We start from the raw sequence: 115343 nt of genomic DNA, 5'->3' as shown, positions 1-115343 counted from the left end.
CAATGAGGCCGCGGCGTGAGGCCGCGGAGAACGCCCAGCATCAGCGTGCGGATCGACGGTGAGGGCCGGCTTCAATGAGGCCGCGGCGTGATGCCGCGGAGAACCGGTTCAACTTCCGCGGACGCACGTATGTCGATCGGCTTCAATGAGGCCGCGGCGTGATGCCGCGGAGAACGGTGTCGGTCCAGACGGCGCAGGTCACGCGCTGCTGGCTTCAATGAGGCCGCGGCGTGATGCCGCGGAGAACCCTGGCCGCCGGCACGGTCACCTGGGCGAACCCGCTGCTTCAATGAGGCCGCGGCGTGATGCCGCGGAGAACCTGGCGGCGTGGGCCAAGTCGATCCGCAATCCTCCCGCTTCAATGAGGCCGCGGCGTGATGCCGCGGAGAACGTCGGAAGGTGCGCGCGGTAGCCGATGTCGCCGTCGGCTTCAATGAGGCCGCGGCGTGATGCCGCGGAGAACACTGCCGCGGCCAGGCGTGCGGCTGGTAGGGCTCGCAGCTTCAATGAGGCCGCGGCGTGATGCCGCGGAGAACCCTGCGAGCTGCCGCTCAGGAACCGCAGCATCGGCGTGCTTCAATAAGGCCGCGGCGTGATGCCACGGAGAACGATCAGTTGCGCGTAGGACTCGTCCCGGGCCGTGTTGCTTCAATGAGGCCGCGGCGTGATTCCGCGGAGAACGACCGATTGCTGGGTCTTCTTGGTGCGCTCCTCAAGGCTTCAATGGGGCCGCGGCGTGATGCCGCGGAGAACCGACGGGCGCCAGGTTGTTGGCGAACGGCGCGATGTAGCTTCAATGAGGCCGCGGCGTGATGCCGCGGAGAACCACGTCGAGCTGCCCTGGGGGCTGCCACCCGAGCGGCTTCAATGAGGCCGCGGCGTGATGCCGCGGAGAACCCGGACCTCGTGCCGCGTGCCGTCCCAGGCGTCCGCGCTTCAATGAGGCCGCGGCGTGATGCCGCGGAGAACCGATCACCACAAAGGCGTCGACGGACACAGGCTCCGGCTTCAATGAGGCCGCGGCGTGATGCCGCGGAGAACCCGAGCGCCAGGCCGCAGCCCAGGCCAAGCGCGACCGCGCTTCAATGAGGCCGCGGCGTGATGCCGCGGAGAACGTGCTTGCGCATGCTCATTTCGGGCAGGGTGCGCATGCTTCAATGAGGCGGCGGCGTGAAGCCGCGGAGAACAACGCGACCGAGCGCGGCCCGTGGCAGGATCACTAGCTTCAATGAGGCCGCGGCGTGATGCCGCGGAGAACGACGCGGGACAGCTCGGCGGAGACGGCCACGGCAGGCTTCAATGAGGCCGCGGCGTGATGCCGCGGAGAACCAACGGTTTCCCGGCCTTCGCCGCTGGCGGCATGGTGCTTCAATGAGGCCGCGGCGTGATGCCACGGAGAACCCTGGCCGCCGGCACGGTCACCTGGGCCAACCCGCTGCTTCAATGAGGCCGCGGCGTGATGCCGCGGAGAACCTGCGCTCCACATTGGAGACGCAGCAGGCGTACATGCTTCAATGAGGCCGCGGCGTGATGCCGCGGAGAACCCCACCCCCGGAAGGCTGCTGATCTCGCACCAGATTTCGCAGCAACTGCGAGCACTGGCGGGACGGCAGGGCGATCAGCGTCCCGACGGTTAGGTGGGGCGTGAGGATACGCATGTAATCCTTCGTTTTCAAAGAGCCGGGTGGTTGCGAGCGCTGGCCAGGATTTGCTTCACCACCTCAGCGCTCGCGAGCGCGAGGCGGCGCGCTCTCAGGGCGGTACCTAGTGTATGGGACGCTACACGATCGTCGGTTCCCCGGCGACCGGATCGACGCGCTCGCCCAGGCTGACCACCCGGGGCTTCACCTTGTCGGCCGGACCCAGGTCGATGACCAGGAGGGCATCGACCTTACTTTTGATGACCTCGTCCAGAGACTGGATCATTTCGGCATGGCGGCGCGCGCTCAGCCGGCAGTTAAACTCGATCAGTTGCAGCCACTGGCCAAAGCCCTTTATCGGCTTGAAGACCCGCCGCCGGCGACGGGACCGAGGCTTACCAACGCCCACACACTACGACGACAACCTGCTGGAGGACTCCACTTCGACCTCCTGATTTCCCTCGCAGCGTAGGAAACGTCGCCACCATTGACCCGTTCCGCCCCCCTGACGATCAAGCGGGCACACCCATGGTGAAGTTCCGGTACTTCTCAACGGTCAGGCGCTGGCTCTTGAATACCGCTTCGACGCCCATGCGTCTCAGCGCCGCCTCATTGGTGCTTGCCTCGCGCACGCGCTGGCTCGCCAGAAGACTTCGGACCACGGGCAGTGAAATCGGCTGTGACCAGATCGGCCATCGAAACCAGGTCCCCCTGCTTCCCGCCGTGACGAAACCGGTGGTTTCCAGACGAGTTCCACGCGGCATGACGGGGAACAGTGGCAGCGCCTCGATGGCGAGACGATTGGCGCCCCTTACGGTCCTTATGGGATCGCTGCTCGGCTCGTTCCACCTCAGAGCATAGCGGCGGTCGTCAACGGGATCCCAGCGCATGCTCGGCTTGTCGTCTTCGTACCGCCATTGCTCGAAAAGCGCGCGCTCAAGATGGTCCTGCTCGGTGCACGCAGCCAACTGGCGCATGAACCCGAGAAAGTGCTGATGACCCGCACCACTCATGGTCCGGAATGCCGTGTCGCACACCACAACCCGCTTTTTCGCATCGACCTCAGTGATCGCATCGCAGGCGAACGCCGCGACGAACTCCGCCGCGGTCGGATCGGCGGTGGACGCGCGCGCAGCTGCGGCCAGTGCATGACTGCGGAAGTCGCCGGCTTCGACATTGAGGTTGTCCGAAAACCTCCAAGCCTCATGATCCACCATCGACCTCAAGGCCTCATCGAGACGAGCCACGAGTTCGGGCCGAGATAGGGCGATCTCGGTCGTAAGCGCTGGGCGCCATGCTCCGTTGTGGACTTGCCAGGCGAGGCGTGGTCGGAGCGCATCTTCCGCCCTGAATAGCGTTCGAAGCACACCCAGCGCAGCCAGAAAACCCAGCGGATTGGCCCCATCAATGCCGGGCAGAAGGAGGGTCGAGCAGGTCACAGACTGTCCTCCATTCCAAGCTGCTCCGCTTCGCTGCGGCGGTGGTCGGCCAGCACGTGCATGGCCTCCAGATAGGCCAAACCCCACCAGCCGTAGCGTCGAACGAGGTTCCAGAAGCGCTCGACCTGTCCGCTGTCGAGGCGCTCCAGTTGAGTGTCGGAAGACGCGCTCAGCCGGCGACCATCGATTTCGAGTTCGACCGACCGAGGTTCAAGATCCGTGACGACTGGGGCGAAAGGCCGGCAGCGTCCGTGATGGCTGGCGATCAGGTGCAGGACCAGGTCGGGATCGTGGGCCTGCGTCAACAGTTCCGGACTCGACTCCACGAGCCGGACGGACAACAGTTCGTGGCGTCCGCCCTCCGGGTAACCGGCGCGGTCGCGAGCGCGCCGAATCGCCGCGGGACTGCTGGCGCCCCCGGACTTGGCCAGCATTGAGTGGAATGGGACCGGTACCGGATAGGGCACACCGCCGCGCAACCAGGCCTGGAACCGTGGGTCGGCCTTGCCGAGGTCGTGCAGGGAGGCGGCCAGCCTGAGGTCTTCGGCGAGTGCGCGGTCAAGACCGCAGGTGTGGGCGAATCGCTCGACGAGCTGTGCGACACCTTCGAGGTGATCCGGCAACGGAACCCGCACGGTAAACGAGGCGGAGTCGTCGTCGGTGCTGAAGGTCTCGTTCGGTGCGCGCTGTCCCTCCGTCAACACCTGGTCAGGGCGCAAGCGCCGCCGCGCGGTCAACACCAGCCCTCCGGCAGGATGACGATCGAGGTCGAAGCTGCTGCGACTACTGGTCAGGCCCGCTACAGCGACGCGGAGCCAGGTCCAGTCCCGTGCCTGCGATGTTGGATCGGGAAGGGCATCCGCAACGGCGCGCAGGGCGTCCTTGAGCGCCTGTCTATACTCTTCGGTCGCGCTGCGTTGCTCGATCTCTCCTGCGTCGAGCAGCGCCCTCAACGCGTCGCACGCATCGCTCGGCGGCCAGGAATCCAGCAGAGCTGGCACCAGCCGAAGCACCGGACGCAAGCGCGCTGTCAGCTGCACCTCGTCGGCGATGTCCACGGCCAGCGGTCGGCCGTCGGCCTGCTGGGCGACGGCCCCGAATACCGACCAGCCCCCCGCACTTGGGGGCAATACCAGGGTGTCACCAGGACGCAGGTCATTCATTTCGCCGATGGTCGACAGCACCAGGACATCCGACGCACCCCGCCAGCGCACAGCCCTGTGCCGAAGACTCCCGGAAGCAGCCGTATCGCTTTCCAACTCGTGATCAGCGAGGTCGACATCGCCGCCCACGTCCTCCGATACGCCGTAGCACAACCAACGCTTTAGCGCGTGCATCGGCACGCTCATACACTCGGCCGATCCTGGCGCTATCAAGCTCACCAGCTCTGGCCACTTTTCCGTGTCCTGCGTCGCATCCAGATCCTGACGCCAGCAAACCTGCACCTCAGCGACGCCCTTGCGAGGTCCGTGCAAAAACACAGCGGGATCGGGGTCAGGCCAGGGCGCAGGACTGGTCTGTGCCCAGGCATCGACATGAGCGGAGAGCATGACCGGCGCATCCGGAGCGCGAACGACCAGCTTTCGCTCAGCGAGCAGCGTGGCGCGTGCGTGCGGCTCGACAGGCAGCAGGGCATCGATGGCGTCCACGCCAAGGTCGACCAGGCCATCGGTGGCGTGCTCAGCAAGCCAGCGCCAGGTTGTCTCGATCGCCTCTCCATAGATGGGGTCGTCCTGGCGCGGTTCCGGCTTCGGCAGGACGATCGCCGCGACCGGCTCGTTACTGCATTCGTCGACCCCGATTCTGCCGAGTCGGAACAAGCGGCCGAAGCGCTGACGCAAGGCGTCCAGGCTGGCGCACTCGGTCACAAGGGCGTCGAAGTCGAGGTTGGCGCCAACTTCAAGGCATTGTGTGGCAACAGCGAAGCAGGGTGATTCCAACGTCTGGCGATGCGGATCGGCTGCAAATGTCGGTTGCCACCGCTTGAGCAGGCCGTCTCGATCCCATGGACGCATGCGGCCGATGAAAAGCGCGCGCCGTTCAACTGGTACGCCCAGCTCCCCGAGCACTTCATGAACCTCCCGGGCAGTGGCGATGCGATTTACGATCACGCCAACACGCCGGGCGCCTCGCCTGGCGAACTCGATCGCCTCCCCGGCAATCTGCCGGGAGAGTGCCATGGTGGCGGTCTTGCCCTTGCCTTCCACCAGTCGAGCGGGCTTGCTGGCGGACAACCGGCTGGACAGGATGGGATGGGCGCGGTCCTCGGCATCGAGTCCAAACGTTTGGGTGCCGATATCACCCGCTGGCGTTGCGCTCAGGACAACGTGCGCGAACGGGGTCGGACACGATTGCTTCGCCCAGACGCGATAGCGCGCGATGGCATCCAGGGTCTGCCGGAAGGGCTCGGCGCAATGCGCCTCGTCGAGGAGGACCAGTGCATCGTTTGCGGCCAGGCCTGCATGCAGGGGCCAGGCATAGGGGCTGGCACCATAGGAGCGGAACAGCAGTCGCGAACCGATCTGGTCGACCGTGGCGCATATCACCGTGGGCTGCGCGGGTGAGCGGGCCCAGGCATCATCGCGGTAGATTCCGCCGCGCAGTTGGAACACTGCCAATGGGGCATCCGCGCCCGCACCAATGCGGCAAAGCGCCTGGCGGACTTCGCCAAGCACGCCGTCTACTTCCGTCGCCAGCGCGGAGGCGATCCGTCGCGCGCGAGCGAAGGCCTCATCGACGATGACACGGCGATCCACCACGAAGAAGATTCGACGGGTGGCTTGAGCCGCCCGGCAAGCCAGGGCAAACACGGCGATGTCGATGCAGGCGGTCTTGCCGCTCGCTGTCGGCAATCCCAGCGTGGCTGGCCAATGGCCAGCCACCACTTGATTCAACAATCGCGTTTGCCAGGGAAACGGCTCGTGCCCGTGGATAGCCTGGAAGAATTCGGGAAAGCGCTCGGGTCCGAGGCTCATCGGCCCTGCCCTCCGTGGGGTGGCCAGGGACGACACAGCCCATAGCCGCGGAACCGGCCTGCGCCGACCAGCACGGGTCCCTGGATCGGCTTCTGGAATGTGAGCACTGCGTGCACGTGATGCCGCCGCCCGCCATCCTTTCGCAACAGGTGTGGATAGGCGCCGCGCTTGCCACCCGCCGGTGGAGCGCCAATGAAGTGGCTGACCGGCCCTAGCACCACATGCTCCGGGCGCGGCAGGCCGGCACGCTCGCATGCCGTTGCCACCACGTCCTCCGCTTCCAGCCAGGGGTCTTTGGACCGACCGTGGCGGTCGAGCACGATCGGAGTGACCGTGGCCCACGTCCGGCAGCCTCCCTCCGGACCGATCCACGTGTCCGGCCGAAGGGCCCGGGCCGGATCGTCGGCCAGGTCCAACTGGAGCTCGATCTCGAACTTTTGCCCGGCATAGAGTCGGAATGGCTTGGGCAACCCGGTCTGGTCATCGAGATCGAGCAAGGGAGCCAGACATTTGCCGACCTCGAGCGCAGGTACGTCGATTGGCAGCGCAAGGGCCACGCCCAACAGATGACCCTGGGCGTTGGCATGGCCGACGTGAGGCAATGGAAACGCGGCAAGGTGAGGGGCACGGCTTGGCGTCCCGTCTCCCGCATGCCCACTCAGCCACTCCGGTGGGGGCTGTGCCGGACAGTGCGACAACAGGCAGTCGCGCAGGGACTGCGTCAGATTCAGCGTGCTTTCCAGGCCCAAGCGGGTTCCGGCGGTCTGGCGGAATACAAGCAATCGGGGGCTGAACACGCCTCCCGCCAGATGAACTTCCTTGCGGGGCCGCGTTGGCTGCGCGTACCCCGTCCAGAAGCCGGCCGGCGGACGGCGCGCCATGGGTGGGCGGTCGTCGAAGCGGCGCTTGCGCTCTGCCTTGAGCGCCTTCCGTGCTTGCCCCGTGGCTTGGGCTATGGACCGGTCGAGCTCGAACCACGCGGTCTGGGCGGCCTCGTTGTAGGCGGCCTCCAGTGCGGCCAGGCGACCGGGGGTAGGCACGCGGAAGTTGCTTGTGCTCATGCCCTGTCCGCTCGGCTGCCAGGTCGGCGCTGGCGCCTGATCGGCAACCCACATCTGGACCAGTGACGCCGAATGCCCGATACAGGTGACGTTCGCGCAAAGGAACTCCAGTGCTGCTCCGAGTTCGTCGGGCATCTTCACGCTCGGCCAGATCAGATAGACGGTGTCGTCGAAGGGGATGGCGACCGGAAACTGGCGAGGTTGTCTGGACCGGTGCTCAGGCAGCAGCGAGAGGCCAGCGCGAAACTGCGCATCTGAGACACCGGCGGCCCTTTCGGGATCGATCGAGGGTGCCGTCGCGTCATTGACCGGCACATAGTGCGTGGCGATGGTGCGCACTTCGCAATCGCTGGCGGCGATCGCTGGCGGCGGGAGGGACTCAAGCCATTCCAGAACTGCCCGAGTCGTTTCGCGGCGCTCGGTCTCGAAGTGGGCGGCGGCCAGCGCCATGTAGACGCGGTCCGGGTGCGGCGGCCATTCGGCCGCTTCCTTCTTCGACCCGTCGGCTGCCGCCATCGCCCACCCGTTTAGGTAGCGGATACCCAGGGCGAGCATCAGTCTTCTCCATTGGACTCGGCAAGGTCGGCAGCGAGTTCCTGGCTGCGCCGCACCAGCGCGACCAGCTGCGGGGATGGGGAAAGTTTCAATTCCTGGTCCAGCCAAGGAAGCCCTGCCGCTCTGGCCGCGGCCACGGCCTCCGAAAAGAGGGCAATCGCTTCGTCCGGCTCAAGCTCGAACTGCTCCGGTGGCTGTCCGGGCCGATCGATCAATTCCCAGGTACTGGCGGATTCGGCGACCAGGTGGCAGCGCGAACGCAGGTCGCCCCCCATGTCGCGGGCCAGGGTGGCTCCACACAACCCCAACGCCGCCAGCACGACCCGGCCAGCCTGGTCACGCCGCATGTCGTGCTCGTCCCCCACGGGGAAGCGAAGGCGGCGCAAGGCCGGCAGGGACAGTGTGGTGGTGCGGCGGGCATGGTCGATGGTGAATCCGCCCGTTCGAACGTCCACGCTTGGAGTGATGTTCCCGTGATTAACCTCGGACGGCTTTCCGTCCTTGCCGACCTTCACTGGTTTACCTTTCTCCGTACGCGCGGCGGCGACATCCACAGTCCAGTCGCCTTCCTTCGTCATGTAGACGGGACCTGCCCCCAGCAGGATTTGTGCCGGATCGATTCGACTGCTGGACTTGACGCCCGGCACTGCCTCTATTCCGACGATCTCCGACACCATCGCTCTGGCGAACTTGGCGCCCAAACCGCCGCGCGGACCGGTCGAATCCCACAGTCCCATCACCAGTGCAGTGGGACACAGTTCGAACAGCGCGGTCGCGTTTTTCATATCAACCTGGTCGAGCCCCTTGCCGCGCGTCGATTTGCGGAACGGCACCCCGTCCAGAAGACTGTCGCGCAACAGCGCATCGGCAATGCGATGCGGCGCCTCCAGGCTGGTCACGCGCAAGGGCTTGAGCAGGCCCTGACCCGCGAAGTCGACACTGACCACAGGCAACGGCAATTGGCCCCGCTCCCACGCTTCCAGCAGCGCGAGTTCCATGCGATTGGCCTGGGACTGGACCGAGTCGAGCAGTACGCACTCCACCGGCTGCTCGCGTCCGGGAAGACGTCGCTGTTCCGTCGCATAGGTGCCTCCGCTGTAGGTTGGGGGGAAGACCTTGTCTCCCGGGCCGCCCACCGGCTGCATGCGACCGACCGACCTGAAAGCAGCAGCGCTGCCGTTGACGGCCTCGGCGAGGGTGCGGAGGTCAAGCTTCTTGCCCATGAACGGTTCTCCTGCTCAGTTGATGCGGCGCAATTCGCGATTGGGGAATGTGGTCGGCGGGCAGACAAAGCTGAGAAATAAGGCCGGAGCGCGAAGCTCCGGAAAGGCGCCGGTCTCGCTTCGAGCACACAGCTCAAGGCACTTCTTCAATGGAGCCTCCGAGCGTATGGGGAGGATTGACCGTGGACGCGATCCCACCCTACTGTCGCCATGGCCTCTTTGGCAACACATCTCAATACACTAAACCGCAGTCGTGCATAGCCGGCATCGTCGCTCCCATTCGCCTGGTTGGGACTACACTTCCTTTCGTGTAGTCACCAGCGCGGGCAACCATGCAAGTCACCATCCGCACCCTCAAGGCCAGACTGTCCGAGTACGTCCGCCGCGCAGAGCGGGGGGAGACGGTCGTGGTGACTTCGCACGGTCGCGTGGTGGCGACGCTGGCGCCGCCGCCCGGTGCGTCGGTCGCGCTCAAGGAGCGCCTGGCGGGGTTGCCCTGGGTCCGGTCCGGCCGGGCCTCTGGGGCACCGCTGGGGCTGCGCGAGGCGGTGCGTCTGCAGGGCGACGGCCCGACGCTGACCGAACTACTGCACGCTGACCGGGAATGATCCTGTACCTGGACACCTCGGCCTGGTTCCGGCTCTATGTCGACGAACCGGGCCGTGATGCTGTGATCCGGCGGGTCGAGGAGGCGGCGCTGGTGTGCACCCACCTGGTCGCCTATGCGGAGCTGCATGCCGCGCTGGCCCGGGGGGTGCGGATCGGCCGGGTGGCCGAGGCCGACGCGATGCGGCTGATCGCCCAGGTGGATCGCGACTGGCCAGCCATGACGGTGATCCAGGTCGATGAACCGCTGGTCGTCAGGGCAGCGAGACTCTCCGGGCAGTTCCGCCTGCGCGGCTACGACAGCGTGCACCTGGCGGCGGTTGAGCGACTGGCGTCCCAGGCCGGCACGGAGGCGATCCGCTTCGCCTGCTTCGATGAGGCGCTTTGCGGTGCGGCGACCCGGCTTGGCATCGCGCTGATGTCGGGCCAGGCTGCGCCTCCGGACCCCTGAGCGGCCGCGAGCGGGGTCGAGACCGGAGCGCCGTGCGAACGGCTCTCGCAAGGCGCGGGCAGGCAGGTGCGCGGGCTGGCAGGTGGCCATCGTCGATTCCCGATGTGCGTCCTGACCCGGATACCCCAGCGGCGTCTCTTGGACTGCGACAGTCCACCTCGACGATGATCCCCTGGGAACGTGCGGCTCGACCCAGCTAAGGACGCCTCTGCGCAACTTGCATGGACCGCAGCAAGTGCATCGGCCGGGATCAGGGCCTGTGAACCGCCACGCGGCGTCAGGTGGCGACCGATCCCTGGCCCGGGGCAAGCCCTCGAGGCCGCAACACCCGACCTGCCCCTACAACGGCGCGAACAACGCCTCCAGGTCGGCTTCGTCGAAGCGCAGCTTGCGGGTGCTGCCGCCCTCCAGGACGGCGCGGGCGAGTTCGGCCTTGCGCGCCTGCAGGGCCTGGATCTTTTCCTCGACGGTGCCGGCGCACAGCAGCTTGTAGACGAACACCGGCTTGTCCTGGCCGATGCGGTGGGCGCGGTCGGTGGCCTGGGCCTCGACCGCCGGGTTCCACCAGGGGTCGTAGTGGACGACGGTATCGGCGGCGGTCAGGTTGAGGCCGACGCCACCGGCCTTGAGGCTGATCAGGAACACCGGCACGGCGCCGTCCTGGAAGCGGCGCACCAGGCTTGCGCGGGCGGTGCCGGGCGTCTGGCCGGTGAGGGTCTGGTGGGCGACGCCGGCTTTGGCGAAGGCCTGTTCGATGAGCGCCAGCATTTCCGCGAACTGTGAGAACACCAGGATCCGGCGGCCCTCGTCGACCAGGCCGGTAACCAGCTCGACCAGGGCGTCGAGCTTGACCGAGGACTTGCGCCGGCGCGCGCTGTCGAGCTTGACCAGGCGTGGGTCGCAGCAGGCCTGGCGCAGTTTCAGCAGGGCGTCGAGCACGACGATGCCGGACTGGGCCAGGCCACGCTTCGCCACCGCCTGCTTGACGCGCTCGTGCTGGGCCAGGCGCAGGGCCTCGTAGAGGCTGCGCTGGTCGCCTTCCAGGTCCAGCATGCGCACGATCTCGGTCTTGGCCGGCAGGTCGGTGAGCACGTCCTCCTTGCGCCGGCGCAGCAGCAGCGGGCCGATCCGGCGTGCCAGCCGTTCGCGGCGGTCGCCGTCGCCGCGCTTCTCGATCGGCGTGCGGTACAGCCGGGTGAACTGCCGCTCGCTGCCCAGCAGGCCAGGCTCGACGGCGTCGAACTGCGCCCACAGCTCGCCCAGGTGGTTCTCCAGCGGCGTGCCGGTCATCGCCAGGCGGCGGCCGGCTGGGATCTCGCGCACCACCTGCGCTGCCTGGCTGCGCGCGTTCTTGATCGCCTGCGCCTCGTCCAGCACCAGCAGGCTGAAGCTTCGCGCCATGAGGTGTTCGCGGTCGCGCGGCAGCAACGGATAGGTGGTGATCACCAGATCGCTGTCGGCGATCCGGTCGTAATGTTCGGCGCGGTCGGCACCGTGCAGGACCAGGCAGCGCAGGCCGGGCGCGAAGCGCGCCGCCTCGTCGCGCCAGTTGCCGACCAGGCTGGTCGGGCAGACGATCAGCGCCGGCTCGGCGAGCCGGCCTTCCAGGCGCAGGGCCTGCAGGTGCGCCAGCACCTGCACCGTCTTGCCCAGGCCCATGTCGTCGGCGAGCACGCCGCCCAGGCCGGCGTGGTCCAGGAAGGCCAGCCAGGCCAGGCCGTCGCGCTGGTAGGGACGCAGCTTGCCGCGGAAGCCGGCCGGCGCCTTCGGGCGCAATCTGGCGGTGGCGCGCAGGGCTTCCAGTTCCCGCCGCAGGGCCTCGTCGCCACGCCAGGGCACCGACGCGCCGTCGGCGAGCCGGGCGAGGTTCTCGGCCTGGCTGCGGTGCAGGCGCAGGTGGTCGCCCGGGTCGCCTTCCAGCCATTCGAGCAGGGGCGCTGCCAGATCACGCAGGCGGGCCAGCGGCAGACGCACCTGCCGTTTCTCGTCGAGATCGATCGTCCAGGCGGCATCCGCCTCCTCGCGCTTGCCGCGCTGCAAGGGGAAGGTGGGGTCGGCCAGCACCCGGCGCAGGATCGGCAGCAGGTCGACGCGCTCGCCGTCGATGTCGATACCCAGGCGCAGATCGAACCAGGCATTGCCGCTGCGCTCCAGCTCGGCATGCCAGTCGCCGGCCTCGACCAGGCGCCGGTAAGGGAAACCGCCCTCGAACTCGAAGCGCACGCCCTGCGCTTCCAGGGCATCGATGTACGGCCGCCAGTCGGCCGGGGCAGCCAGGCCTGTATCGAGCCTCAGCAGCAGGTCGTCCGGAACCAGCGGCAATGCATACAGGCCGTGGGCGCTGGACAGAAGCCCAGCCCTGGCCAGGGGCAGCGGTGCCAATGGCGCGATGGCGCGCTGCTCGGCGGCATCGTCACGATGCACCTCGACAAGCTCGCCGTCGACGGTATGGCGCTCTCGCGGCGGACCCGGCTCCACCGGCACGCGCACGCCCTCGTAGTCGAAAGCGGTCCTGGCGACGCCAAGCGCAGGGGGAAGGCGGCGTTCGCGCGCATACCAGTACGGCCCATGGGCGGCCGCCGTCGATACCTGGCGCAGCGACAGGACCACTACCGGCTGTGCCCGCACCTGGCGCGCTGGCCGGGGCTGGGCCGGCCGCGGCAGGACCACGGGCAGCGCGACGTTCTCCAGCAGCACATCGAATCCGGCTGCCTGCTCGAGAGACAGCGCCGGGGCCGCGGCCAGCGCCTCGACCAGGCGGGGCTCGGCGGCGATCCGCCCGAAACAGCGCTGCTCCTCGTCAAGGAACCACAGGCCCTCGCCGCGCAGGAGGCGTGTCCGCGGTGCCCCCTCGACCTGTGCCTGCAGGTGCTGACTGCCATCGGGCTGCATCTGCCAGTGCAGGTCGAGCGTACGGTCGTCGTCGATGCGCAGGGGCTGCGCCCCGGCACGCTCTAAGTGCACGGGCACCTCGCGGATCAGGGTGGCCAGCGCACGGTCGTGGTAGGCGGTGACCGGTCGCGACCACTGCAGCGCACCGGCGCGCTCGACCGGGCAATCGGCCAACAGCACCAGCGACTCCAGCACGCCCTCGGGCCAGCCCTGCACAGGCGCGGGCACCGGGCCACGTGGGCCCATGGTTGGACTGCGTGGCGACACCCAGGGCTTGTTCTTGCCGGGACTCAGCCACACCGGCGCCACCTGCAGGCGCGGCCAGGGCGCGCCCTGGCCGGTCCGCAACAGCAGTGCGAAGACATCGCCGGCACGGACGGTGTCGACCCCGCGACCGGGACCGGACGGCTTCTGCAACTCGCCCAGCCAGTGGCGCCAGGTGGCCAGTCCATCACCAGGCGCCGGCGCGGAAGCGGACAGGGCTTCGCCCGGCGCGCGCGGCCAGGACACGGGTGGGTTCTCCCCGGCTACGGTCAGCGCGGCGACCACGTGCTTGCAGTCGCGTGCCATCGGGCAGGTGCAGTCGCCGCCAATGTGCAACTGGGTGCCAACGGCCTGGATGGCGATCCGACAGACGTAGTCCTGCCGGGCCCGGCCGCGCACCTGCGCGGTCAGCAGCACGGCATGGGGACCAACCGGCTGGACGGACAGGGAACGCACCTTGCCCTGGGCGGCGTACACGAACCCCCGCAGCAGGGCATTCGTTTCGAACACCTGTTGCCAGGTGCGCAGATGCAGCAGCCGGTGCAGGGCCGTCTCATCCATGGCCCCGACTCCGGCGATGCCATGCCCTGCGCGCGTGGCGTGCCGCGCCGACCCCGCGTTTCCTCATGCCGCCCGGCTGCCGCCCTGCCGCCGCAGGTGCACCAGCAGCAGCGAGATCGCCGCGGGGGTGACGCCGGCGATGCGGCCGGCCTGGCCGAGGGTGTCGGGGCGGGCGGCTTCCAGCTTCTGGCGCTCCTCGGCGCCGAGGCCGGCGACGACGGCGTAGTCGAAGGCGGGCGGGATGGCGGTGGCCTCGTGGCGGCGCGCGCGCTCGACCTCGAGCTGCTGGCGCTCCAGGTAGCCGGCGTACTTGGCGCGCACCTGCACCTGCTCGGCGACCTGTGGGTCGTCGGCGCCAGGCTGCAGGTCGCGCACGGCCAGCAGGCTGGTGTAGTCGAGTTCCGGGCGGCGCAGCAGGTCGAGCATCGAGGTCTCGCGGCTGACCGCGATGCCCAGGTCGCGCTCGACGGCGGCGGCCAGGGCGTTGCCGGGCGCCGCCCACAGCGCGCCCAGGCGGGCGTGTTCGGCGTCGATGGCGTCGCGCTTGCGGGCGAACGCGGTCCAGCGCGCGTCGTCGACCAGGCCCAGTTCGCGGCCGGCTTCGGTCAGGCGCAGGTCGGCGTTGTCCTCGCGCAGGTGCAGCCGGTACTCGGCGCGCGAGGTGAACATGCGGTAGGGCTCCAGGGTGCCGTTGCCGGTGAGGTCGTCGACCAGCACGCCCAGATAGGCCTGGTCGCGGCGCGGCGTCCACGGCGTCTGCCCGTGCGCGGCGCGCGCGGCGTTGACGCCGGCCAGCAGGCCTTGCGCGGCGGCCTCCTCGTAGCCGGTGGTGCCGTTGATCTGGCCGGCGAAGTACAGACCGGCGATGGCGCGCGTCTCCAGCGAGGCGTGCAGGGCGCGCGGGTCGAAGTAGTCGTACTCGATGGCGTAGCCGGGCCGGGTCAGGTGGGCGGCCTCGCAGCCGGGCAGCGAGCGCACCAGGGCCAGCTGCACGTCGAACGGCAGCGAGGTGGAGATGCCGTTGGGATAGACCTCGCTGCTGTCCAGGCCTTCAGGCTCCAGGAACACCTGGTGGCTGTCGCGCTCGGCGAAGCGCACCACCTTGTCCTCGATCGACGGGCAGTAGCGCGGGCCGCTGCCCTCGATGGCGCCGCTGTACATCGGCGAGCGGTGCAGGGCGGCGCGGATGATCTCGTGGCTGGCGGCGTGGGTGTGGGTGATCCAGCAGCTCACCTGGCGCGGATGGTCGGCGGTGCTGCCCAGGAAGGAGAACACCGGGCGCGGGTCGTCGCCGGGCTGCTCGGCCAGCCGCGAGAAGTCGATGCTGCGGGCGTCGATGCGCGGCGGCGTGCCGGTCTTCAGGCGCCCTGCCGGCAGGGCCAGCTCGCGCAGGCGCGCGGCCAGGGTGGTGGCCGGCGGCTCGCCGGCGCGGCCGCCGGCCTGGCTGGCTTCGCCAACATGGATGCGGCCGGCCAGGAAGGTGCCGGTGGTCAGCACCACCGTGCGCGCGTGGATGTCCAGGCCGGTGGCGGTGCGCACGCCGGCGATGCGGCCGGCCTCCAGCAGCAGGTCGTCGACGCCCTGCTGGAACAAGGCCAGGCCCGGCTGTGCGGCGACGGTGCGCTGGATGAAGGCGCGGTACAGGGCGCGGTCGGCCTGGCAGCGGGTGGCGCGCACCGCCGGGCCCTTGGAGGCGTTCAGGCGCCGCCACTGGATGCCGGCGGCATCGGCGGCGCGCGCCATCACCCCGCCGAGGGCGTCGATCTCGCGCACCAGGTGGCCCTTGCCGATGCCGCCGATCGCCGGGTTGCAGCTCATCGCCCCGATGGTGTCGAGGCTGTGGGTGAGCAGCAGGGTGCGGGCGCCGGCGCGGGCCGCCGCCAGCGCCGCCTCGGTGCCGGCGTGGCCGCCGCCGACGACGATCACGTCGAAGGGTTGGGACAGGTCCATGGCCGGCATTGTAGGACCGGTGGTGCGGGCCGGACCGGCTCCTTCTCGCCTGATCGGGCGCAGGCGCGAGGGAACCTCCCGGCACGGACATCGCCTCCTGCCGGTGTTCGCTATCCATTCCCTGCGTCGTTTACCGGTCTGACAGCAAGCAAAGCCCTGCCCCCGCCACAAGGCCAACCCAGGAGACGCCGGCCATGACCCCTGCCCCGCCACTCAGGAATCCCGGCCTGCCGGCCGGCGGTCGCATGCGGTGGCTCGCCTGCACCCTGGTCTGCGCCCTGACCAGCGCCGGCCAGGCGGGCGGCCTGGCCATCGACCAGGCGGTGGTCGCCGGCGGCGGCGCGCGAAGCACGTCGGCGGGCGGTTGCCTGTCGGTCACCGCGACGCTCGGCCAGGAGCCGGTCGCGCCCGCCAGCGGCGGTGGCTTCGCGGTGGCGGCCGGCCTCTGGCCGGCGCTCGCCGGCCTGCCCGGCGATGCCCTGTTCATCGATGGTTTCCAGGAGTGCCTGTGATGTCCCGTGCCTGCCCGCTTCATCCCGTCCTGCTCATGGCGGCGCTGGCCGCCCTGCTCGCCTGGCCCCGGCCCGCGTTTGCGGACCCCCAGCTTCCCGATTTCAGCTACCAGGGCCGGCTGACCCAGAACGGCGCCCCGGCCAACGGCAGCTTCGACTTCGAATTCGCGCTGTTCGACGCGGCCGTGGCCGGCAACCAGGTCGGCCCGACCCTGCTCGAGCCCGGCTTTCCGGTGGCGGACGGCGTGTTCACCGTGGCGCTGGCCTTCCCGGGCGCCTTCACCGGCGAGCAGCGCTGGCTGCAGGTGACCGTGAACGGCCAGGCGCTGCTGCCGCGCCAGGCGGTGGGCGCGGTGCCGGTGGCGCAGTTCGCGCTGTCTGGCAGCATCGCCGGTCCGGCCGGCGGCGACCTCGCCGGCAGCTACCCGAACCCGGTGATCGCCAATGGCGCCGTGACCACGGCCAACATTGCCGTCGGCGCGGTCACCAGCACGCGCATCGGCGACCTGGCGGTGACCAGCGCCAAGCTGGGCAGCAGCTCGGTGACCACCGCGAAGATCGCGACCGGTGCTGTCGCGACGGACCGCATCGCCGATGCTGCGGTGACCACGGCCAAGATCGCCGCCGCGGCGGTCAACTCGGCGCGCATTGCCGACGGCGCGGTTACTTCGGCCAAACTGGGCAATGGTGCTGTCGGCACGAGTGCCCTGGGCAACGGCAGCGTGACACTGGCCAAGCTGGCCGGCGGCAACGCAACCGGCACGGTCAGCTTTTCGCTGGGGGCCGGCGCATGTGCCGACCTGAATGTCGGGGTCAACGGGTCGCAACCGGGCGACCTGGTGATCTTTTCCTGGGGCGCCAACGCATCGATCCCGGTGAACCTGGTGGTGGTCGGCCACCGGGCGGTCACCGCCGGCCAGGCGGTGCTGCGCGCCTGCAACCATGGCTCCCTGCCGACCTCCGTCAGCAACCAGCAGGTGCTGATCCGCACGCTGCGCTGATCGCGCGCCGGCGCCGGCGGTTCAGCCGGCCGCCGGCTCCGGCTCGTAGCGGTAGCCGACCCCGTAGACGCTGTGGATCAGCGTGCGGCCCGGCAGGGCGTCGTCGAGCTTGCGGCGCAGGTTCTTGACGTGGGAGTCGACGGCGCGGTCGGAGACATCGCGCCAGTCGTCGTAGATGCGGTCGAGCAGTTCGGCGCGGCTGAACACCCGGCCGGGCCGTTCGGCCAGGGCACTGAGCAGGCCGAACTCGACCGCGGTCAGCGTCACCGGCCGACCGCCGACCACCACCCGGCGCGATTCGGCGTCGATCTCGACCACCGCCTCCTGGCCCGGGCCGCCGCGGCGGGCGTCGAGACGACGCAACACCGCCTTGACGCGGGCGATCACCTCGCGCGGGCTGAACGGCTTGCAGATGTAATCGTCGGCGCCCAGCTCCAGGCCCAGCAGGCGGTCGATCTCCTCGACCCGCGCCGTGACCATCACCACCGGCAGGTCGGACTGGCGGCGCAGTGCGCGGCAGACCTCGATGCCGTCCATGCCGGGCAGGTTGAGGTCCAGCAGCATCAGGGCCGGCCGGTGTTCGGCGACGGCGGCCAGCGCCTGGTCGCCGCGCTCGACGATGACCGGCTCGAAGGCGGCGGCGCGCAGGTAGTCGGCCAGCAGGCGGGCGAGCTTGGGTTCGTCCTCGACGACCAGGATGGTGGCGGTCTCTTGCGTCGTGCTCATGCCGCCTCTCCCGTGATCGGCAGGTCGATGCGCAGGGCCAGGCCGCCCAGTGCCGAGGGCGACGCGGCGATCGTGCCGCCGTGCGCCTGCACGATGCGGCGCACGATGGCCAGGCCCAGGCCGGAGCCGCGACCGGCGCCGGCCTCGTCGCGGGCGCGCGCCGGGTCGCCGCGCACGAACGGCTCGAACAGCTGTCCGAGCATCGCAGGGGGCACGCCCGGGGCGCTGTCCTGCCAGTCCAGGTGCAGGCCGTCCGGCCCTGCCGTCAGGGTCACGGCGATGCGGCCGCCACGATCGGTGTAGCGCAGGCTGTTCTCCAGCAGGTTCTCGACCAGCTGCCGCAGGCGTCGGGCATCGCCGTGCACCTGCACGGGCCGCGCGGGGCGCGTCCAGCCCACTGTCAGTCCGTGCTGCGCCAGTCGGCCGGCGTTGGCCGACAGGCACTCGTCCACCAGCGCGTCGAAGGCCAGGTCGGCCATCCGGTAGTCGAGCGCGCCGAGGTCGGCCAGGGCCAGCTCGCGCAGCTCGTTGATGAGGGCGCCCAGGTGGGTGGCCTCGGCGTGCAGGGAGGCGACCGCGTCGCGGTCAAGCGGCCGCACGCCGTCGAGCAGGGCCTCGAGTTCGCCCTTGAGCACCGCCAGCGGCGTGCGCAGTTCGTGCGCGGTATCGGCCATCCAGCGGCGGCGTGCCGCATCGGCCGCCGCCAGCGACTGGCCGAGCTGGTCGACGTCGCGCGCCAGGGCGCCGATCTCGTCGCGGCCGGCCGGCCCGACCCGTGCCCCGAGATCGCCATCGGCGAGACGCCGGGCAACGCTGCCGATGCGACGCACGGGCCCGGTCCAGACCCGCGCCAGGGCCATCGCCGCCAGCGCCAGCGCGACCAGCATCACCAGTGCGGCAACCACCAGGCCGCGACGCTGGTCGGCCAGGAAGGCCTGGCCCAGGCGGCCGCTGGCATGACGCAGTTCGACCAGGCCGACCCAGCCGACCTGGACGCCGTCGACCTCGACCGGCAGGCGGCGATGGGTGGCGGCGAGCGCGTGGCGACCCAGCACCGGCTGGCCCTCGCTGTCGTGGATCGCGACCCGCGCCCAGAACGGCGTCCAGGGTGGCGGTGGCTCCCGACCGTGACGTGGCGCAGGCGGCCGCTGCCGGGGCGCCCGTGCGGCATGGGCCGGTGGCGTTGGCAATGCCTGCGTCGAGGAGTCGTCCTCGAGTGCACGGACGCGCGCGTGCAGGGCGCGCCAGGCGACGCGCTCGGGCTGCGCACGCAAGCCCGCCCAGCCGCCGTCGCGGCGATGCACCTCGGCGGCGGCGGCGGCCAGCGGCACCAGGCGCTCGGCATCGGCGTCGTTGATGTAGGCGATGAAGCCGCGGCCCAGGCGCCAGTCCAACGCCAGTGCGAGCGCCAGCAGGGCGAGGGTGCCGGCGGCCACCATCGACAGGGCCAGTTTGGCGTACATGCTCATGCCGGCACAGTATCGGGCCGGACCATGGACGCTTGATGGAGGGCGACCGGCAGGGATTGCCGGGGCCGCCCCGACCGGGGTCGCCGGTCGGGGCGCACGACGCTCAGAGCGCGCGCGGCCGCAGCCAGCGCAGCAGGGCCGGCATCACCAGGATCGCGCCCAGCATGTTGGCCAGGAACATGAAGCTGAGCAGGATGCCCATGTCGGCCTGGAACTTGAGCGCCGAGAAGATCCAGGTGCCGACGCCCACCGACAGGGTCACCGCGGTGAACAGCACGGCAGCGCCGGTGGTGCGCAGGGCGCGGAAGTAGGCCTCGGTCATGCCGACACCGGCACGCAGGTCCTCCTGCATGCGCGAGTACAGGTAGATCGCGTAGTCGACGCCGATACCGACGCCCAGCGCCGCCACCGGCAGGGTGTTGACCTTCAGGCCGATGCCGAGCTTGGCCATCACCGCGTTCGACAGCATCGACACCACGGCCAGCGGCACGACGATGGCGATGGTCGCCGACAGCGAGCGATAGGTGAGCAGGCACAGCAGGATCACCGCCGCGTAGACCCACATCAACATCGGCCATTGCGCCGCCTGCACGGTCTCGTTGGTGGCCGCCATGACGCCGGCGTTGCCGGTCGCCAGGCGCAGGTTGATGCGGTCGCCCACGCCCGCTTCGCCGTCGGCCAGGGCCTGCGCCTGGGCCTCGCGGAAGCCCTCGCGGTAGGCGTCGTTGTCGGCGCGGAACTGCTTCACTGCCTCGACCACGCGGTTGATGGTGGTCGCCTTGTGGTCGGTGAGGAACAGCATCACCGGGATCGCGCTGCAGTCGCTGTTGAGCAGACCGGAGTCGGTCTCGAAGCCCTGGGTGGCGACGCGCAGCTGGTCGCTGCCGCGCGGCAGCGCGCGCCAGCGGATGTTGCCCTCGTTCCAGCCGGCATTGACCATGGTCGCCGCCTGCGGCAACGACATCACTTGCTGCACGCCTTCGACGTTGGCCATGTGCCAGGCGAAGCGGTCGATGGTCTCCATCACCGGGTAGCTGGCCGTGCAGGAGTCCGGCGCGGCCTCGGCGATCACGTAGATCGAGTCGATGCCCAGGGCGAAGCGCTCGGCGATCAGCGCGGCGTCCTGGTTGTAGCGGGACTCCGGGCGCAGCTCGGGCACGCCAGCCTCGGAATCCCCGATCTGCATGCCCTGGCCGATCCACCAGCCGCCGGCACCGAGCGCCAGGGCGACGACGATCACCGCCAGCGCCGGACCGCGGCCGGTGCTGCGCGACAGGCCGCGCCAGACGCCGTCCATGCCCTCGCGACGGCCGGCCAGCGCGCGGCTGGCGCGGCGCACGTAGGACAGCAGCACCGGCAGCAGCACCAGGTTGGTCAGGATGATCAGGGCGACGCCCAGGCTGGCGGTGATCGCCAGCTCCTGGATGATCCGGATGTTGATGAACAAGATGGTGACGAAGCCGATGCAGTCCGAAGCCAGGGCGATGATCCCCGGCACCAGCAGGCGTTGGAAGGTGCCGCGCGCGGCGGTCTCCGGATCCTCGCCGTCCAGGCGCTGGTTGAGCCAGCGGCTGATCATCTGCACGCCATGGCTGACCGCGATCGCGAACACCAGGAACGGCGTCAGGATGTTCATCGGGTCGATGCCGAAGCCGAGCAGGCGCAGGGCGCCGAGCTGCCAGACGACCGCGACCAGGCCGCAGGTGATGACCAGCGCCGACAGGGTCAGCGAACGGCAATAGACGTAAAGCAAGAGCAGGGTGATCAGGATCGCGATGCCGAAGAAGGCGACCACCGACTTGGCGCCGTCGCTGACGTCGCCGACGATCTTGGCGAAGCCGATGATGTGCAGGGTATGGCGGTCGTCCTCGTAGACGCCGCGCAGGTCCTCCAGGCGCGAGGCCAGCGCCTGGTAGTCCAGGCCGGTGCCGGCGTCTTCGGGGATCAGGTCGGCCCAGACCATGGTGCCGCCGAAGTCGCGCGCCACCAGGCGGCCGACGATGCCGGCCTTGACGATGTTGCCGCGGATGGTCTCGAACTCGCCATGGTCGGCGACGTAACCCTCCAGGTTGGGCGTGAACGACTGCGGGATGACATTGCCGCCGGCGAAGCCGTCCTCGACCACCTCGACGAAGCGCACGTTGGGCGTGAACAGCGAGCGCACGCGGGCGTCGTCGGACTCGTCGAGCGCCATCACGTCGGAGGTGAGCCGCTCCAGGGCCGCCATGTACTCCTGATTGAAGATGTCGCCGTCCCGGGCCATCAGCGCGACCAGGACGCGGTTTGCGCCGCCGAACTCGCGCTCGTAGTCCAGGAAGGTCTGCATGTACTCGTGTTCGAGCGGGATCTGCTTCTTGAACCCGGCGTCGACGCGCAGCTGGCTGGCCGCCCAGAGCATCACCACCGTGACCAGGGCGAACAGCACCAGGATCACCGGCCTGGCGCCGAACACCAGGTTTTCCAATGCGCGCTTCATGGCTGACCTCCGTGGCGGACCTGCCCGTATTCGCCCAGCAGCAGGACGCCGTCGGCGCCCAGGTCGATGACCGCGGCCAGTACGCCGGCCTCGGCCAGGGTGGTGGCGCGGAAGCCGCGGGCGCCGGCGTCGCCCTCGAGCAGCAGGCCGTTGGCGCCGACCAGGACGATACCGCCGCCGCGGCGCGCGCCGCCGAACAGGCTCAGGTCGGTGCCGGTCTCCACCGGCGTCCAGGTGTCGCCCTCGTCCTCGCTGATCAGGGCATTGCCGCGCAGGCCGAAGGCCAGTACCCGGGCCTGGTCGAGCGGCAGCAGGCCGAACATGGAGCCGTCGTAGGGCAGGCTGGTGCGTCGCCAGGTCGCGCCGTCGTCGTCCGAAACGAAACCGGCACCGCGCTCGGCGACGATGAACAGGCGCCCGGAGTCGAGGCGGGCAATGGCGTTGAGATGGGGGTCCTCCTCGGCATCGAGCATCAGCTCCGATTCGTCGAACAGCAGCGGGTCGCCGCCATCGTCGATGCCGTCGGCGTCATCGGCGGTTTCCGCGGGCTCGTCGGCAGCGCCCGGCTGTCCATGCGCCTGCAATTCGTGCTGCTGCCAGGTCGCGCCGCCGTCGTTGCTCTCCAGCAGCAGGCTGTAGGCGCCGATCGCCAGCACGCGGTCGGCGTCCAGGAACAGGATGTCCAGCACCGGCGCGCCGCTGGTGGGATCGTCGCTGGCCGGATCCCAGGGCATTTCCCGGACCCGCGCCCAGGTGGCGCCGCCGTCCGCGGAGTGCAGCAGCACGCCGTCATGGCCGCCGGCGACCAGCCGCGTGCCGTGGCCGGCGACCGCGGTGAGGGTGGCGCGGGTCGGCGTGGCCGCCTGACTCCAGGTGGCGCCGAGGTCGTCGGAGAGCAGCACGTGGCCGCGTTCGCCGACCACCAGCAGGCGGCCGTCGTCCATGCGCAGGCCGTCCAGCAGCAGCGCGTTGGCCGCGCGCGGCAGGATCTCGGAGGTCGAGGTGGCGGTGTCGGGCCAGGCGGCCCACGTGGCTGGCGCTGCCAGCAGCAGCGCCAGCAGGGCGGACCTGGCGGATAGGGTTGCGGTCATGGCTTGGCCTTGCCTCCTTGGCTGACGCGTCTGGGCGGACCGGCGGAACGGCCTTGCCCGGATTTGACCAGATTCCCGCAAGGCCGGCCATGTCGCGGCCGGGCGTCTTCCAGGCTCCCGATGCGCGACCGGCCGCTCTGGGGCGGCCGGTCGGTGTTGCCCTGCTGCGTCGCGGCGGTCAGCGCACGCCGCGCTGGCGCAGGTTCTGCGGCGAGAACTGGTCGGCGGAGAACTGGATCCGGTAGTCGATGGTGCGACCCTCGGTGTTGTCCAGGCCCGAGGCCAGGTAGCGGCCGTTCTTCAGGTCGTGGTGGTTCTCCAGGGTCGACCAGAACAGCGGCATCTCGTAGTAGCTGATCGAGGGCGCCTCGGAGTAGCGCCAGATGTTGCCCTCGCCGTCGTAGTGGTCGATGACCAGGATCTGCCAGCTGTCCTCATCGACATAGAAGGTGCGCCGGCTGTTGATGTGGCGGGAACCGGCCTTCAGGCGCGCCTCCACCACCCACACCCGGTGCAGCTCGTAGCGCAGCATGTCCGGGTTGATGTGGCCGGGGCGGATCAGGTCGCCGATCGGCGCGGAATGCGCCTTGTAGCTGTTGTAGGGCACGTACATCTCGCGCTTGCCGACCAGCTCCCAGTCGAAGCGGTCCAGGGCACCGTTGAACATGTCGGTCATGTCGTTGGTGCGCAGGTTGTCGGAGGCGGTGCCGGGGTTGTCGTAGGCGACGTTGGGCGCCAGGCGGACGCGGCGCTGGCCCGGGTTGTACACCCACGCGCGGCGCGGCGACTCGGCCTGGTTCAGCGTCTCGTGCACCAGCAGCAGCTGGCCGGCCAGTCGCGGCGGCGATTCCACCGACTGGTAGAAGTACAGCAGGATGTTGTTGATGTCGGCGATCGTGCGGCCCTCGATGAAGTAGGGCGCATAGAAATCCTCGCGCAGGCGCACCAGGTTGTAGCTGCCGCCGGAGGTGACCGGCGCCTGGTTGTTGTAGCGCATCGACGACACGCCCTTGAACTTCAGCTTGTGGTTCCAGATCACCTCGTTGCCGTTCGCCGGGATCGGGAACGGCACGCCCTCGGCGGCGTCGGCGACGCCGTCGCCGTTGCTGACCAGGCGGGCGGTGGTGGCGTTGCGCCGGGTCATCTCGTAGATGCGCTCGGGGAAGGCCGCGCTGCGCCGGGTCGGGTAGACGTTCATCCGGAACGTCTCGTAGCGCTCGAACATGGCGCGCTGGCCGACGCTGAGCTGCTCGGCATGGTCGGCCAGGTTGGCGCGGGTGATGGTGAACTGGATCTGGTCGCTGGCGAACGGGTCCGGATGGAACTCGCCGAAGCTGTAGCCGGACGGCGCGCTGCGCACGCCGCCCTCCCAGGCCGGGATGGCGCCGCCGTTGCCGGCCATCTCGCCGCCCATCGGGGTCAGGTCGCGGCCCAGGCGGTCGGCCTCGGACTGCGGCACCGCGGCGATGCCGGGCAGGGCCACCAGGGCCGCCGCCAGCGCGCTCGTCAGAAGGGTGTGTCGGATTGCCATGGTCTGGTCCTCAGAACGAGTAGCGTGCGGAGATCGAGTAGAAATCGCGATCGGCGAGGGTATTGAACATGCCGGCACCGAAGAAGCGCGTGTAGCTCAGGTCGACCGCCCAGCGCTGCAGGTAGTTCGCCTCGACGCCCAGGGTGTAGGACTTGCGGTCCTCGACGAAGTTTCCGCCCGGGCCCGGGGTGGTGCCGTTGACGTCGTGGTTGAAGGCAAGGCGCGGCGAGACCAGGAACGGCGTGCCGAAGGCATTGCTGTAGTCGGCGCGCATGGCCAGGCGATAGCCCCAGGAGAACTCGGTGGGGAAGCCGCCGACCTGGGTGATCGGGTTGCGCAGCGCGCCGCTGGTCACGTCCGGGCCGCCGCCGGTGTCGGTGCCGTCGCCCTGGTAGCGCAGCACGCTGGGGTCGGGCAGGTCGCGGACCTTGGTGCCGCCGACCTCGATGACGATGGAGACCTGGTCGGCGGCCAGCCAGTTGCCCGGCCCGAACACCTTGGTCAGGGTGAACTGGCCCTGCCAGACCTTGTGGCGCTCCCAACCCTGGATCTCGGCGCCCGGCGCGAACTCGCCGAGCTGGCTGCGGAAGCGCAGGCCCGGCTGCGGGATCAGCGCGTTCAGTGGCGACAGGCCGGCGAACAGCACCTCGACGTCGTCGATCTGCAGCGGCACGTTGGTCTTGTGGCTGACCTCGCCCTGGAAGGCGACGCCCCAGGGCAGCAGGGTGTTGGCGCTCAGGCCGACCATCTTGATGTCGTCGGGATACTCGACGAACACCCGGCCGCTGTTGGGGTTGGAATTGGTCACCGCGTTGCCCGAGATCAGCGGCAGGCGGCTGGCGTAGTTCATGTAGTACAGGCCGAACTCGGTGCTGTTGAGGTTCTCGGCGAAGTAGCGCATCGCCAGGCCCCAGTCGCCGCGATCGCGCGGATAGCGGTCGCGGCCACGCGGCAGGGCGGCCTGGCAGGACACCCGGTACAGCGGAATCAGCGCGCCGCCAGGGCCGGCCGGCACCGGCTGGTTGAGCGCCGGGATGTCGCTCGGCCGGTTGCCGTAGCACACGTCCCAGAACAGGTCGGGGTTGAGCACCGGCTGCGGCACCGTGCCGAAGTTCAGCATCGCGTAGGTGCCGCCCAGGGTGGCGAAGTCGTTGGTCGAGAAGAAGGTGCCGACCGGCTCCGGCTCGGTCTGCTCGAACTCGAGCAGGTACATGCCCTCGAACGCGAGGTTCTGGGTCACGTTGACCGAGGCGAACACCATGTTGACCGGCAGGAAGGCTTCCTTCAGCTCGGCACCGGCGACGCGCAGGCGCGAGACGTCGACCGGATTGATGACGTTGATGCCGTTCTGGATGAAGGTGTTCTCGCCCCAGCTCACCACCTGCTGGCCCAGGCGCAGCGAGCCGTTCAGGCCGCCCGACTCGCCGAAGTTCCAGAACACGAAGGCGTCGAGGATCTTGGCATCGCGGCCGACCTTGTCCCGCGCATAGCGGGAGATGTCGTTGCGGCCCTCGTATTCCCAGTCGTAGAACGCCGTGCCGCGCAGGAAGGCGCCGAAGTTGCGCCAGTTGAGCGCGAATTCCGAGGTGATCTTGGCGGTGTTGGAGACGACATCGCCCTTGTCCCACTTCAGGTTGGCGTCGTCGCCGTTCACCGACCAGCGGCCGGGCGCGGCGCGCTGCTGCGGATTGGTGAGGCCGAGCAGCGGGAACAGCGGGTTGAGATTGGCCTTGCCGACGGTGTTGTCGTTGGGGTTCTCGGCGCGAACCGAGACGCCGTAACTGACCGTGGTGTCCAGCGAGCCGGACCATTCGCCGCTGGTGAAGTCCAGGGCCGCGGCGCCGGTGGCAGCGCCGGCCAGCGCCAGGGCGATGGCGGTGCTCAGGGAAGTGCGCATGTTCATGGAATCGGGCTCCTGCCGGTCACTGCTGGATGACGCTGGTGTTCTGGACCAGCACGGCGGTGCCGTTGCTGGCGATGAAACTGGCCGCCTGGCCCTGCATCTCGGCGGTGACCGCCATCGACGCCGCTGGATTCAACAACGATCCATGGTCACCCGCGTTGAAGCGCACCGCGCCGCGAATGCCGGCGGCGTTCTGGGTGGTGGCGGTGATCGGCGCCAGGCCCAGCACGCGGATCATCGGCTCGGTACCCGACAGCGGCGCGCCCGGCACGGCGTTCGGCACCACGGTGTCGCCGGCCACCTGGTGCAGCAGCACGCGGTTGGTGGCGGTGACGAAGCCCCAATTGATCGGGTCGCCGGAGTCGATGACGGTCTGGGTGATCAGCAGGAACTGGTCGAAGTTGGGGGTGCCCGGCTGCACACCCGCCGCGGCCAGGCCGGCGCGGATGCTGGGGCCGAAGGTCTGCGAACCCTCGAGCAGGCGGGCGATGCCACCGCCCGGCACCGACAGGAAGCCGGTACTGACGGTGTCCGACAGGGCCAGGAACGGGGTGCCGACGATGCCGCCCAGCGACAGGCCGGCGAAGGCGATGCGCGAGCCGTCGGTGTCGGCGCCGGCAGCGCCGTCGAGGTTGAACTGCGGGATGGTCGCGGCCAGCGACAGCAGGTCGACCTCGCCCTGACGCAGGTTGTCGCGCGAGGTCAGCAGGCTGCCGAGGTTGACGAAGTGGGTGCCGGAGGCGTCGACCTGGCCATCCGGACAGACCGGCGCGCCGCCGGGACAGGGACTGCCGTCGTTGGGCAGCAGGTCGACATCGAAGGTGCGCTCGCGCGCCACGGCGCCGAACGGGCTGTTGCCGATCGCCAGCGGCGAGCTCGGTGGCAGGCCGTGCAGGGGCAGGTCGATGGCGACCGTGACGAAGCCCTGGGCGGCCAGGGTCGCCGCCAGCGGCAGCGCCTGGCTGCGGTTGCCGCGAATGCCGTGCTGGAAGATCACCACCGGCCAGCCGGCGGCCGGCTTGCTGCGACCGGAGTTGGCGTTCGGCACGGTCACCAGCACCGGCACGCGCTGGCTGGACTTCACCCGCGGGAACGGGTTGGCGAAGGTGAGGTTGGTCGAGGTCGGGTTCAGGCCGAGCCCGTTGAACGGCGGCACGTAGGCGCCGGGGTTGGCCTGCCAGAAGCCGGTCAGCACGCGGGTATTGGTCTGCGGGTTGCCGGCCTCGGGCGCCTCCAGGTAGTAGGGCAGCTCGATGAAGCCGATCCAGAGGTCGGCGACCGGCGGCAGCGGCAGGCCGACGTTGGCGGTGGTCAGGCCGGTCGGTGCGAGCTGGTGGGCGCGCGGCTGCACGGTGCTCTTCACCGCCTGCAGCACCGGCGTGATGCTCTGGGTGGTGCCCACGAAGCTCAGCACGATGCGATCGCGCGGGATGCCGCGCGAGGCGGCCGCCGCCTCCTGGCTGTTGACCAGCTGGCGCAGGCCCTCCAGCGAGGGGCAGCTGGTCGGCGGGATCAGCGGGTCGAGCACCTGGGCGCCATTGCACACCGGGGTGGTGCGCTTGGCCAGGAAGTAGGTCTGGTCCGGCGTGGCGTCGTTGCCGTTGGCGTCGGTGACGCCGTTGGTGATCACCGCCATGTAGCTGGTGACCTGCTTGAGCGGCACGGTCGGCACGATCGCCAGGGTGCGGCCGGTGGTGTCGGTGGGCGACAGCGCGACCACGAACTCCTGCGGCGCCAGTTCGCGCACCACGCCGGTGACGCCGCCGCCGGGCCCGGTCAGGGTGACCTCGAACAGGCGCACGCTCTGGCCGGCGACCAGGGTCGCCGGATTCGGGCGCACCGACCAGCTCATCGACCAGGGCGCCACGGTGCTGAAGCCGTCCAGCGCGCTGAGCGCGACGGCCGGGTCGGCGAAGTTGTTCGGGTTGGCGACCGGCGGATTCAGGGTCAGGTCGGTGGTGCCCGAGAGCAGCAGGTTGCTGGGGAAGGGCAGCACGCCGGCGCCGGGATCGAAGCGGGCGGTGATCACGCCGGTGACCGGCGAACCGTTGTTGTTGGTGGCCGCCGGTGCCGGCACGGCGCGCGGGCTGTTGCTGCCGCCGCCGCAGGCGACCAGGCTCAGCGCCAGCAGGCCGGCGGAAATGGAACGCGTGATGCGCATGATGTCTGGACTCCCTGGCGCGATTCGTTACGTCAATTCGAGGGAGGAACCCCTCAATACGCCGCCGTATCATAGGCAGCCGGCGGCGTCCTTGGCAATGCAAAGAATTCGTAAAACCGTCGGTCGATCAGGATGTTGCGCCGCACCATTCAGGCGCCGGGAAAGTCCTCCGCCGTCGGCCTGAACGGCTCGTCCCTCAGACCCAGCAGTGCGCGCGCGGGGGCGCGGTCGAACACCAGGTCCTGCCGGCAGCGGGCCAGGACGGCGGCCAGGTCGCGCCCGGCCAGGCCGAACGCGGCGGCGACCCGGGCCGTCCAGACCAGGCCGGGCAGCGCGCAGACGCGCCCCGGCGGCGCCACGGCCGCAGCCACCCGGCGGGCCATCTCGTGGTACGGCATCGTCTCGGCACCGGGCAGGTCGAGGGCGCGACCAGCGGCGTGATCCGTTGCCATGGCGGCGGCCACCGCCGTCGCCACCTGCCGGGCGTGGATGGGTTGGCGCCCGCCCCGGGCACCGGTCGGCACCGGCAGGCAGGGCAGGCGGCGGGCCAGCGCAGCCAGTCTGGACAGGTTGCGGTCGCGACCATCGCCCCAGATCAGGGTGGGACGCAGCACGGTCCAGGCGATGTGGCGCGGGTCGCAGGTCGTTGCCAGGTCCTCCTGGGCGGCGTGCAGCCGGGCGGCCAGGGCGCGTTCGGCCGGGTCCGGCGAGTCGCGCTTGCCGGCCTCGCTGGTCGAACCCAGGGCGACCAGACGTTGCAGGTTCGAGGGTGCGACACGGCGCAGCCAGCCCGGCAGCGCCGCAAGGGGTCCGGCGCTGGCCAGCATCGGCAGGTCGGGCCAGGGACCCTCCCCCGTCTCCAGCGAGAAGGCCGGGCCGCAATGCCAATGGGCAAGGTTCGCCAGCGCCGGCGGCGGCGCCGACGCCCGGGTGGTGGCGTGCACCGGCACCCCGGCGGCAGCGAGCTGTCGGACCAGGTGGGCACCGACCAGGCCGCTGCCGCCCAGCACCAGCACCGGTCCGCGGGCGGGCTGGACAGCGAGGGCGGGTTGCGGCGAAGGTTCGTCCATGCCCGCCAAGCGTAGCCCGCCTTCGCGTCGATCCTTCGCCCGTCCCCGCCCCGGCGTCGGTCGGACCGGCGTCGATCCGGCCGGCGGCGCCGGCCGATGACGGTCGCACCGGCGCCTGGCGGCGGCCTGCGGCCGCACCTGCTCTGGCTGATTCCCCTGGTGGCCGTGGTCGTCGGTGCGCTGCTGCACCGCGCCGGCATGCCGGCGGCGATGGCGATCACCGTGGCGATGACCGTGCTGTGCGCGGGCTGGTGGATCGGCGAACCGGTGCCGGCGCCGGTCACCGCGCTGGCGCCGATCGCCCTGCTGCCCCTGCTCGGCGTACTGACCCCGGTCGAGGTCGCCCAGGCCTACGGCAACGACCTGATCCTGCTGCTGATGGGCGGCTTCATGCTGAGCAAGGCCCTGGAGGCGCAGGGCGCGCACCGGCGCCTGGCGTTCGGCATGGTCCGCCTGTTCGGCGGCGACAGCGGCGGCCGTCTGCTGCTGGGCTTCATGGCGGCCACCGCGGTGTGCAGCATGTGGATCTCCAACACCGCCACGACCCTGATGATGATCCCGGTGGCGCTGGCGGCGCTGGAGCGCTATCCGGATCCGCGCCTGCGCCTGCCGCTGATCCTGGGCATCGCCTACGCGGCGTCGATCGGCGGAATGGGCACACCGATCGGTACGCCGCCCAACCTGGTGTTCATGCGCACCTATGAGCAGGCCACCGGCAGCGCCTACAGCTTCCTGGACTGGATGCGCGTCGGCGTGCCGGTGGTGATGGTGTTCATTCCCCTGGCGGCGCTGTGGCTGGGCCGGCGCCTGGCCGGCACGCCGGCGGCGCCGCTGCCGGTGCTGGGCGGCTGGAGTCCCGGCGAGCGCCGGGTCCTGGTGGTGTTCGCGATCACCGCCCTGGCCTGGGTGACCCGCACCGAGCCGTTCGGTGGCTGGCGCGAATGGCTGGGGCTGGTGCAGGCCAACGATGCCTCGGTCGCCCTGCTGGCGGTGCTGGCGATGTGCGCCCTGCCCGACGGCCGCGGCGGGCGGCTGCTGCGCTGGGAACAGGCGGCGGCGATCCCCTGGGGCGCGCTGATCCTGTTCGGCGGCGGCATCGCCCTGGCCACCGCCTTCGAACGCTCCGGGCTCAGCGCGGCGATCGCCGGCGAGCTGTCCGGGTTGCAAGGCGTTCCGCCGTGGCTGCTGCTGGTCGCGGTCTGCCTGGCAATGACCCTGCTCTCGGAGATCGCCAGCAACACCGCCAGCGCTGTGCTGGTGATGCCGATCCTGGCCGCCGCCGCGGTCGCCATGGAGGTCGACCCCGCCCTGCTGATGCTGCCGGCGGCGATGACCGCGAGCTGCGCGTTCATGCTGCCGGTGGCCACCGCCCCGAACGCCGTCGCCTATGGCTCCGGGCTGGTGACCTCGCGCGACATGCTGCGCGAGGGCGCGGCGCTGAACGCCATCGGCCTGACGGTGATCATCGCGCTGAGCTGGCTGATCCTGCACTGAGCGCGGCCCCGGCGCCGGCCACCTACCCAGCCACCCGCCGCCGCACCCCGGCGCGACATCATGGCAAGCGCCGGCCCTCTCCCCCGCCCCTCCCCCGCACGGCGGGGGAGGGGAGAAGTGCGGTGCCGCCGCATGAGGGGTAGGAGAGAAGTGCGGTGCCGTCGCATGAGGGGGAGGGGTGAAGTGCGGTGCCGTCGCATGAGGGGGAGGGGTGAAGTGCGGTGCCGTCGCGTGAGGGGGCGTCCGTTCGCCACACCACTGCTGCTGCATGAGGCGGACATCCTGTCCGCCTCGAGCCGAAGCATCGGCAGCTGCGGGAGTGGGAAGATAGGGACGCCCCGTGCTTGCAACTGCACCTCCAGCATTCCTCATTCGGTGAGCATGTTGGCCTGCAAGGCGCCCGTGCCATCGAGCGTCCGATCCAGTTCCGGGGATCGCCTGGGCAGCACGGCGAACCGAAGGGTCTCCCGCCCGGCCCCTCGCCCTGGCGAACGGGGCGCGTACCGGGTGACCAGCCAGGTTTGCGCGGCATCGTGAAGCGATCGACGCAACCTCAGGCTGCCAGCGGCCCCGCCTCGGTCCTACCGGTGGCGGGACACCCCGTATTCCCAGCCGGTTGGCCGCGGAGGGGCGGTGCCTGCACAATGGCGGCCCGCACCCGCAGGCAGCAGGACAGGTCATGGCGCAGATCAAGGAAGCGAAGGTCCCGGACATCGGCGACTTCACCGACGTGCCGGTGATCGAGCTGCTGGTTGCGGTCGGCGACAAGGTCGTCAAGGACCAGGGCCTGGCGACGCTGGAGTCCGACAAGGCCACCATGGAGGTGCCGGCGCCCTTCGCGGGCACCGTGCGCGAGTTGAAGATCAAGGTCGGCGACCGGATCGGCGAAGGTGCGGTGGTGGCGATGATCGAGCTGGCCGAGGCCGGTGGCGACGACGGCAAGGCGGCCTCCACAGCCGCGCCGGCGAAGGCGCCCACCGCCGCGCCTGCAGCCGCCGCCGACGCCCCGCCACCGGCACCGGCGCCGGCCCGGGCCGCAGCATCGGACGCCGCGACCACGCCTGCGCCCTCCGCCGGCACGCCGGCCTCGCCTCCGGTGGCCTTCGGCGCCGAGGCCGTGGCGCCTGGCAAGGTGCCGCACGCCTCGCCGGCGGTGCGCGCGTTCGCGCGCGAGCTGGGCGTCGACCTCGGCCGGGTGACCGGCAGCGCTCGCGCCGGCCGGATCACCCGCGAAGATGTCCAGGCCTTCGTCAAGCAGGCGCTGGCCGGCGGGGGCGCCCGCAGTGGCGGCGGTGGCGGCGGCCTCGACCTGCTGCCCTGGCCCAAGGTCGACTTCGGCAAGTACGGCCCGGTGCGCAGCGAGCCGCTGTCGCGGATCAAGAAGATCTCCGGCGCCAACCTGGCGCGCAACTGGGCGATGATCCCGCACGTCACCCAGTTCGACGAGGCCGACATCACCCAGATGGAGGCGTTCCGCAAGGAACTGGCCGGTGAGCACAAGGACGTCAAGATCACGCCCCTGGTGTTCCTGATCAAGGCGGTGGTCGCGGCCCTCAAGGCCTTCCCGCGCTTCAACGCCTCCCTCGACGCCAGCGGCGAGAACCTGGTCCTGAAGGACTACTTCCATGTCGGCATCGCCGTCGACACGCCCGACGGCCTGGTCGTGCCGGTGCTGCGCGACTGCGACGGCAAGGGCCTGGTCGAGCTCAGCCGCGAGCTGGCGGCGATCTCCGCCAAGGCCCGCGACCGCAAGCTCGGCCCCGGCGACATGGCAGGCGGCTGTTTCTCGATCAGCTCCCTGGGCGGCATCGGCGGCACCGCGTTCACGCCGATCATCAATGCCCCCGAAGTGGCGATCCTCGGTGTGTCGCGCTCGTCGACCCGGCCGGTCTGGGACGGCAAGGCCTTCGAGCCGCGACTGATGCTGCCGCTGTCGCTGTCCTACGACCACCGCGTCATCGACGGCGCCGACGCCGCCCGCTTCACCAGCTTCCTGGCCCGCACCCTGGGCGACCTGCGCCGGCTGCTTCTGTAGGCAGGAACCGGTCCATCTCCGCCGGTCCGTCGGAGAACGACTGACCGGTCGTTCTCCAGGTTGCTCGCCCGCTGCCGGCCCGGACCGGCCTCCGGAAGACCGTCTGTCTGCGCACCCGCCTCGCCGCGCACCCACCCTGGCCGCAACCGGGAAGCCGATCTGCAACGTTGGCGGTAGCGTGCGGCAGCGCAACGGCCGTGCCGCGAAGACGCAGCATCGAATGCTGCTCCACGCGATCGCGCACGTCCTGGCGTTCCGACCGTGCAGCCGCTCCGCTCATCGCATTCGCGCGACGCGCGCACCGCCGGCCCGGCACGATGCCCCTGCCGGGCTGGCAGGCCCCCGCCGATCCGGGCGGTCCGGCGGAAGCGACGGGGGCACGCCATCGTTGAGGAATCGAGCATGAGAAAGTCACTGACCCTCGCCATCGGCGCGGTCCTCGCCGGCAGCCTTGCGGCCAGCCAGGCCGGTCTTCCCGACCTGATCTTCGCCAACGGCTTCGAGGCGCCACCGGCGGTGATCTGCGGCTGGGACACCACGCTGGGAACGCCGGGCGGTTCGCTCAACACCATCGGCCGCTGGGGCAACGACCTGTATGCCGGCGCGTCCGGCGCCGGCAGCTTCGGCGGCGTGCCGGGCGGCGTCGCGCGCATCGACCTGGGCACCGGCACGGTGTCGCCGCTGGCCACCACCGAACTGGTCGACGGCTTCGTGACCAGCTTCGTGCCGTACACCACCGCGGGCACGGAACGCCTCTACCTGGTCGGCGCCTTCAACGGCATCCGTTTCGGCGGTGTCGAACTGCCCGGTTCGCGCGGCGTGGTCGCCTGGGACGGCACGACCACCACCACCCTGCCGGGCTCGCCCTTCGCCCAGCCGCTGGTGTTCGGCCAGGCCGGCACCGCCTGGAACGGCCTGCTTGCCCTGGGCGGCGCCGGCGGCGCGGTCGATCCGCCGCAGAAGCCGGTGCTGGCGCTGTGGGACGGCAGCGACTGGCAGGTCTGGCGCGAGGAGTTCACCGGCACCGTGGCGCCGGTGATCCTGGCCATGGAGGTGTTCCAGGGCGATCTCTACTTCGGCGGCCGCTTCGACAACATCACCGTCCCCGATGGCGCGGGCACCACGACGACCACCTCGAAGAACGTCATGGGCTTCGACGGCGAGAACTTCTTCCCCCTGGCCGCCGGCCTGGACCGCGCCACCAGCGTGGTCTCCCAGGTCCTGGCGCTGAAGACCTTCGACGACGGCACCGGCGAGGCGCTCTACATCGGTGGCCGCTTCGACCGCGCGATCGGCATCGGCCCGATGTTCGCGGTGGCTCGCTGGGACGGCACCACGCTGTCGGCGGTCGGCGCCGGCTTCCCGATGCCCAACGAGGTGCGCAGCCTGGAGGTCCACGACGACGGCAGCGGTCCTGCCCTCTACGCGGTCGGCAACTACACCGCCGATACCGCCGCCGTGCCGATCCGCCGCGTCGCCCGCCTGCGCGACGGCGAATGGGAGGAGGTGGCCGGCGGCGCCGACGCCAACCCCAACAAGGCGCTGAGTCTGCCGGACGGCAGCCTCGGCATCGCCGGAAACTTCACCGAGGTCGGCGGAACCGGCGTGCCGGGCAGCGGACCCAGCAGCGGCTTCGCCGCCCTGGTCTGCGTGCCGGATCCGGACTGAGCCACGCCCGGCGCGAACCTCGACGAGGTGCGCGCCGGACACGGGGCGCCCGCAGCCCGACCCGACTGTCGAGAAGCGGCCATCATGGCCGCTCTCCGCGCATTCTCCATCCGGTGCCGGCCCAGACTGCCCTCCGGCGAAGCCGCCTCCCCGCGTGCCACGCCGCGCAGCCCTTGGGGCCGCAACGGGCGACTGTTCCTGAGCGGCCTGCCCGGGGGCTCAGGGCGCGGTGATCGCCTGGTGGGCCTGCGCCGCCAGGTCCGCATCGGGGCGGACGTGGACACGCCAGACGACGCCCGCGTGATCCAGCAGCAGGGCCCAGGCCGGGCCCGAACGATGTGCGAATGCGGTCGCCAGGGGCTGTGTGCCGGGCGGGCGCCGCAGCGCGCGCACCAGCCAGGCGTGCGGGTCCTCGCGACCGGACAGCAGCAGCCCGGTGTACTCGCCCAGACCTTCGATCAGTTCCTGGCCGCGCTCGGCCTCCGCGGCAAGCAGTCCGATCCGGGCATGGCGGGCCTGGCGGGCGGACCAGGCCTGCTGCACCGCCCGGTGCAGGCGCTCGGGCCGGTCGCGATGCGCCAGCGCGCGGGCCAGCGCGCGCCATTCCCGCTGCAGCAGGCGGCGCGCGGCAGGATCGTCGTCGAGGTGGCTGGCCGGCGCCGCCTGGTCGGGCAAGCGCAGTTCGTTGCGCAGACGCTGCCAGAGTTCGCGACCCAGCAGTTGCCGGCGATCCAGCGGGTCGGCGGGCAACGGCCAGGCGAGCTGCGCCCATCGGACGTTGTCCCATTCCAGGATGCGCTCGCCTCGCGGCAGGTCGTCCGGCAGGCGACCGGCGAACACGGCAGTCCCGTGCTTTGCGGCCAGGACACCCGACAGGTCGGGCCGGTTGCCGACCGCGGCGCCGGTGCCGGGCTCGACCAGCAGCAGCGGACCGCACAGCATGCGCGCCCACAGCACGCCGGCGTCCTCGGTGCACAGGGCCTGGGCCTGGTCGAACACTTCGGCGGCGGCGCGCGTGTCGATAGCCTGCGCGGGAGCGGCGAGGGGAACCAGGGGCGTCGATGCGGCCAGCAGGAGCAGCACGCTGGCCAGCGCTCCACGGGCAGGGCCGGAGCGGCGGTCGGACGGGATCATGCGGGGCGGGGCGACGTGGATGACGGAATGATGACCTTAGCGGCCGGTCATGACAGTGCGGTTGCAGGCGTGGTCCTCGCCAGCCGGAGGGGCTTCAGCAGCGGCCGGCTATCCTTCGCCGGTCAGTCCCGAGGAACCGCATCTTGAGCGAAGCCCCCGCCCCCGCCGACGCGCCCGCCATGCGCAGCCTGCGTGTGCGCAACGCCACCGCCGCCGATGCCGCGGCGGTCGCCGAGCTCACCGACCGGGTCTACGGACCGAAGCTCGGCTACACCGCCGAGATGCTGCTCGGTCAGATCGCGCGCTTCCCGGAAGGCCAGCTGGTCGCCGAGGCCGGCGGCCAGGTGGTCGCCTACAGCGCCAGCTTCCGGATCGCCGAGCGCGTGGCGATGGCGCCCCACGACTGGCTTGCCATCACCGGCGGCGGCTTCGCCTCCCGACATGACCGCGCCGGCGACTGGCTGTACGGCATGGAGTCCTGCGTCGACCCGGCGTTCCGCAACCTGCGCATCGGCCGGCGCTTCTATCAGCGCCGGCGCGAGCTGTGCGAGGACCTCAACCTCAAGGGCGTGGTGTTCGCCGGCAGGGTCCCTGGCTTCCGGCGCTGGCGCCGCCGCAACGGCGGCGATATCGGGGACTACGTCGGGGAGGTGCAGGCCGGCGCGATCCGCGACCGCGCCTTGACCTTCCAGCTTCGCAACGGCTTCGAGCTGGTCGGCATCCTGCCGGGCTACCTGCCGTCGGATCGCGATTCCGAGGGCTACGCGGCGCATCTGGCCTGGCGCAACCCGCGTTTCCGCGACGCCACGCCGCAGCCAGGCGTGCGCAGCCGCCTGCCCGACGCCGTGCGGGTCGCCACCATCCAGTACCAGCAGCGCCGGGTCGCCTCCTTCGAGGAGTTCGCCACCCAGGTCGAGTTCTTCGTCGAGACCGCCTCGGACTACCGCGCGGACTTCACCGTGTTCCCCGAACTGTTCACCCTGCAACTGCTCTCGGTCGAGAACCGGCCGCTGTCGCCGGCCGACTCGCTGAAGGCGCTGACCGGCTACACCGGCCGCTTCCAGACGCTGCTGTCGGAACTTGCGATGCGCTACAACACCAACATCATCGGCGGCTCCCACCCGACCATCGTCGAGGACGGCGACGTCCACAACATCTGCTACGTGGCGCTGCGCGACGGCAGCGTGCACACGCAGGAGAAGATCCACATCACCCCCAACGAGCGCAACTGGTGGGGCATCAAGGGCGGCGATGTGGCGCGCGTCATCAACACCGACTGCGGACCGGTCGGCGTGCTGATCTGCTACGACAGCGAGTTCCCCGAGCTGGCCCGCCACCTGGTGGACCAGGGCGCGCAGATCCTGTTCGTGCCGTTCTGCACCGACACCCGCGAGGGCTACCTGCGGGTGCGCTACTCCTGCCATGCCCGGACCATCGAGAACCAGTGCTACGCGGTGCTGTCCGGCAATGTCGGCAACCTGCCCGGGGTCAACAACTTCGACATCCAGTACGCGCAGAGCTGCATCCTGACCCCCTGCGACTTCCCGTTCGCGCGCGACGGCATCGCCGCGGACACGACACCGAACGTCGAGCAGGTGGCGTTCGCCGACCTGCGCCTGGACACGCTTGCAGCAGCCCGCAGCGAGGGCACCGTGCAGAATCTCAAGGACCGCCGGCACGACCTCTACCAGGTGCGCTGGCGGCGGCGCTGACCGGCCGGAACGACGGCCGGCCGGCCCGGAAGATGCCGCCGGGCGAGGCGTGCGGGTGTCCTGGCGCCCTGGCCCGCTGCTAGGCTGTCCGGCAGTCGCCCATCGAGGATTCCGGAATGTTGAAGCGCATCGCCCTGTCCTGCCTGTGCCTGTCCATGGCCGCCACGTCCCCGGCCGTGCAGGCGGACGAGCACAGCCCGGAAATGGCCGCGGCCATCGAGCTGCTGGCCCTGATGGACATGGAGACCATGATCGCCGGCATGCAGGAGCAGCTGCACGGCATGATGCGCGAGCAGATGCAGGACCTGCTGCGCTCGGGCCCCGGCGCCCAGCACTGCCCGCAGTTGCAGGCGACCATCGACAGCTTCGCCGGCGACACCGCGGCACTGATCGGACAATCGCTGTCCGGAGAGACCTTCCTGCCCGAAGTGGCGCAGGTCTACGTGGATGTGTTCAGTCTGGAGGAAATCCAGGCAGTCACCGACTTCTACCGCTCGCCGGTCGGCCGCAAGATGCTCGAGAAGATGCCCGAGCTGATGCAGCGTTCGATCGAGATCTCCCAGCGGATGGTCGGCGAAATGATGCCGGGGATCGATGCCCTGGTGACCCGCTTCGCCAGCAAGGCCGAGGCGGCGCAGGCGTCCTGCGACGCCGACGACTGAGTCCGGCAGGCCCGCCTTCGCCCACCGCCCATCCCGAAACCCCGACCCGCAGACGACCATGGCCAAGACGATCGAGATCAAGGTTCCCGACATCGGCGATTTCGACCAGGTGCCGGTGATCGAGCTGCTGGTCCAGCCGGGCGACGCGGTGCGCAAGGACCAGGGCCTGCTCACCCTGGAGTCCGACAAGGCGACCATGGAGGTCCCGTCCAGCGCCGATGGCGTGGTGCGCGAGCTCAAGGTCGCGGTCGGCGACAAGGTCGGCGAGGGCAGTGTGGTGGCCGTGCTGGAGGTCGGTGGCGCGGAGACCGCCGCGGCCGAAGCGCCGGCACCGGCGCCGAGCGCCGCTGCGCCGGCTGCGGCGGCGCCCGCGCCTGCAGCGCCTGCGCCGGCCGCACAGGCCGCCGCCGGCAGCGGCCGCAAGGCCGATCTGGAATGCGCCCTGCTGGTGCTGGGTGCCGGACCCGGCGGCTATACCGCGGCGTTCCGGGCCGCCGACCTCGGCCTGGACACGGTGCTCGTCGAGCGCTATCCCAGCCTGGGCGGCGTCTGCCTCAACGTCGGCTGCATCCCCTCCAAGGCCCTGCTGCACGCCGCTGCGGTGATCGACGAGGCCGCCCATGCCGCCGACTATGGCATCGACTTCGGTGCGCCGAAGATCGGCCTGGATGCGCTGCGCGCCTACAAGGACAAGGTGGTCGGCCAGCTCACCCGTGGCCTGGCCGGGATGGCGAAGCAGCGCAAGGTGCGGGTGCTGGAGGGCGCCGGACGCTTCGTTTCGCCCCATGAGATCGAGGTCCAGGGCCCGGACGGCGCGAAGCTGGTGCGCTTCGGCCAGTGCATCATCGCCGCCGGCAGCCAGCCGGTGAAGCTGCCGGGTTTCCCCTGGGACGACCCGCGGGTGATGGATTCCACCGATGCCCTGATGCTGGCCGACATCCCGAAGCGCCTGCTGGTGGTCGGCGGCGGCATCATCGGACTGGAGATGGCCACGGTGTACCGGGCGCTGGGCAGCGAGGTCACCGTGGTGGAGCTCATGGACCAGCTCATGCCCGGCGCCGACAAGGACCTGGTCAAGCCGCTGGCGGATCGCCTGAAGAAGCTGGGCGTCACCGTCCACCTGAAGGTCAAGACCGGCGCGGTCAAGGCCCAGAAGAAGGGCATCGAGGTCGCCTTCGAGGGTGAGGGTGCGCCGGACCCGCAGCTGTTCGACCGCGTGCTGGTCTCGGTGGGGCGGACGCCGAACGGGGCCCGGCTGGATGCCGACAAGGCGGGCGTGGCGGTCACCGACCGCGGGTTCATCCCGGTCGACCGGCAGATGCGCAGCAACGTCCCGCACATCTTCGCGATCGGCGATCTGGTCGGCCAGCCGATGCTGGCGCACAAGGCCACCCACGAGGGCAAGCTGGCCGCGGAAGTGGCGGCCGGCGAGAAGCGTGAGTGGCTGGCGCGGGTGATCCCCTCGGTGGCCTATACCGATCCGGAGATCGCCTGGGTCGGCGTCACCGAGGCCGAGGCGAAGGCCAAGGGCCTCAAGGTGGGCGTCGGCAAGTTCCCGTGGGCGGCGTCCGGGCGCGCGATCGGCATCGGCCGCACCGAGGGCTTCACCAAGCTGCTGTTCGACGAGGACAGCCATCGCGTGATCGGCGCCGGCATCGTCGGCCCGCATGCCGGCGACCTGATCGCGGAGCTGGCCCTGGCCATTGAAATGGGCTGCGAGGCCGGCGACATCGGCCACACCATCCACCCCCACCCCACCCTCAGCGAATCGGTGGCGATGGCCGCCGAGGTCTACGAGGGCACCATCACCGACCTGTATCTGCCCAAGCGCAAGGCCGGCTGAACCACGGGGAACGGCAGCGTCTCCCCCGGCGCCATCGCGCCGGGATCCGGGAAGTGGGTGCAGACAGGGTCCGGGCGACCGATAAAAGTCGCCCCCGGGATCCCGCCGGATTCCTCGGGGGCGTTCAATGGGTGTTGCGCTCAAGTGCGGACACGCGGTCCGGTTCACCCGTCGGAGGCCGTGGCACGCTGGTGCGACGGAACCCACGTGCAGCATGCCCTCGGGCGGAATGGGCGTAGACTCCCGGGCGGGACTTGACAGAAAGACAAAAATCTGACCTGTGGCCGACTGGGACTCAACGCTTGCCGCGCTCTATGCCGGCACCCTGCAACCCGACCGCCTTGCCGCGTTCGGCGGCGAGCTGTGCGCGCTGACCGGCAGCAGCCTGGTGACGCTGACCCACCACGATTTCGCCACCGGCCACGGCGCGGCCACGGTGCTGGCAGGCGCGCCCGCCTGCGACGGCGCCCGCTATGCCCGGGAACATGCCGCGGACAACCTCTGGCTGCAGCGCTGCGGGCATGTCATCCGGACCGGTGCGCTGGTGCACAGCGACGACCATGTCGGCCGCGCCGAGTTCCGCGCGACCCGGCTCTATGAACAGGTGTTCCGCCTGCTGGACCGGATCGACAACGCGCTCGGCCTGGTGGCGCTGCGCGAGGGCGACGAGGCGGTGCTGCTCAGCCTGCACAGGCCGGGGCGCATGGCGTCCTGGGACGGCCATGAACTGGCGCTGCTGCAACGGCTCGCGCCGCACTGGGTGAACGCCTGGGCGCTGCACCGGCGCCTGGCCTGGCTGGAGGAGCAGGCGACAACGCTGGACGCCGCCCTCGACGTGTTGCCCGCGCCGATGATCCTGTTCGATGGCGCGGGCCGGATCGGCAAGCTCAACGAGGCCGCCGCGCGGCTGCTGCAGGACGGCAGCCTGCTGCATGGCAAGGCCGGCCTGGTCAACGCGCGCCACGACGGCGCCGCCCTGGCGGCCGCGATCGGCGCCGCCTGTCGCGGCCGCCCCGGCGGCGACGGCCACCGGGAACGCGCGCGCCAGCGCCTGATCCTGCATGACGGCGACGGCCAGTCGGCGGCCAGCGTGGACATCCAGCCGCTGCCGGTGGCGTCGATGGCGGCGGACAGTTTCGTTGCCGTGATGTTCGTGCAGCCGGTCGCGGCGCCGGCGGGTTCGGACGGCAACGCCGTGCTGCGGCGCATGTTCGGCCTGACCCAGGCCGAAGCCGCGCTGGCGCTGAGCCTGCGCCAGCATGGCCAGCTCGGCACCGCGGCGGCGGCGCTCGGCATCACCCCCGGCTCGGCGCGCACCCGGCTCAAGGTGGTGTTCGACAAGGTCGGGGAACGCAGCCAGGCGGCGCTGTTGCGGGTCCTGGATGCCGTGCTGGGCGGCTGACGCCCGGGCGTTGCGAATCCCGCCCCCCTCGGCTGCGCGCGTGCGCGCTCAGTCGACGCCCGGGTCCTGGACCCCGGTCGCCCCCGACCGCAGCAAGGCCAGGGCCCGCGCCAGGACCGGGTCGTCGCCGCCTTCGTCGTCGCCGGCCTCGATCTGCGGATCGGGGATCACGCCCTGATCCTGGATCGAGCGTCCGGCCGGCGTGTAGTAGCGCGCCGTGGTCAGGCGCACCGCATGGCCCGGGTCCAGGGCGAACACGTTCTGCACCGAACCCTTGCCGTAGCTGCGTTCGCCCAGCACCGGGGCGCGGCCGTTGTCCTGCAGCGCAGCGGCGATGATCTCGGCCGCCGACGCGCTGCCGCGGTCGATCAGCACCGCCAGTGGCAGCTTCTCCCAGGGCGAGCCGGGGCGGGCCTCGTAGCTGCGCCGGGTGCCGTCCATGCGGCCGCTCATGGAAACGATGCGGCCTTCGGCGAGGAACAGGTCGGCGATCGCCACCGCGGCATCGAGGGCGCCGCCGGGATTGCCGCGCAGGTCCAGCACCAGACCCTTGAGCGGTCCGCCATCGCGTTCGAGCTGGCGCAGCCGCCGGCCGAGCTCCGGCACGGTCTGGGCCTGCACCATGGCCATCTGGACATGGCCCAGCCCCGGCTCGACCAGGCTGGCGGTCACGCTGCTCAGGCGGATGCGGGCCCGCATCAGCTCGAGTTCGCGGGGCTCGTCCTCTCCCTCGCGCTGGATCATCAGGCTGATGCGGGTCCCCGGCCGGCCGCGCAGCTTGCGCAGGGCACCGTCCAGATTGCCGCGCACGACCCGTTCGCCGTCGATGTGGGTGATGAAGTCGCCGGCGCGGAGCCCGGCCCGCTCGGCCGGGGAGTCGGGCATCGCCGACATCACCTGGATCATGCCGTCGCCGGACAGCACCTCCACGCCCAGGCCGTCATAGGCGCCGAGGGTGTCATCGGTCAGCAGGGTCAGTGTCTCGGCGTCCAGCCAGGCGCTGTGATCGTCCAGGCCGGCAAGCATGCCGGCGATCGCCAGCTCGATCAGCTCGGCGTCGTCGACTGTGTCGACATAGGCGGCCTTGACCAGGTGATAGACCTGCGCGAAGCGGGCCAGCGACTCCAGCCCGGGACCGGCATCGGCTGCAGCCGCCGGCGGATCCTCCAGCCCGTCCGCCAGGGTTTCCGGGGCCGGTTGGGCCATGGCCGGTCCGGGTGTGCCGGCCAGCAGGCTGCCCACCAGGAGGAAACGAAGCGCGCGCAGGAAAGCCATGGACTGAAGAAACGGGACGGGCGGCCAGTGTAGCCCCGACGTCCGAGGGTCAGCGACGCTGCAGCCAGGCGCGGGCGTCGACCGGCCGACCGCGCTCGCGCAGCTCGAAATGCAGGCCGTCGCGCAGGCTGCCGCCGCTGCGCCCGACCCGCGCGATGGCATCGCCGGCCTGCACCCAGGCGCCCTCCGGCTGCAGCAGGGCCTCGTTTTGGCCGTACAGGCTCATCCAGCCCTCGCCATGATCGAGGATCAGCAGCAGGCCGTAGCCCTTGAGCCAGTCGGCGAAGGCGACCCGGCCGTGGGCGACCGCGCGGACCGGCGTGCCGGCCTGGGCCGGAATCATCACACCGCCATGCTCGCCGGCCTCGGCCCGTCCGGACACCGGCCAGGGCAGCCGGCCGCGACGCTCCCGGAAGGGTTGCTGGCCCTCGAACGTGCGCGGCAGGTCCGCGAAGATGTCGCGGAGCTGCTCGAGCAGGCGCACCATGGCCTGCTCGTCGCGGTCGAGCGCCGCAAGGCGACGCTGGCCTTCGGCCAGCCCATCGCGCAGGGCCCGCAGGGCCGCCTCGCGCTCCGCGGCGGCCGCCTGCAGCGCGTGCAGCGCGTCGCGGGCCGCCTCCTCCTCGGCCGCGAGGGCCGCCAGCGCCTCGCCTTCGGCCTGGGCCAGGCGACCCCATTCGACCAGCCGCTCGGCATGCGCGGCGATCTGCCGCAGGCGACCGCGCTGCAGCACCTGGCCATAGCCCAGGGCGCGCACCAGGCGCGGCGCGCTGCCCGGATCCAGCAGCTGCCTGGCCGGCGCCTGGCGGCTGCGCGCATAGTCCAGCCGCAGCAGCGCCGCCAGCGCCTGGCGTTGTTGCGCCAGGGTCTGCTCGACCTCGCGCTGCCGCGCAGCGATCGCCTCCAGCGCCGTACGCTGGGCCCGGCTGCGCTCGACGATCGCCTCCAGCTCCCCCTGGTGCGCCGAGACCGCGCGCTCGGCCCGGGCCAGGGCACGCGCGGCTTCGGGCTCGGCACGGGCGCGTTCGGCCAGCTCCGTCTTGAGTGCCGCCAGATCGCGACGCAGAGTCTCCAGCTGAGCCTGGGTGACCTGGGCCTGCCTGCTGCGCGCGACCGGATCGTCCGGAATCGCCTGTGCCAGGACCGTCCGGGGAACAGTCACGGCCGCGAGCAGGAAGGCGCAGAGCACACCCGCGGCACAGACCGCACTGACGGGCCGCAGTGCCATTCGAATCAGCCCGGCCCGGCCACCAGGCTGCGACCGCTCATCTCCGGAGGCGCCGGAAGGCCCATCAGCGCGAGCACGGTCGGCGCGATGTCGCGCAGCGCGCCGCCGGGCGACAGTCGCAACGGGCGCTGGCCGACGTGCAGCAGCGGGACCGGTCCCACGGTGTGCGCCGTGTGCGGCTGGCCGGTGTCCGGATCGCGCATCAGCTCGAGGTTGCCGTGATCGGCAGTCACCAGCATCTCGCCGCCGGCGTCCAGCACCGCCTGCTCCAGCACGCCGAGTGCCCAGTCGACGGTCTCCACCGCCTTCACTGCCGCGGAGAACACCCCGGTGTGGCCGACCATGTCCGGGTTGGCGATGTTGCAGACGATCAGGTCGAAGTGCCCCGAACCGATCGCCGCGACCAGCTTGCCGACCAGTTCGGGACAGCTCATCTCCGGCTGCAGGTCGTAGGTGGCGACCCGCGGACTGGGCACCAGGATGCGCTCTTCGCCGGCGTAAGGCGCCTCGCGGCCGCCGGAAAAGAAGAAGGTGACGTGGGCGTACTTCTCGGTCTCGGCGATGCGCAGCTGGCGCAGCCCGAGGCCGGCGACGTATTCGCCCAGGCCGTTGCGCAGGACCTGGGGCGGAAACGCCACCTGGGCCGGCAGGCCCTCCTCGTACTCGGTGAGGGTCACGAAGGCCGAAAGCGCCGGGCGCCGGCGCGGAAAACCGTCGAACGATTCGTCCAGGAACACATGGCTGAGCTGGCGCGCGCGATCGGCACGGAAGTTCATGAACACCACGGCGTCGCCATCGCGCACCGGCACGCCGCCGGCGACCGTGGTCGGCGCCACGAATTCGTCGCTCTCGTCGCGGCCATAGGCGCCATCGAGCGCGGCCAGCGCATCGGCGCTGTCGTGCCGGCCCTGTCCTTCGACGATCGCCTGCCAGGCCTGTTCCACCCGTTCCCAGCGGCGGTCGCGGTCCATGCCGAAGTAGCGGCCACCAACGCTGGCGACCACGGCGCCGGTTTGCGCGCAGACTGTCTGCAGCGCCTGCAACGAGGCGCGGGCACTGCGCGGCGGGGTATCGCGGCCATCGAGAAAGGCGTGCACCGCGACCCGGGGGGCGCCACGCGCCGCGGCCAGTTGCAGCAAGGCGAACACCTGGGCCTCGTGGCTGTGCACGCCGCCAGGCGAGAGCAGGCCGAGCACATGCAGGGTGCCCCGTTCGCGCACCGCGTCGATGGCCGCGAGCAGGGCCGGGTTGGCAGCGAAGCTGCCGTCCTCCAGGGCCGCCTCGATGCGGGTCAGGTCCTGCCAGACGACACGCCCCGCGCCGAGGTTCATGTGGCCGACCTCGGAGTTGCCCATCTGTCCGTCGGGCAGGCCGACCGATCGCCCATGGGTATCCACCAGGGTATGCGGGCGGCTGGCGCGCAGGCGATCCCAGTTCGGCGTATCGGCGGCCGCGATGGCGTTGTCGGCCGGATCGTCGCGATGACCGAAGCCGTCGAGGATGAGCAGCAGCAAGGGCTTGGGACGGTCCACGGGCGCCGGCGGGGTGACGGAGAGAAGGAAGTCATGGTAGCCGATGGCCCCTGACCCCCGGCACATGCGCGCGCCGCGCCGGTCCGCGATGCTGGGCCCGTGCAAACCCGGCTTCTCGTCCGCGCATCGAAGCTGTCGTCCCACCACGGAGAATCGCCATGAGACATGCCTCGCCCCTGCACCGCCTTTCCGCACTCGCCCTGTTCGCGCTGGCCGCCCTGGCGCTGGCCGGCGGCCTGGCCGCCCAGGCCGGCATCAGCAAGGTCAACGGCAGCATCCGTCTGTCGACCGGCGAACAGGCCGGCGACCTGACCACCGTCAATGGCGGCATCAGCCTGGCGGAGCAGGCGGTCGCGGGCCGCATCGAGACGGTCAACGGCGGAGTGCGCCTGGAGCGCGGCGCGCGCGCCGCCGCCATCAACGGCGTCAACGGCAGCATCCGGCTGGCCGAAGACTGCGAGGTCGCAGGCGACCTGAAGGGCGTCAATGGCGCGATCACCCTGCTGGCCGGCACCCGGGTCGGCGGCGAGCTCGGCAACGTCAACGGCACCATCAGCCTGGAGCGCGCCCGCGTCGACGGCGGCCTGACCACCACCAATGGCTCGGTGCTGGTCGGTGCGGGCAGCCGGATCGGCGGCGACCTGCTGGTCAAGCGGCCGCGCGGCACCTGGAACGAGGACCGTCCGCCGCGCGTGGTGATCGGACCCGACGCCGAGGTCGCCGGCAGCCTGCGCTTCGAGCGGCCCGTGCGCCTGTACGTGCACACGCAGGCCCGCACCGGCCGCATCGAGGGCGCCACCCCCGAGCGCTTCGACGGCGAACGCGCGCCGGGCGACTGAGCCGACCCGGCCTCCGCGCGGGGCCACCCGCGCCCGGGGAGAGTCCTTGGCCTGAGGGACCCCAGCGTCGTTTCGGCTTCGTTCCAACGGTGCTGAACCCCGTTGCCGCGACACAGTCCCGCGGATCCCGCTTCCAGCTCCCAAGCCCATGGATCACGGCCTTGCGACGCGATCCCAGGGGCGGCGCGGATGCTTCGCCATCAGGGGTGCCTGGACCGGCAACAGGCACCCCTGGGTCACTGGCGTTCCGCCCGATCGCGAATGCGCATCTGCGTCGTGCTACACGCCACGCGCGGACGATTCACGGTCCTGCTCACGCAGGGCGTACACGTAGTCCGTGATCGCCCCTGCGGTGAGCGCACCCATCCCGACCACATCCACCCCGACCATCATCAGGCGGGCCGGAAGCGGTTTGGGGTTTGGGGGCGGCCAGACCAGATCGGACCAGCGGAAAATGTCCGTCAACGTCCCGACATGGTTCGCGGTGATCTGCCACGGCTTCGGCCGGTTGTTGGGATCGGGGTCCTGGCTGGTCCGGATCGCCCATATGGCCGCGAGCACGTTCATCACCACCGCGTCCACGATCGAGTAGATCGCGAACTTGCGCACCGCAGACGGATGCCCGAAGTAGAGGGCATTCACGCGCAGTCCGACGACCTGATAGCCCAGGTAGAGTATCGCCGCGATGATCAGCTCCGGCGGGGGCGCGGCGGCCTTGGCGACACCGAAGAAGACCAGTGCCGCCGCAGCCACCCAGACAAGGCTCGGTAGTACCGCGAGCACAACCTTGCCCTCGGGGAGCGCGTCGTTGACGGCGGTCAGGACCATGATGACGAAGAACATGATGCCCAACGCAAGGAAGACGCCCACTGGCGTGGCGGCGAGCGTTGCAGCCGGCACTGGCGTGCCGATGATGGTGTTCACCACGTGCATCGGAATTGCGACCAGGTAGGACAGCAGGTCGAGGATGGTCACCCCTCCGAGCCCGACGGCGGCCAGAATGTCGCTGATGACCGGGATCTTGATGGGGGTGTTCATGAGGTCGCCAAGCGCGGTGCTCGAGGCCAGGGTCTGCAAGGCCCCGACCAGGCCGGACACGATCCCCTCCAGCGCCGAAAGAACGCCGTCGACCAGGGCCTGGAGCTGGTCGAGGATCGAGTTCATCGCTGTGGACAGCACGTCGGCGCTGGTCACCAGGTTCTGGAAGAGCGCGATGAAGTTGTTGGCGATCGCCTCGCCGGTCTCAAGGAAGGACTGGGCGATGGATGTCCAGACCTGCTCGAACCCTCGCCAGCCCGGATTGCCCAGACCGAACTCGAATATCGCCCCGCCCAACTGCGGCGTGAGGCGATCCAGCAGCCAGTTGGCCTCGTTGCCGTAGGACTTGCCGCCGAAGTCGAACACCGAGTCCGAGTTGCTGAAGCCGGCCGTCCGGGCGGCGGCGCCTGCGCTGCTGGTGCCGATCTGCTGGCGAATGTAGTCGAGGGCTCCTGACGCCTGCTGTCGAAAGCCATCGAAGATCGGCCCGATCTCCCCTGGCAGCTTCGCCATCTCGAGCATCCTGGGGATGCTGCCCATTCCCTCCACCATCATCGACTTGACGCTGCCTGCGAGCGCCTTGATCGCCTCCCAGTCGAACAGCTTGCCAAGCCACTCGAGAACGTCCTGGAAGATGGCGCCGACGCTCTCGAAAACGGTCCGGATCGCATCAAAGGCATGCTCCATGGTGGCAAGGAAAACCGCGTAAGCCCCCTGGGCGGTGCTGATGACGAGGTTGAGGCCGGTGACCACGTGATCCCCGACCGCGGTCAACACGGCGGAGAACGCGCCGAAGATGCTCTCCTTGATGCCCTCGAACAGGTCGCCGATGTCGATGCCAAGGTCGATCCATTCATTCGAGTCCGCCGGCTTGAAGCGCACCAGGCCGGGCGGCGGACTGCCCAGATCCTCCCACCTGTGCAGGTTGACGCCCGGTGGCGGAGGGAGGCCGAGCGATGCGCCGATCGCGACGGTTCGCGCGATCTTGCCGGCATCGCCTTGCTGCGAGGCAGGCAGCACCGGATTCCCTGATCTCGATTTCGCGTCCTTGAGCTCTGCGCCGGTTAGCCTGTACAGGCGGTCCCGCACGTCGGCATAGGGCTCAAGGGTGCTTGATTGGCCGGTCAGCAGATCGAGCTTCAGTCTCGGGACGTACAGATTGGAGAGCTGGGAGGTGGACTGCTGGATAAGCAGGTTGCCCACGACGCCTGTCTCGAAGATCGCTGTCCTGCCCGGGCCCACCAGGTCGGGCTTGCCGTTGATCAGCACCTCCGTCGCCTCGGCACAGGAAACCACGACCTGCACTCCATTGATGGCCCGCGAATCCTCGTCGAGCACAGAAACCTTCGTCGTGTACCACACGACCTGTTCGGCCGTGCCGGCCGGCACATCCACTTCCTCGACCTGCCAGTCGGCTTCCTGCGGATCTCGGTAGTAGTGACGCAGCGTCCTGTCCACCGTGGTCGCGATGAAGATATTGCCGGCATCAGGAGTGCTGGCACCGACGACAGCGGTCACCCGATCGCCCATCGGCGAAAACGGCGTCCAGCGCGCGCCATCTGGCGAACCGTGGACGTGATACAGGAGCCCAGTGGGGCCAACCGCCAGGATGTCGTAGCCGCTGTTTGCGGAATAGACGCCGCTCGCAGCGGCGATCGGCGAGGAACCGCTCAACAGGACGAATTCACTGGCGGCGCCCCAACGGTAGAGTCCTGGCGTTGTCGCAGGACCGATCGAGCCGGCTGCATACAGGATGCTGTCGGAATCGCCGAGGGCAAACAGGCTGCGAATCACCGACTGCCCGGGAACCTCCCGATCCTCTACGGTCGGTGAACCGTCCAGACCCTTCCAGGCCCTGATCTTCTCGGCCTCGTGCCAGTACAGGAATAATGTCGGCAATCCACTCGCCTGCCCGAGGGTCATCGATGGCAGATCTACCGGCTGGGGCCCCGTATAGAGGAGGTTGTCCAGGTTGAACCCGATCGTCCAAGCGTCCGCCGTCACCATGGCCCGACCGATCCTGTAGGTGTAGTGCCATTGCGGATCGCTCATGCGCTGGAAGTACAGGAGAAAGAACTCCACTGCTCCAGCCGCGGTCACCCGAAGCTTCAATTCGTAGAATGTGAGTGATCCGGTGATGTCGGGACCCGGATTGATGGTCTTCCACGCACCCGTGCAGCCCCCCGGCCCGATCAGAAGGGCGTAGACCTTTCGCGATTTCTGGTTCGCGCCGCACACAACCAGATTGCGCTGGTCATCCATCGTCGCTGCGATGACATCGATCGGTTCCGGGCAATCAAGATCACTGATCTTCCAACCCGTTTCGCTGTCTCCATCGGGCGCGACACGGTAGACGCGGCCGTTGGTCCCGACGCTGAAGATCGTCAGCAGTCCGGAGCTGTCCTGTGTTATGGCCACATCACCGCCGGTGGCGACTGCCTGGTGCGGAAAAACATCATCGACCAGCGTCGATTGAACCTGGAGAGTTGTCATGTCCGTCTCCCGGGCTCAGACTGCAGTCAGGAAATACCAGACCTCGGCGTGCCAGCCCCGGCCGCCTTCGTGACTGGCCGCCGTGCCGGAAATCGACGTCGAATCCGATATGGAGTTGTCTCCAAACAACGGAATCGACCACTTCATCGTGAACTCACCGTCGATGCCATCGGCCTTGTATGCGACGTCGCCGGTGAAATGGAATCCGTCGTAGTGCAGCGTGAATCTGGACGTGCCGCCCGGTCCGATCGTATCGGCGGGGTCGGTCTCCCAGCTTCCGTTCGAATCCTTCTTGCTTCGCCGCAAGGTGTAGTTGGTCTGGTTGCTGATGTGACCTACGAAGGAATAGGCCGCCTCCGGCATGAGTGCGATGTCCAGTACTGCCTCCGCTGCTGCGACCTCCACCTCCGGATCGCCGCAGTTGAGGTTGCGCCTGAGCGCGGCGACCGTCTCCGGCAACAACGCATGCAGTTGGGTTACCGACTCCTGGCTTAAATCGAGCGGACGGGACGGCTCAGCCATGCGGTGCGTGGTGCTCATATTCAAACTCCTTGGTTTTGGTAAGTGGACTCCCATGCAATTCAGCGCAGCGTCCGGGTGGCCGTTGCTCGATGGCGGCGGATACGCGTACTGAAACATTCGAGGAATCCACGATAAATACTAGTATCGTTACCCGTTAGTTCGCATCAAATATAAATGCAGCATATTCAAGGCTTTCGGCCCAGGGCCGGAGCTCCACGGCAATTGATGTCCGCAATTCACCGGCTCGCGGCCCGGCGAATTGCCGGCTGATCCGGCCGTCATCCATCGCCCGGACCTGATTAGCGTCGTGTCTCAGCCCAGGATCGGGGACCAAGGACCAGGACCCGGTGTTCGGTGAGCGCAGCGCGCTGTGCTCCCCTCTCCCTCTGGGAGAGGGGTCGGGGGAGCGGGCCGTCGCCAGCCATGGTCTGCATCGTTGCCGGTCCAGCGGCATGCGTTGGCTGGGGCGGCCCTCTCCCCCGCCCCTCCCCCGCAGGGCGGGGGAGGGGAGAAGTGCGGTGTCGTCGCACTACGTAAAGCTGCCTGGCAGCGGGCGGGGACGCGACGCTAATCAGGTCGCCCGGAGGGCCGAAAGGCGAGGTTGGTGCTGGCCAGCCCCCTCGACATCCGTCCGGCTCCCCTGCTCGTGCCGTTCCTGGGCTTGCTCTGAGCCGGCGGGCCCGGGCATATCCCTGCCCGGCGCCTATGAGCCAAGCAGGTGCGCGCCCGATTCACCCAGGCCCATGCATGCCCTGCAGAAGATCGGCGCTGCGCGGCACGGCTCATCTGGCCACGGAAGGCCTCGCCGGATCGGGTGGTACCGATGTCCGCGGGACTGCTGCGCCTTCGGCCAAGAGCGCGGTCCCTGCAGTCGGCGTCGCGTTCCACCGCGCGTACAGGGGGTGGGAACGCGCGGCCCCAGCCGCCTCTGCCCCCCCTGTCGCCGCGCATGGGCAATCGGGCGGCCGAGGCCGGTGGAGAAGTTGGTTGCGTCGAGGCTCTCGCAAGCCCGCACCCAACGGCCCCATCATGAGTCGCTAGGTGCGCAGCAGCCGGGCTGGCGGTGCCGGTTCGCGCCTAGAGCGCCAGCCGCTCGCGGAACTCCCGGGCCTGCCGGCGCGACACCTCGACCTGGGCACCGCCCTCCAGGTGCAGGACGTAGCCGTCGCCGACGCCCGGCTCCACGTTGCGGACGTGGCGCAGGTTGACCAGCACGGCGCGACTGGCCCGGAAGAACGCGGCCGGATCCAGGCGTTCCTCGAGCAGGGCGAGCGAGCGCTGCACGAGCGCGCGCTGGCCGCGGAAGTGCACGTGCGCGTAGTTGCCGTCGATCTCGATATGGCTGATCTCGCCGACCTTCAGGAACCAGCAGCGCTCGCCGTCGCGCAGGAACACCGGGTCGCCGGCGACCAGTGGCGTGCCGCGCGGCGCGGGTTGTTCGGACGGGCGCTGCAGCACGCGTGCCAGCGCCTGGGCCAGCCGCGCCGGCTCGACCGGCTTCAGCAGGTAATCGAGCGCATTCGCCTCGAAGGCGCGCACGGCGTGCTGGTCGTAGGCGGTGCAGAACACCACCGCCGGCACGCGTGGCAGACGCTCCAGGACGTCGAAGCCGCTGCCGCCGGGCAGCTGGATGTCGAGCAGCAGGAGGTCCGGCTGCAGCCCGGTCACGGCGACCACCGCGGCCTCGACGTCGTCGGCCTCGCCGATTACATCGATCTCGGCGTGGGCGGCCAGCAGGGTGCGCAGTTCGCCGCGCGCCAGCCGGCTGTCGTCGACCAACAGTGTACGCAGGCGCCTCATGCCGGCAACGCCAGTTCGGCGCGGACCCGGCCCGGCTGCGGCGACCACAGACGGAAGCGCGCCGCCGGTCCGAGGCCGGCGATCCGCGTCCGCAACCAGGCCAGGCCGACACCCCCGGTGGGGGAGGGCTCGGACACAACCTCGTCGACCTGTTTCAGGTGCCCCGGGTTCTCCACCGTCAGGTGCAGGCCGCCCGCCTCACCGCGGCGCGCGGCGACCTGCAGCAGCCCGCCGCCCGGCGTGCGCGCGATGCCGTGCTTGATCGCGTTCTCGACCAGCAGTTGCAGGAACATAGGCGGCAGCTCGAAGCCGGCCAGGGCCGGGTCGAGCCCGGCGTCCACCTGCAGGCGCTGCTCGAAGTGCACCGCCTCGACGGCCAGGTAGTCCTGCATCACCGCCCACTCCTCGGCCAGGGTCACGCGCTCGCGCTGACTGTGCTGCAGGGCGTGGCGCAGGGTGTTGGACAGGCGGGTGACCAGCTCGCGGGCGCGCGCCGGATCCTCGTTGATCAGGGCGCGCACGTTGTTGAGGGCATTGAACACGAAATGCGGGTTGAGCCGGGCGCGCAGCAGGTCCAGCTCCAGCCGGCGCCGCTCGGCCTCGGCCTGCAGCCGGCCCATGGAGTCGCGCCGGGACTGCCGCTGCGCCGCCTGACCGGCCCAGACCGCGGTCCACAACAGCAGCATGACCGCGGTGTTGAACCAGTAGACGGCGATCGCGCCCGGGCCGTAGCCGGCGCCCTGGACCGGCATGCGCAGCCAGCCCAGCGCCAGCCCGGTGGCCAGGACCAGGTGGATGAGCGCCTGGATCGCCGCCGCCAGCGCGGCGACGACCAGGATCAGGCGCCACGCCAGCGCCAGCGGCGACAGGGCCAGCCAGCCACGGCGCAGCACCAGGGCGCGCGTCGCCTCGCTGCTCATCCACAGACCGGCCGAGAGCACGACCGCGATGACCACCAGCCCGGAGAACAGACCGGCGCTGGCAGTGAACAGCCAGATGCTCAGTGCGCAGAAGCCGCCCCAGATCACCGCGTGGATGAGCTGGCGCACCAGGTGCGCGCGCCAGCCCGACGCCGCGGCGGCCTCCTGCGGGGTCACGGCAGCAGGTGGCCGCGGGCGTGGCCGAGCAGCCAGTCGAGGTCGTCGAACATGAGGAAATGGTAGCCGGCCTCGCTCATCTCGATGCGCACCCCGGGCAGTGTGGCGTACTGGGCCTCGAAGATGCCCCGCGTGCTGTCCAGTGTGGAACCCATCGGCGCGTAGGCGGCCCAGGCGCCCAGCACCAGGACCGGGCTGCGCACCTGGCCCAGTTGCGGCCGCAGGTCGGTGCTGAACATGTCGAACATGGCGCGGGTGGTGGTCTCGCGGTCGCTGGCGCCGGTCCAGTCCTGGATGCGCGAGGTGCGGGCAGGGTCGCTGCTCATGCCCATGCCGGCCTGGGCGCGTGCCTGCACGGCGTAGTCCTCGTCGGACTGCGCGCGCATGCCGGTGCGCATCGCTTCGGCCATCGGCCGCATGGTCTGCGCGGTGGCCTGGGCGTTCATCGCCGCCGGGAAGAACGGCAGCGAGTCGACGATCAGCAGCGGGCCCACCGAGGCCGGCGATTCGATCGCCATCATCAGGGCCAGGACGCCACCCAGGCTGTGGCCGGCCACGGCCGGCTTGTCCAGCCCGGCATGCGCCACGTAGGCGAGCAGGCGATCGCGCATCGGCGCCAGGAAGCCGTCCTCGTCGGTGACGTCGGTCAGGGCCGCATGCCCGGCGAAGCCCGGCAACTGCACCAGGTGGCAGGCGACTCCGTCGGCCTGCAGGGCGGCACAGGTGTCGTCCCAGACCGAGGCCGGGGAGTTCAGGCCGGGGATCATCAGGACCGGGCGGCCCTCGCCGCGAACCTCGACCGCCAGGCCCTGGAAGTCCCGGGGTGCGGCGACGGCCAGTCCGGACAGGGCCAGGCCCAGGGCGACGGCGGCGATGCGGGCAGTGCGGTGGTGCTTCATGGTCGGCTCCAGGTTGACGGGGTGCGCCCAGTGTCGTGGTCCGGTTCCCGTTTCGGCTGCGAAACTACACGAGCGGTCACCGGGACGGGACGGGCGGCGCGCCCGCGCGGGTGATCGGTCGCGCACGGACCGGTGGCTCCACCGGCATTGCGGCAGGCCGCTGCCCGGAACGACCCGGACGAGGCGCCGGGTGGGCACCCCACGTGCGCGGATCGTTATCCTGTAACGAACTGGCCGCGATCGGGGGTTTCCCCCGACGGCCCGCCTACAATCGGGCCACCACCCGTTCCATTCCCGTCCGTCCCCGACGCCGCCCTTGCCGGGCGCCTGCCGGGCCGGACGCCAGACCACGAGGGATCCATGCGCCTTTCCATTCTTGCCTGCGCCCTTGCCGCCGGCCTGCTCGCCGGCTGCCAGCGCGAACAGACGCCCGCCACGACCGACGCTCCCCCCGCCCCGGCCAACGGCGCCACCACCGCCGGCGATCCGCCGGAGGCCATCCCCGGCGTCGTCGCCCACGATTTCGATGCCGCCATCCGCGCCGAGGACTTCAGCGCCCACGTGCAGTCGCTCGCCTCCGACCAGTTCGAGGGCCGCGGCCCGGGCACTGTCGGCGAGCGTCGCACCACCGCCTACCTCGTCCAGCAGCTCGAGCGCCTGGGCGCCCGGCCCGGCAACGGCGACAGCTGGTTCCAGGCGGTGCCCATGGTCGAGATCACCGGCAGCCCGGAGACCACCCTGGACATCCGCTTCGCCGATGGCGGCAGCCAGACCCTGGCCTACGGCGAGGACATGGTGGTGGGCAGCCGGCAGACCGTGCCCGAGGCGCGCATCGACGCCAGCGAACTGGTCTTCGTCGGCTACGGCATCAATGCCCCCGAGCAGGGCTGGAACGACTACGAAGGCCTCGACGTCAAGGGCAAGACCGTGGTCGTCCTGATCAACGACCCCGGCTTCGCCACCCAGGACCCGGCCCTGTTCCGCGGCAATGCGATGACCTACTACGGCCGCTGGACCTACAAGTACGAGGAGGCCGCCCGGCAGGGCGCCGCCGCCGCCCTGATCATCCACGAGACCGCCGCCGCCTCGTACGGCTGGGACGTGGTGTTCAACAGCTGGTCGGGCCCGCAGTACGACCTGCCGTCCTCGGTCGACCCCTCGGCCAAGCTGCAGGTGCAGGGCTGGATCAGCGGTCCGGCTGCCGAGCGCCTCTTCAGTGCCGCCGGCCAGGACCTGCCGGCGCTGGTCGAGGCCGCCAAGCAGCGCGGCTTCAAGTCCGTGCCGCTGGCCGGTGCGACCGCTTCCACGACGATCAAGAACCAGATCCGCGAATCCAGCTCCAACAACGTGATCGGCCTGATCGAGGGCAGCGAGCGTCCCGACGAGTACGTGCTGTACATGGCGCACTGGGACCACCTGGGGCGCAGCTTCTCCTCGCCCGGCGGCGATGGCGACGGCATCTACAACGGTGCGGTCGACAACGCCACCGGCGTGGCCGGCGTGCTGGAGATCGGCGGCGCCTTCGCGGCCATGCAGCCGCGGCCGAAGCGCTCGGTGATCCTGCTGCTGGTGACGCTGGAGGAATCCGGCCTGCTCGGCTCGCGCTACTACACCGAGAACCCGGTGTTCCCCCTGGAACGCACCGCGGCGGCGATCAACCTCGACGCGATGAGCGTGATCGGCCCCAGCCGCGACATGACCGTGGTCGGCTACGGCAATTCCAGCCTGGACGACGTGCTGCGCGAGGCGCTGCTCCCGCAGCAGCGCGAGCCGCGCCCGGAGCCGACCCCGGAGAACGGCTTCTACTTCCGCTCCGACCACTTCAACTTCGCCAAGAAGGGCGTGCCGGCGCTGTATGCCAAGGGCGGTCCGGACCATGTCGAGAAGGGCATCGAGCACGGCCAGGCGATGGCGGCCGAGTACAACCGGCTGCGCTACCACAAGCCGGCCGACGAGTTCGATCCGTCCTGGGACCTGCGCGGCGTGGTCCAGGACCTCGAGGCGCTGTTCGAGGTGGGCCGTCGCATCGCCGATGGCGCGGACTGGCCGGCTTGGTCGACCGAGAGCGAGTTCCGTGCCGCAGGCGAGGTCCTCGCCGGCCGGCGCCAGTGACCCTGCGTCCTCGTCGTGGCGGGACCTGATCCCGCCCTGGCGGCCTCCGGAGGCGCGCGCGGGCGTGCGCCCTCCGTCTCGCTCGTGCTGGGCTCGGGCGGTGCCCGCGGCTATGCCCACATCGGCGCCATCGAGGCGATCGAGGCCGCCGGCCTGCGCATCGCGGCGATCACCGGCAGCTCGATGGGCGCCCTGGTCGGCGGCATCCATGCCGCCGGCCGCCTCGACGCCTGGCGCGACTGGGCGCTGGCCCTGACCCGCTTCGACGTGCTGCGTCTGGTCGATCTCGGCCTGTCCGGTGGCGGCTTCATCAAGGGCGAACGGATCATGTCGGTGCTGCGCGATCTTGTCGGCGACCTCGACATCGAGGACCTGCCGGTGCCGTTCACCGCCGTCGCCGCCGACCTCGATGCCGGCCGCGAGATCTGGTTCCGGCGCGGCCCGCTGTTCGATGCGATCCGCGCATCGATCGCCATCCCCACCGTGTTCCGGCCGGTGACCTGGCACGGCCGCACCCTGGTCGATGGCGGCCTGCTCAACCCGGTGCCGGTATCGGCGACGCTGGGCGACCAGACCGAGTTCACCATCGCGGTCGACGTCAACGCGGCGCCAGGGCCGCGCGGCCCCGAGCGCATCGCCAGCCCTGCGAGCCCCGGCACACCCGCCAGCGCGGACGCCACCGACGCCGACAACGGACACCTGGCGTCGCTGCGCCAGCGCATCTCGCGTTTCGTGGACGAGCTGCTGCCGGGCGGTGACGGCTCGCCGGCGGTACCGGCGGCGGAGCCGGGCAAGCTGGAACTGACCGCGCGTTCCCTGGACGTCGTCCAGGCGACACTGACCCGCTACAAGCTGGCCGCCCAGCCCCCGGACCTGCTGATCCGGGTGCCCCGCGACGCCTGCACCTTCTACGAGTTCGACTGCGCGCGCAAACTCATCGAGCTTGGTCGCGAACGGGCCGAGGCGGCACTGGCGGAGTGGTTCGCGGGCGGCTGATTGGCGGCACGGGACCGGGGACCGGGGACCGGGGACAAGCTAACCGGCGACCCGCTGGGAAGGTACGCCGCGGGGCCGTTGGACGGGTGCGGTGAGCACGGTTGCAGCGGCCCGCCGATGCCCTCGAACGCCTTTCAGTCCTCGGCGGGCGCGGCGCCCAGCACTTCCTCGACCGAGGCGGTGGTGATCGGGTGGTAGCCGGGGCGGGCGCGGGCGAATGCCTCGCGCGCGAAGGCACGGTCCTCCGGACGCGCCATCAGCGACCGGTACAGCGGCACCACGAACTTGCGCCGGCCGACCTCGACCAGGAAACGTTCCAGCGCCGGGCGGATCGCCGGGTAGCCGTTGCGGATGCCGACCTGGAACCAGGCGAAGGCGATCTCGCTGTTGCGGCTGCCGGTGATGTCGAAGGCGTTGTCCAGCGCCCCCAGTTGCGCCGGATCCAGTGCTTGCGGCAAACCGTTGAGGAAGTACAGACGCTCCTGCGTGCCCCAGCGCGACCAGGACAACCCATCGGCGGCGCGGCGCCCGGAGACGAAGGCCTCGCGCTCGGCATCGATCACGGCGAACGCTGCCGCCTCGACTTCCGGAGCGAACGCCGGAATCCCCGGCTCGTGCAGCCAGATGTCGAGTTCGGCGGCGGTCACCGCGTCCGGATGCCGGTCCAGCAGGTGCGTCTGCAGGTCCTCGCGGAACACGGCGGTGGTCGCGCTGGTGAAGGCGTGGCGATCGAACCAGCCGCGCAGCCAGCCGTCCAGCGCCTCGCGGCCGACCCGGATCTCCAGGAACTTCAGGAACCAGGCGCCCTTGGTATAGGCCGTCGTGGTGTACACGGCATCGGGGTCGCGCCCGGCCAGGCGCGGCGTCAGTCGCTGCAGGTCGGTCTCCACCGGGCGCTCACGGAAGTCCTGGCGCAGCGAACGGATGTCCAGCACGAACTCCATGTCGGCGCGGGCGCTGCCGTACAGCGCCTCGACGATGCGGTTCTCGACGTAGCTGGTGAAGCCCTCGTTGAGCCAGAACTCGTCCCAGTTGGCGTTGGTGACCAGGTTGCCGGACCACGAATGCGCCAGCTCGTGGGCGATCAGGGCGACCAGGGAGCGGTCGCCGGCGATCACCGTCGGCGTGATGAAGGACAGCAGGGGGTTCTCCATGCCGCCGTAGGGGAACGAGGGCGGCAGGATCAGCAGGTCGTAGCGGTCCCAGCGGTACGGCCCGTACAGCGACTCGGTGACCTCGATCATGCGCGGGGTGTCGGCGAACTCGGCCACGGCATCGGCGAGCCGTTCGGGTTCGGCATAGACGCCCGAGCGCTCGTCGAGCGCCTGGAAGGCCAGCCGGCCGGCGGCGATCGCCATCAGGTAGCTGGGAATGGGCTGCTCCATCTCGAAGCGATAGCGGCCGTCGCGGCTGACCTCCTGCGGGTTGCGCGCGCTCATCAGGGCCAGCAGGCCGCGCGGCACGCGCAACTGCGCGGTGTAGGTGAAGCGCACCGCCGGCGTGTCCTGCAGCGGCACCCAGGAGCGCGCATGGATCGCCTGCGACTGCGAGAACATGAACGGCGCCTCGCGGCCCAGGGTCTGCTCCGGGCCCAGCCACTGCAAGCCCGATGCGCTCGGCGCCGTGCTGTAGCGGATGCGCACGGCGGACGGCTGCGGCAGGCCGGTGGCGATCGCAAGCCGGCTGCCCAGCACGGGATCGGCCGCGGCCAGCGTATGGCCGACGCGCCGCCAGCGGCCGCGGCCATCGCGCGCCTCGACCCGGGCGATCGCCAGCTCGCGGCTGTCCAGGACCAGCTCGGCGGCCTCGCGATCCTGCCAGTCGAGGGTCAGTTCGGCGGTTCCCGACAGGGTGCGGCGTCGGAAGTCGGCATCCAGGTCCAGGGCGATCGCGGTGACCCGGACGCGCTCCGGCTCGGCGTAGGAATGGGCGTCGGCGGCCAGTGCCGGTGCGGTGCCGGCGGCGGCGGCGGCCAGCGCGAGCAGGACGAGGGCCTGCGCGAACACGGCGCGACGCAATGCGTGGACGGTCATGGGATCTCCGGAAGAGCTATGCGCAGGACGGCCAAGCATAGCCGCAGGGGGCGGGCTACCCGACCGCTTCGGCGGACGCCGGCCGCGATCCGCCGCAAGCCCGACGCGTCGCTGTTGCTGACCGGGGGCCGACGACGGCGCGGAGACGCCCAGGTGCACTTGCAAGGAAGCCGGGGCCGATCGATGGCCGGCGACAGCGGACCTACAACCGCACCCCGGTGTGGATGGCGACGATGCCGGCGGAAAGATTTCGCCAGGCGACGCGCTCCAGGCCGGCGTCGCGCATCATCGTCGCGAGGTCCTCCTGACCCGGATGGCGGCGGATCGACTCGGCCAGGTAGCGGTAGCTTTCGGCGTCGCCGGCGACGCGTGCGCCCAGCCAGGGCAGGACCCGGAACGAGTACAGGTCGTACAGCGGCTTCAGCGGCGGCGCCTGGACCTGCGAGAACTCCAGCACGCGCACGCTGCCGCCGGGGCGCAGCACGCGGTGCATCTCGCGCAGGGCCAGGGCCTTGTCGGTGACGTTGCGCAGGCCGAAGGCGATGGTCACCAGGTCGAAGCTGGCGTCGGGAAACGGCAGCGCCTGGGCATCCATGCGCGCGAAGCGGACATTGCCGCTGATGCCGCGATCGAGCAGGCGGTCGCGGCCGACCGCCAGCATGCGGTCGTTGATGTCGCCCAGCACGACCAGGCCGGCCTCGCCGACCCGGCGCGCCAGCAGGGCGGCGATGTCGCCGGTGCCGCCGGCGAGGTCGAGCACCCGGTGGCCGGGACGGGCGCCGCTGGTGGCCACGAAGTGGCGCTTCCACAGCCGGTGCACGCCCATCGACATCAGGTCGTTCATGCGGTCGTAGTCGCCCGCCACCGAACTGAACACCTCGCCGACCAGGCGCTGCTTGTCGGCGACCGGCACCTCGCGATAGCCGAAATGGGTGGTGTGCGGGTCGTGTTCGCTCATGGTGCCGGATTATCGCACCGCCCCTGTCGCGGTGTCCGTTGCATGGCGGCGAGGAAGTCCGGCGCCAGCGGCAGCCGGCCGAACCAGCCGCGACGGGTGCCGGTGAGCACACGCAGCATCTGGCCACGCCCCCCAGGCAGGCGCGACAGCGGATGCATCAGGCAGTCGCGCACGGCGGCGAGGCGGTCGCGCTCGGACTGGAACAGCGGCGTCAGCCAGCGGCTCCAGACGTGGTAGATGCCCAGGTGGCTGCGGCGATGCCGGGCATAGCGGGCGAGACACGCCGACAGCGGGACGTCGACGGGCGCGCGCAGGTGGTCGCGCAGGGCCAGGGCATTCAGCAGGGCCATGTTCACGCCCTGGCCGAGCTGGGGACTCATTGCGTGGGCGGCATCGCCGATCAGCACCGCGCGGCCCCGATGCCAGTCGCGCAGCACGGTGTCGCGGTAGCGGGCGATGGCCAGGCCGGCCGGCACCGCCACCGGCGCCAGGCAGTCCGCGGCCTCGGGCCAGACGGCGGCCAGGTCGCGACGCCACGCGACGTCGTCGCAGTCGTCGGCATCCAGTGCCGAAACCGGCTCGCTCCAGAAGAAGCTCATCAGCGGCCGGGCGTCGCCGGGTCGGGTGCCGACCGGCAGCATGCCGGCCATGCGGCGCGCCGCGACATAGCGTTGCTGCAGTTCGCCCGGCCAGGCCCAGCCGCCCTGTTCGACCAGGCACCAGCGCGCGCCCCACGGAAACGGCCGGTCCAGGCGCGCGCGACCCAGCCGGCCGCGCAGGGTCGATGCGGCGCCATCGGCGACCACGACCAGGTCGTAGGGGCCATGGCGCCGGCCAGCCTGGTCGGTCAGCAGGCCGCGCTCGCAGTCGATCGCCTCGATGGCGCAGCCGGCATGCAGGGCGCGCGCGCCCTGCCAGGCCGAGTCCAGGATCGAGAACAGCGCGCCGCGCTGCAGGCCCAGGCCGAACAGGCGCGGATCCAGCTCGCGGTAGCGCATGTCCATGACCGCGCGGCCGGCCGCGGTCCGGCCGTAGAGGCGGCCGATGCGATGGCCGTGGCCGAGCACGGTGTCCAGCAGGCCCATCCGCCACAACACGGCCAGCCCGGTCGGCTGCAACAGGAAACCGGCTCCGACCGGACCGGGTCGAGGCACGCGCTCGAACACGTCCAGGCTGTGGCCGTCGGCGGCCAGCAGCACGGCCGCCGCCTGGCCGGCGGTGCCGTAGCCGATGATCGCGATGTGCAGCGCGCCAGCCCGTGTCATGGCTGCGCAGGCGGCAGGTTCAGCGCGACCGGCCGGCCACGGCCAGTTGGTCCAGGTAGGCCTGCCACCTGCCCGGGCGGTCGCGACCGAGTTCGTACAGCGTGGTCCAGGAATACAGCCCGGTGTCGTGACCGTCGTCGAACACCAGCTGCACCGCGTACTGGCCGACCGGCCGGATCGCGGTGATGTTGACCTCCGCCTTGCCGGCCACCAGCACCGCCTGGCCCGGGCCATGGCCCTGGACCTCGGCGCTGGGGCTGTTCACGCGCAGGTATTCGCAGGGCAGTTCGAACACCGCGCCGTCGTCGAAGGCGACCACCACCAGGCGCTCGGCGCGCTTCAGGCGGATCTCGGTGGGACGGGCGCCCATGCGCGGCGGCCAGGTCGGCGCGACGTGCCGATCAGCCGCCCAGGGCGGCCTTGACCTTGCCCGACAGCACCTGCATGTCGGCGCGGCCGGCGGCACGCTCCTTCAGGGCGGCCATCACACGGCCCATGTCGCGCGGGCCGCTGGCGCCGGTGTCGGCAATCACCTGGGCGAGCAGGGCGTCCAGCTCGGCCTCGCCGAGCGGCGCCGGCAGGTAGCCCTGGACGATGCCGATCTCTAAGCGCTCCTGCGCTGCCAGATCCTCGCGACCGGCCGCCTCGAACTGCGCAACCGAGTCGCGCCGCTGCTTGACCATCTTCTCCAGCACGGCCAGCACCTGGGCGTCGTCCAGTTCGATGCGCTCGTCGACCTCGCGCTGCTTGACCGCCGCCTGCGCCAGTCGGATCACGCCCAGGCGCTCCTTGTCGCCGGCCTTCATGGCGTCCTTCATGTCCTGCATCAGGCGCTGCTTGAGATTCATGGATGGCTCCGAAACGGATGGCGGACACGCGGAAACGGCAGCCGGTGGGACCGGACGCCGTGGCAGGCTTGCGAGAGCATCGGGCCGCAGCGGCGGCCCGGGGCGCGGCCCGGAGGCCGCAGCCTCAGTACATGCGCTGGCGCTTGGTGACGTCGCGGCCCATGCGGCGCAGGTTGCGCTTCACGGCAGCAGCCATCTTGCGCTTGCGCTCGGTGGTCGGCTTTTCGTAGTACTCGCGCTTGCGGGTCTCGGCCAGGACGCCGGCCTTTTCACAGGTGCGCTTGAAGCGGCGCAGCGCGTACTCGAACGGCTCGTTCTCGCGAACTTTTACGGAAGGCATGCAAACTCCGGTTTCTGATCTACTCGGGGCGCGGATTCCACCGCTGGGCCCGGCTGGCCGGGCGCGGATCGTCTAAAGTGGCGACCCTTGGCTCCCCGATGGACCGGGGGCGCAGAATGATACAGACCCAGGTGACCGAACGCAAAACCCTGCGCGTGCTGGGGGTCGAGACCTCCTGCGACGAGACCGGCGTGGCCGTGGTCGATGCCGAGCGCGGCCTGCTGGCGCACGCCCTGCACAGCCAGGTGGCGCTGCACGCCGACTATGGCGGCGTGGTGCCGGAGCTGGCCAGCCGCGACCATGTCCGCAAGCTGCTGCCCCTGGTCCGCCAGGTGCTGGACGAGGCCGGCCTGGCCCTGGCCGACCTCGACGCGGTCGCCTACACGGCCGGCCCGGGGTTGATCGGCGCCCTGCTGGTCGGCGCCGGCACCGCCCGGGCCCTGGCCTACGGCCTGGGCGTGCCGGCCGTGGGCGTGCACCACATGGAGGGCCACCTGCTGGCCCCGGCGCTGGAAGTCGAGCACCCTGAACCACCCTACGTCGCCCTGCTGGTCTCCGGCGGCCACACGATGCTGGTCGAGGTGCGCGGCCTGGGTGCCTACCGGGTGCTGGGCGAGACCCTGGACGACGCCGCCGGCGAGGCCTTCGACAAGACCGCCAAGCTGCTCGGCCTGCCCTACCCTGGCGGCCCGGCGCTGGCGGCGCTGGCGCAGACCGGGCGGCCCGGCGTGTTCCGCTTCGCCCGGCCGATGACCGACCGGCCCGGCCTGGACTTCAGCTTCTCGGGCCTGAAGACCCAGGTGCTGCTGGCCTGGCGGCGCCAGGATCCCGACGACGGCCAGGCCCGCGCCGATGTCGCGCGCGGCTTCGAGGATGCCGTGGTCGAGACCCTGGCGATCAAGTGCGTGCGGGCCCTGGACGCCACCGGCCTGAAGGACCTGGTGGTCGCCGGCGGCGTCGGCGCCAACACCCGCCTGCGCGCCCTGCTGGCCGCGCAGCTCGCGACGCGCGGTGCCCGTGCCTGGTTCCCCCGGCCCGAGTTCTGCACCGACAATGGCGCGATGATCGCCCTGGCCGGCCTGCTGCGCATCCAGGCCGGCGAGCGCGCCGGGCTGGCCATCGAGGTGCGGCCGCGCTGGCCGCTGTCGGAACTCACGCCGCCTTGTCCCGCCGCCGGACAGGATGCCGCGGCATCCGCCGCCGGCTGACCGCCGCGCGCACACTAGACCCGGGAACGCCATGGACACCGTCTTCATCGAAGGGTTGGAGGTCGACACCGTCATCGGCATCTACGACTGGGAGCGCCGGATCCGCCAGCCGCTGCGCTTCGACATCGAGATGGCCTTCGACAACACCGTCCCGGCCGGCACCGACGACATCGCCGACACCCTGGACTACAAGGCGGTCAGCAAGCGCCTGGTCGGCTTCGTCGAGGCCAGCGACTTCGGCCTGGTCGAGACCCTGGCCGAGCGCTGCGCGGAGATCATCCAGCGCGAGTTCGGCGTGTCCTGGCTGCGCCTGCGACTGCGCAAGCCCGGCGCGGTGCGCGGCGCGGTGGCGGTGGGTGTGTGCATCGAGCGCGGACGGCGACCGGGTTGAACGCGAGCCTCGCGCCTTCCGGCGGGTGCCTGGGCGGGCGGCGACCTCGCGCCCGTTCCGGTGCGCACCTCGCGCAAAGCCCGCGCAGGGCCGGGTCCCGCTGATGGCGCGTGCCTGGCTCAGCCTGGGCAGCAACCAGGCGCCCGAGCGGCACCTGGCCGCGGCGCTGGACGAGCTGGCAAACGCGTTCGGACCGCTGCAGGTGTCGCCCGCCTACCGCAGCGCCGCGGTAGGCTTCGAAGGGCCGGCCTTCGTCAACCTGGCCGTGGGCCTGGACACGACGCTGGACCCGGTCGCCCTGGACGCCTGGCTGCATGCCCTGGAGGACCGCCACGGCCGTCGCCGCGACGTGCCGCGGTTCTCCTCGCGCACCCTGGATGTCGACCTGGTGCTGTACGACGACGTGGTGATGCGTGGCCCGGGCAACCTGGAGCTGCCGCGCGCCGATCTGGTCGAGCAGGCCTTCGTATTGCGTCCGATGGCCGATCTTGTGCCCGATCTGGTGCATCCGGTGCTGGGTCGGCGCTTGATTGATCTATGGCGCGATTACCAGGGGCCCTGCGACCTGCAGCCGATCGACCTGGGCGCGTTGGCCAAGTCCTAGCGTCCTGCCTCACGCTGCCTGCGCCACGGACACGCAACGGGCTCCGTCCACTTCGTGCCTTGGTCCTGCGTCGGTCTGCAACGGGAACCGAACAGACCTGTCTGCGCTCGCCCGTCCTGCCGCCTATCGCGGCGGCCGCCTCCGGCGCGGCGGCATCCTGGCCATGTCGATGCGCATCCGCGTGGGCCATCGGAGCCTGAACGCGTCGACCCGCATCACTGAAGCGTGTCCGGGGTGTCGCTAAGCTGGCTCGATCCTGTTGCCTGCCGGAGACCCCATGATGCCGACCCGCGCCGTCCTGCTTTCGCTCGTCCTCTTGCCGCTCGCCACCCAGGCGCAGATTCCCGCCTACGGCGACTACGAGCTGCAGGCGCGCAGCAACCTGCTGGTCAACGACAACGGCTGGAACCTGCCGCCGGGCTCCTCGTTCAACAGCATCAGCGCGGCGATCAACGACGCGGGCTGGGTCGCCTTTCCGGTGCAGGTGGTGCCGGTGGCCGGCCAGCCCGGCAGCAGCGCCGGCGTCTGGAAGGGCCGCCACGGCGAAGGCGCGATCGCCGTGCGCCACGATCCAGTCGGCGGCGGCGAGGTCTCGGTGTCGGACAAGGTCTCGATCAACGCCGCAGGCCAGGTCGCCTGGATCATGAACCGCGATTTCTCCAGCTACGCGATCTGGCGCCTGGAGCCGGACGGCAGCGCGGCGCAGGTCAACCTGTTCCCGCTGACCCCGGCCTGGCTCAGCAACGTCGACATCGACATCGCCGGCGCGGTCGGTTTCCAGGGCCGCTTCGGCAGCAACGGCCGCGCCCTGGCCTCGACCGTGCCCGGCGCCAACCCGCCCGACTCGGTGATGCACGTCGCCGACAACACCCTCAACCCCGGCAGCCCCTACGTGTTCATCTACTCGCCGGCGATGAACGGCCAGCGCGTGATCGCCGCTAAGGTGAACGTCCAGACCACCAGCCAGGCCGAGATCCGCCTGTTCGCGGCCGACGGCGCCAGCACCCTGATCGCCCGCGACCGTGCCAGCGACCCGGCCTCGCCCTTCCAGGGCTTCGACAACGGGCTGGACGTCAACGATGCCGGCCAGGTGGCCGTGGCGCTGGCCCTCGCCGACGGCGGCGGCCGCGCGGTCTACCGCCTGCAGGCCGGCGCCGAGCCGGTGCGCATCGCCCGGGTCGGCGACGACGGCCTGCTGGCCATCGACTTCTTCGCCCCGGCCCTCAACAACCACGGCCTGGTCGCCTTCCGCGGCCGCGACGCCAACGGCCAGGCCGTGTTCGTCGGCGACGGCACCAGCCTGGTGCGCGTCATCGCCAGGGGCGACCTGGTCGCCACCGACCTCGGCCCCGGCCAGCTCGGCCAGCACATCGACAACCCGAGCTCCTGGCCGGTGTTCAGCGGCGCGCCCGGCATCAACGACCACGGCGACGTGGTCGTGGTCGCCGGCCTGCATCCGGAAGGCAACACCCAGGTCGAGTGGGGGACCGGGGTGATCGTCGCCTGGGCGGCGCAGGCGGACGGGATCTTCGCGGATGGCTTCGAGGAAGGCCGCTGAAGAGTCTCGGCGGAGAGTCGACGGAGGATCGGTCCCGGACGGCATTGGAACCCGCCCTGGCCAGCCGGGCGCTGAGGAGGGGGAGGGCGGGCGCCTCCCCGAGAGCATAGCATTACATTCGGTACCGCTTTCTGGTACCATCGGCGCCCATGAAGCGCAGCCACCGGCGCACGCTGGAACGCCTGTTCGCCCATCCGGCCAGCGGCAATCTCCAGTGGCGCGACATCGAGGCCCTGCTGCGCGACCTGGGCGCGGACGTATCCGAACGGGCCGGCAGCCGGGTGGCCGTGGTGCTCTTTGCCGAGGTGCGCGTCTTCCACCGCCCGCACCCGTCGCCAAACGTCGACAAGGGGGCACTGACCAGTATCCGCAAATGGTTGGAACAGCACGGAGTGAAGCCATGAACCTGATGACCGTCGACGGCTATACCGCGAGAATCGAATACGACGCGGATCTCGACGCCTTCCGGGGCGAGATCATGGGTCTGAACGGCGGCGCGGACTTCTACGGAAAAAATCCCCGCGAGCTGCGCGCGGAGTTCCGCAAATCGCTCCAGGTCTACCTCGATGTCTGCCGGGAGCAGGGCATCGAGCCCCGCCGAAGCTACTCCGGAAAGTTCAACGTGCGGATTCCGCCCGATCTCCACGAGCGGCTCGCGATCGCCGCACAGGCGCAAGGCAAGAGCCTCAATGCGCTGACGCAGGAGGCCCTGCAGGAGCGCCTGGCCACGGCCTGAAGATCGCCAATCCCGGGTTGCGGCGCGACTACCTGGCGTCGCCGTGATGCGACAGCGGGAGTTGCGCACGGCTGGTCCACCGCCGGGCATTTGCTTTTCTTGTCCAATGCGTGGCCAAACGGGGTGATCCAGGTCCCGCCGTCACGGGTACCAAGCGTGGCTCGCGCGGTAGGGCCCACGGCGACTGGGAGGGCTGGCTGCGGTTCTTCCTGCAAGGCGCCGCGCCGGAAGTTGCAGTCACGGACCAGTACATGCCGAAAGTGAACCTGACCCCGTTAGGTCAGGTTCTCCGCCTGAGGCCGGTCAGCGCGCCAAGGTGGCAACCGATCCGGCCGACTCGAAGCCCTCGACGAACAGCACCTCCTGCGCCAGCGAAGTGGTGACCGTCAGGCCGGTCGACGCGCGGTTGTCGGCGCCCGCCGCGGGCGGCGCCGACAGGTCCAGGCGCAGGCGCTGAACGACCGTGCCGGGCGCGGCATCCAGGACCAGGTCCAGGTAGAACTCGGCGCCCGCGGCCATGGCGGTGGTCCAGGCCGGCAGTCCGTTGCCGGTGTCCGCCGGGCAGGGCTCGCTCGAAAATGCGCCGGCCTCGCATGTCCAGGTGACGGCCAGCGGCTGCGGCCAGGCACTGGCCACCAGGGTTGCAGGCAGGGCCGCGGCCCCGCCCCGGTTGCCCAGGCGCAGGCGGTAGGCGATGCGATGCGCACCTTCGTCTGGCGCCGCAACCGGCGCACGGATATGCATGTCGATGCCGTCGACCACGTCCGGCAACAGGCGGGCGACGTGGGCGCTGCGCTGGCCGTCGATGGACCGGAAGTGGCCGCCAACCATCAGCTCACCCTCGTGCGCCGCCAAGGCATTCACGATCCGGAAACTGCTGCTGGGGCCCGAGCCCAACGTACCGGGTACGGCATGCAGTGCCGTGCCATCCCAGCGCGCCAGCGCGACAGCGGCCAAGCCATTCAGCGACTGGAAGTCGCCCCCGATCCAGAGCGCATCGCCCAGACCGACCAGTGACCCGATGCCCCAGTCGGTCCCCCCGGGGGCCAGGGACTGCCACTGGTTGCCCTGCAGGCGCTCCAGACGCCGGTCGCCGCCGGCGTACAGATCTCCCTGCCAGACCGCGAGTGCGCTGACCGGCAGGGGTTGCGCTCCGGTGACCAGTCCGGTCCAGGCAGAACCATCCCATGCGGCCAACCCGGAAGCCGGCACCGTGCCCACCTGCTGGAAGTCGCCACCGGCCACCAGACGGCCAGCATGGGTGGTCAGGGCCAGCACTGACCCCGGCCCGCGGTTGCCGGAGCCGTCTTCGAGCAGTGCCCAGCGCGTGCCGTTCCAACGCGCCACCCCGACCGGGCCTGCGCCACCACTCAAGGCGTAGTCGCCGCCGACGACGAGTTCGCCCTCATGCACATGCAATGCCGCGACCATCCCGGCGTCGATCGCGATCGCGCCCTCGCCGACGACCGGCTCCCAATCGTCACCGCGCCACCGCGCGATGCCCGTGGCCACCTGCGTCCCGGTCGGGTCGAAGAAGTCGCCGGCCGCATACACCGCGTTCTGGAAGAAGGCGACCGCACGGACACCGGTCAGACTCGCCGGGCCAGCGTTCCCCAGGCGCTGCCATTCGTTGCCCTGCCACATCGCCACCCCGGGCACTGCGACCTCCCCGGCCCGCCGGAACAGACCGGCCGCAGCCAGCCGCGCACCGTCGCTGGCAAGGTGCCAGATCGGACCATCGAAGCCCAACTGTCCCGAGGGCGCACCCAGGCGGTTCCAACTCCCTTGCAGACGTGCGATCCAGTGCAGGCCGCGCCCCTGCCCGGACTCGAACGGCGCGGCCACGTACAGGGACTCGCCATCGGCCAGCAGCGCGGGGACATCCTCGGCGCTGATCGCCGTGGTGCCGGGATGAGCGGCCCAACCGGACCCGTTCCAGTGGGCCACCGCCCGGACTTCATCCGAGCCGAACGTGGTGAAGCTGCCACCAGCCACCAGGCCCCCGTCATGCAAGGCCAGGGCTTCGACCGGCGCATCGAAGCCCGTCTGGTCGTCAGGGGCCAGCGCCGCCCACTGGCTGCCGGTCCAGCGCTTGACCTGGTGGACGGGCGCACCGGCCGCGAGCAGCGTGCCCGCGGCGATCAGGCTGCCCTCGGCATCCACCAGCAGCGAGGAGATGCGCCCCCCAGGCTGGCCCAAGGGTTGCCAGGAATCACCCGTCCATCGCGCGACGCTTTGGAACCCCGCTGTTGCCCCGCTATGCGAAAAGTTGCCACCGGCAATGAGTTGCCCTTCGTGCACGGCCAGTGCAGCCACGTACTGGGTGGGAATCGCGATTCCCAGCCCAGTACCCAGGGGCGACCAGGCACTACCGTTCCAACGTGCGACCTTCATCGCAGACTGTCCGCCAATACTGGAGAACACGCCCCCTGCGACCAGTTGTCCTTCATGGACGACCAGGGCACGCACGTAGGGCAGATCGAACGCGCCTGCCGCGCCGGCGCCCAGCGGCGCCCATCCGGACCCGTTCCAGCGCAGCACCCCGCCGCCCACTCCACCCTGTGCCAGCAGGTAGTGCCCGGCGACCACCAGCTCGCCCTGGTACCAGGCCAGGTCAAGCACGGTGCCGCTCTGCAGCGCCGGTTCGACGGCGATGAAGCTGTCGGTGCTCGGACGGTAGCGGATCAGGCGCGGCGAGAAGGTGCCGTTGCAGCTTTCGAAGTGGCCGGCCAGGTAGATGTCGCCGTCAGGCGCCCGCCGGATCACCCGGACAGCGCCGTCGCAGCCACCGTCGAGGTCGCCGAAGGCCTGCCAAGCGGTGGCAGTACTCCCGGCCGGTTGCGGCGGCGCCTCGACCGCGCTCGTGGCCTGGCCCGCGGCCAGCGCAAAGACAGACGTGGTGAACAGCACCAAGGAGAGGTCTGGACGCGCCATGTCCGAGTTCCATGAGTTTCCGGAAGCAAAGGGTAGCAAAGGGCACACCCTGGAAGCGCCGCAACAGCGTGACGCCCCTCACACCCACCCCTGATCCACCAGCTCCCGCTTCACGTACGCGTAATACACCGGCGCGGCGACAAGGCCGGGGATGCCGAACACGGCTTCCATGACCAGCATGGCCAACAGCAGCTCCCAGGCGCGGGCCTGGATCTCGCCGCCGACGATGCGGGCGTTGAGGAAGTACTCGACCTTGTGGATCAGCACCAGGTAGCCGAGCGCGACCACGGCCACCCACATCGACACCGACAGCGCGACGATGGTGATCACGGTGTTGGAGATCAGGTTGCCGACCACCGGCAGCAGGCCGGCGACGAAGGTGATCAGGATCAGGGTCTTGGTCAGCGGCAGCTTGACGCCGAAGGCGGGCAGCACGACGGCCAGGAACAGGCCGGTGAAGAAGGTGTTGAGCAGGGAGATCTTGAGCTGCGCGAAGACGATGCGCCGGAACGCCGCGGCCAGGCGGCCGGCGCGTTCGAGCAGCTCGCGGCCGAGCGGGCCCAGGCGCGGCGCCGGCAGCTCGTCGTAAAGCGCGACCATGGCGCCCAGGACCATGCCGACCAGCAGGCGGGCGGTGGTCTGGATGGCCTCGGCGCCGGCCAGCGAGAGTTCGGCGCGGTGGCTGGCGACCCATTCGGTCACCGCCAGGCGCATCGCACCGGAGTCCTCCGGCAGCCAGCCGGCCAGCCAGGCGGGCAGGTCGCCGCGCGATTCCTCGATGATGGTCATCAGCTTGTCGAGCAGGGCCTGGCTGCTGCCGGCCTCGCTGCGGAAGAAGGCGACGATGCCGACGATGGCAAGGGTCAGCAGGCCGATGATCAACACCGAGACCACGGTCACCGCCAGCAGGCGGGCGCCCTGGCCGCTGACCCGGCGCTCGATCAGCGGCGCCAGCGCGTGGGTCAGGTTGAACACCAGCAGGCCGGCCAGCAGGGCGACCAGCAGGTCGAAGTGGATGGCCATCCACAGCCCGGCAAGGGCGAGCAGCCAGGCGGCGATGCGTGAAGGGGGAAGCTGTGCCGGCAGGGCGATCATGGGGGGATCCGGTGGGGCAGGCGCCATCGTAACGGCGCCGGGAGTCATGGCAGGGTTTGCCGACGCGGTTGTCCGGCATTGCGGCATCAATGCGTCGACGTGGCCCTTCGACGTCAGGCCGGCGGATCAGCCAACGTCGCTTCGAAGGGGCCTGCGGTTCCACTGCCCTGGCGGCGAGACGGGAGTGTCGCGGTGCTCCTGGGCCGGCCCTCTCCCCCGCCCCTCCCCCGCCGGGCGGGGGAGGGGAGAAGTGGGGTGCCGTCGCGTAGCCGTTGCCGAGGCTTTCGCGTCGACCTCTACGCCTGCTCTCTACGCTGGCTCTCTACGCTGGCTCTCTACGCCGACCCTCTACGCCGACCCTCTACGCCGACCCTCTAATCCGACTCCGACTCCGACTCCGACTTCGGCTCCGACTTCGGCTCCGACTTCGGCTTTGGCTCCGGCTTCGGCTCCGACTTCGGCTCCGACATCAGCGCCGGCTTCCTCTTCAGCTTCGGACATGGACCGGACCATGGCGGATCCTGCGGATTCGGTCTCGACGTCTGCCTGGGTCTTGGCTACCGTCTCGGTTCGGGCTCGGGTGAGGATGTCGATGTGGCCCTGAGCGAAGCCGCGTGTGGTGGGCGCGCGAAACCGCGGGTTTCGGGCGCTCGCGCCGGGTCCGGCGGCTCAGATCGCCAGCCAGCGGCCGCCGTCGACGCGCAGGATCTCGCCGGTCACGTAGGGGGCGTCGAGCAGCAGGAAGGCGACCGCGCCGGCGACATCGTCGGGGCGGCCCATGCGCTTCAGGGCGGTGCCGGCCAGCAGGGCCTGCTGGTCGGCGTAGGCCTTGCCGTCCTCCGGCCACATCACCGCGCCGGGCGCCACGCCATTCACGCGCACCGCCGGGCCCAGCTCGCGCGCCAGCGACAGGGTCATCGCCGCCAGCGCCGCCTTGGCCATCACGTACACGGTGTGCCGGGCCAGCGGCCGCTCGGCGTAGATGTCGACCAGGTTGACGATGGCGCCTTCAACCGCGGCCAGGTGCGGCGCCGCGGCCTGCGACAGGAACAGCGGTGCGCGGGCGTTGCTGGCGAACAGCTCGTCCCAGTCGTCCTGGCCGATCTCGCCGACCGGCGTGGGGCGGAAGGCGCTGGCGTTGTTGACCAGGCCGTCGAGGCGGCCGAAGCGATCCAGCGCGGCCCGCACGAGGGCGGCGGGCGCCGCCGGGTCGGCAAGGTCGGCCTGCACCAGCGCTGTGCTGCCTGGCCGCGCCTGCTCCAGTTGAGCTGCCAGGGCCTGCGCGTCGGCCGCGGAACCGCGGCAGTGCAGGACCACGCGGCAGCCGCGGTCGTGCAGGACGCGGGCGATCACGGCGCCGACCCGGCGGGCGGCGCCGGTGACCAGGACGACAGGTTCGGATGGGCTAGGCATCGGCGGGTCCGGCGGCGAAGCGCCTAAACTAGCCGCTGCACCGTCACGGGTCGATGATGTCGCGCCTGCCCGCCCCCGATGTCGACGCCGCCGAACACTCGGCGCGCCTGGCTGCGCTGATCGCCGGCGAGATCGCCGCGCACGGCCCGCTGCCGTTCGCGCAGTTCATGGCGCTGGCGCTGTATGCGCCGGGCCTGGGCTACTACAGCGCCGGCAGCCGCAAGTTCGGCGCCGGCGGCGACTTCGTCACCGCACCGGAGCTGGGGCCGGCGTTCGCCTACGCGGTCGCCCGGCACCTGTCCGTGGCGATGGCGTCGTTCGACGACTGGCACCTGGTCGAACCGGGCGGCGGCAGCGGCGCCCTGGCCGCCGACCTGCTGCTGGCCCTGGAGGCGCTGGGCCGGCTGCCGGCCCGCTACCGCCTGCTGGAGATCAGCGCCGACCTGCGCCAGCGCCAGCGCGACACGCTCAAGGCGCGCTGCCCGCATCTGCTGGCGCGCGTCCAGTGGCTGGACGGCCCGCCGGATACGGCCTGGCAGGGCGCCCTGGTCGCCAACGAAGTGCTGGACGCGCTGCCGGCGACGCGCTTCGCGGTCCACGAGGACGGCCTGCACGAGCAGTACGTCGATGGCGAGGCCGGCGCCTTCGCCTGGCGCGAGTTGCCGGCGCCGCCAGTGCTCGATGCCCTGCTGCGCGAACGCCTGGCCGATGTCCTGCCCCTGCTGCCGCGGCCCTACCGCTCCGAGCTGCACCTGACGCTGGCGCCCTGGCTGGCGGCGATGACGCAGGCCCTGACGCGCGGCGAGCTGCTGTTCGTCGACTACGGCTATCCGCGCCAGGAGTACTACCTGCCCGAGCGCCGCGACGGCACCCTGGTCTGCCACTACCGCCACCACGCCCACGACGACCCATTGATCCTGCCCGGCCTGCAGGACATCACCGCTTTCGTCGATTTCACGGCCCTGGCCGAGGCCGCCGCGGCCTGCGCGCTGGACGTCGCCGGCTACACCAGCCAGGCGCAGTTCCTGATCGGCAACGGCATCGAGGACTGGTTCGCGCACAGCCAGGACCTGCCGTTGCCGGAACGGATGGCAGCAGCCAACGCGGTCAAGCGCCTGATGCTGCCCGGCCAGATGGGCGAGCGCTTCCAGGTGATGGCGCTCGGCCGCGGCCTGGATGCCGATGCCCTGCCCGGCTTCCAGGCCGACCTGCGCCACCGCCTGCTGGCGCGGCCATGAACTCACCGGTGCGGCTGTGGCTGCGCCGCCTGGCGCCGGTGCCGGCCGGTGCCGACGCCATGCAGCGCGCGCGCTGGCGCAAGCAGGCGGCGCGCGCCGCCCTGCTGGAGCGCCTGGCCACCGAGCTGCCCGGCTTCTCACCAAGCCAGTTGCTGCGCGACCCCCTGGGCAAGCCGTCCCTTGCGCCACCTTTCGCTCACCTGACCGTCAACGCCAGCGACTCCGGCGACTGGCATCTGGTCGGCCTGGCCGAGGGTCCCGCGCTGGGCGTCGATATCGAGTGCGTGCTGCCACGGCCGACCTGGCGTGCCCTGGCACAACGCTGGTTCGATCCCGCCGAGCTGGAATGGCTGGACTCCCTGGACGATCCGGAGCACGGCTTCCTGCGCCTGTGGTCGCTCAAGGAGGCGCTGTTCAAGGCGCACGGCCGGGGTCTCGCCTACGGACTGCACCGGGCACGCTTCGGACCGTCTGCGCAAGGTCGCCTGGTCCTGCAGCGGCTGGAGGGACCGGCGGCACCGGCGCGGCAGTGGCAGTGCCGCGAGCTCGCCTGCGGCAGCGACATGGTGATGGCGGTGGCCTGGCAGGGCGTCGAACGCGAGGTCTCGCTGCAGGTGGCGCAGGCAGACATGCATCCGCACTGCGACGGCTGATCCATCGTCAGGTTGCGTTCCGATCACGAACGAACGCCCAGGCCAATGACGTTCTCCCCTGCCTTTTTGCGTATCGACCAGCAAGCATCGCGTCCGTTCTTCGATACCCTGGTTGGCGGTGGCCTTCCCAGCGAGCGCTTTGCGGCCGCCGGCATCGCGCAGCATCCTGTCCAAGTGCAGCTCCTCGCCCCAGAACACGGTCCCGCCATGATCCGAAACATCCGCCTCGCCCTCCGCATCGTCTTCATCGTCCTGCTGACTAGCGCCACGACGGCCGTCGCCGGTCCGGGTCTGTGGACCTCGGCCGGCCCTCAGGGTGGCAGCCTGAGCGAACTCGTGGTCGATCCGGCCAACCCGGCGCGCGTGATCGTCAACGGCGGCGACGCAGTGCACCGCAGCACGGATGCCGGGCTGAACTGGAGCCGTGTCGAGATCGCCCCCTACACCGGCTTCCTGACCCGCCTGCAGGCCGACGCCGCCAACGCCGACCATCTGCTGGCGCTGGGTGGCGGCCGCCGCATCTACCGCAGCCTCGATCATGGCCTGACCTGGACCCAGCTGGCCGGCACCGGCCTGCCTGCCGACGAAGCCCTGGCCGAACTGATCATGGACCGGCATGTCGCCGGACGGGTCTGGGCGAGCAGCCAGTCGGGCTTGTGGCGCAGCACGGACGGCGGCGAGACCTGGTCAGCCTTTGCAACCAGCGGACTGGCGGGGCGGGCGATCGAGGCACTGGCGTTCGATCCGCATGTCCCCGGCCGGCTGTTCGCCCAGACCTTCGACCTGGTCGGTGGCAGTCGTGCGCTGATGCGCAGCACCGACGGCGGCGCCAGCTGGGGCGAACCGGCCGTTGCCGGCTTGAGCAATCCGCAGTACTGCAGGCGCACCTGCACCGCCTTCACGACGGTGCCCGGCGACATCCTGCTGGCCGGCAATGGCGACGAGGTGTTCCGCAGCAACGACGGGGGCGCCAGCTTCCTCTCCACCGGTGTCGTCAGCCTGGCCAACAGCCGCCCGATCCGGCGCATCGTGCCGCACCCGAGCCTGGCATCGACCTGGTACGTGCTGATGGAGAGCGGCCTGGCGCGTACCGGCGATGGCGGCGCCAGCTACACGGCGGTCGGCCAGGGAATCCGGCCTACCGCTGGACCGTGGAACAACGGCGTCGCCGACCTGCACGTGGTGGCGACGGCCCCGGCGACCCTGTACGCCGCCGCCGACTACACCGGCTTCTTCGCGAGCAGCGATGCCGGCGTCAGCTGGTCCCGTCGCATCAACGGCCTGCGCCAGGCGCAGGTTCGTGCCGTGGCCGTGCACCCGACGCAGCCGCTGTGGCTGTATGCCGGGTACGGCGATGCCTTCTCGACGCCCAGTGACGGCCTGTTCCAGTCGCTCGATCGCGGCGCCTCGTGGTTCTCGGCCTCGGGCAGCCTGGAGGCCAGCGGCCTGCGCGCGATCGCCATCGATCCGAACACGGCGGCCAGCCCGTTCAGCACGGTGATCTATGCGGCCGGTTACGGGTCGCCGGTGTTCGCCCTGGGCGGCGGCATCCGCGACGGCAACGCCGGCATCTACAAGAGCACCAACGGCGGCGCCACCTGGAGCACGATCGACGCGGGCATTCCCACCCTGCCCGCCGCCGGCTACCAGATCAGCGCCTTCAGTACCGCGCGCAGCATCGTGCTGGATCCGTCCAGCGGCGGCCCACCGGGCGGCACGGGGCCCTTGCAGGTCGCCTACCTGGGTGGCAGCGGCCGGATCAGCTACCACTCGGGTACCGGCGTCCCGACCGTGCTGGCCGCGCGGATCTGGAAGAGCACCGATGCCGGCGCCTCCTGGACCGCCAGCGACACCGGGCTGCCGGTGCCCGACTACGACACCTCCCTCAACTTCGCAGCCACCGTGCAGGTGGTGCAGCTCGCCATCGATCCGGTCGATCCGGCAACGCTTTACGCCAGCACCTTCACGGGTTTCCCCGAGCCCGGGGGGCCCGCCTTCCCGGAGCCGCTGGAAAGCCAGGGCGTGCTCAATGGCGTGTTCAAGAGCACCGACGCAGGCGCCACCTGGGTGCACAGCAGCAACGGCCTGCCGCGCGGCCTGCCGGCCAACCCCGACAGCGCGGTGCGCAGCGTGCTGGCGCTTGCGCTGGCGCCCTCCTCGCCGAATGTCCTGTACGCGGCGGTCAACCGCAACACCTTCGATGCGCGCATCTACAAGTCGGTGGACGGCGGCGCATCCTGGACGGAAGCAAACACCGGCATCGCCCCGGATGCCGACATCCGTGCCCTGCTGGTCGACCCGCTCGACGCCAACGTCGCCTACGCCGGTTCGGCAGGCACCGACGGCAACCCGGGCGGCGTCTATCGCACGCTCGACGGCGGGCTGACCTGGACCTCGTACAGCGTGGGCCTGCCGGGCAGTTCCGCCCTGGCGCTGGCGCTGGATCGCAGCGCGGCGATTCCGCGCCTGTACGCAGGTACTCGCGAGGGCGTGTTCAGCATCGACCAGGTCCCGGACGAGGACCTCGATGGCGCGCCCTCGGCGGTCGAGGCGGGCGCGCCCAACGGCGGCGATGGCAACGGCGACGGCGTGCCCGATACCCTGCAGCCGCGGGTCGCGTCGATGCCGGGCGCCGGCACCGGCCGCGGTGGCGATGCCTACCTGACCGTGCAACTGGAACCTCTGGCCGGCGCCTGCGTGCGGCTGGAGAACGCTCATGCCCTGCCGGCGACGGCATTTCCCGCCGACCCGGGTCACAGCTATCCGTGGGGTCTGGTTCGGATGGACCTGTCCGGCTGCACCCAGGCCCGCCTGCACGTCACCTGGCACGGTGGCACCGATGGGCCGGGCTGGCAGTTGCGGACCTTCGCGCCCGAGGACCCGGCCGACCCCTATGGCTACGCCTGGCGCGCCCTGCCGGCCAGCCGCGAGGGCTCCGTCTGGGTGGTGGAGCTCACCGACAACACCACCGGCGACCTGCGTCCCACGGCCGGTGCGATGCTCGTGCAGTTCGGCGCCGGCTATTCGGAGGCCATCTTCGCGAACGGCTTCGAGTAGCCGCGCGCGGCGCGCGACCCGCGCGCCTGCGTATCGCTGCGGCGCCCGGGCGCGTTCGGGGAACGCCGCGGGGGTGCTGGCGTGCACCATGGTCCAAGCATCGGGCCGGGCCGCCAGGCGAGCTGTTCCAGCGCCCCCCCCTGCATTGCGCGCGTGCATCCGTCGGACAGCAGGCCGTCGGATACAACCTGCTGGTCGCCGGCGTGCAGGGCCGCTCGGCGAGACGAGCGTGCGCGCAGGTGAACTGGCCGACCGCCACGTCGGAAAGACGGCAATCGGGCGGTTCGAGAGCGCTCGGGATGATCGCCCTTCGGCAGATGCCAGGCAGGCTCAGCCCGGCTTGGGATACATCGTGTCGCTGACGTCGGAGGGCACCAGGTCCCAGCGCAGCCGATCGCGGTCGTAGTCGGCGATCTTGCGGGCGATGATGGCGATGCCCTGGTTTAGGGGGAACTTGTACAGGTCTTGCCCCACCGGGTCGCCCGCAAGGGTGAACATGCGGGCAGGCAAGCCTTCGGTGACCGCCACCAGTTCGAACCCCGTCACTTTGTTGAACAGCGGAATCGCGCTGTGATGCAGGAAACGCCAGAAATCCCAGGGCAGCTCATGGGGCGGCCAAATCGGATGGGTGGCCATGAAAACATGCCCGCCCGGCTTCAGGACGGAATTGATCTCAAGCACCGCTTTCCAGGGAAACATCAGGTGCTCGAAGACGGAAATGGAGTAGACGAAGTCGAAGCGCTTCTCGGGAAAGGCCGAAGAAAGGCTGTGAACGTCCGCGACCACGTCCACGAACTCTCCGGCATGGATGTCGACGCCCGTGTAGTCCTGCACTCCTGGAAAATTCTTTCGGCCGTCGACGCCCGAAACGTTCCTCGAGCCGATCTCCAGGAGCGACGAATGGGGCGCATTCAGGACCATCTGCCGGAAATGCGCGAAAACCCGGTGATACGGGTCGTCACCGGCCTTCTGACGGCGCAGCCGCCCAACGAAAACATTGGCAAGGCGGAGGGCCAGCAGATCGAGTGCATTTCGCAAGCGTGTGGACATGGTCGTCTTCCCGGGACAATCCAGCAGTGTAGGGCCAGCGGCCGCCCACTTGCCTGCGGCATGCGCGCGTGTCTAGGGTATCCGCGGCGCGCTGCGTGGCGTGCCCTTGCGGCAGGCGTCCGAGCAGTACTTCACCTGGTCCCAGCAGCGTGCCCAGCGGCGCCGCCAGGCCATCGGCCGGCCGCACACCGCGCAGGGCTTCTCCGGCAGACCGCGGCCGTCGCCCTGGCCGCGCCGGCGCGGGCGCTCAGCCGGGGTCATCGCCGGCGCTGGACCAGGGCGGCGAGGCGCCGGTCGTGCCGGGGCCGTCGTGGCCGGGTGGCGGCGCCAGGGGCAGGCCGGCCTGGTGCAGGAGGTGGCGGAACGCGGCCAGCTCGCCGCGGGCACGCAGCAGCGACCAGAACGCCGCGACATCGACCTCGCCCTGCAGCAGCGCGACCGACTGGCGCCCCTGCCAGTCGATCGCCGCGCGCTCGGCCTGCCAGTGCCGCTGGCCACCGTCGTCGCCCGCGGCCAGGGCGAGTTCGGCCAGGCGCCCGGCGGCATGACCGGCCTCGAGCAGCGACTGGCCCTGGCTGGCGATGCGCCGCCACAGCGGTGCGCACGCGGCGGCGCCGTCGCGATGGCTGCGGCAGGCAGCCACCGGCGCGGCCAGGCCGGGGAGATCGTGCAGGTCGGCGGCCTGGGCCATGGCCAGCTTGTGCGCCGGCGTCAGGCGGTCGCCGCTGACCGGTCCGGCCTGCGCGTCCTCGCCGAGCAGACGTTCGATCGCCGCGGCGGTGGCCGGCGCCAGGTCGATCGCCTGCCAGGCGTCCAGCACGGCGGCGCGCAGCACGGTCGCGGCCGGCCGCCAGTCCGGCGCCGCCAGGGCGCGTTCCAGCAGCGCAACCCGCGGCGCCGCGGCGTCTGCGTGTTCGAGGTGGGCGACCCAGACCGCGGCATTGCCCGGCTGCAGGCGCGCCAGCAAGTCCAGCCAGGACTGCCGGTCGCAGGCCGGATCGCCGCCGCACGCGCGCAGGCCGGCCCAGGCCAGGATGGCGTCGGCGGGATGCCGGCGCAGCGCCTCGTCGAGCCAGCCCAGGGCGGTCCGGCGGTCGTCGGCGGCGGCGCCGCGCGGCGCCAGCAGCAGCGCGGCGGCGGCCACCGAGGCGGCATCGCCGCGCGCCTGCGCGATGCGGGCATGGGCCTGGCCGTGGGCGCGTACGGCGGCATCGACGCGCTGGACGTCGGCTGCCACGGATTCCGCCTCGACGGTCGCGGCGACGCCCGCTGCGGTCGGGGCGCAGCCGCGCACGAGCGCGAATGCAAGTGCGAGTGCGAGGCAGAGCAGACCCGGCGATCGGCGCGACGGAATGAGGGACATGGCTGACACTCCTTGCAACTGTCCAGACGTTGGTTGCCCCGTCCGGCCGGACCCGATGGCGTGCGTTGCGCATGCGGGCCGGCCTGCGCCGTTCCGCAACCCGCTCGCGCCCGGCGGGCGGCAGGGGGCAGCATGCCACGATGCGCGCAAGTGGAACCGTGCCGGATGTCGCTTCCAGTCCCGGCGACTACGCCAGGCTTCACGCTCCGGCGCTTCCGGCTGCCGGCAGGCGCCGCCGCGGCAAGCCTCAGTAACCGGCCGCGTGGCCGTCCTTGCGACTCTCGCTGGCGCCGATCCACACGCCCTGTTCGTGGTCGCGGGCGATCGCCTGATAGCCGCCGAACGGGCCGTCGGCGGCGCGCACGACATGGCCCTTGCGCATCAGCGCGCGCACCGTCTCCTGCGCGAAGCCCGACTCCAGCTCGACCACGCCGCCGTCGCTCATCACCAGCGCCTGGCCGGCCGGCTCGGTGGAGCCGTCGTGGTGGATGCGCGGCGCGTCGCCGGCCTCCTGCAGGTTCATGCCGAAGTCGACCAGGTTGATGATGATCTGCGCGTGGCCCTGCGGCTGCATGGCGCCGCCCATCACGCCGAAGCTCAGCCACGGCTTGCCGTCGCGGGTCGCGAAGGCCGGGATGATGGTGTGGAACGGCCGCTTGCCGGGCGCGTAGCTGTTCGGGTGGCCCTCGGCGAGCACGAACTGCTCGCCGCGGTCCTGCAGGATGAAGCCCAGACCGGGCGGCGTCATGCCCGAGCCCATGCCGCGGTAGTTGGACTGGATCAGCGAGACCATCATGCCGTCGCCGTCGGCGGTGGTCAGGTAGATGGTGTCGCCGCGCTGCAGGGCCGGGTTGCCGGCCTCGACGCTGCGTGCGGCGCGCGCCATGTCGATCAGGGCGCCGCGCTCGCGCGCGTAGTCCTTGCCGATCAGGCGCTCGACCGGCGCCGGCTGGAAGGTCGGGTCGGCGTACCAGCGCGCGCGGTCCTCGAAGGCCAGCTTCTTGGCCTCGACGAACAGGTGGATGTGCTCGGGGCTGCCGAAGCCGTAGCCGGCCAGGTCGTACGGTTCGAGCAGGTTGAGGATCTGCAGGGCGGCGATGCCCTGGCCGTTCGGCGGCAGCTCCCAGACCTCGACGCCGCGGTAGGTGGTCGACACCGGCTCGACCCATTCGCCTTCGTGCGCGGCGAAGTCGCCGGCGTCCAGGAATCCGCCCTGGGCGGCGATGTACTCACCGACCACCCGGGCGATGTCGCCCTTGTAGAAGGCGTCGCGGCCGCCGCGGGCGATCGCCTCCAGGGTGTCGGCAAGGAACGGGTTGCGCCACATCTCGCCCTTGCGCGGCGCCCGCCCGTCGACGGTGAACTGTTCGGTGAAGCCCGGGAACTGCGACAGCCGCGGCACGCTGCGCGCCCAGTAGTAGGCGATGGTCTCGGCGACCGGATGGCCGTTGCGTGCGTAGTCGATGGTCGGCGCCAGCACGCGCGGCATCGGCAGCCGTCCGAAGCGCCCGTGCAGTGCGAACCAGGCGTCGACGGTGCCCGGCACGGTCACCGGCAGCGGACCGTGCGAGGGCACGTCGCGATAGCCGTTCTCGATGAACCAGTCCAGGGTCAGCCGGCGCGGCGAGCGGCCCGAGCCGTTGTAGCCGTGCAGGCGCTGCGTCTTCGGGTCCCAGACGATGGCGAACAGGTCGCCGCCGATGCCGTTGCCGGTGGGTTCCATCAGGCCGAGCGCGGCGTTGGCGGCGATCGCGGCATCCAGGGCGCTGCCGCCGGCCTTCATGATGTCGAGCGCCACCTGGGTGGCCAGCGGGTGCGAGGTCGCCGCCATCGCGGTCGGCGCGATGACCTCGGATCGGGTGGCGAACGCGGCACCGGTGATGCGGTCGGCGGCCATGGCGGGAACGGCGAGCAGCGCGGCGGGCAGCAGCCCGGCGAGGATACGGGACATCGGCAGGCTCCGGTTCGCGGGAATCGCCGGCCGAGCATACGCCGCGCCCCGGCGCGACGCCGTCAACGGCGCGCCGGCCGGGGCCGCAGCGGCGCCAGCACGAAGGCCAGGCCGACCTGGGTGTCGCGACCGGGCGCGCGCGGCTGGCCGAGCAGTTCGCACAGGCGCGCCAGCAGGGCATTGGCTTCGGCCAGGCCGTCGCCGTCCAGCCAGCCGGTGTTGCGTGCCGCCCACAGGGTGCGCCGCGGCCCCTCGACGCAGGCGTCGCCGGCCGCCAGCGCGGCGTCGAAGTCGCGCCGGGCGATCGCCAGCAGGCCATGAGCGATGCGCGCCAGGGCGCGGCGCGCGGCGGCATCGTCGGGGCGGTAGCGCAGGGTCGGCTGGCCGCGCCGCACCAGGGCGAAGCGGCGTCCGCCGGCCGGACCCGGCGGGGTCTCGGCGACCAGGCCGGCACGGGACAGCACGCGCAGGTGGTAGTACAGGCCGTCGGCCGGGCGGCCGAGCTGCCCGGCCAGCGCCGCGACCGGCGCGTCGCCGCCCAGCATGGCCAGCGTGTCGACGATCTCCTGGCGCACCGGCGAAGCCAGGGCATCCAGGGCGGCCGGTGAGGAGATGCGGGGATCGCGGGTTCCGGACATGGATCGGGCTCGCGCATAGGCCATCGGTTGGCTTGCCATTATTGAAATGCGGACGTATTTTTCAAGCCCCGAAGCCTCGCCGGAGTGCGCCATGTCCCGCCCGAACCGCCCTGTCCCGCCCTGGATGGGCCTGCTGTTGCTCGGCCTGCTGGCGCTGCCGGCCGCCGCACGCGACCCGGCCACCGTGCCGGTCTGGCCCGACCGTGCCCGCGCGGCGCCAGGCATGTCGCCGCCACCGGACCTGCGCGTGCTGGCCAGCGAGGGCCGTCTGCTGGCCGGTGGCCTGGAGGGACGCTGGCAGGGCTGGGTGGACCTGGTCGACGGGCGCTCGCGTTCCGGCTACGTCCTGGGCCCGATCGAAGGGGGTGAGGGCTTCGACGGCGAAGTGCGCTGGTCGCGCAGCGGCGAGCAGGTGACCGCGGTCGACAGCGCCGAGGCGCGCGCCCGCGCCCGCAGCGACGCCTGGCTGGCGCGGCGCGGTTGGCTGACTGCCGATGGCGCCCGCTACGGCAGCGCGACGACGGTGGCCGAGGACGGCCAGGCCTGGACCCGCGTCGAGGCGGTTCCCGAGGAGGGCCAGCCCGTCGTGCTGTGGTTCGACGCCGACGGTCGCCCGGGCCGCATCGACCAGGGCGAGGGCCGCGACGCGCGACGCACGCAGTGGCTGGACTGGCGCGAGGTCGCCGGCCTGCAGGTGCCGTTCCACGTGGTCAGCACCGGCGACGATCCGCGCAGCCGCGCCGAACTGATCGTCGAGCGCGCGGCCCCGGCGCCGGCCGATACCGACCTGGACATGCCCGGGCAGCGCCCGGGGGACTTCCGCTTCGAAGGCGCCGAGGGCTGCAGCGAACTGGCTTTCGAGCTTCTCAACAACCACATCTACGTCGAGGCGGCGATCGACGACCGGCCAGTGCGCCTGCTGTTCGACACCGGTGGCGTCAACCTGCTGACGCCGCAGGCCGCCCGGCGCCTGGGTCTGGGCGTACAGGGGCAACTGGCCGGCCGCGGCGTCGGCGAGCAGACCGTCGATGTCGGCCTGGCGCGCGCCGGGAAACTTGCCCTGGGCGGTTTCGTGCTGGATGCGCCGATGTTCTACGTGATGGACCTGGGCGACCTGCCGGCCGTGGAGGGTCTGGAATTCGACGGCCTGGTCGGCTACGAGGTGTTCCACCGGGTCGGCGTGCGCATCGACTACGGCGCGCGTCGCCTGCTGCTGGTGGATTCCGCCCGGCAGGCGCCGCTGCCTGATGCGGTGGCGGTGCCGTTCGCGCTGGAAGAGCGCATCCCCGTCGTCCAGGGCAGCATCGACGGCCGGCCGGCGACGCTGTCGATCGACACCGGCTCGCGTTCTGCGCTTAGCGTCCACGCGCCGTTCGTGCGCGAGCATGGACTGATCGAAGCTTATGGCGCGCGCTTCGAGACGGTCACCGGCTGGGGTGTCGGCGGGCCCTCGCAGGGCTGGCCGGTACGGGTCGGCGAGGTGCGTCTGGGCACGGTCGCGGTGCCCGACCTGGCCGCCGACCTGATCACCCGCGAGACCGGCGCCCTGGCCAACGCGGCGATCTCGGCCAACGTCGGCAGCGGCCTGCTGCGCCGCTTCGTGGTCGAGTTCGACTACCCGAACCGGCGCATGTACCTGTCGCCCGGCAGCGAGCACGGCCTGCGCGAGCGCCACGACCGCGCCGGCGCCTGGCTGATGCGCGACGGCGACGCGCTGCGGATCGCCGCGCTGGCGCCGGACGGCCCGATGCAGCGGGCCGGCCTGGCGGTCGACGACCGGCTGCTGGCGATCGCCGGCGAGCCGGTGGCGGCGCGCAGCCTGGACGGCTGGCGGCGCTTGCTGCGCGAAACCGGACCCGGCACCGTGCTGGCCGTGCGCTTCTTTCGCGACGGTGGCGAGCGGGACGCCGAGGTAACCCTGGCCGACCTGGTGCCGCAGCGGTCCGCGCCGGACATGGACGCGGACTGAGCGACGAACGCCGTCGGACCGCGCAGGGCGATCCGACGGTGCCGCGATGGACTCAGCGCACCCGGATCGGCTGGCTGGCGATCACCTGGTCGCCGGTCTCGCCGGCCAGCACGAAGCGCAGCTCGTACTCGCCGGCCTGTTCGGGCAGGGCCAGACGGTAGGACCGGGTACCGGGCTCGTAGTAGGCGAATTCCCGGTACGTTCCCGGCTCGCTGCCGGCCGGCGCGACGCTGAGCCAGTGACCCACACCGTCCGGCCCCTCGGCCTCGACCTCGACCTGCCCGCCGGCGCTGCCCTCGGCGGGGCCGGCGATGCGCGCCTGCGCCGCGGTCACCCGCACCGGCTGGCGTGCGGCGATCTGCGTGGCGTCGCCGGCCAGCACCACGCGCAGCTCGTAGTCGCCCGGCACGGCCGGGGCGCGCAGCCGGTAGGCGGCCTCGTCGGCTTCGATCCAGGCGTAGGCCAGGTGGACGTCGGCGCCTGCTCCCGCTTGCGCGAAGCCGATCCAGTGCCCGGCGTTGCCCGGACCGCGCGCGCGGAAGTCCACCATGCTGCCGGCCATGGCCTGCGTCGGCGCCTCGATGGCGGCGACCGCCTCGACCAGGGTGATCGGCTGCCGGGCCAGCACCGGGTTGGAACGGCGCGGGCTGACGTAGCGCAGCTCGAAGGGGCCGGTGGTCGTGGCGGTGCGCAGGCGGACCGTCTGCATACCCGTCTCGAGCCAGGCATAGCTGGCCTCGCGATCGCCCTGGTACAGCGCGATGTAGTCGCCCTCGTCGCCCGGCCCCTGCCAGGCCACCTCGATCCAGCTCGCCACGGTCGCCTGCGCGGGCGCCGACAGGCTGGCGCTGGCCGGCGGCAGGGCCGGTTGCGTGGTGGCCGCGGCCAGGCTGCCCAGGGCGCCGGCCAGTTCCCTTGCATCGGTCGCGTTGAAGTAGCGGCCGCCGGTGTTCTCGGCCAGGCAGCGCAATTGCGCCTGGTGCGCCGGGTCGGCGACGTCGAAGCCGATCACGTGGGCGGTGAAGTCGACGCCGCGCTGCCCGAGCTCGCGGCCGACCTCGCAGGGGTCGAGATTGCAGGTCTCCTCGCCGTCGGAAACGAGGATGACCGTGGCCTTCTGCTCGGAACTGCGCAACAGGTCGGCGGCGTGCACGACCGCCGCGGACAGCGGCGTCATGCCGGTGGGGTTGAGTGCGTTGACCCGCCCGAGGAAGGCGCCGGCATCGAGCGGCGCGGGCTCGATCAGGGTCTCGATGTCGGCGCAGTCGCCCTTGCGCCGGTGCCCGTAGGCGACCAGCCCGAGGCGATCGCCGGCCGGCCAGTCGGCGACCAGGCCGGCGACCGCGTCGCGGGCGATCTCGATCTTCGTGCGGCCGTCGATCTGCCCCCACATGGATCCGGAGGCGTCCAGCACCAGCACCACGTTGGCGTCGGCGCGGGCGCTGGCGGGCAGCGCGAGGGCGGTACCGGCGGCGAACGCCGCCAGCGCGAGAATCTGCGTCTTCATGCGTTTCATCCTGGTGGCGGATGGCCCTTTGCGCAGGGCCTTCCGCGATTCATCGAGGGCTGGATCGCGGCCTGTCCCAGGCGGGGCCTGCCGGACGCACGCGGTCCGGCAGGTCCGGGGAGGATCCGACCGACTGGCGATTCCGCTCAGCGCCGGCCCATGCGCGGCATTTCGATCTTCTGCTCGCGGTAACCTGAGGGCACCTGGAACAGGTCGGCCGGCAGGCGGGCGTTGTCGATGCCCGCGAATTCCGAGGTGGCCCGGCGACCGCCGTCCAGGTCGGTGACCCGCAGGGGGATCTGCCCCTGCTTGAACGGCGTCATGTCGGCGAACTGCGCAAGCGGGCCGCTGGCCATGGACTCGACCATGTCCCGGGTCATGGCCATGACGCCATCCAGGGTCGCGCGGTCGGCGGCAGACAGGCCCGACAGGACCGATGCATCGCCCATGCAGGACTCGTTGACGGTGCGTCCTTGCACCTGAGTGCGGTAGATGGTGCACGAATGGCCGGCGACCCGGTCGCGCTGGCCGGTGTCGACCACCCTGACCATGGCCTCGCCCCCTGCGCCCGGCAGGGCGCCGCCGACCATGCCCTGCATCTGGGCACGGACCTCCGGCGGCATGTTGGCCATGGCCGACTCGAGCTGCGCCATGGCGTCGTTCAGCGCGCCGCTCATCTGCTCCATCTCGGTACGGCCGAGGCGGGTGAACTCACGCTTGCCATGGTCGAGCATGGTCATGCTGCCATCGGCGGGATTCATGATCACGCTGACGTTGCCGTCGGTGTCGCTGCGCACCTTGCCATGGCCGATCAGCAGGCCCTGGATGGCGGCGCCACCGCCTTCGGTGGCCTGGAAACTGATACGGGCATCGGCCAGCGCGGTGGCGGCCGGCAGGGCCAGCGCGAGCATGGCGGCGAGCGGTCGAAGGGTCATGGCGGGTCTCCTTGGGCGTGGCAGAGGCGCCCCGGTGCCGCAGGCACCGGGGGAACCCGAGGATAGACGGGAAAAAGGCCGTGCGACTGCCAGACCGCCGATCGGCGCTGCCGGACGGGCCCGCCCCGGCGGCAAGCGGCCCGCTCAGGCGGGCTTGATCACCCAGGCCTTGCACCAGGCGCGGGCTGGCACCGCCTTGCCCGGGAACAGCGCGCAGGGCGCCACGGGGTCGGTCTCGGCGCCCTTGTAGTGCAGGCAGTTGGCGCAGATGGCGTCCGGCTTCAGCAGCGGTTCGCTCGCCGGCACCTTGGCGACGTCATCGACGTAGCCCAGCGCCCTGGCGGTCGGTTCGTCCTCGCCGAGCAGGGGAAGCGCATCCTGCGCGCCGGCCGGGACGGGGCGGGCGACGGCGACCACGGCAAGGGCGAGGGCGCCCGAGCCGGCGGTCTTGATGAACTGGCGGCGGTTGCACGACATGGGACTCTCCTGCGTTGACGGTGGCTGGGCATGGCTGCGGCCGCTGGCGGACAGCGGGCGAGCCGGCGCGCCTGCGCGGGCGACCAGGAACGGGCGCACGCTTGCACGCATGCATGGGCGCCGAGTATGGCAACCCTCGCCGCCGCGATGACGTGATGGAACGTGGAACCATTCGCGTTCCCGTTCCGATCCGATGCCGGGATTCCCGGCCGAGCGTCGCCGGCGTCGAGACCAAACGCCCCCGAAGCACGCCGCTATCACCCGCCACCCTTCCCACGTTGCGCCGGAGGGATCAGATAGCGCTCCGAGTCCGAGTCCCGAGTCCCGAGTCCCGACTTCCGTACAGCGGCTGGCCGTTCCCCCTGCGCGCTTCCCGCTTCCCAGGCACCCGAAACCAGAAACCCGAGCCGCGCCGCCGCACTTCTCCCCTCCCCCGCCGCGCGGGGGAGGGGCGGGGGAGAGGGCTGCCGCGGCCAGCGCGCGCGCCTGGATCGGCAACGGCGCCAATCAGGCCAAGGGAACTGGCCGCCAACGCAATGGGCTGCCGAGGGCGCTTGCCCCAGAACCGCGGCGATGGAAAAGAAACCAGGAAACAGACGCCCCGCTCAGTCCTCCACCTGGAAGCGCCGGCTCACCGACAGCGCATCGTCGAGCAGGATGTCGACCTGGTAGTCGCCTGGGGGAAAGCCGTCGGCCTTGGCGATCCGGAAGGCATGTACGCCCGCCTCCTCGATGCGGTGCGCCTCTTCGTGGAACACCGGGCCGTCGTGGCCGAAGCGCCAGCGCGCCGCGATCGTGCCGCCGCCCTTGCCCTCGGTCAGGATCACCGCCTCGATCAGGTCGTCGGGTGCGAAGCGGGTGGCCGGTTCGCTGACCGGTCCACCACCGCTGTCGAACGTGCGGGCCATCTGCACCTCGGCGACGTTGAAGCCGCCGGGTTCGGCCCGGCCGGCGCCGACGGCAGCCTCGCCGGACCGATCACCGGGACCTGGCGCGGTGCCGCCATCGCCTCCGGAACAGGCGGTCAGCAGGGCGGCAAGGCCGAGGATGACGGGAAGGCGATGCGCTGGCATGGGTGGAAGGTCTCCAGGAATCGGGTGCTCAGGCCTCGGCCAGGCCGGGCAGGCGGTCGGGGAACGGCCGCGGCTGCGAGTAGAGGAATCCCTGCAGTTCGTCGCAACCGCGACGGACCAGCCAGTCCCGCTGGGCCGTGGTCTCCACGCCTTCGGCGACCACGCGCAAGGACAGGCTGTGCGCCAGGGAGATGATGGATTCGCAGATCGCCTCGTTCTGGCGCTCGGTGAACAGGTCGCGCACGAAGCCGCGATCGATCTTCAGCTTGGTGACCGGCAGGCGGCTGAGGTACCCCAGGTTGGAGTAGCCGCTGCCGAAATCGTCGATCGACACCTCGACGCCCAGCTTGCGCAGCGCCTCGATGGTGCGCACCACGCCGCCCGGGTCGGCCAGGATCACGCTCTCGGTGATCTCCAGTTCGAGCAGGCGGCCGTCCGCGCCGGTCCGTTCGAGCGCCTGGCCGACCTCGCGCACCAGGTCGTCGTGCATGAACTGGTGCGCCGACACGTTGACCGCGATCCGGCAGGGCCGCCCGGCAAGACGGGCGGCGTCCGCCTGCCGCAGGCAGGCCTGCCGGATGACCCAGCGGCCGATCGGCACCATCAATCCGGTCTCCTCGCAGATCGGGATGAAGCGAGCCGGCTGGCGCAGGCTGACCGGCCCGTTCGGCCAGCGCAGCAGCAGTTCGATGCCGGAGACCGCGCCGGTGACCGCGTCATGCTGCGTCTGGTAGTGGAGATCAAGCTCCTTCTCCAGGTCGGGACCGCGCAGCCGCGAGACCAGCTCCAGACGGTTGCTGGCGGTCCGGTGCAGCACGTCGGAGAACATCACCGCCCGGTTGCGGCCCTGGCGCTTGGCCTCGTACATCGCGGCATCGGCGCTGCGGATCAGGGTGTCCGGATCGGTGCCGTCGCGCGGACCGATGGCGATGCCGATGCTGGCGCTCAGGAACTGCGTGGTGCCGGCCACCTCGACCGGCTCGGCGACCGCGCGGTGCACGGAAGCGACGACCCGGTCCACCGCGTCCGCATCCGCCAGCAGCATGAACTCGTCGCCGCCGAAGCGGCCGAGCGTCACGCCCGGTCCGACGGCGTCGGCCAGGCGCTCGGCGATCGTCCGGATGACGTTGTCGCCGACCGCATGACCGAGGGCGTCGTTGATGACCTTGAACTGGTCGAGGTCGACGAACACCACGGCAAGCTCGCCGCCGCGCTCGCCCGCCAGCGCCAGCCAGCCGCGCAGGCGCTCCTTGACCGCGCGCCGGTTGGGCAGGCCTGTGAGGTCGTCGTGCTGGGCCTGGTGGGTGAGGATCTGCTCGAACCGAAGCTGCTCGGTGAGGTCGCGCAGCACCAGCTGCAGGCCCTCGCCGTTGCCGTCCCGATAGGCCGACACGGCCATCTCGGCCAGGAATTCGCCGCCGTCGGTCCGGCGCACCCGGACCTGCCTTCCGTTGGTGCTCCAGCGGGGGTCGCGCAGGGCGTTGGCGATCGCCGGCTCGAACAGGCGGTCGACGCCGCAGCCGGCGAGCTCGCGGCCGTCGTCGCCGCGCAGCACCTTCGCCGCCGAGGGGTTGCAGAACACCACGACGCCCTCGCGCAGCACCAGCAGGGGCAGGGGCAGACGCTCGACCAGGCTGCGGTAACTGTTCTCGCGCTCGACCAGCGCGCGTTGCGCCTCCAGCTCCGGCGACCGGTCGAGCATGCCGCCGACCATTCGCAGGGCCTTCCCGGTGTCGTCGCGAAGGATGAAGCCGCGGTCGCTGACGTGCGCCCAGCCGCCGTCCATGCGCAGATAGCGGTAGTTCTCCTCCCAGCTGTCGCCCTCCCCGCCCAGGGCGGCGTCGAAGCTGGCGGCCACCCGTTCCCGGTCATCCGGATGGAGCCGACTGCGCCAGCTCTCGATATTGCTGTCCGGCATGTCCGGATCGGTGCCGAAGTGGCTGTAGTAGCTGTCGCTCCACCACAGGTGGTCGAGGCCGGCGTCGTAGTCGTAGATCGCGTCGTTGCTGACCCGCGCGACCAGCCGGAAGCGCGCCTCGCTGTCCGCGAGCTCCTGCTCGGCGCGGACCTTGTCGGTCAGGTCCAGGCTGGCGACGAGTCGGGCCGGCCGGCCCTCGAAATTGACCGTGGTGGCGAACACGCGGGCATACAGCAGCCGGCCGTCGCTGGTGCGGTGCCGCCAGACCTGGCCATCGTCGGGCTGCTCCCGGCGCAGTGCCGAACGGAACCGCTCGAGCTCGTCGTGCGGCAACAGGTCCTGCAACGACATCGCCGAGAAGTCGGCCAGGCTCCAACCGTACAGGTGGACGGTTGCCTCGTTGACCGCGAGGAAGCGCAGGCTGTCCTGGTCGAACACCCACAGCGGCACCGGGCTTAGCTCGAACAGGTAGCGGTACTGCGCCTCGGCGAGGGCGATGCGTTCCTGTGCCAGGGTCGCCTCGGTGATGTCGAGCAGGGTGCCGGTGACCACCGGCACGCCCAGCACGTTGATGCGCGGCTGCGCCCGCAAGCGCAGGTAGCGGATGCGCCCGTCCGGCTGAAGGGTGCGCACCTGCTGGTCGATGGGCAGGCGCATGGCGCCGGCCTCCCGCACGCGCGCGTCCAGCGCGTCGCGGTCGTCGGGATGGATGCGTTCGCGCAGGGTCGCGTAGCCGCCCCGGCTGCGCGGTGGCAGGTCGAGCAGGCGGGACACCTCGTCCGACCACATGAGCCGGTCGCTGTGCGATTCGTACTCCCACAGCCCCAGTTCGCCGATGCGTTGCACTTCGGCCAGGCGCTCCTCCTTGATCCGGAGCTGGGTGACCGCCGCATTGCCGGTGCGCCAGGCACGCAGTGCCTGGCCGATCGCGAGCAGGGTGAGCAGCGTGATCGCGGCAAGGCCGAACGCCGTCGCAATGACAGTCTGCCGCCAGACGAACAGGATCTCGGACTCGGTCCGGCCGACCGCAACCAGGATGTCGTAGCGCTCCGAACGCTCGAAAGCCATCATCCGCACTTCGCCGTCGAGCAGCGCCGGTTGCAGCAGGGCGCCGCGCGCCTCGTCCCGGAACTGCGTGAGCATCTGCGCGGCGGACAGGTCCAGTTCGCGATAGCGCGCGGAGTCCCGGTGGCGGGCGATCAGGCGGCCGCTCTCGTGGACCACCGACACCGAACCACCCGGACCCAGGTCGAGGTCGCGAAGCAGGGCGTCCAGGGCATCCATGTCCAGGGTGCCGACGATCCAGCGGATGGTGTGATGGTCGACCGGGTGCAGCATGCGGACCACCCAGCGTCCGGCGGCATCGCGAGTCGGCGCCGTGAGCACGGTACGCTCGGCGGCCAGCGCCTGCGCATGGCTGCCCTGGGCCCAGTCCGGCAACAGTTCCTCCGCCTGGTCCTCGACGTCCGGACGGGTGATCGCCCGGCGCCCCGTACCGACCAGCTGCACCGTCAGCAGCGCCGGCGCCTGTGAGCGCAGTCGGGCCAGGTGCACGGTCATCGCGCCATGTTCCTGGGTGAGGTCGGGCAGCAGTCGGGCGAGCTCGGCGAGCACCACCGCGTGCACGTCCAGATAGCGGCCGACCGTGGCGGAGACCGCGCTGGCCAGCGAGGACACCTCGCGCTGCGCGTCGTCGAGCTCGGCGCGGCGCAGGAAGCCCAGCAGCAGGGCCGCCAGCAGCACCAGGGCGGCGAGCGTGATCAGGCTGCCCAGCCACAGGCGCAGCGGCAGGCGAACCGGCGCGGCCACGATCGCGGCGTGCTCGGCTCGTTCTGGCATCGGGCGCTGCTCCACGGACTTCATGGCGGCGATCCGGGACAGTCCCCCTGCCCCTCCCGGCCGCACGCGGCCGCGGCCTCACCCTAACGCGGCGCCGTTACCGCGACAAGCCGGCGATGCCGCAACTGCGTCGAGGGCGGCCGGCCCCGGCGGGCTGCGGCCGCCCGGTACCGTCATCCCTCGCCGTCCGCGCCCAGGTAATCCAGCGCCAGTTGCAGCATGGCGCGGGTGCCGACGGTGAGCGCCGACTCGTCCATCAGGAACTGCGGCGAGTGGTTGGACGGCGCCTCCCGGGGGTCGATGCCCTCGCCGGTGGCGCCGACGAAGAAGAAGAATCCCGGCACCCGCAGGGCGTACTCGGAGAAGTCCTCGGCGCCGGTGATCAGCGGCATCGCCACCACCTGGCCGTCGCCGGCGACCTTGCGCAACGAGGGCAGCACCCGATCGGTGAGCGCCGGATCGTTGCGGGTGACCGGGTTGCCGCGCTCGGCGGGCACTTCCAGCTCGACCGTGGCGCCATGCGCGGCGGCGACCTGGGTGGCGGTCTGCCGCAGGTGCTCGAACACCGCCTCGCGCATGTCCGGCTCGAAGGTGCGGATGGTGCCGATCAGCTCGACCTCGTCGGGGATGATGTTGAAGCGGATGCCGCCCTTGATCGCCCCGAAGCTCAGCACCACCGGCTGCCGGGTGATGTCCATGCGCCGGCTGACGATCGCCTGGCTGGTGGACACGATGTCGGCGGCGGCGACGATCGGATCGACGCCGCCCCAGGGACGCGATCCGTGCGTCTGGCGACCCTTGACGACGATCCGGAAGCGGTCCGAGGCGGCCATCAGCGGCCCGGACCGGTAACCGATCTGCCCGGCACGCAGGGTGGAGAACACGTGCAGTCCGAACACCGCCTCCGGCTGGAAGTCCTCGAACAGGCCCTGCTCGAGCATCATCAGGGCACCGCCCTCCTCGCCCTCGGGCGGACCTTCCTCGGCGGGCTGGAAGATGAACATCACCTCCCCGGGCAGGCTCTCCCTGATCGAGACCAGGGCCTGGGCCACGCCCATCAGGATCGCGACATGGGCGTCGTGGCCGCAGGCATGCATCACGCCGACCGTCTCGCCGCGGTATTGCGCGGTGGCAGTGGAGGCGAACGGCAGGCCGGTGGCCTCGGTGACCGGCAGCGCGTCCATGTCGGCGCGCAATGCGATGCGCGGGCCGGGGCGAGCGCCCTTCAGCACCGCGACGACGCCGGTGTGGGCGATGCCGGTGCGCGGCTCCAGGCCCAGGCCATGCAGGTGCTCGGCAACCAGGGCGGCGGTGCGGAACTCGCGATTGCCGAGCTCTGGGTTGCGATGGATGTCGCGACGCCACTCGCGGACCGCATCGTCGACGGCGGTTGCCAGGGTCTCGACCTGGTCGGCGCGCGCGACCGGCGCGGCGGCCAGTACGCACGCGAACAGCATGGCGGTGTACGGGTGGCGCAGGTTCATCGTCGCTCTCCGATGGATGGCACGGCCGGTGCCGAGGGTGCCAGGTCGGGTCCGGGCGGGCCTGGCCGGGGAGTATCTCATCCTGCCGGGGCGGGGATGGCCGCGCGCGGGCCGGTTGCCGGCAGCACGGCCACGACCAGGCAGGCGAGCACCGGCCACAGCAGGTACCGGAACTCGGCGCTGGGCGCCGCCAGCAGCAGTGGCGCGCAGAACAGCCCTGCCGACGCGAGCAGCGGCCAGGCCAGCGGATGCCGGCGGCGACGGGCAAGCGTCGCCAGCAGCGCGACCAGCGCGTAGGGCCACAGCGCGAACACCGGTGTCGCCGCCAGTCTGGCCAGGCCACGCACGATGCGATCGCGCAGCCGGTTGTCCGGCAGGTGGGCCGGCGGCCCGTGGCCGGGCTGCACCATGCCCGGCGACAGCACCAGGCCCACCGGGCGCGCCGCAGGCGCCAGTCCGAACAGCAGGCGCGCAAGGCGCAGTCGATGACCGGCCATGGCTGCTGGATGGTCCAGCCAGGTGGCCAGCCAGGCGCTTCGCAGGCTCGCCAGGCGCGCCGGATCGGGCGGTTGATAGAGGCTGATCAGCAACTGGCCGGTGTCGAAGATCGGGGTGTTGCTCCAGGGCGTGAACGCGGCCGCCAGGGTCGCCACCTGGAGATCGGGGTGGCGCCAGTCGGCGGGAATCCGCATCTCGTCCTCGGCAATCGACACCGCGGCCAGGTCCCAGACCGCGATCACCGGCCAGACCGCCCGCTGCGCCACCGCCGGGTGACGGTTGGGCAACGCCGCCGCCAGGGCCACCACCGCGGTGAGGGCCAGCGCGGCAAGTGCACGGCGAACCGGCCCGGTGACGCCTGCCAGCACGGCGACGTACCAGCCCAGCGGCGGCACCAGGGCGATCGCGTTGTGACGCCAGGCGCAGGCCAGGACCAGGGCCAGCAGGGCGAGCGCCAGCAGCCCGAGCCGGGATCGGCCGGACGGCCGGTGCCCGGCATGCACCAGCGCCGCCAGTGCCAGCACCGCGAAGGCCGCCATCGGCACGTCCTTCCACAGGTGCATGGCGGTCGCCAGCACCGGCGGCGAAAGACCCAGGACCAGCACAAAGGTGATCTGCGCCGCAGGGCGCCGGAACAGACCCGTCGACAGCCAGGCCAGCGCGCCCCACAAAAGCAGGGTGTGGACCAGGAACAGACCAGCCGGTCCGGGCAGCAGGCGGTCGGTCAGCGCCCAGCTCCAGGCCATCGCCGGCGGATGCACGCTGGTCCAGGCGCCGGTGCGGGCCTGGTCGAGCTGCTCAGCCGAATCCGGGCTCATGAAGCCCGGCCAGAACACCGCCAGGAACGCGGCGGCACCCAGCGCGGCGGCAAGCCAGGCAGCGGCGGAGGCAGGTGTCGAGCTGCGGGTCCGGGTCAAGGCGTCCGCTCCACCGGTGGTTCGCCGTCCTGGGGCGCGGTTGCGGACCTGCGCCCCCGCGGCGCGTCTGCCGTGCCCCGCCGACGGGTGCCGCCAACCACTCCTGACGGCAAACCGGCGCTGCTCATGGCCGGGCCCGTCCCGTGCGCGTCGTGGCGGGTGCCAGCGCCACCATGCCGGCCAGGGCGACCAGGGCCAGGCTGGGACCCAGGTAACGCAGCTCGGCGCTCGCCGCCAAAGCCGCGAGCGGCAGGGCATAGGCCCAGGCCGAGCCGACCAGGGCCAGGCCCAGCCAGGCCCGCGGGTCCCGGGCACGGCGCCGCCAGAAGACCACCGCCAGCACCATCGCCGCCAGCAGCCAGGGCCAGGGCGCCACCAGCGGATGGCCGGCGGCCGCAGCCAGGATCCGCGCCAGGCCCTGGCGCACCGGGTCTTCGGGAATCGCCAACGGCGGGTTGTCGGCGAGCGCGACATGACCGGGCGAGAACGCCTGCGGGGGACCCAGCCCGGCCGGTGGCAGGCCGAGCTGGATGCGCGCCAGGCGCCAGCGATGGCCCCAGTACGCCCCCGGCGCGCGCCAGGGCAGCGCCAGCCAGGCCTGGCGCAAGGCCTGCCGCTCGGCCTCGTCGTAGGGCTCCAGCAGGGACAGCTTGAACAGCCCGGGCGCGAACAGTGGCACGTTGTTGTCGGGCCGGAAGTGCGGGCGCAGGTCCTCGACCGCCACCTCGCCCTTGCGCAGCGTCACCGGCACCTGCATCGCGCCGGTCGCCAGCGAGACCGCGGCCAGGTCCCACAGCGCCAGGGTCGGCCAGAACTCGACGCGCTGCACGGCCGGATGCCGCGCCGGCAACTGCGCGAGCACCGCCAGCACCAGGGTCGCCGCCAGCGTCGGCACCAGCAGGCCCAGGCCGCGCAGGCGACCGGCGCTTCCCCGCCAGATCAGCCAGGGCAGCAGCGGCAGGGCGGCAGCCAGGCCGTTGTGGCGCAGCGCGGCCACCGCCAGCAGGCAGCCGGCGGCAGCCAACAGCGGGCCGCGCCGAGCCCTGGTCCGACCGGCATCCGCCAGCATCAGGGCGGCCGCCAGCGCCAGCACCGCCATCAGCAGGACGTCCTTCCAGACGTGGCCGAGCAGGCCGAACAACGGCGGCGCCGCACCGGCCAGCAGCACCGCGGCGACCTGGCTGCGCGCGCGCCCAAAAACGCTGGCGGCGGCCAGGGCGATCGCCGTCCACCACAGCGCGAGCTGGACCAGCAGGGGACCGGCCGGCCCGGGCAGCAGCGGTTCGGTGCCCCGCCAGAGCAGCGCCATCAGCGGCGGGTGGTGGTCGCTGAACTGGCCGTGCCGCACCTGGTACCACTGGTGCGCGGTGTCGAAGCTCACGTAGCCGGGCCAGAACAGCCAGGCGCAGCAGGCGAAGGCGGCCAGCGCCGTCCAGGCCGCCGGCGGCGGGCGCCAGGTCACGGCTGGTGCTCCAGCGCCAGATAGGCGACATCCTGCATCTCGATCAGGCGGCTGGCGGTGCGCTGGAACTGGCCGGCGAGTCGGCCGTCCGGGTACAGCGCCTCGGCCGGTGCGGCGGCCGCCACCAGCAGCTTGACCTTGTGGTCGTAGAAGGCGTCGACCAGGTGGATCATGCGCTTCGCGGCGTCGTCGAGGTGCGCAGGGCCCAGCGCCGGGACGCCGCCGATCAGCACCGTGTTGAAGCTGCGCGCCAGCTCCAGGTAGTCGGCGACCGCGCGCGGCCCCTGGCAGAGCACCGCGAAGTCGAACCAGGCGACGCCATCGGCCAGTGCCCGTGCCGGGATCGCGCGGCCCTCGACCTCGAGCGCGCCATCGTGCTGCACCGGGCCCGGCGCGAGCGACTGGAAGCGCGCCGCCAGGGCGGCATCGGCGCGCGCGCTGTCTGGCTCGACCAGGTAGACCGGTGCCTGGCGCAGGCTGCGCAGGCGGTGGTCGGTGTCGGAGACCAGTTCGACCACCTCGCACTGCGTCTCCAGGTGGGCGATCGCCGGCAGGAAGCGGTTGCGCTGCAGGCCGTCGCGGTACAGGTCCGCCGGCGCCGTGTTCGAGGTGGTCGCAAGCACCACGCCGGCGCCGTGCAGGCCGCGCAGCAGGCCGGCCATCAGCATGGCGTCGCCGATGTCGTGCACCAGGAACTCGTCCAGGCACAGCAGCCGGCACTGGCGGCGCAGCGACTGCGCGAACCTGGGTAGCGGGTCGGCGACCCCGGACAGGCGCAGCTCGCGCAGGGCCTGGTGGACTTCGCCCATGAAGCGGTGGAAGTGGCGGCGTTGCACCGTACCCGTGGGCAGTTGACCCGCCAGCAGGTCGACCAGGAAGGTCTTGCCGCGGCCGACCCCGCCCCACAGGTAGAGGCCGCGTGGCGCCGGCACGGTGGCGCCGGGACGCAGACGCGCCAGCAGGCCGGTGCGCGCTGGCGCGAGCAGTTGCCCATGCAGGCGGTCCAGGTAAGGCAGCACCCGGCGCTGCGCCGGGTCGTCCTGCCAGCGGCCGGCCTCGACGCCGGCCTGCCAGGCGGCCGAGGGCGCCGCCGTGGGCGCTTCAGGCATCGCGCAGCGGCGGCAGGTTGCCCTTGACGGCGTTCTTCAGGGCGCCGCGCAGGTCCATCAGACGGCGGTGGAAGAAGTGGCCGGTTTCCGGCATGCGGATCAGCTGCACCGGCGGTTTCACGGTCGCCGCCCAGTCGAACACCGCCTGCGGCGAGACCACCTCGTCCTCCTCGCCCTGGATCACCAGCCACGGGCAGTCGGGGCGGCGCAGTCCGGCCATGTCGAAGTTCTCGACCGCCGGACCGATGCTGATCAGCTGCCGCACCGGCAGGTCCTGGGCGGCGCGGGCGGCCACGTAGGCGCCGAACGAGAAGCCGGCCAGCCACAGCTGGTCGCCGGGCCGGACTTCTTCCAGCCAGGCGGCGATCGTACGCACGTCGTCGGCCTCGCCGGCACCGTCGTCGTAGCCGCCGGCGGACGCGCCGACACCGCGGAAATTGAAGCGCAGCACTGCCAGGCCCAGCTCGCGCAGACTGCGCGCGGTCATGGTCACCACCTTGTTGTGCATGGTCCCTTCGTGCAGGGGATGCGGGTGGCAGACGATCGCGGTGCCGGCACGGGTCTTGTCGGGCTCGGGCAGCTCGATCATGGCCTCGATGGCGCCCGCCGGGCCGGCCAGCGTCAGTTCCCCGGACTGCGCCGGGAAGCGGTCGGCGATGGTCATGGCTTCAGCCGCTCCGTACCCGCAGCGCAGCCAGCCGCCACCGCCCGGGGCACGGGCGGGTGCCGGGCAGGTCGCGGGCGACGGTCAGGGAGCCGACCGGCGGAAACGGGGCGAGGGCGCTGTTCACGTGCCGATGACTATAGCGCAGGGGCCTGGCCGCCCGGCACCACGCCAACCGCGGCTGAACGTCGTGCCGGCGCCCGCGGAAGGCACTTGCGGTCGCCGTGAATCGGATTCACAATCGCGCCCCTTTCCTGAACCCACTGGTATGGCAATCCACCCAGACCGCCAGCAAGCCATGGCGCGGCGCGAACAGCTGATCCTGGACACCGCCCGGGAGCTGCTCCAGCGCGAGGGCCTGCTGACCCTGCAGATGTCCCGGCTGGCGCGCGCCTGCGGGCTGGCCGTGGGCACCTTGTACCTGCACTTCGACACCAAGGAAGACCTGCTGCTGGCGCTGGCCACGGGCAATGCCGAAAGCCGGCTCGGCCTGTTCGCGCGCGCCGCTGCATGGAACGGGCCCAGCCGCGAGCGCCTGCTGGCGGTCGCCGTGGCCGACACCCTGGCCCAGGAACAGGCGCCGGAGCTGTTCCGCCTGCAACAGTACGTGCTGACCGAAGTGGTCTGGAACGCCGCCTCGCCCCGGCAGCGGCAGCGCATGCTCGATGCCACCGCGCCGATCCAGTCCCTGCTCGACGGCATCGTCGCGCGGGCGATCGCCGATGGCGACCTGCCCGACACCCACGGCATGGCCGCGCGCGAGCTGGTGCTCGGCGCCTGGTGCCAGTGCCTGGGCATGCACACCCTCGCCCATGCCGAAGGCCTGCTCGACAGCCACGAGGTCAGCCAGCCCTACCGGCTGCTTTTCAAGCAGCTCAACCTGTTGCTCAACGGCTACGGCTGGCTGCCCCTGATGGCGCCGGTCGACGATGCCGCGGTGGCCGCCCAGGTCGAGCGCCTGTGCCGGCACGTATTCGACCTGCCCCTTCCCGTCTGCGCGGCGCACGCGCGCCGCCTCGCCCCCGATTCCAGCCCTGCCACGGAAGCTTCCCGATGAACCGACGCGACCGCACCGTCCAGCCGCACCGTTCCACCGCCCTGCGCATGCTCCTGATGCTGATCGTCGTCGGCGCGGTGTTCGGCGCGATCTTCGGCCTGAAGTGGTACGGGTCGAAGATGATGAACCAGGCGATGGACAACATGCCGATGCCGCCGGCCTCGATCAGCGCCGCCGTGGTTCGCCAGGAACAGTGGGGCGACAGCCTGGGCGCGGTCGGCAGCCTGGCCGCGGTCAACGGCACCCGGGTCACTACCGAGGCCGCGGGCGTGGTCAGTGCGATCCGCTTCGAGTCCGGCCAGCAGGTCGCGCGCGGCGAGGTGCTGCTGCAACTCGAAGCCAGCACCGAGCTGGCCAGCCTGCGCGCACTGGAGGCCGGCCTGCGCCTGGCGGTCACCCAGCGCGACCGCTTCCGCGAGCTGTACGAGGAGCGCAAGCTGGTCGCCCGCGCCGACCTCGACCAGCGCGAGAGCGAGGTCGAGCAGTTGCAGGCGCAGGTCGAGGCGCAGCGCGCCCTGATCGCCCGCAAGACCATCCGCGCGCCGTTCGCCGGCCGGCTCGGCATCCGCCGGGTCAACCTGGGCCAGTACCTCAACCCCGGCGACGCGATCGTCAGCCTGCAGTCGCTCGATCCCATCCACCTGGACTTCAGCGTGCCCGAGCAGCGCCTGGCCGATATCCGTACCGGCCTGCCGGTCAGCGCCCAGGTCGACGCCGCGCCGGGGCGCAGCTTCGAGGGCACGGTCACCGCCATCGAACCCGAGGTCGACGTCGCCACCCGCAACGTGCGCGTGCAGGCGACCCTGGCCAACCCGGACGGCCTGCTGCGCCCGGGCACCTCGGCACGGGTCGCCGCCGGCCTGGGCGAACCACGCACGGTGGTGGTGATCCCGCAGACGGCGGTCAGCTTCAACCCCTACGGCAACTCCGTGTACGTGATCGGCAGCAGCCAGGTGGCTTCCGCGGGCGGCGACAGCGATGTCGCAGGTCCCGGCCAGGCGTCGCCCCCGGTGCAGGTCGAGGGCGACACCCTGACCGTCAGCCAGCGCTTCATCCGCACCGGCGCCAGCCGCGGCGACCTGGTCGCGGTGCTCGAGGGCCTGCGGCCGGGCGAACGGGTCGCCACCAGCGGCCTGCTCAAGCTGCGCAACGGCGCCACCGTGGTGATCAACGACCGCGTCGAACCGACCGCCGAGGCCGATCCGGCCCCGGACAACCGCTGAGCCCGCGCCACCGCATCGCCAGGAGGCGCCCCCGCCCATGAAGTTCACCGACATCTTCGTCAACAAGCCGGTGCTGGCCAGCGTGGTCAGCCTGTTCATCCTGCTGCTCGGCCTGCGCGCCGGCAGCGAGCTGAACGTGCGCCAGTACCCGGAACTGCAGAACGCGGTGATCAACGTCACCACCGCCTACTTCGGTGCCGACGCCGACCTGATCCAGGGTTTCATCACCACGCCGCTGGAGCGCGAGGTCGCCAGCGCCGAGGGCATCGACTACCTGGTCAGCAGCTCCACCGCCGGGATCAGCCAGATCCAGGCCTACCTGCGCCTGGACTACGACCCCAACGAGGCGCTCACCCAGATCGCCGCCAAGGTCAACAAGCTGCGCGGCGAGCTGCCGGCGGCCTCCGAGGACCCGGTGATCGAGCTGCAGCAGGGCGAGCAGATCGCCGCCATGTACCTGTCGTTCTCCAGCGAGATCCTCAGCAACAACCAGATCACCGACTACCTGGTGCGCGTGGTCGAGCCGAAGCTGGCCACCCTGCCCGGCGTGCAGCGCGCGCAGATCCTGGGCAGCGGCAGCTTCGCCATGCGGGTGTGGCTGCGCCCGGACCGGATGGCGGCGCTGGGGGTCACCGCCAGCGACGTCTGGGCGGCCCTGCAGAACAACTCGGTGCTGTCGGCGGTCGGCGCCACCAAGGGCCAGATGGTGTCGATCGACCTGACCGCGCGCACCGACCTGCGCAACGAGGAGGAATTCCGGCAGCTGGTGGTGCGCGAGCAGGACGGCGCGATCGTCCGCCTGGGCGACCTGGCCGACGTCGAGCTGGGATCGGAGAGCTACGGCAGCTCGGTGCAGTTCAACGGCGACAAGGCCACCTTCATCGGCGTGTTCGTGTCGCCGGACGCCAATTCCCTGGATGTGATCCGCGCCGTGCGCGAGGTCTGGGACGGCGAGATCATCCCGCAGCTGCCCGAGGGCATGCACGGCGCCATCCCCTACGACAGCACCCGCTACATCGAGGACGCCATCGGCGAGGTGGTGCGCACCATCGTCGAGGCGGTGCTGATCGTCATCGTGGTGATCTTCCTGTTCCTGGGCTCGCTGCGCAGCGTGCTGATCCCGGCGATCGCGGTGCCGCTGTCCCTGGTCGGCGCGTTGTTCCTGATGCTGCTGATGGGCTTCACCATCAACCTGCTGACCCTGCTGGCGATGGTGCTGGCGATCGGCATCGTCGTCGACGACGCGATCATCGTGCTGGAGAACATCCACCGGCACATCGAGGAGGGCATGCGACCCAAGGACGCTGCCCTCCGCGGCGCCCGCGAGCTGGCCTGGCCGGTGGTGGCGATGACCACCACCCTGATCGCCGTGTACCTGCCGATCGGCTTCCTGGGCGGCCTGTCCGGCGCGCTGTTCATCGAATTCGCGTTCACCCTGGCCGGCGCCGTGCTGCTGTCCGGCGTGATCGCCCTGACCCTGTCGCCGATGATGTGCGCCTTCCTGCTCAAGCCGCACGACGCCGGCCAGGGCCGGCTGGCGGCCTGGCTGGATGCCCGGTTCGAGTCGCTGCGGCGCGCCTACCTGCGGCGTCTGCACGGCGCCCTGGAGACCAAATCGGTGATCGCCGTGTTCGGCGCCCTGATCCTGGTGTCCACCTACTTCCTGTTCGTCACCTCGCCCAGCGAGCTGGCCCCCGAGGAGGACCAGGGCTTCGTGTTCTTCGTCGGCGAGAGCGACCCGTACAGCACCCTGGACTACCTGCAGCGCTACACCGACGAGGTGGTGGTCATCGCCGAGGAAGTGCCCGAGGTCGAGAACATTTTCCAGATCAACGGTTTCGGCGGCGGCGGCGGCGGCTCGACCAATTCGGCGATCGGCGGCTTCGTGCTCAAACCCTGGAGCGAGCGCGAGCGCAGCACCAAGCAGGTGCTGGAACAGGACATTCAGCCGCGGATCGGCGAGATCGCCGCGCTGAACAGCTTCGCGGTGATCCCGCCGGCCCTGCCCACCGCCGGCGGCGGCGGCACGCCCGTGGAGTTCATCGTCGGCGGCACCGGCAGCCTGGAGGTGATCCAGGAACTGGCCGGCGAGATCCTTGGCCGCGCCTACGGCAGCGGCAAGTTCATCTTCCTCAACACCGACCTGAAGATCGACAAGCCGCGCGTGGAGATCCTGGTCGACCGCGACAAGGCGGCCCTGCTCGGCATCGACATGCGCACGCTCAGCACCGACATGGCGGCGATGCTGTCGGGCGGCTACGCCAACCGCTTCGCGCTGGAGAACCGTTCGTACCGGGTGATCCCGCAGGTGCAGCGCAGCGATCGCCTGAACCCGGACCAGCTCGGCAGCTTCTACACCCGCGCCCGCAGCGGCGACCTGGTGCCGCTGTCGACCCTGGTGACGCTGCAGGAAAGCGTGCAGCCGCAGCAGCTCAAGCGCTTCCAGCAGCTCAACGCGGTGACCATCTCGGCGGTGCCGCGGCCGGGCGTCACCTTGGGCGAGGCGCTGGGCATCCTCGAGCAGGCCGCCGCCGAGGTGCTGCCGCCGGGCTACTCGGTGGACTACGCCGGGCAGTCGCGCCAGTTCAAGACCGAGGGGTCGGCGCTGATGATGACCTTCTTCTTCGCGATCGTGGTGATCTACCTGGTGCTGGCCGCGCAGTTCGAGAGCTGGCGCGACCCGCTGATCATGCTGATCACGGTGCCGATGGCGATCTGCGGCGCGATGATCTTCGTGTCGCTGGGACTGACCACGCTCAACATCTACACCCAGGTGGGACTGCTGACCCTGGTCGGCGTGATCTCCAAGCACGGCATCCTGATCGTCGAGTTCGCCAACAAGCTGCAGGTCGAGTCGGGACTGGCCAAGCGGGCGGCGATCGAGGAAGCGGCGTCGATCCGCCTGCGGCCGGTGCTGATGACCACCGCCGCGCTGGTGTTCGCGATGGTGCCCCTGCTGATCGCCACCGGCCCGGGCGCCGCCTCGCGCTTCGCCATGGGCCTGGTGATCGCCAGCGGCATGACCCTGGGCACCGCGTTCACCCTGTTCGTGCTGCCGGCCATGTACCTGTATCTGGCACGCGACCACGGCGGCACGCTGGAGACGCTGCCGCCGCAGGGCCACGGGGAGCCGGTCGGGGTCTGAGTTGTCGGGACTCGGGACCCGGGACCCGGGACTCGGGACTCGGGGCTCGAGACTCGGGGACCGGGGACCGGGGACCGGGGACCGAGCATCGGGGATCCGGGCTCATTGAGCGGAGCGCGCTCTGCTCCCCTCTCCCTCCGGGAGAGGGGCCGGGGGAGAGGGTCGGGGCTGGCCATGATCTTCACCGTCGTCGCTCCCGGCGCGTGCGCTGGCCGGGGCGGCCCTCTCCCCGGCCCCACCCCCCGCAAGCGGGGGCGGGGGGAAGTGCGGTGCCGCGGCGCTGGCGGCGCGCGGCGTGGAGCGGATGACGGACCTGGCTCCGAACCGGGGCCGGGGTACGACGCGGGTCAGGATGGCAGCAGGCGGGGGCGGGCAGGTGCCGGGACCGCGACCCGCGATCCGGGGATTGGCGCGGGGCGCGGCTGGCGTATCAGGGCTGCTCGATAGACTCGAGCCGCAACGGCAGGCCGGTCAGGCGTTCCAGCGGCAGCGGCCACAGGCCGAGCGGTTCGAGGTCGCGCATCGCCTCGTCCGGCGAGCGGCCCAGGTACTTCACCGCGTAGGCCGCGTACAGCAGGCCGGCGCGCGCGCCGGTGCCGCAGTGCAGGAGCACCGGTCCGTCGCCCGCCGCCACGGCAGCGGCGAATGCATCCAGGATTTCGGGACGGTAGCCCTGGCTGCCGGCGATGCCGTGCTCGGCGTAGGCATACCCCAGTTCGGCGGCCAGTGCGGCCTCGTCGAAGGGCACCACCTTGCGATCGGCCATCTCCGCCGGCGTGCGCACGTTGAATACCGAGCGCACGCCGTCGGCGCGCCAGGCGGCCAGGTCTTCGGCGGTGGGCTGGGCGACGATGATGATGTCGTCGCGCACGAGTGCCTTGGGCCGGGCCGATTCCGGCGCCGGTGCCGGTGCCGTGGTGGCCACCCGTGCCGTGCCGGCACAGGCCGTCAGAAGGAGGAGGAAGGGCAGGACGAGGGCGGGGCGGAGGGTCATTGTTCTGTCTTGGGACTCGGGGCTCGGGACTCGGGACTCGGGACTCGGGACCGGGGACCGGGGACCGGGGACCGGGTACCGGTATCGGACGCTGAGGACGACAGGGGCCTCGCTCGTGCGGCGGGGAAGCCGGCTGGGGGCAGACAGGGGGTATCGGGACGCGGTCGGCGCCCGCGTGCGGATGGCGGTCAGAGACGACGGCGCTGACGGGGGCCGGGACGGATCGAGTCGCCGCACTGTCGACTCGGGCTCCGACAGGGTGAGCGCGAAGCGTGGCGCTGCGACCGCTCGACGGCGGACGCCCGCTTCGGCTCAGGGCGTCAGGTCGACCCAGACCGGATCGTGGTCGGAACTGCGCCAGGGATCGGCGGCGTACAGGCGCCGGCCGCCGGTCTCGGCGGCGTACTCGAAGCCGGGCAGTTCGTCGGCGTTGGCCGCCCAGGTGCCGGCGGCGCGCACCCTGGCCGCCAGGTCGCCACCGGCCAGGGCGTGGTCGAGGCGGCCGGACTGGCCGCGGAACACGTAGGTCCAGGCCGGCGGATCGCGGCCTGTGAGCAGGTCGGTCCAACCGGCCGAGGTAAGCACCCGCAGCGGCGCCTCGCGGCCATGGGCGTTGAGATCGCCGATCACCAGCACCTGGCCGGCACCGGTCCCTGCCGGATCGGTGGCCAGCCAGTCCGCCAGACGACGCGCGCTGGCGACGCGCAACGCATTGAAGCAGGCCTGGCCATCGCCCTGGTCCACGTCGGCATCCTCGGCGCGGTCGCAGCCACCCTTGGACTTGAAGTGGTTGACCACCACGGTGAACGGCACCCCGTCGTCGCCGGCCACGAAGGCCTGGGCCAGGGGCACCCGGCTGCCGCGGTCGAACGGGGGTTCCTCGAGGGCATGGGCGTCGCCCAGCGGACGCACGCGGTCGGCCCGGTACAGCAGGCCCACCGCGATCTCGTCGCTGCCCAGCCGCGGCCGGCCGTGGTCCAGTCCTTGCCAGTCGCCGCTGCCGCGTCCCTGGGCGAGCGCGCCGGCCAGCTCGACCAGGGCGCTGTCGGCACCGCCGCCGTCGTTCTCGACCTCCATCACCGCGACGATGTCGGCGTCCAGGGCGCGCAGGGCCGCGACCAGCTTGTCGCGCTGCTGGCGCTGCTGGCCTGGGGTGGCGGCGCCGCGCGCGGTCGGATAGCCGGCCCCGCGGCCGTCGCCGTTGAAGAAGTTGAGCACGTTGAAGCCGGCGACGCGCACCGCCCCGTCGCTGCGTGCCGGCGCTTGCGGGCGGGGCGCCTGGTTCACCCGCGCCACCGGACCGGTGGGCTGCAGTCGCCAGGCGCGGTGCCGGCGCTCGATCACGCCTTCGATGCCCTCGACGGTGCTGCCGACCCGGTAGGGGCTGCGCGCCGAGGGCGGCGCCGGCAGGTGCGCGAGGGCGCGTGGCCAGGGGTCCAGGCGGGCATCGTCGAGCACCAGGCTGCGCCGGCGGTTGCGCTGTTCCTGCCGGCGCGCGGCGCGGCCCGGCGCGGCCAGCTCGGTCGGTGCGTACAGACGGCCCTCGAAGGCCAGCAGCAGCTCGCCGAAACGCAGCAGGCCGTCGTTGCCGGAGATCACCAGCGGCCCGGGCAGGCGCACGCGCATCCCCGACAGCGCCGCCCAGTCGGCCGGCGGCTCGGCGAGCTCGAGCGCGGCCGGCAGCTCGCCGGGGCCGCAGTCGAGCAGGTCGGTGACGTCGCGCAGCGCCCATTCGGACTCGGCCGGATCGTCGCTGCGCGCCCACAGGCCGCGCACGCGCAGGCGCTGGCCGATGCGCACCGGGCCGCGGCCGGGATCGTGGGCGACGAACACGCCTTCAGGCGTGGTGGCATCGCCATCGTCGTCGCCGGCCGCGCTCTGCAACACGAAGCCGCCCAGGCCGTCGCGGAAATCGGCGACCACCACCGCTTCCAGTTCGACCCGGCCGAGCTGGGCGATGCCCTGGCCACGTGTGCGCGGCAGGCCGGCGATGGCGGTGGCGGGCTCGCCGCAGGCGAACCGTACCTCGCGTGGCGGGGCCGGCAGGGGCGCGGTATCGCGGTCCCGCGAGCAACCGGCCAGCGCGGCCAGGACCAGCAGGGCCACAGACGACAACGCCGCCCTGCGGCGGCGTCGGTGCCGGGCTGGCGGCCAGGCGCGCATCAGTTGACCGCGTCGATCATCCAGTCGACCGAGGCGGCGACCTGCTCGTCGGTCAGCGAGGGATTGCCGCCGCGCGGCGGCATGATGCCGTCCGGACCCTCGTAGCCCTCGATCGCGTGGCGGACCAAAGTTTCCCGGCCTTGCGCAAGGCGCGCGGTCCAGGCGGCGGCTTCCATCTTCGGGGCGCCGCCGGCGCCGGTGTCGTGGCAGGTCCGGCACAGGCGCTCGTAGATCAGGCCACCGTCCAGGGTGCCGCCGTAGGCGACCTGCTGCTGGGCGGCGGCCGCGGCCGCCGCGGCGGCGGCGGCGCGCGCCATCTGGCCGGACTCGCCGGCATAGACCGCGCCGACCGGCGCGATCCGGGCCTCGACGGCGGCGACCTGCTCGGGCGCCGGATCGCCGGACTTCGCGCCGCCGTGCACGATCAGCGCGACCACGATCAGGACCACGGTCAACACCACGAACCCGGCGATCAGGGAGGCGAATTTCTTCAGGAAGACGATGTCGTAGCTGTTCACGTCGAAGGGTCTCGGCTGCTCGGGCCTGAAAGCGCCGCGCAGTATACCAGCGGCGGGGCGCAGGCCCGGGGCGGGCCGGGGAAGCCTCCGTCCGCTCAGGTCCGGGCGGCGGGGCTCGGACTGGGCCAGACGCTGGCCAGGGGGTCGAACTCGAGCTGGTCCATGGCGGCGGCGCGGTGACCGAAGCCGGTCACCGCCAGCACGCCCTCGGCCATGGGATCGAGGCCGAAGGCATCCTCGATCTCGCCTTCGTTGATCGCGGCGGTGATGAAGGCGGCCAGGCCCAGCTCGGTGGCGACCAGGTACTGCAGCTGCGACAGGTGGCCGGCATCCAGGTTGATCGCCCGCCAGGCCTTGGCGTGGTTGCGGTACTTCCAGAAGGTGCGGGCGAAGCGGGCGACCAGCACCACCTGCACCGGCGCCTCGATGAACCAGGCCTGGTGGGCGACGAAACGCTCGGCCAGACCGGCTGTCTGCGCCAGGTCCAGCGCCTGGAGCGGTTCCAGGGCATGCTCGACGGCGTGGTAGTGGTACAGACCGGGCGCCAGGCCCTCGACCCGCCGGACCAGCAGGTAGGCCTCGACCGGATGCAGGCCGCCCGCCGAGGGCACGTTCTTCTTGAGAACCGGCACGCCGGTGACCTCGCTGTGCGCACGCGCGCCGTACACGCGCGACAGCACGCTGGCCAGGGTCGCCAGCGGCAGCGGCCGGGCCGGGTCGAAGTTCCGGCAGGTGACCCGGCGTGCCAGCAGCGCGTCCAGGGCGCCGGCCTGCGCCGGTGGCAAGGCCTGGCGATGTTCGGGCGGGCAACGCGGCTGCACGACCGGTGGCGGCGGGCCCATGCGCGCCAGGCGCTTGGCGGCCAGGGCGCCATCGGCGTCGACGCCGTCGTCGGCATGGGCGGAGCGGGTGTCGATGCCGCGCCAGCGCAGGTGCCGGTGCGCCACCGCCGACAGGCCGCGCCAGTGGCCGTCGCGGACCGACTGGTCGGCACGCGCCACGGCATCGTCCTGGTCCTGCGCCAGCAGCAGGCCGGCCGCGTGCAGGGCGTCGAGGGTGGCAGGGTCGTGGCCGGCGGCCAGCAGTTCGTCGCGGTCGCTCCAGTCCTGCGGGGAGACCGCGCCCAGCAGGGCCAGGGCCGCGGCATCGACTTCGGTCTCCGCGTCCAGGTGCGCGGCCAGGGCCAGCCAGCGGCGCCGGGCCAGCAGCCGCGGCTGGCCGGCGACCAGGGCGTGGAGGTCGATTTCACGCGTTTCGCGCGGCTCGATCAGCAGGGCGTGGCAGCGACGCAGGCGCATAGTCTACGGGTTCACGTTATTTGATCGTGGGAACGGCAATACTCTGCCCCTATTCGCCAACCGAGGAGTTTCCACCGTCATGGACGCAACCGCCTTCACCGACCTGCCTGCCGCCTGGGCCGCCGATGGTGCCACATCCGATCCGCTCGCCCCGACCACTGCGGCCGGCGCCATCTCCCCGGCTCAGGGACTGGTGCTGATGGCGCGACTGGCCGACGACGACGCCTTCCGTGCCCGCTACGAGGTCGATCCGCGCGCCTGCCTGCGCGAGATCGGCGTTTCCGAGACGACGCTGCACAGCCTCCGGATGATCTGCTTCTGGCCACGCGCGCTGGCACCGAAGGCGGCGTTCCAGGCGCTGCTGGACGATGTCGAGGGCCAGGCTTTCGCGCAGGCGCTGGAGTTCCGGGTACCCAAGGTCGGCTGACCCGCCGCCTGCGTGGCGCCGGCATCAAGGCTTTGCCGGCCTGATGCCGGCCCGTCTCCAACTCCGGGGCCGACCCCCTTCCTGCGCGCCAACCGCAACGGCGCCAGCCGCGCACGTCTGCATGGTTGACGCATTCCCGGCGCCGGTTAGACTGCCGAGGACTTGCAGCCGCCGCATCGGCGGCATCCGCCACCCGGGGAGGTTCCACCATGAGTGCTTCGCTGCCGACCGAGCAGGGCGTCGCCCTGATCAAGCGCCTGGCTTCCGACGATGGTTTCCGTGATCGCTTCCAGGCCGACCCGACGTCGGCGATGGCCGAGGTCGGCATCGATCCTGGGGCCTGCAAGTCGCTGGATCAGACCTGCTGCGCGCCAAGAAAGATTGCGTCCAAGGAAGCCTTCGCGGCACTGCTTGAGGACATTGGCGGCAGCGCGTTCGCGGCGGCGATGGAGTTCAAGACGCCTCAGATCGGCTGAGGCCGGATGGGGTCGCCTCCACGGCCCTCAGACCGTCTCGGATTGCTCTTACTCGTCTTTGCAAGGCAGAACCGAGACCCGACTCCGACCACTCCGCCAAGAAGCGCTCCAGGTGCTCCTTGGCGAGCGCTTCATTGGCGGCCGCGAGTTCGTGTTCGGCCGCCATCAGGCGAACCAGACGGCTTTCCAGAACTCCGGGGAAATGGGTTATCCGGGTGCCATGCACATCGGCCCAGGCTCGATGCCGATGAGCGAGCAACCAGCCAACCTGCTCTCGCGCCTCTTCCTTGCGCCCGGCGGCATAGAACGCCTCGGCAAGGGCGTGACGCTGCAGCCAGAACTCGGTTCCATCCAGATGCGGCTGGAGCAATCCGATGGCCCGCTCGGGATCTCCCTCCAACAGTGCGAGGCGCGCACGTGCAAGATCGATGCGGGCATCGAGTTCCGGCCAACCGGCGCCGTGGAAGCCCGGCTCAATTTCGCCCAGCAGGGTCCGCGCCAGCGTGGAGTCGCCCAACCGGGTGGCCAACCAGGCCGCGGCGGACTTTCGCCGCACTGCCACCGCCCGATCCCTTGGCAAGGTCAGCGTCGGATCCGGCACGCGCCGGGCCACCGCCCTCAGACGCGCCGTCACCCTGTCCGCATCGCCGGTACGCAGCCAGTCCAGGTAGAGTTCGGCCAGCTGCAGCGCGTCATCCGGTGCGGTGCTGGCACTGACTTGGCCGCCTGCGATGCTTGCGAGTTTTACAGCCGCTCCCTCCAAATCGCCGGCATCGGCGGTCAGAAGGGCCCGACTCAGGCTGACGCCGAAGCTGGAAATGGCATCGCCTGAGGCGCGACCGGCATCCAGCGCCGCATAGGCCTCGGCGTAGTTGCCACGAGCGGCGTGTACGAAGGCGGCGTACTCGTTCTCGCTGACCAGGCCTGCCGCGTTTGCCAGGTCGAAGCGCTGCTGGGCAACCTGGAAATCCCCTTGGGCCAAGGCCAGCATCGCCCTCATGTAGTGCCCGATCCCGGCATTCGGATTCTGGCTGACCGCATTGCGCTCGACCGCGGCGACCGCCAGGTCCAGGTCGTTGGCGTCCAGCCAGGCCCGATAGGCAAGCTGACCGTGGGCCTGGAAATCGTCGGGATACAATTCGGCCATCCTTCGCCAGCGCCCGATCGCTTCTTCGGGGGGCAAAGTCAGGTTTGCCCTCACCCCCTCCAGGCGCAGCCGGTCTCGCTGCGCCAGGCGACTGTGCTCGTCCAGGCCGGCCAGCAGGGACAGGGCCTCGCTGAGTGAGTCGTTCCGGTCCTGGAGGACCACGGCCAACCAGAGCCGGGCCAGGGCGAAGCCAGGATCCATGGCGATCGCCTCGCGCATCAGCGCGACGGCATGGGCATGCTCGTTGCGCTCATAGGCCCGTCTCGCCAGCGAATAGGCCCGCAGCGCGTCCAGGTCGGCGGTCGCCGCCTTTTCCAGCGGCTCCGAGGCCTCGCTGATCGCGCCGATCGCCTCGCCCAGGCGGCCGCGCAGGCGGCGGGTGACGGCGTCCACCGAGGGGAGAACGGACGCCAGGCCGGCGCCGTCGGCGGACTCCGCCCAGACCGTCGCCTGGGTGCGCGGATCGATCACCTCGGCGGTGAAGCGGACCCGGCCGCCGACCTCGGCGACGCTGGGCAGGATCAGGGCCCGGGCGCCCTCGCGCACGGCGACCTCGGCGCCGGTGCTGCGGTCGACCAGGGAATCCGGGTCGCGCTGCATGCGCTCGAGCACGTTGCGCACCTGCAGGTTGCCCAGCACGTTGACGTGGCGCGACTGCTCCAGGCCGATCCGGAACGCCTGCTGCAGCGACTCGTCGAAGCGCACCTCGCCGGTCAGGTTGTTGAGGTCGGCCACCACCACCCAGTCGCGCGCGGTGAACGCGATCGCCGGCTGCGGCTTGAACAGGTGGTAGAGCGGCAGGGCGATCGCCAGCACCAGGGCGGCCGCCTCCAGGGCGAGCATCGCCGGGCGTCGCCACAGCGGCACCTCGCGATGCGCCTTGCCGGACCAGGCCGGCGCCTTGAGCGGCGCGATGCCGGTCTCGCCGACCTCGTGCACCGGCACCGCCTCGGGCACGCCCTTGAAGCGGAACCGGCCATGGGCCACCCACAGGACCCGCGCCAGCGCCGCACCGAGTTCGCCCTCGGCACGGCGCGCGATGCTGTAGGCGACGCCGGACAGCAGGATCTGCCCGGGCAGCGCCAGGCCCATCAGGCGGGCGGCGACCGGCTTGACCAGGCCCTCGACCTCGACCGGCTTGGCGCCACCGGCGATCTCCTCGGCGCTGTTGGGCCAGGTGACCACGTCGCCGACGTGGATGCCGGTGCGCGCCGCCATCGGCACCTGCTCGTCGGCGGCGAAGCGGCGCAGCGCGCGCTGGTAGTCGAGGGCGAAGCCGACCGCCTGGATCGGCCGGTCGAACATCAGCAGGAAACCGTCGGTCTTGTCGATCTCCTGGCCGCCGTGCTCGCGGATCAGACCGCGCACCATGCGGTCGTGGCGCCGGAACACCTGCGCCGAACGCTGGTCGCCCAGGCGCTCGACCAGGGCCGTGGAATCGACCAGGTCGAACACCACCAGCGTGCGCAGCACCGCGACCGCGTTCTGCGGGACGGTGGCGCTGGCTGTCGCGGGGGCGTTCACGGCCGGATGGGCTGCCCGTAAGGGATGGACAGCCGATTGTGGTCCCCTTTTTAGCGTTTTGCCACTGCCGGCGGCGCGGACGGCGCGGACGGGCGCCGTTTCCGCCCGCTCCGGCGCACCGCTACGGACGGGCGGGGAGGCCGCCCGGTTCGACCGGCCCCAGCCGCCGCTCGAAGAAGTCCGCGATCGCCCGGTAGACGTGCACGCGCATCCACGGCTGCGACAGGCCGTGCTTGCCGCCGGGGTAGGTCATCAGCTCGAAGGCGGTGCCGCGCTGCTGCAGGCGCGCCATCAGCTCGGTGCTGTGGGTGAACAGCACGTTGTCGTCGGCCATGCCGTGCACCAGCAGCAGGGGCGAGGTCAGGCCGTCCAGGTGCGGCCACAGGGCGCCGGCCTCGTAGCCCTCGGCGTTGCGCTGCGGGTGGTCCATGTAGCGTTCGGTGTAGTGGGTGTCGTAGAGCATCCAGTCGGTGACCGGCGCCACCGCGGCGCCGGCGGCGACCACGTCGGAATGCTTGGCCAGCATCATCAGCGCCAGGTAGCCGCCGTAGCTCCAGCCGAACACGCCGATCCGCGCCGGATCGACGTCGTCGCGGCCGCGCAGCCAGTCGATGCCGGCACGCTGGTCGCGCGCCTCGATATCGCCCATGCGCTGGAACAGGGCGTCCTCGAAGGCCTTGCCGCGGCGCGGCGTGCCGCGGTTGTCCAGGCTGAACACAACAAAGCCCCGGCGCGCCATGTACTGGTCGAACAGGTCGCCCCAGGCGCGGTTGACCAGTTGCCGTCCCGGGCCGCCGTAGAAGCGCACGAACACCGGGTGGCGGCGGTCGGCGCGGTAACCCGGTGGCTTGTACATGCGCCAGTGCAGGGCGCTGCCGTCCTCGGCGGGCAGGGTGCCGAACTCGGGCAGGACATGGCCCTCGCGCAGGGCCGCGTAGGGGTGGTCGCCCTCGACGGCATTGCCCAGCAGTACCGCGACCTCGGCACCCTCGCCGTCGCGCAGGCGCACCTGCGGCGGGTTGGCGGGGTCGCTCCAGGTGTCGATCCAGACCGCGCCGTTGCCGGCGAACACCGCCTCGTGCCAGCCCTCGCCGCTGCTGATCCGGCGCGCCTCGCCACCGGCCAGCGGCACGGCGAAGACCTGCCGGCCGAGCACGTCGTCGCGGTTGCCGGCGAACCACACCGTACCGGCCCCGGCATCGACCGCCAGCACCGCGTCGACCGCCCACTCACCGCGGGTGAGCTGGCGTTGCCGGCCGCCGTCGGCGCCGTGCACGTACAGGTGCCGCCAGCCGTCACGCTCGGAACTCCACAGGAAGCCGCCGTCGGGCAAGGGCCGCAGGTCGTTGTGCAGGTTGACCCAGGTGGTGGCGGTCTCGGTGAGCAGCACGCGCTGGCGGTTGTCGGCCAGGGTCGCCTCGATCAGCTCCAGGCGGCGCTGGTCGCGGCTCTGGCGCTGGAACCACACGGCCTGCCCGTCCGGACGCCAGTCGACACGCGCCAGGTAGATGTCGGTGCTGGGACCCAGGTCGATCCATTGCGGCCGCGGCTGCTGCGCGGCGACTTCGACCACGCCGAGCTGGATGTCGACGTTGTCCTGGCCGGTGCCGGGGTAGCGCTGCTCGACGGTGTCGACGCCGCCGGCCTGGATCTCGAAGCGCCGCTGCAGCGGCACGCGCGACTCGTCGACGCGCGCGAAGGCGATGCGGCTGCCGTCCGGCGACCACCAGTAGCCCTCGTGGCGGTCCATCTCCTCCTGGGCGATGAACTCGGCGCTGCCGTTGCTGACCGTGCCGCCGCCGTCCATGGTCAGGGCGCGGATGGCGCCGTCGGCAAGATCGACGACGTGCAGGTTCTGCTTGCGCACGAAGGCGACGCGGTCGCCGGCCGGCGAGATCGCCGGATCGGTGACGAAACCGTCGGCGGCATCGGCCAGGCGCCGGGCCGGTCCGTCGGGCAGCGGGTAGTGCCACAGGGCGCCGTCCAGCGGGAACAGCAGGGCGCTGCCGTCCGGCGCGTACAGGTAGTCGACGATGCCGGTCAGCGCGGCGATGCGCAGGCGCTCGCGGCGCGCCGCCTCCTCGGCGGAGAGCTCGGCACCGCCGCCCAGGGCGTCGGCATCGACCAGGCGCCGGGTCTGGCCGCCTTCGACCTCGTACTGCCACAGGTCCTGGCGGTTCTGGTCGTCCTCGCGGCCGCGCAGGAAGGTGACCCGGCTGCCGTCGGGCGAGACCTTCAGGCCGCGCAGGGTCGGGCCGGCCAGTGGCGGATCGCCGTAGATGCGCTCGATGGTCAGTTCGGTGGCCGGCGCGGCGCCGGCGGCAAGCAGCAGGGTCATGGCGGCAAGGACGATTCGCATGGCTGGGGTCTTCCGGTCGCGTCGCCCGCCAGCCTGCCCGCTTCGCCGCCGGCACTCAAGGGGCGCTGTTCAGGACCCGGCACCCGTCGCGCGTCGGCGGACGCAAGCGCGCGCAGGCGCGTTCCCGGCGGACGACTGCAGCCGTCAGTGCGACACCCTCTTTGCGGCGTGCATCCTCGCTGCCCGAAGCCGACCACGGCGCACGCTGGCACCCTCTCCAGGCGGCCTGATCAACGTCGTGTCTCAGCCCGGGATCGAGGCCAAGGGCCAGGACCCGGCGCTCGGTGAGCGGAGTGCGCTGTGCTCCCCTCTCCCTGTGGGAGAGGGGCCGGGGGAGAGTGCCGGGGCTTGCCATGATCTGCATCGTTGCCGGCCCAGCGGCGCGCGCTGATCAGGGCAGCCCTCTCCCCCGCCCCTCCCCCGCAGGCGGGGGAGCAGCTGTGTTCGATGTCAACCCCCAGATGCCCGGTTGTAGACGCGCGCTGGCTG

The 115343-nt window shown here is 71.2% G+C and carries 83 protein-coding genes and 1 CRISPR repeat array (1 of these 84 running past the window's edge); of the genes, 29 read left to right on the top strand and 54 right to left on the bottom strand.

The window, feature by feature from the left end; translation table 11 throughout:
* Nucleotides 1-1544: direct repeats of the CRISPR family, unit length 36 nt; unit sequence GCTTCAATGAGGCCGCGGCGTGATGCCGCGGAGAAC; it reaches 1011 nt to the left of the window's first position.
* Between the two features lie 235 nt (nucleotides 1545-1779).
* From KF823_11550 to cas7u, 5 genes are all read right to left on the bottom strand, one after another.
* Complete coding sequence (locus tag KF823_11550; GenBank protein ID MBX3726536.1) at nucleotides 1780-2049, bottom strand: CRISPR-associated endonuclease Cas2; 270 nt, start codon at nucleotides 2047-2049, stop codon at nucleotides 1780-1782.
* 103 nt (nucleotides 2050-2152) lie between these two features.
* The gene (locus KF823_11545; protein MBX3726535.1) at nucleotides 2153-3079 is read right to left on the bottom strand and encodes a hypothetical protein; all 927 of its coding nucleotides are present in this window, start codon (nucleotides 3077-3079) and stop codon (nucleotides 2153-2155) included.
* Nucleotides 3076-6054 carry a type I-U CRISPR-associated helicase/endonuclease Cas3 gene (gene cas3u, locus KF823_11540; GenBank protein ID MBX3726534.1) on the bottom strand — a complete coding sequence of 993 codons (2979 nt, stop codon included), beginning with the start codon at nucleotides 6052-6054 and terminating at the stop codon, nucleotides 3076-3078. Before cas3u ends, KF823_11545 begins: the two co-directional genes overlap by 4 nt.
* Complete coding sequence (gene cas5u6u, locus KF823_11535) at nucleotides 6051-7670, bottom strand: type I-U CRISPR-associated protein Cas5/Cas6 (GenBank protein MBX3726533.1); 1620 nt, start codon at nucleotides 7668-7670, stop codon at nucleotides 6051-6053. The genes cas3u and cas5u6u overlap by 4 nt, the downstream gene beginning before the upstream one ends.
* Nucleotides 7670-8815, bottom strand: coding sequence for a type I-U CRISPR-associated protein Cas7 (gene cas7u / locus KF823_11530; protein ID MBX3726532.1), 1146 nt, complete (start codon nucleotides 8813-8815; stop codon nucleotides 7670-7672). Before cas7u ends, cas5u6u begins: the two co-directional genes overlap by 1 nt.
* A gap of 410 nt (nucleotides 8816-9225) precedes the next feature.
* On the opposite strand from cas7u, the gene KF823_11525 reads away from it, so the two are divergent.
* A complete protein-coding gene (locus KF823_11525) occupies nucleotides 9226-9501 on the top strand; it encodes a type II toxin-antitoxin system prevent-host-death family antitoxin (protein MBX3726531.1) in 276 nt (91 codons plus the stop codon).
* Nucleotides 9498-9950, top strand: a complete 453-nt coding sequence (locus tag KF823_11520) for a type II toxin-antitoxin system VapC family toxin (GenBank protein MBX3726530.1) — start codon at nucleotides 9498-9500, stop codon at nucleotides 9948-9950. The genes KF823_11525 and KF823_11520 overlap by 4 nt, the downstream gene beginning before the upstream one ends.
* Before the next feature lie 339 nt (nucleotides 9951-10289).
* Here the strand turns inward: KF823_11520 and KF823_11515 are convergent, their stop codons facing one another.
* Nucleotides 10290-13667 carry a DEAD/DEAH box helicase gene (locus KF823_11515; protein MBX3726529.1) on the bottom strand — a complete coding sequence of 1126 codons (3378 nt, stop codon included), beginning with the start codon at nucleotides 13665-13667 and terminating at the stop codon, nucleotides 10290-10292.
* Nucleotides 13668-13730: 63 nt separating this feature from the next.
* Nucleotides 13731-15617, bottom strand: coding sequence for a tRNA uridine-5-carboxymethylaminomethyl(34) synthesis enzyme MnmG (gene mnmG / locus KF823_11510; GenBank protein ID MBX3726528.1), 1887 nt, complete (start codon nucleotides 15615-15617; stop codon nucleotides 13731-13733).
* A 194-nt stretch (nucleotides 15618-15811) separates the two neighbouring features.
* On the opposite strand from mnmG, the gene KF823_11505 reads away from it, so the two are divergent.
* Complete coding sequence (locus KF823_11505; protein MBX3726527.1) at nucleotides 15812-16129, top strand: hypothetical protein; 318 nt, start codon at nucleotides 15812-15814, stop codon at nucleotides 16127-16129.
* The gene (locus tag KF823_11500; GenBank protein ID MBX3726526.1) at nucleotides 16129-17130 is read left to right on the top strand and encodes a hypothetical protein; all 1002 of its coding nucleotides are present in this window, start codon (nucleotides 16129-16131) and stop codon (nucleotides 17128-17130) included. The genes KF823_11505 and KF823_11500 overlap by 1 nt, the downstream gene beginning before the upstream one ends.
* A gap of 21 nt (nucleotides 17131-17151) precedes the next feature.
* Here KF823_11500 and KF823_11495 read toward each other — a convergent pair whose 3' ends face one another.
* The 8 genes from KF823_11495 to KF823_11460 form a co-directional block, all read right to left on the bottom strand.
* Nucleotides 17152-17856 (bottom strand): response regulator, encoded by a 705-nt coding sequence (locus KF823_11495; protein MBX3726525.1) that lies wholly within the window; start codon nucleotides 17854-17856, stop codon nucleotides 17152-17154.
* Nucleotides 17853-19325, bottom strand: a complete 1473-nt coding sequence (locus tag KF823_11490; GenBank protein ID MBX3726524.1) for a HAMP domain-containing protein — start codon at nucleotides 19323-19325, stop codon at nucleotides 17853-17855. The genes KF823_11495 and KF823_11490 overlap by 4 nt, the downstream gene beginning before the upstream one ends.
* 103 nt (nucleotides 19326-19428) lie before the next feature.
* A complete protein-coding gene (locus KF823_11485) occupies nucleotides 19429-21801 on the bottom strand; it encodes an RND family transporter (protein ID MBX3726523.1) in 2373 nt (790 codons plus the stop codon).
* The gene (locus KF823_11480; protein ID MBX3726522.1) at nucleotides 21798-22892 is read right to left on the bottom strand and encodes a hypothetical protein; all 1095 of its coding nucleotides are present in this window, start codon (nucleotides 22890-22892) and stop codon (nucleotides 21798-21800) included. Before KF823_11480 ends, KF823_11485 begins: the two co-directional genes overlap by 4 nt.
* 178 nt (nucleotides 22893-23070) lie before the next feature.
* On the bottom strand, nucleotides 23071-24423 hold the full coding sequence (locus tag KF823_11475; protein ID MBX3726521.1) for a DUF1329 domain-containing protein: 1353 nt from the start codon (nucleotides 24421-24423) through the stop codon (nucleotides 23071-23073).
* 10 nt (nucleotides 24424-24433) lie between these two features.
* Nucleotides 24434-26326 carry a DUF1302 domain-containing protein gene (locus KF823_11470; protein ID MBX3726520.1) on the bottom strand — a complete coding sequence of 631 codons (1893 nt, stop codon included), beginning with the start codon at nucleotides 26324-26326 and terminating at the stop codon, nucleotides 24434-24436.
* Between the two features lie 19 nt (nucleotides 26327-26345).
* Nucleotides 26346-28487 (bottom strand): Ig-like domain-containing protein, encoded by a 2142-nt coding sequence (locus KF823_11465; GenBank protein ID MBX3726519.1) that lies wholly within the window; start codon nucleotides 28485-28487, stop codon nucleotides 26346-26348.
* A 149-nt stretch (nucleotides 28488-28636) separates the two neighbouring features.
* Nucleotides 28637-29557, bottom strand: a complete 921-nt coding sequence (locus KF823_11460) for an NAD-dependent epimerase/dehydratase family protein (protein MBX3726518.1) — start codon at nucleotides 29555-29557, stop codon at nucleotides 28637-28639.
* 96 nt (nucleotides 29558-29653) lie between these two features.
* On the opposite strand from KF823_11460, the gene KF823_11455 reads away from it, so the two are divergent.
* The 3 genes from KF823_11455 to KF823_11445 all read left to right on the top strand — a co-directional run bounded on the left by KF823_11455 (nucleotide 29654) and on the right by KF823_11445 (nucleotide 34754).
* The gene (locus KF823_11455) at nucleotides 29654-31051 is read left to right on the top strand and encodes an SLC13/DASS family transporter (protein ID MBX3726517.1); all 1398 of its coding nucleotides are present in this window, start codon (nucleotides 29654-29656) and stop codon (nucleotides 31049-31051) included.
* 679 nt (nucleotides 31052-31730) lie between these two features.
* Nucleotides 31731-33086 (top strand): dihydrolipoyllysine-residue acetyltransferase, encoded by a 1356-nt coding sequence (locus KF823_11450; protein ID MBX3726516.1) that lies wholly within the window; start codon nucleotides 31731-31733, stop codon nucleotides 33084-33086.
* Between the two features lie 402 nt (nucleotides 33087-33488).
* Nucleotides 33489-34754, top strand: coding sequence for a hypothetical protein (locus KF823_11445; protein MBX3726515.1), 1266 nt, complete (start codon nucleotides 33489-33491; stop codon nucleotides 34752-34754).
* Nucleotides 34755-34973: 219 nt separating this feature from the next.
* Here KF823_11445 and KF823_11440 read toward each other — a convergent pair whose 3' ends face one another.
* A complete protein-coding gene (locus tag KF823_11440) occupies nucleotides 34974-35888 on the bottom strand; it encodes a hypothetical protein (GenBank protein MBX3726514.1) in 915 nt (304 codons plus the stop codon).
* Nucleotides 35889-36067: 179 nt separating this feature from the next.
* On the opposite strand from KF823_11440, the gene KF823_11435 reads away from it, so the two are divergent.
* The 4 genes from KF823_11435 (at nucleotide 36068) to KF823_11420 (ending at nucleotide 41507) form a co-directional block, all read left to right on the top strand.
* Nucleotides 36068-37600, top strand: a complete 1533-nt coding sequence (locus tag KF823_11435) for a carbon-nitrogen hydrolase family protein (protein MBX3726513.1) — start codon at nucleotides 36068-36070, stop codon at nucleotides 37598-37600.
* Between the two features lie 116 nt (nucleotides 37601-37716).
* Nucleotides 37717-38262 carry a DUF2059 domain-containing protein gene (locus KF823_11430; GenBank protein ID MBX3726512.1) on the top strand — a complete coding sequence of 182 codons (546 nt, stop codon included), beginning with the start codon at nucleotides 37717-37719 and terminating at the stop codon, nucleotides 38260-38262.
* Nucleotides 38263-38320: 58 nt separating this feature from the next.
* Nucleotides 38321-40105: a dihydrolipoyl dehydrogenase gene (gene lpdA / locus KF823_11425; protein ID MBX3726511.1), complete on the top strand. Its 1785-nt coding sequence runs from the start codon at nucleotides 38321-38323 to the stop codon at nucleotides 40103-40105.
* A 280-nt stretch (nucleotides 40106-40385) separates the two neighbouring features.
* Nucleotides 40386-41507, top strand: a complete 1122-nt coding sequence (locus KF823_11420) for a hypothetical protein (protein MBX3726510.1) — start codon at nucleotides 40386-40388, stop codon at nucleotides 41505-41507.
* Nucleotides 41508-41555: 48 nt separating this feature from the next.
* Here the strand turns inward: KF823_11420 and KF823_11415 are convergent, their stop codons facing one another.
* Genes KF823_11415 through gpmI form a run of 3 tightly spaced genes read right to left on the bottom strand, consistent with a single transcriptional unit; the run spans nucleotide 41556 to nucleotide 45542 of the window.
* Complete coding sequence (locus tag KF823_11415) at nucleotides 41556-42782, bottom strand: S41 family peptidase (GenBank protein ID MBX3726509.1); 1227 nt, start codon at nucleotides 42780-42782, stop codon at nucleotides 41556-41558.
* Between the two features lie 49 nt (nucleotides 42783-42831).
* Entirely contained in the window at nucleotides 42832-44010 is a 1179-nt protein-coding gene (locus KF823_11410; protein MBX3726508.1) for a peptidoglycan DD-metalloendopeptidase family protein, read from the bottom strand.
* 5 nt (nucleotides 44011-44015) lie between these two features.
* Nucleotides 44016-45542 (bottom strand): 2,3-bisphosphoglycerate-independent phosphoglycerate mutase, encoded by a 1527-nt coding sequence (gene gpmI, locus KF823_11405; GenBank protein MBX3726507.1) that lies wholly within the window; start codon nucleotides 45540-45542, stop codon nucleotides 44016-44018.
* 200 nt (nucleotides 45543-45742) lie between these two features.
* Between gpmI and KF823_11400 the strand changes: the two genes are divergently transcribed.
* Complete coding sequence (locus KF823_11400) at nucleotides 45743-46381, top strand: hypothetical protein (protein ID MBX3726506.1); 639 nt, start codon at nucleotides 45743-45745, stop codon at nucleotides 46379-46381.
* A 279-nt stretch (nucleotides 46382-46660) separates the two neighbouring features.
* Here KF823_11400 and KF823_11395 read toward each other — a convergent pair whose 3' ends face one another.
* The 5 genes from KF823_11395 to KF823_11375 form a co-directional block, all read right to left on the bottom strand.
* Nucleotides 46661-49912, bottom strand: a complete 3252-nt coding sequence (locus KF823_11395) for a hypothetical protein (GenBank protein ID MBX3726505.1) — start codon at nucleotides 49910-49912, stop codon at nucleotides 46661-46663.
* Between the two features lie 15 nt (nucleotides 49913-49927).
* Complete coding sequence (locus KF823_11390; GenBank protein MBX3726504.1) at nucleotides 49928-50452, bottom strand: hypothetical protein; 525 nt, start codon at nucleotides 50450-50452, stop codon at nucleotides 49928-49930.
* Between the two features lie 1059 nt (nucleotides 50453-51511).
* A complete protein-coding gene (locus KF823_11385; protein MBX3726503.1) occupies nucleotides 51512-52234 on the bottom strand; it encodes a response regulator in 723 nt (240 codons plus the stop codon).
* Entirely contained in the window at nucleotides 52231-53331 is a 1101-nt protein-coding gene (locus KF823_11380) for a histidine kinase (protein ID MBX3726502.1), read from the bottom strand. Before KF823_11380 ends, KF823_11385 begins: the two co-directional genes overlap by 4 nt.
* Nucleotides 53328-54230 (bottom strand): alpha/beta hydrolase, encoded by a 903-nt coding sequence (locus KF823_11375; GenBank protein ID MBX3726501.1) that lies wholly within the window; start codon nucleotides 54228-54230, stop codon nucleotides 53328-53330. Before KF823_11375 ends, KF823_11380 begins: the two co-directional genes overlap by 4 nt.
* 360 nt (nucleotides 54231-54590) lie before the next feature.
* Here KF823_11375 and KF823_11370 point away from each other — a divergent pair, with 360 nt between their 5' ends.
* The gene (locus tag KF823_11370) at nucleotides 54591-56342 is read left to right on the top strand and encodes a M28 family peptidase (protein MBX3726500.1); all 1752 of its coding nucleotides are present in this window, start codon (nucleotides 54591-54593) and stop codon (nucleotides 56340-56342) included.
* A gap of 36 nt (nucleotides 56343-56378) precedes the next feature.
* The gene (locus KF823_11365; GenBank protein ID MBX3726499.1) at nucleotides 56379-57338 is read left to right on the top strand and encodes a patatin-like phospholipase family protein; all 960 of its coding nucleotides are present in this window, start codon (nucleotides 56379-56381) and stop codon (nucleotides 57336-57338) included.
* A 134-nt stretch (nucleotides 57339-57472) separates the two neighbouring features.
* On the opposite strand, the gene KF823_11360 is transcribed toward KF823_11365, so the two are convergent.
* The 6 genes from KF823_11360 to rpsU form a co-directional block, all read right to left on the bottom strand.
* Nucleotides 57473-59371, bottom strand: a complete 1899-nt coding sequence (locus KF823_11360; protein MBX3726498.1) for a M1 family metallopeptidase — start codon at nucleotides 59369-59371, stop codon at nucleotides 57473-57475.
* Between the two features lie 202 nt (nucleotides 59372-59573).
* Complete coding sequence (ubiE, locus tag KF823_11355; protein ID MBX3726497.1) at nucleotides 59574-60329, bottom strand: bifunctional demethylmenaquinone methyltransferase/2-methoxy-6-polyprenyl-1,4-benzoquinol methylase UbiE; 756 nt, start codon at nucleotides 60327-60329, stop codon at nucleotides 59574-59576.
* Nucleotides 60326-61594 carry an FAD-dependent monooxygenase gene (locus tag KF823_11350; GenBank protein ID MBX3726496.1) on the bottom strand — a complete coding sequence of 423 codons (1269 nt, stop codon included), beginning with the start codon at nucleotides 61592-61594 and terminating at the stop codon, nucleotides 60326-60328. The genes ubiE and KF823_11350 overlap by 4 nt, the downstream gene beginning before the upstream one ends.
* A gap of 19 nt (nucleotides 61595-61613) precedes the next feature.
* Nucleotides 61614-61964, bottom strand: a complete 351-nt coding sequence (locus KF823_11345) for a DUF971 domain-containing protein (protein ID MBX3726495.1) — start codon at nucleotides 61962-61964, stop codon at nucleotides 61614-61616.
* 31 nt (nucleotides 61965-61995) lie between these two features.
* Nucleotides 61996-62442 carry a GatB/YqeY domain-containing protein gene (locus tag KF823_11340; GenBank protein ID MBX3726494.1) on the bottom strand — a complete coding sequence of 149 codons (447 nt, stop codon included), beginning with the start codon at nucleotides 62440-62442 and terminating at the stop codon, nucleotides 61996-61998.
* Between the two features lie 124 nt (nucleotides 62443-62566).
* Complete coding sequence (rpsU, locus tag KF823_11335) at nucleotides 62567-62782, bottom strand: 30S ribosomal protein S21 (GenBank protein MBX3726493.1); 216 nt, start codon at nucleotides 62780-62782, stop codon at nucleotides 62567-62569.
* 149 nt (nucleotides 62783-62931) lie between these two features.
* On the opposite strand from rpsU, the gene tsaD reads away from it, so the two are divergent.
* From tsaD to KF823_11305, 6 genes are all read left to right on the top strand, one after another.
* Nucleotides 62932-63990: a tRNA (adenosine(37)-N6)-threonylcarbamoyltransferase complex transferase subunit TsaD gene (tsaD, locus tag KF823_11330; GenBank protein MBX3726492.1), complete on the top strand. Its 1059-nt coding sequence runs from the start codon at nucleotides 62932-62934 to the stop codon at nucleotides 63988-63990.
* A gap of 31 nt (nucleotides 63991-64021) precedes the next feature.
* Nucleotides 64022-64381: a dihydroneopterin aldolase gene (folB, locus tag KF823_11325; GenBank protein MBX3726491.1), complete on the top strand. Its 360-nt coding sequence runs from the start codon at nucleotides 64022-64024 to the stop codon at nucleotides 64379-64381.
* Between the two features lie 103 nt (nucleotides 64382-64484).
* On the top strand, nucleotides 64485-64985 hold the full coding sequence (gene folK, locus KF823_11320) for a 2-amino-4-hydroxy-6-hydroxymethyldihydropteridine diphosphokinase (GenBank protein MBX3726490.1): 501 nt from the start codon (nucleotides 64485-64487) through the stop codon (nucleotides 64983-64985).
* A gap of 277 nt (nucleotides 64986-65262) precedes the next feature.
* Complete coding sequence (locus KF823_11315; protein MBX3726489.1) at nucleotides 65263-66543, top strand: hypothetical protein; 1281 nt, start codon at nucleotides 65263-65265, stop codon at nucleotides 66541-66543.
* A 149-nt stretch (nucleotides 66544-66692) separates the two neighbouring features.
* Nucleotides 66693-66947, top strand: coding sequence for a type II toxin-antitoxin system HicA family toxin (locus tag KF823_11310; protein MBX3726488.1), 255 nt, complete (start codon nucleotides 66693-66695; stop codon nucleotides 66945-66947).
* Complete coding sequence (locus KF823_11305; protein MBX3726487.1) at nucleotides 66917-67279, top strand: type II toxin-antitoxin system HicB family antitoxin; 363 nt, start codon at nucleotides 66917-66919, stop codon at nucleotides 67277-67279. The genes KF823_11310 and KF823_11305 overlap by 31 nt, the downstream gene beginning before the upstream one ends.
* A gap of 303 nt (nucleotides 67280-67582) precedes the next feature.
* Here KF823_11305 and KF823_11300 read toward each other — a convergent pair whose 3' ends face one another.
* From KF823_11300 to KF823_11290, 3 genes are all read right to left on the bottom strand, one after another.
* On the bottom strand, nucleotides 67583-70213 hold the full coding sequence (locus KF823_11300) for a hypothetical protein (GenBank protein ID MBX3726486.1): 2631 nt from the start codon (nucleotides 70211-70213) through the stop codon (nucleotides 67583-67585).
* 78 nt (nucleotides 70214-70291) lie between these two features.
* Nucleotides 70292-71308, bottom strand: a complete 1017-nt coding sequence (locus KF823_11295) for an AI-2E family transporter (GenBank protein ID MBX3726485.1) — start codon at nucleotides 71306-71308, stop codon at nucleotides 70292-70294.
* A 669-nt stretch (nucleotides 71309-71977) separates the two neighbouring features.
* A complete protein-coding gene (locus KF823_11290; GenBank protein ID MBX3726484.1) occupies nucleotides 71978-72721 on the bottom strand; it encodes a pteridine reductase in 744 nt (247 codons plus the stop codon).
* 53 nt (nucleotides 72722-72774) lie between these two features.
* Between KF823_11290 and KF823_11285 the strand changes: the two genes are divergently transcribed.
* The 3 genes from KF823_11285 to KF823_11275 all read left to right on the top strand — a co-directional run bounded on the left by KF823_11285 (nucleotide 72775) and on the right by KF823_11275 (nucleotide 77669).
* On the top strand, nucleotides 72775-73959 hold the full coding sequence (locus KF823_11285) for an SAM-dependent methyltransferase (GenBank protein MBX3726483.1): 1185 nt from the start codon (nucleotides 72775-72777) through the stop codon (nucleotides 73957-73959).
* A complete protein-coding gene (locus tag KF823_11280) occupies nucleotides 73956-74612 on the top strand; it encodes a 4'-phosphopantetheinyl transferase superfamily protein (GenBank protein MBX3726482.1) in 657 nt (218 codons plus the stop codon). The genes KF823_11285 and KF823_11280 overlap by 4 nt, the downstream gene beginning before the upstream one ends.
* Nucleotides 74613-74819: 207 nt before the next feature.
* Nucleotides 74820-77669 (top strand): hypothetical protein, encoded by a 2850-nt coding sequence (locus tag KF823_11275; protein MBX3726481.1) that lies wholly within the window; start codon nucleotides 74820-74822, stop codon nucleotides 77667-77669.
* 330 nt (nucleotides 77670-77999) lie between these two features.
* Here the strand turns inward: KF823_11275 and KF823_11270 are convergent, their stop codons facing one another.
* The 5 genes from KF823_11270 to KF823_11250 all read right to left on the bottom strand — a co-directional run bounded on the left by KF823_11270 (nucleotide 78000) and on the right by KF823_11250 (nucleotide 82671).
* Entirely contained in the window at nucleotides 78000-78719 is a 720-nt protein-coding gene (locus KF823_11270; GenBank protein MBX3726480.1) for a class I SAM-dependent methyltransferase, read from the bottom strand.
* A 72-nt stretch (nucleotides 78720-78791) separates the two neighbouring features.
* Nucleotides 78792-78980, bottom strand: coding sequence for a DUF2256 domain-containing protein (locus KF823_11265; protein MBX3726479.1), 189 nt, complete (start codon nucleotides 78978-78980; stop codon nucleotides 78792-78794).
* Nucleotides 78967-80082 carry a hypothetical protein gene (locus tag KF823_11260; protein MBX3726478.1) on the bottom strand — a complete coding sequence of 372 codons (1116 nt, stop codon included), beginning with the start codon at nucleotides 80080-80082 and terminating at the stop codon, nucleotides 78967-78969. The genes KF823_11265 and KF823_11260 overlap by 14 nt, the downstream gene beginning before the upstream one ends.
* Before the next feature lie 247 nt (nucleotides 80083-80329).
* Nucleotides 80330-82033 carry a gamma-glutamyltransferase gene (ggt, locus tag KF823_11255; GenBank protein ID MBX3726477.1) on the bottom strand — a complete coding sequence of 568 codons (1704 nt, stop codon included), beginning with the start codon at nucleotides 82031-82033 and terminating at the stop codon, nucleotides 80330-80332.
* A 62-nt stretch (nucleotides 82034-82095) separates the two neighbouring features.
* On the bottom strand, nucleotides 82096-82671 hold the full coding sequence (locus KF823_11250; GenBank protein MBX3726476.1) for a helix-turn-helix transcriptional regulator: 576 nt from the start codon (nucleotides 82669-82671) through the stop codon (nucleotides 82096-82098).
* Between the two features lie 91 nt (nucleotides 82672-82762).
* Between KF823_11250 and KF823_11245 the strand changes: the two genes are divergently transcribed.
* Nucleotides 82763-84640, top strand: coding sequence for an aspartyl protease family protein (locus KF823_11245; GenBank protein MBX3726475.1), 1878 nt, complete (start codon nucleotides 82763-82765; stop codon nucleotides 84638-84640).
* A gap of 52 nt (nucleotides 84641-84692) precedes the next feature.
* Here the strand turns inward: KF823_11245 and KF823_11240 are convergent, their stop codons facing one another.
* The 10 genes from KF823_11240 to KF823_11195 form a co-directional block, all read right to left on the bottom strand.
* Nucleotides 84693-86147, bottom strand: a complete 1455-nt coding sequence (locus tag KF823_11240; protein MBX3726474.1) for a VWA domain-containing protein — start codon at nucleotides 86145-86147, stop codon at nucleotides 84693-84695.
* Nucleotides 86148-86293: 146 nt separating this feature from the next.
* Nucleotides 86294-87082 (bottom strand): DUF4412 domain-containing protein, encoded by a 789-nt coding sequence (locus KF823_11235; protein MBX3726473.1) that lies wholly within the window; start codon nucleotides 87080-87082, stop codon nucleotides 86294-86296.
* A 144-nt stretch (nucleotides 87083-87226) separates the two neighbouring features.
* Nucleotides 87227-87559, bottom strand: a complete 333-nt coding sequence (locus KF823_11230; GenBank protein MBX3726472.1) for a high-potential iron-sulfur protein — start codon at nucleotides 87557-87559, stop codon at nucleotides 87227-87229.
* A 605-nt stretch (nucleotides 87560-88164) separates the two neighbouring features.
* On the bottom strand, nucleotides 88165-88632 hold the full coding sequence (locus tag KF823_11225; GenBank protein ID MBX3726471.1) for a hypothetical protein: 468 nt from the start codon (nucleotides 88630-88632) through the stop codon (nucleotides 88165-88167).
* A 28-nt stretch (nucleotides 88633-88660) separates the two neighbouring features.
* The gene (locus tag KF823_11220) at nucleotides 88661-92389 is read right to left on the bottom strand and encodes an EAL domain-containing protein (GenBank protein MBX3726470.1); all 3729 of its coding nucleotides are present in this window, start codon (nucleotides 92387-92389) and stop codon (nucleotides 88661-88663) included.
* Nucleotides 92390-92562: 173 nt separating this feature from the next.
* Nucleotides 92563-93873 carry an amidohydrolase gene (locus KF823_11215; GenBank protein MBX3726469.1) on the bottom strand — a complete coding sequence of 437 codons (1311 nt, stop codon included), beginning with the start codon at nucleotides 93871-93873 and terminating at the stop codon, nucleotides 92563-92565.
* Nucleotides 93874-93950: 77 nt separating this feature from the next.
* Nucleotides 93951-95288, bottom strand: coding sequence for a hypothetical protein (locus KF823_11210; GenBank protein MBX3726468.1), 1338 nt, complete (start codon nucleotides 95286-95288; stop codon nucleotides 93951-93953).
* 124 nt (nucleotides 95289-95412) lie between these two features.
* Nucleotides 95413-96750 carry a hypothetical protein gene (locus tag KF823_11205; protein MBX3726467.1) on the bottom strand — a complete coding sequence of 446 codons (1338 nt, stop codon included), beginning with the start codon at nucleotides 96748-96750 and terminating at the stop codon, nucleotides 95413-95415.
* A complete protein-coding gene (locus KF823_11200) occupies nucleotides 96747-97859 on the bottom strand; it encodes an AFG1 family ATPase (protein ID MBX3726466.1) in 1113 nt (370 codons plus the stop codon). The genes KF823_11205 and KF823_11200 overlap by 4 nt, the downstream gene beginning before the upstream one ends.
* Nucleotides 97852-98523, bottom strand: a complete 672-nt coding sequence (locus KF823_11195) for an alpha/beta hydrolase (protein MBX3726465.1) — start codon at nucleotides 98521-98523, stop codon at nucleotides 97852-97854. Before KF823_11195 ends, KF823_11200 begins: the two co-directional genes overlap by 8 nt.
* Before the next feature lie 268 nt (nucleotides 98524-98791).
* On the opposite strand from KF823_11195, the gene KF823_11190 reads away from it, so the two are divergent.
* From KF823_11190 to KF823_11180, 3 genes are read left to right on the top strand one after another with little or no spacing between them, the layout of a single operon-like run.
* Complete coding sequence (locus KF823_11190) at nucleotides 98792-99580, top strand: TetR/AcrR family transcriptional regulator (GenBank protein ID MBX3726464.1); 789 nt, start codon at nucleotides 98792-98794, stop codon at nucleotides 99578-99580.
* Complete coding sequence (locus KF823_11185) at nucleotides 99577-100803, top strand: efflux RND transporter periplasmic adaptor subunit (protein MBX3726463.1); 1227 nt, start codon at nucleotides 99577-99579, stop codon at nucleotides 100801-100803. The genes KF823_11190 and KF823_11185 overlap by 4 nt, the downstream gene beginning before the upstream one ends.
* A gap of 37 nt (nucleotides 100804-100840) precedes the next feature.
* Nucleotides 100841-103948, top strand: a complete 3108-nt coding sequence (locus KF823_11180; protein ID MBX3726462.1) for an efflux RND transporter permease subunit — start codon at nucleotides 100841-100843, stop codon at nucleotides 103946-103948.
* Nucleotides 103949-104378: 430 nt separating this feature from the next.
* On the opposite strand, the gene KF823_11175 is transcribed toward KF823_11180, so the two are convergent.
* The 4 genes from KF823_11175 to KF823_11160 all read right to left on the bottom strand — a co-directional run bounded on the left by KF823_11175 (nucleotide 104379) and on the right by KF823_11160 (nucleotide 108921).
* Complete coding sequence (locus KF823_11175; GenBank protein MBX3726461.1) at nucleotides 104379-104942, bottom strand: hypothetical protein; 564 nt, start codon at nucleotides 104940-104942, stop codon at nucleotides 104379-104381.
* Between the two features lie 312 nt (nucleotides 104943-105254).
* A complete protein-coding gene (locus tag KF823_11170; protein MBX3726460.1) occupies nucleotides 105255-107048 on the bottom strand; it encodes an ExeM/NucH family extracellular endonuclease in 1794 nt (597 codons plus the stop codon).
* A gap of 56 nt (nucleotides 107049-107104) precedes the next feature.
* Nucleotides 107105-107623: a cytochrome c5 family protein gene (locus KF823_11165; protein MBX3726459.1), complete on the bottom strand. Its 519-nt coding sequence runs from the start codon at nucleotides 107621-107623 to the stop codon at nucleotides 107105-107107.
* A gap of 95 nt (nucleotides 107624-107718) precedes the next feature.
* Nucleotides 107719-108921, bottom strand: a complete 1203-nt coding sequence (locus KF823_11160) for a putative peptide maturation dehydrogenase (GenBank protein MBX3726458.1) — start codon at nucleotides 108919-108921, stop codon at nucleotides 107719-107721.
* Between the two features lie 79 nt (nucleotides 108922-109000).
* Between KF823_11160 and KF823_11155 the strand changes: the two genes are divergently transcribed.
* Both KF823_11155 and KF823_11150 read left to right on the top strand, forming a co-directional pair.
* Nucleotides 109001-109348: an NHLP-related RiPP peptide gene (locus tag KF823_11155; protein MBX3726457.1), complete on the top strand. Its 348-nt coding sequence runs from the start codon at nucleotides 109001-109003 to the stop codon at nucleotides 109346-109348.
* Between the two features lie 209 nt (nucleotides 109349-109557).
* Complete coding sequence (locus KF823_11150) at nucleotides 109558-109824, top strand: NHLP-related RiPP peptide (GenBank protein MBX3726456.1); 267 nt, start codon at nucleotides 109558-109560, stop codon at nucleotides 109822-109824.
* Here the strand turns inward: KF823_11150 and KF823_11145 are convergent.
* Nucleotides 109802-112495: a putative peptide modification system cyclase gene (locus tag KF823_11145; GenBank protein MBX3726455.1), complete on the bottom strand. Its 2694-nt coding sequence runs from the start codon at nucleotides 112493-112495 to the stop codon at nucleotides 109802-109804. The genes KF823_11150 and KF823_11145 overlap by 23 nt on opposite strands.
* Nucleotides 112496-112616: 121 nt before the next feature.
* Complete coding sequence (locus tag KF823_11140; protein MBX3726454.1) at nucleotides 112617-114854, bottom strand: S9 family peptidase; 2238 nt, start codon at nucleotides 114852-114854, stop codon at nucleotides 112617-112619.
* Between the last annotated feature and the right edge of the window lie 489 nt (nucleotides 114855-115343).

The sequence above is a fragment of the Lysobacterales bacterium genome, from assembly GCA_019634735.1.
Classification (GTDB): Bacteria; Pseudomonadota; Gammaproteobacteria; order Xanthomonadales; family UBA2363; genus Pseudofulvimonas.
This window is presented reverse-complemented; position numbering and strand designations above follow the sequence as displayed.

What these genes read in the sequence shown, in the direction of transcription:
- cas3u (MBX3726534.1), bottom strand. Translation starts at nt 6,054, where the DNA reads ATGAGCCTCGGACCCGAGCGCTTTCCCGAATTCTTCCAGGCTATCCAC.
- cas5u6u (MBX3726533.1), bottom strand. Translation starts at nt 7,670, where the DNA reads ATGCTCGCCCTGGGTATCCGCTACCTAAACGGGTGGGCGATGGCGGCA.
- cas7u (MBX3726532.1), bottom strand. Translation starts at nt 8,815, where the DNA reads ATGCAGCCGGTGGGCGGCCCGGGAGACAAGGTCTTCCCCCCAACCTAC.
- KF823_11525 (MBX3726531.1), top strand. Translation starts at nt 9,226, where the DNA reads ATGCAAGTCACCATCCGCACCCTCAAGGCCAGACTGTCCGAGTACGTC.
- KF823_11520 (MBX3726530.1), top strand. Translation starts at nt 9,498, where the DNA reads ATGATCCTGTACCTGGACACCTCGGCCTGGTTCCGGCTCTATGTCGAC.
- KF823_11515 (MBX3726529.1), bottom strand. Translation starts at nt 13,667, where the DNA reads ATGGATGAGACGGCCCTGCACCGGCTGCTGCATCTGCGCACCTGGCAA.
- mnmG (MBX3726528.1), bottom strand. Translation starts at nt 15,617, where the DNA reads ATGGACCTGTCCCAACCCTTCGACGTGATCGTCGTCGGCGGCGGCCAC.
- KF823_11505 (MBX3726527.1), top strand. Translation starts at nt 15,812, where the DNA reads ATGACCCCTGCCCCGCCACTCAGGAATCCCGGCCTGCCGGCCGGCGGT.
- KF823_11500 (MBX3726526.1), top strand. Translation starts at nt 16,129, where the DNA reads ATGTCCCGTGCCTGCCCGCTTCATCCCGTCCTGCTCATGGCGGCGCTG.
- KF823_11495 (MBX3726525.1), bottom strand. Translation starts at nt 17,856, where the DNA reads ATGAGCACGACGCAAGAGACCGCCACCATCCTGGTCGTCGAGGACGAA.
- KF823_11490 (MBX3726524.1), bottom strand. Translation starts at nt 19,325, where the DNA reads ATGAGCATGTACGCCAAACTGGCCCTGTCGATGGTGGCCGCCGGCACC.
- KF823_11485 (MBX3726523.1), bottom strand. Translation starts at nt 21,801, where the DNA reads ATGAAGCGCGCATTGGAAAACCTGGTGTTCGGCGCCAGGCCGGTGATC.
- KF823_11480 (MBX3726522.1), bottom strand. Translation starts at nt 22,892, where the DNA reads ATGACCGCAACCCTATCCGCCAGGTCCGCCCTGCTGGCGCTGCTGCTG.
- KF823_11475 (MBX3726521.1), bottom strand. Translation starts at nt 24,423, where the DNA reads ATGGCAATCCGACACACCCTTCTGACGAGCGCGCTGGCGGCGGCCCTG.
- KF823_11470 (MBX3726520.1), bottom strand. Translation starts at nt 26,326, where the DNA reads ATGAACATGCGCACTTCCCTGAGCACCGCCATCGCCCTGGCGCTGGCC.
- KF823_11465 (MBX3726519.1), bottom strand. Translation starts at nt 28,487, where the DNA reads ATGCGCATCACGCGTTCCATTTCCGCCGGCCTGCTGGCGCTGAGCCTG.
- KF823_11460 (MBX3726518.1), bottom strand. Translation starts at nt 29,557, where the DNA reads ATGGACGAACCTTCGCCGCAACCCGCCCTCGCTGTCCAGCCCGCCCGC.
- KF823_11455 (MBX3726517.1), top strand. Translation starts at nt 29,654, where the DNA reads ATGACGGTCGCACCGGCGCCTGGCGGCGGCCTGCGGCCGCACCTGCTC.
- KF823_11450 (MBX3726516.1), top strand. Translation starts at nt 31,731, where the DNA reads ATGGCGCAGATCAAGGAAGCGAAGGTCCCGGACATCGGCGACTTCACC.
- KF823_11445 (MBX3726515.1), top strand. Translation starts at nt 33,489, where the DNA reads ATGAGAAAGTCACTGACCCTCGCCATCGGCGCGGTCCTCGCCGGCAGC.
- KF823_11440 (MBX3726514.1), bottom strand. Translation starts at nt 35,888, where the DNA reads ATGATCCCGTCCGACCGCCGCTCCGGCCCTGCCCGTGGAGCGCTGGCC.
- KF823_11435 (MBX3726513.1), top strand. Translation starts at nt 36,068, where the DNA reads ATGCGCAGCCTGCGTGTGCGCAACGCCACCGCCGCCGATGCCGCGGCG.
- KF823_11430 (MBX3726512.1), top strand. Translation starts at nt 37,717, where the DNA reads ATGTTGAAGCGCATCGCCCTGTCCTGCCTGTGCCTGTCCATGGCCGCC.
- lpdA (MBX3726511.1), top strand. Translation starts at nt 38,321, where the DNA reads ATGGCCAAGACGATCGAGATCAAGGTTCCCGACATCGGCGATTTCGAC.
- KF823_11415 (MBX3726509.1), bottom strand. Translation starts at nt 42,782, where the DNA reads ATGGCTTTCCTGCGCGCGCTTCGTTTCCTCCTGGTGGGCAGCCTGCTG.
- KF823_11410 (MBX3726508.1), bottom strand. Translation starts at nt 44,010, where the DNA reads ATGGCACTGCGGCCCGTCAGTGCGGTCTGTGCCGCGGGTGTGCTCTGC.
- KF823_11395 (MBX3726505.1), bottom strand. Translation starts at nt 49,912, where the DNA reads ATGACAACTCTCCAGGTTCAATCGACGCTGGTCGATGATGTTTTTCCG.
- KF823_11390 (MBX3726504.1), bottom strand. Translation starts at nt 50,452, where the DNA reads ATGAGCACCACGCACCGCATGGCTGAGCCGTCCCGTCCGCTCGATTTA.
- KF823_11385 (MBX3726503.1), bottom strand. Translation starts at nt 52,234, where the DNA reads ATGAGGCGCCTGCGTACACTGTTGGTCGACGACAGCCGGCTGGCGCGC.
- KF823_11375 (MBX3726501.1), bottom strand. Translation starts at nt 54,230, where the DNA reads ATGAAGCACCACCGCACTGCCCGCATCGCCGCCGTCGCCCTGGGCCTG.
- KF823_11370 (MBX3726500.1), top strand. Translation starts at nt 54,591, where the DNA reads ATGCGCCTTTCCATTCTTGCCTGCGCCCTTGCCGCCGGCCTGCTCGCC.
- KF823_11360 (MBX3726498.1), bottom strand. Translation starts at nt 59,371, where the DNA reads ATGACCGTCCACGCATTGCGTCGCGCCGTGTTCGCGCAGGCCCTCGTC.
- ubiE (MBX3726497.1), bottom strand. Translation starts at nt 60,329, where the DNA reads ATGAGCGAACACGACCCGCACACCACCCATTTCGGCTATCGCGAGGTG.
- KF823_11350 (MBX3726496.1), bottom strand. Translation starts at nt 61,594, where the DNA reads ATGACACGGGCTGGCGCGCTGCACATCGCGATCATCGGCTACGGCACC.
- KF823_11345 (MBX3726495.1), bottom strand. Translation starts at nt 61,964, where the DNA reads ATGGGCGCCCGTCCCACCGAGATCCGCCTGAAGCGCGCCGAGCGCCTG.
- KF823_11340 (MBX3726494.1), bottom strand. Translation starts at nt 62,442, where the DNA reads ATGAATCTCAAGCAGCGCCTGATGCAGGACATGAAGGACGCCATGAAG.
- rpsU (MBX3726493.1), bottom strand. Translation starts at nt 62,782, where the DNA reads ATGCCTTCCGTAAAAGTTCGCGAGAACGAGCCGTTCGAGTACGCGCTG.
- folB (MBX3726491.1), top strand. Translation starts at nt 64,022, where the DNA reads ATGGACACCGTCTTCATCGAAGGGTTGGAGGTCGACACCGTCATCGGC.
- folK (MBX3726490.1), top strand. Translation starts at nt 64,485, where the DNA reads ATGGCGCGTGCCTGGCTCAGCCTGGGCAGCAACCAGGCGCCCGAGCGG.
- KF823_11315 (MBX3726489.1), top strand. Translation starts at nt 65,263, where the DNA reads ATGATGCCGACCCGCGCCGTCCTGCTTTCGCTCGTCCTCTTGCCGCTC.
- KF823_11310 (MBX3726488.1), top strand. Translation starts at nt 66,693, where the DNA reads ATGAAGCGCAGCCACCGGCGCACGCTGGAACGCCTGTTCGCCCATCCG.
- KF823_11305 (MBX3726487.1), top strand. Translation starts at nt 66,917, where the DNA reads ATGGTTGGAACAGCACGGAGTGAAGCCATGAACCTGATGACCGTCGAC.
- KF823_11300 (MBX3726486.1), bottom strand. Translation starts at nt 70,213, where the DNA reads ATGGCGCGTCCAGACCTCTCCTTGGTGCTGTTCACCACGTCTGTCTTT.
- KF823_11295 (MBX3726485.1), bottom strand. Translation starts at nt 71,308, where the DNA reads ATGATCGCCCTGCCGGCACAGCTTCCCCCTTCACGCATCGCCGCCTGG.
- KF823_11290 (MBX3726484.1), bottom strand. Translation starts at nt 72,721, where the DNA reads ATGCCTAGCCCATCCGAACCTGTCGTCCTGGTCACCGGCGCCGCCCGC.
- KF823_11285 (MBX3726483.1), top strand. Translation starts at nt 72,775, where the DNA reads ATGATGTCGCGCCTGCCCGCCCCCGATGTCGACGCCGCCGAACACTCG.
- KF823_11280 (MBX3726482.1), top strand. Translation starts at nt 73,956, where the DNA reads ATGAACTCACCGGTGCGGCTGTGGCTGCGCCGCCTGGCGCCGGTGCCG.
- KF823_11275 (MBX3726481.1), top strand. Translation starts at nt 74,820, where the DNA reads ATGATCCGAAACATCCGCCTCGCCCTCCGCATCGTCTTCATCGTCCTG.
- KF823_11270 (MBX3726480.1), bottom strand. Translation starts at nt 78,719, where the DNA reads ATGTCCACACGCTTGCGAAATGCACTCGATCTGCTGGCCCTCCGCCTT.
- KF823_11265 (MBX3726479.1), bottom strand. Translation starts at nt 78,980, where the DNA reads ATGACCCCGGCTGAGCGCCCGCGCCGGCGCGGCCAGGGCGACGGCCGC.
- KF823_11260 (MBX3726478.1), bottom strand. Translation starts at nt 80,082, where the DNA reads ATGTCCCTCATTCCGTCGCGCCGATCGCCGGGTCTGCTCTGCCTCGCA.
- ggt (MBX3726477.1), bottom strand. Translation starts at nt 82,033, where the DNA reads ATGTCCCGTATCCTCGCCGGGCTGCTGCCCGCCGCGCTGCTCGCCGTT.
- KF823_11250 (MBX3726476.1), bottom strand. Translation starts at nt 82,671, where the DNA reads ATGTCCGGAACCCGCGATCCCCGCATCTCCTCACCGGCCGCCCTGGAT.
- KF823_11245 (MBX3726475.1), top strand. Translation starts at nt 82,763, where the DNA reads ATGTCCCGCCCGAACCGCCCTGTCCCGCCCTGGATGGGCCTGCTGTTG.
- KF823_11240 (MBX3726474.1), bottom strand. Translation starts at nt 86,147, where the DNA reads ATGAAGACGCAGATTCTCGCGCTGGCGGCGTTCGCCGCCGGTACCGCC.
- KF823_11235 (MBX3726473.1), bottom strand. Translation starts at nt 87,082, where the DNA reads ATGACCCTTCGACCGCTCGCCGCCATGCTCGCGCTGGCCCTGCCGGCC.
- KF823_11230 (MBX3726472.1), bottom strand. Translation starts at nt 87,559, where the DNA reads ATGTCGTGCAACCGCCGCCAGTTCATCAAGACCGCCGGCTCGGGCGCC.
- KF823_11225 (MBX3726471.1), bottom strand. Translation starts at nt 88,632, where the DNA reads ATGCCAGCGCATCGCCTTCCCGTCATCCTCGGCCTTGCCGCCCTGCTG.
- KF823_11220 (MBX3726470.1), bottom strand. Translation starts at nt 92,389, where the DNA reads ATGCCAGAACGAGCCGAGCACGCCGCGATCGTGGCCGCGCCGGTTCGC.
- KF823_11215 (MBX3726469.1), bottom strand. Translation starts at nt 93,873, where the DNA reads ATGAACCTGCGCCACCCGTACACCGCCATGCTGTTCGCGTGCGTACTG.
- KF823_11200 (MBX3726466.1), bottom strand. Translation starts at nt 97,859, where the DNA reads ATGCCTGAAGCGCCCACGGCGGCGCCCTCGGCCGCCTGGCAGGCCGGC.
- KF823_11195 (MBX3726465.1), bottom strand. Translation starts at nt 98,523, where the DNA reads ATGACCATCGCCGACCGCTTCCCGGCGCAGTCCGGGGAACTGACGCTG.
- KF823_11190 (MBX3726464.1), top strand. Translation starts at nt 98,792, where the DNA reads ATGGCAATCCACCCAGACCGCCAGCAAGCCATGGCGCGGCGCGAACAG.
- KF823_11185 (MBX3726463.1), top strand. Translation starts at nt 99,577, where the DNA reads ATGAACCGACGCGACCGCACCGTCCAGCCGCACCGTTCCACCGCCCTG.
- KF823_11180 (MBX3726462.1), top strand. Translation starts at nt 100,841, where the DNA reads ATGAAGTTCACCGACATCTTCGTCAACAAGCCGGTGCTGGCCAGCGTG.
- KF823_11175 (MBX3726461.1), bottom strand. Translation starts at nt 104,942, where the DNA reads ATGACCCTCCGCCCCGCCCTCGTCCTGCCCTTCCTCCTCCTTCTGACG.
- KF823_11160 (MBX3726458.1), bottom strand. Translation starts at nt 108,921, where the DNA reads ATGCGCCTGCGTCGCTGCCACGCCCTGCTGATCGAGCCGCGCGAAACG.
- KF823_11155 (MBX3726457.1), top strand. Translation starts at nt 109,001, where the DNA reads ATGGACGCAACCGCCTTCACCGACCTGCCTGCCGCCTGGGCCGCCGAT.
- KF823_11150 (MBX3726456.1), top strand. Translation starts at nt 109,558, where the DNA reads ATGAGTGCTTCGCTGCCGACCGAGCAGGGCGTCGCCCTGATCAAGCGC.
- KF823_11140 (MBX3726454.1), bottom strand. Translation starts at nt 114,854, where the DNA reads ATGCGAATCGTCCTTGCCGCCATGACCCTGCTGCTTGCCGCCGGCGCC.